The organism is Paenibacillus sp. FSL H3-0457 (assembly GCF_037981725.1).
Lineage (GTDB): Bacteria > Bacillota > Bacilli > Paenibacillales > Paenibacillaceae > Paenibacillus > Paenibacillus amylolyticus.
Window position 1 is genome coordinate 2,249,189 of the sequence record NZ_CP150283.1, and the last position, 115,343, is coordinate 2,364,531.

A 115,343-nucleotide genomic window follows, 5' to 3' on the forward strand; every position below is an offset into this window, starting at 1 on the left:
CTTGTTCAGCGGGTGACAGCTCTCGATCTAACGGAGGAAATGCTACAGGTGGCTGAACAATTTATCCAGGGCAATGGACACTGTAATGTAGATTTTGTTGCCGGGGATGCAGAGAAGCTGCCATTCGATGATGATATCTATGACCTTGTAACCTGCCGAATCGCTGCTCACCATTTTACGGATGTTTCTTCGTTTGTTCATGAGGCATTACGAGTTATGAAGCCCGGTGGAAGGTTGTTATTCATTGACAACGTGGCACCTGAACGTGATGAGAATGACCAGTTTTACAATGAAGTAGAGAAGTGCCGAGATGCAAGCCATGTTCGAGCATGGCGCAAGACGGAGTGGATTCATATGCTGGAGTATGCGAGCTTCCTAATGGAAACGATGGTTTCCTTCCAGAAGCGCTTTAAGTTTGAAGAGTGGTGTAAACGTGCGGCACTGCCGGAACGGGAGAGAAGGGAACTTGAAGCAAGTATGTTGAGTGCACCGTCCATCATCAGAAAATTTTTCAATTTTGAAGTGACAACGAACGGGAAGCTCGACAGCTTCCAAGGAGAAAGTGTGTATATTCAGGCGATTAAACCGACGAATGTCTGATTAGGTAAAGACCATTTAGCTGGCTCAGCAGTTTATGCAACGGTAACAGGATGAATGTCGATAAAATAAAACAAGCAGAGTACCTTGAACAGGTAGTTCTGCTTGTTTTATTTTGCATATTTATAATCATAGCGACGGTTCAGGGTTTTAGTATAACTTTGGTACATTCGTCTTCATGATCGTTGAAAATGCGATATGCATCGCTTGCATTCTCCAGTGAAATTCGATGGGAGATGATCTCCGTTGGATCAAATTCACCAGCAGTGATTTTGCGGAACAATTCAGGCATGTAATGTATAACAGGAGCTTGTCCCATTTTAAGATTGATATTGCGTTCAAACAAATTACCTAACGGAAACATGTTGTAGGAAGAGCCATATACACCCGTAAGTTGGAGTGTACCGAATTTGCGGATTGCTTTCATGCCGATTTCGATCGCACTCAGTGAACCGCCATGAAGTTTCAGCTTCTGTCCGATCTCCTCCAGCGTGGTTTTTTTACCATCCATACCTACACAGTCGATAACAACGTCGGTTCCGCCTTGTGTAATCTCACGAATGTGCTCACCTATATCATCGTAATCTTCGAAATTAAAGATCTCTGCATCGTTCAAACGTTTGGCTTTCTCCAGTCGATAAGGCAGGCGATCCACAGCAATAACGCGTTTGGCACCTTTCATCCAGGCGAACTTCTGCGTCATCAGCCCAATGGGTCCACTACCGAGTACAGTGACCGTATCTCCCGGTTTAACTCCGGCATTCTCCACGCTCCAATATGCGGTTGGAAGAACATCGGACAGGAATAATAAAGCTTCATCTTCCAGTTCACAGGATTCAGGAATCACAAACGGAGTGAAGTTTCCGTAGGGAACACGCAATAATTCTGCCTGACCTCCGGGGTGGTTTCCGTAACGTTCGGTGAATCCAAAATATCCACCTGTATGAATATCCGGATTGCCATTGGAATTATCGCACTGGCTCTCCATGTCATGATTGCAATAGAAGCATTCACCACAAGCGATGTTAAAAGGCAGGACCACACGGTCCCCCTTCTTCACACGTGTCACTTCTGGACCTACTTCTTCTACAATGCCCATCGGTTCATGACCGATAACGTAATCTTTGGCAGCAGGCAAGGCTCCCTGATAAATATGCAGATCCGATCCACATATAGCTGTGGAAGTAATACGAACGATAATGTCATCCTTCTGTTGCAGTTTGGGATCTTCAACCTCTTTGACTTGAATGTCCTTGATTCCCTGAAACGTAACGGCTCTCATCTTTCATATTCCTCCTTATATAGTGGGATTCTCTGACAATTACCCCATTTCAGCTTAAATGATAGATATACATACTAAATTAAACGACAGGCCATTTTACTTTACGCAAGGCATCGAGCAACTCAGGCGGCGCATTCAGATTGTCACGGACCAGATCCCGCGGGGTTAACGCCATCCACTGATTCAGCGATACATCCTCGAATCGATCACTTCGGAATATCTCCAAAAACCATAACGTGTCTGTGCCGGTATTTTGTATATAGTGTCCCATTGCGACAGGAACATATCCGACATCTCCAGCCCGATAGTCAAATGTGCGAGCAATGCCATTGCCTCCAAAGACAGTCATTCTCCCTTGTCCTGTCAGATAGTATTGCCATTCATCTGCATTGGGATGCCAGTGCAGTTCACGCATGGCGCCAGGTCGGATCTCAACGAGTGCGGCAGCAACGGTAGTTGAGATGGGGAAGTTGGTGGAGTCTACGATCCGCACGCTTCCACCGGGTGTAATGAGTGGTTCCTGGGCCAGCAATCGGTGTTTGAATGTGAGAGGAACGGTACCATATGGCGACTGAATTTCTTGGCTCTCGATGGAACCCGGGACGGTATCTTGGAAAATGTAGACCTGTTCCTTCGGCATTGACTGAAAAGCGGATTCGGGCACGCCGAAATTGACAGACAATACCTCTGGTGGGGTGTGGGCAAACCAATCCGATATGGATAACGTATTCAGATCGGAGAAGGACCCGTCATCAAACACAAGCAGAAATTCACAACCATCCTCCAGTCCCTGAATGGAATGGGGGAGACCTTTGGGGAAAAACCAGAGATCGCCAGGTCCGACATCCGCAATAAAATTACGTCCGTTCTGATCTACCGAAGTGATTCTTGCCGTTCCCCAGATCATATAGGCCCACTCGGATTGTTGATGCCAGTGCAATTCCCGTACACCTCCCGGTGTCAGGCTCATGTTCACACCAGCCAGTGTAGTGGCAATAGGGAGATCCCGTACGGTGATTTCACGTGACCAACCGCCATGGTTCAATTGCATATGTGTATCGGAAAAAGACATTCTCAGATTGGGCAATAACCCGTTATCGGTTGCCGGAGGTACCAGCATATCGGGGTTTTGTATATCTCTCATGATGTCTCTGGGTCCCAGATCAGGTCCACCAGCGCCATCACTGCGAATGGGTTGCGGGATGATAAACGGCTTTTCGTTTGGTTGCTGTCCTTTGGTCATGAAGTGATCCCTCCAGATTCAGTAACATGTCACACGCGACATTGTATCGTTATGTTTACACCTATGAATCAGGGCCTGGATAATATGAGGGACAAACGACAAAAAAAGACGTGACCACAATGCGGTCACGTCTTTATACGGATGTGAGAAGGTCGAACAATCCATGAATCTGGTTATCGAATCAGATGAAGGCAGAATTCCAGATCGGATTGAAGATGCTCTTTCATCAGTCGTTCGGCAGTCGTCCCGTCATGTGCCTTGATCGCTTCGCAAATCTGATGATGCTCTTCAATGAGGAAGGGGCGCTGATAATATACAACCGTCTGCCGGAATAGATAAATGACGGATTGCATTTTGTCGAACAGATCAATCATCAATGCATTATTACTCGCACGCATGATGATTTCGTGAAACTCTTTATTGGCTTCCATAATCTCTTCTTTGCTTCCGGTATGTCCCACGTGCACGCAATGCTCAAGAGCCGCCACTTCCTGGGCGGATAAGAAGGCAGCAGCAGATTGAGCCGCATGTCCCTCCAGTAACTTCCGTAATTCAAACGTATTTCTTAGATCGGTCTCGGTTAGCTTGACGACCCGTTTGTTCACGACTAATCCTTCCTGTTCCAAGCGGCGGATGGATTCACGGATCGGGGTCCGGCTGACATTCAGATCAGTCGCCAGCTTCTCTTCCACAAGTTTGGTTCCCGGAGAAAGGGTGCCTTGCAAAATCATGTCCCGCAGAACTTCATAGGCCTGCTGATAAGCTGGACGGGACTTGTCCGTACTTGGTTGCATTGTATTTCACCTCTCCCTTTACTTTAGCGAAAAAGATGGCAATAAACAACAAGATTAAAAACCAAATTTTAATTTTAGGATACATAAACAATAAAATTGTATACAAAAATTAAAATGTTGTGTACAATAACGAATGTGAACAGGAATGATAGCGATTACAAGAGTGAAAAGCGAAGAATTTAGGCTGGAGGGATTGCAAGATGAAGAAACGAATTGGATTTATTGGACTCGGTATTATGGGACGTCCTATGTCATTGAACCTGATCCGGGCGGGATATGATGTAAGCGTATACGATATTAATCAAACGGCTGTGATGTCATTGGCTGATGCGGGAGCGCGAGGCGCAGCATCTCCAAAAGAGGTGGCTGAGCATAGTGATGTCATCTTCACGATGCTGCCCAACTCAGAGCATGTCCGCACCGTTATAACGGGCGAACAAGGTGTGCTGGCAGGAGCCAATACGGGAAGTATCATTATCGACATGAGCTCCATCTCACCGGTCGTTTCCAAAGAGCTGGCTCAGCTTGTATCCCAATCGGGATTATATATGTTGGATGCACCTGTAAGTGGAGGAGAACCCAAAGCAATAGACGGTACACTCGCCATCATGGTGGGTGGCAATGAAATGATTTTTGAATCTGTGAAAGAGGTTCTGCAAGTGGTCGGACAGGATGTAACGCGAGTGGGGGATAATGGTTCCGGTGCTACCGCCAAGCTGGCGAATCAGATTATCGTGAACCTGAATATTGCGGCCATGTCCGAAGCGCTTGTATTTGCAGCCAAAGCTGGCATTGATGTAGAAAAGATGTATCAGGCAATCCGCAGCGGGCTCGCTGGAAGTGCGGTACTGGATGCGAAAGTGCCACTCATTCTGGATCGTAACTTTGTCGCTGGGGGACGGATTGATATTAACCTCAAAGACATGACCAATGTGATGGAAACGGCGCATGATATCGGAGTTCCTTTACCGCTCAGCAGTCAGTTGCTGGAGATTTTCCATGCACTGAAGATTGATGGGAAAGCCGCAGATGACCATGGCGGAATCGTTCAGTATTTTGAGAAACTCGCAGGTGTAGAAGTGAATCGGGTCTAATAAAAAATTAAAAAAAGAAAAAAGAATGTTAATAGATATAGATATGAGGTGGAGAGACATGACCTATCAGACGTTATCGGATATCCCCGCAGCTCTTCGGACGGACAACTCTTCTGAAGGAGTGCGAGGACAGATTAAACAATTGCAGGACGCGAGGGCTCGCAAAATTATCGTGCTGGATGATGACCCAACCGGTGTACAGACGGTTCATGATATTGATGTGTTGACGCAGTGGGACAAGCCACTGTTGCAGGAGGCATTTCGATCCTCTGAATCGATATTCTATATTCTGACCAATACACGAGGGCTGGATGCAGATACAGCGGAACGTATTAATCGGGAGATTGCCCGCAATGTGCAAGAGGTTGCAGCAGAGGAAGGAACGAGTTTCACCTTTGTGAGTCGTAGTGACTCCATGCTACGTGGTTATTATCCGCTGGAGACGGATGTGCTAGCTGAAGAAGTGGCGCGTGTCAGCGGACGTGCATATGACGGACAACTGATCATTCCGGCCTTTTTCGAGGCAGGACGGGTTACGATAGGCAACACGCATTATATGGTTGAGGGCGAACAGTTGATTCCAGTTCATGAGACGGAATTTGCCAAGGATAAAGTATTTGGGTATGAGCATGGAGATCTGCCATCGTGGGTAGAGGAGAAGACTTCAGGCCGTATTAAGGCTAGTCGCTGCCTCACCATTTCACTGGAGGAAATCCGTCAAGGAGTCGATGTAGTCAAAGTGATTTTGCTGAAAGCCGAAGACAATGTACCGATTATCGTGAATGCGCTCTCTTATGCAGACATGGATGTACTTTCTCTGGCTTTGCTTCAAGCAGAGGATGAGGGGAAAGCTTTTATTTTTCGGACGGCGGCCTCCTTTGTCAAATCGTATGCAGGCATCTCGGATCAGGCATTTCTGCCGAAAGAGCAGCTGATCGCAAGCGGACAGGAACAACATGGCGGAATCGTTGTTGTTGGTTCCTATGTGCAGAAGACGACTCGTCAACTGGAACAACTGCTTACGTTTCCGGGCATCATCAGTCTGGAGATCGATGTGGAGCGTGTATTAACGCCGGATGGATATACGGAAGAAATTCGACGTGTGATTGGTGAAGCGAACAGACAGCTTGCGGAGGGCAACAATGTTGTTGTATACAGCAGCCGTAAGCTCATCACCGTAGAAGGACATGAGGGCAATTTCAAGATCAGTCAGACGGTATCATCCGCGTTGGTCGAGATTGTGCAATCTCTTGAAGTCGTACCGAAGTTCATTATTGCCAAAGGTGGCATTACATCCAGTGATGTGGCAACGAAAGGTCTGGCCATACGCAAAGCAAGGGTGCTCGGTCAAGTGGCTGCGGGCATTCCGGTATGGTTGACAGGGGAAGAAGCCAAATTCAGTGGTATCCCATATATCGTGTTTCCAGGGAATGTTGGCGGGGAACGTGCGCTACTGGAGACGGTAGAGAAGATCGAAGCTTAAGCTTAATACGAAGGTGCGCAGTGTTCAGGTCGTTTGGGCCAGTGTAATTCTGCGTGCTGACACAACATAACAACTTGGGGGAGGCTATTCGGATGTATTCCGTATTCGGTCTTAGTCATGATGCAAGTCTGCTGCTCTACGCACTGATATCCATTCTTGGATTGATTCTGTTAATTGCCAAATTTAAAATGAATCCATTTGTTGCCCTAATCGTGGGCGCTGTCTTTATGGGATTGATCTCGGGTATGCCGTTCACGGATATCGTGAAGTCTTATCAAGAAGGTGTTGCAAGCGTTCTCGGATTCATCGCGATTGTTCTGGGACTTGGAACGATGCTCGGGAAACTCATGGCCGAGTCTGGTGGGGCGGAACGAATAGCCCAGACACTCGTTCGTGTCTTCGGTGAGAAGAATGTACACTGGGCGATGATGGTTGTTGCACTGATCTGTGGTATTCCGGTATTTATCCAGGTTGGGATCGTGCTACTCTTCCCGCTGGTATTTGTTATTGCGAAGCATACAGGGACGTCGCTGATCAAAATCGGACTTTCACTTGTCGCGGGTCTTGCCGTGGTACACAGTCTGATTCCGCCTCATCCGGCGGCGATGCTCGCGGTAGGAATCTTCAATGCCGATGTTGGTAAAACAATATTCCTGGCTCTGATTGTATCCATTCCAGCCGCAGCAATTGCAGGTCCGCTCTATGGAACATGGATTTCCAAGCGGATCAAAGTCGAGACTTCAAGTGAGCTAATGGAACAGTTCACTGAGACCAAAGATCGGGAACTGCCTGGTTTCGGCATCACCCTCTTTACGATCTTGCTTCCGGTGATTCTGATGTTGCTCGCTACGATTGTGGATCTGATTTTACCAGAGACAAACGGATTCCGTCAGGTCGTTGATTTCATCGGTAGTCCGATTATTGCACTGCTGCTCGCTTTGCTCTTTTCCTTTTATTCTTTTGGATATGCACGTGGTTTCAGCAAACAGCAGATATTGAAATATACAAATGATTGCTTGGGCCCAGTTGCTTCCATTATCTTGCTGATCGGTGCAGGAGGCGGATTCAACCGTATCCTGACAGACAGCGGTGTAGGTGACGCGATAGCGGGTTTTGCACAAAGTGCGCATCTGTCGCCACTCGTGCTGGCCTTTGTTATTGCCGGATTGATTCGTGCGGCGGTAGGTTCAGCTACGGTTGCTATGACAACAGCGGCGGGCATTGTGGCTCCAATCGCTATGACGATGCCGGGGGTAAGTCCGGAGTTGCTGGTGCTCGCAACGGGAGCAGGTTCAATTATTTTGTCCCATGTGAATGATTCGGGATTCTGGATTGTCAAAGAGTATTTGAATCTGTCTGTGCCGCAGACACTTAAGACATGGACGGTCATGGAGACCATTCTCGGATTTGCCGCCTTTGGCATGGTGTTATTGTTGAGTGTCTTTATCTAACAAGGAAAAAAAACCATAAAGCCTATAAACCTAAAAACACGCCGCTATGGCGTGTTTTTTTGTTATGTTTACTGCTCACCATCCATCATGATTAAGATGGGGTGATTGTGGTCTTTCCAGACTGCGTTGTACGAAAACGCTGCTCGTAGATCTCGTTTACCCGCTTTAAAACAGCAGGGCCTTGCTCTGTGAAACGAAGCGCTACCGCTTTATTTTTAACCAGGAACGCACCGGATTCGTGTCTGGCTGGGGATAAGGCCGCATTGTAGAGCAACGAAGCGCCATGGCTTGGATGAGGAAAGAACCATTTCATGATAGGTTTGATATAGAAGGGCAGGCCGGATGTTTTGTTGCCCCTTAGCGTGTTATTTCCACCGGGATCTACGCTTAGTAATTGTATGCCATCCGCACTGGCAGACTTGGCAACCTCGCGTGTCCATAGGGATAAGCCGAGCTTCGAGGTGGCATAAGGACCAAACAGCTTTTTGAATTCGGCTGGACGTTCCAGGATGTTCATATCAAATTGTCTGACCATATTGAACGAGGTGGTGGAAGTATTAATAACTGTTTTCATCTGTCCTTTGAGTAATAGCTCAACTAATTCCATGTAGATGATGTAAGGGACTATCGTCTGAAGTTCAAAGTGCAGTTCATGCCCCTGATCAGAGAAACGAAGTTCGGCAGCGCTACCCCCGGCATTGTTAAACAAGACATCAATCGAATCGGTATCGGATTTAATCTGATCCAGTGCAGTTCTCAGACTGTCATAGTTGGTCAGGTTAGCCTGAACCCAACGGAGCTGGCCTGAACGTAAGGCGTTCTGAATATCGGTATCCTCGGATGGGAAAGCAGAACGGTTGAGACCGATTACCTGCCATCTCTCAGCGAGTAACCTGCGTGTCAGTTCAAGACCAATTCCTGACGTTGAACCTGTGATGAGAGCGGTGCGAAGCTGATTTTGTATATTCATATATACCTCCAGATAGAATGGGATTACAGAACGAATCTGTATGCTGCGCTCATTCTATAACTTGGAGTCGACTCCAAGTCAAGGGGTGTTGGGATGGAATGGATCATGCTTGACTTGGAGTCAGCTCCAAGTTGTAATATGGAGAGAAATGAATGTGGAGGAGGCCCATATGATGAGTGAGAATGAAGTGTTCTCCATTAAAGAAACGTCAGAACAGGCCGGATTATCAGAAGATACAATTCGTTATTATGAGAAGATTGGGCTGCTTCCCCGAGCGGAACGCAAGGCCAATCGCCATCGGGTATATCGCTCGGAGGATATCCATACGATGAAGTTGATCACTTGCCTGAAAAAAACAGGAATGTCTCTGGAGGAAATGAAGCCTTATTTACAAATGTCCATGGATTCCGATCTCGCCGATTTCCCGGATGAACGGGAGATGCTGGTGAATCACCGGAAGAAAGTTGAAGCACAGATTGCTTCGCTACAGCAGGTGGTTGATTTTATCGACGAGAAGTTGGAGAAACGAAGTATGTATCCTGATGAATGTCCTATTACCGGGGAGAACCAGATGTCTGTTTTTGAAAAACAGAGCCTATTCTCTTGATGGCACTGCTACCTATTTGAATCCGAAAACCCACGTCATGATGACGCGGGTCTTTTTGCTGTTTCTAGTATTTAATATCGAGTGTATGACGAAGTCGTTTGATATCGCTTTTTACGAAGAGGGTTGTCTGAAAAGAAGCATACTGAAGAAGGGATATGATATATTAATGAGCGATGTTACACTTTTTTGATAGCAACTACATCTGTAGGTTGAGAAGAATCCTAGATAAGAGAGGAACGACAGCATGGATTACTGGGGAATACTTGGTATAGAGCCTACTAAAGATTTAAATGCGATTAGACGGGCTTATTCATTACGGTTAAAACATAATCATCCAGAAGAGAATCCCGAAGGGTTCAAGGAGCTTAGAGCAGCTTACGAGCAAGCTGGAAAAATAGCATCAACAGGATCGATCCAACCGATAAATGTTGATTTTGATGATGATCGTACACACCACTTCACGGAAGATACGCAGGTTTTAGCTCAAGGTATACATATCGAAGACTTACATATAGCTCCTCCTAAGCGGGAAGATCCGCTACGTGAAGTTGTAAATCATTTTCTGGAGAGAACGATCAGACTGTATGAAGATTTTGACTCACGCATTCGTTACGATCTATGGGTGAACCTTGTGGAGGATGAGCAATTCTGGAGCATTCAGGTTCGGGAAAGACTACACATCGAATTGTTAGATGTTTTGGCAGAAAGAAGCTGGCTGCCTAGTATGGTATGGAAATTATTAGATGATACGTTTGGCTGGATGGACAATGAACAGGAGTTAAGCGAGCGATTTTCTTACTCGTTTCTAAGTCACATTCGTTACCAAAGTCAAAGTCTATATGATTTGCAGCTTGAATTTTTACACCAAGCGGCAGCAGATGGTTTGGAGATCGACGATTATTTATATTTTCGTGAATTCGCAAGACGTGCACTCATTCATCAAGACTTGGACACAGCGCACGAGATGTTGGGCAAAGCTTACGCAATGTATGAACAAGACCCTGTGTTACTGCGCTTGATTGCGGTATATTCGATGAATGTTGAGGATTGGGAGACTGCACTCCACATGTATTCCAGGCTTGCAACTATACTACAAAATGAGCCTCAAATTTTCCGTCACTTGGCAGACGTGTTACTGAAGTGTGGACATGCTGAAGAAGCGTTATCCATCAACATGCAGTTGTCGGATGCAACTGAAGCAGTGATCTATAGTCCTGCTTTATCATCTGCAGCGCAGTGTCTGATCCAGTTGGGTAGAAAAAATGAGGTCATAGCCTTATATAAGGCGGCGTTAGAACGATTCCCAGCGGACTTGGAACTGCGAACTCGTCTATGGCATGTACGCAATGAATATGAGCAAGAACGCATCACGATTTTGGAAGAGGAGTTTCAAAATAACATCCAACCTGGAACAGAACAGATCGAGGAACTGATCGAGCTTTACCGTATAAGGAAAAGATCAGACAAGGTAATATCCATGATTGAAGGATTTGGATCAGAAGTACTGTTAAGCAGGAAAGCGTGGTTTTCGGCTGGTCAAACCGTATATGATGTAGATCGAAAACTTGCTTTACAGTACCTTAATCAGTCTGTCGCAATGTCCACAGAAGAAGCCTTTGTTCATCAAGAGGCTTTGTACTTACGCATAAAAGTCAATTATGATCTTGATCATGATGAGGCAGTAATATCAGACGGTCTTATTGTGAAAGAATACATGTCAGAAGAGCCGGGAGTCTATTTTTATCTCGGTGAAGCCTATCGAGCGCTGGAACAATATGAACAGGCTACCTTGAATTATTTACAGGCAAAAACATTAAATGGTGGCGCAGGCTATGAATTTGGATTAGCTTTCAGTTACTATCATTTAGAACAGTATGATAAGGCTATAACTTGCTTTGAGACTTATATGAATGAAGGTAATGAAAGTGCTGATCTCTATCACTACCTTGGCATATCGTATATGAATGTAGATCGATTCGAGGATGCTGTTCAGTGTTTCCAAGCTTGTTTACGTATCGAGAGTTATCCGAGCACGCTATATCATCTATTTACAACCTACAGAAGACAAGCCAAGATTGATCTTACGTTGTCTACCATTGAACAATATTTGGAGACTGGGGACACTGCGTATCAAGATGAAGCTCTTGGTGCAGCAGCGGATCTCCATTTTGCTAGAAAGAACTGGAGCACTGCCCATGATTTCTTCTTAGTGCTCCATAAAAAGATACCGGAGGTTTCTTTATTAACAAAAATGATTGCTGTCTGCCTGCTTGCGGATCGTAAGTTTGAGGAGGCAACAAAATGGATTTTGAAGATTCAGGATCACGAACCTAATAATCCGTGGGCGCTTTTACAAATGATTCGCATCTTTGCCGAACTCAAGCAGTGGGATGAGTTGGACAGCGCTATGGTGCATTATTATAAAACAGTAGAACCTGCCAAGATTGATGGTTACAGCTATTATTATGGGGGCTTACATCTATATCAGGCACGTAAATACGATGTCGCTTGCAAAATGTTGACCCGGGCTTACGAGTTTGGTTTGCGGGGGGATACATGCAGTTTACTGAGTTTATCCTATATGCATCTTGGTCAAGGAGAGCCGGCACTTGTGTATGCCAGAGAGGCTGTGGCAGACCGACCTGATCATCCGGATTACCTTGCACGTCTGCAGGATATGGAAGAGCGTCTGAGTCGACGGGGAGCCTGGTTCAATAAGCTGAAGTTCAATATATTCCAGATGGGGTTGAAACAAACCGTACCACTTCAATTCCCTGATCTATTGAATGATGAAGAGCTCAGACCGTATTATAACGTGGAGGTATTCAACGATGCATTCTTTGCTTGATACAAGACAGCAGTGGACACTGGCAGCGGGAGCCATTTTACTTGAGGCAAATGCTTTGGAATTTGCCACAGGGTATGATATTGAACGATTGGATGGGAAAAGGGAAGGCATCATTGAGATGTTTGGTCGGACATGGAGTATTCGGGACGAGCAGTCATTTCATCAGCAAATGGAAAGTTTTCGAGAAGGAAGCGGGCACCATGATAAATTTGATCAACACAGGGCGTTATTGTCCGTAATGACTCATCAGGAGCAGGAAAACTACATCCTTGGTTTGGAGGAAGAGACGCTCAGAACTCAATTGAGGGTCATCCAGCTCTATGACAGTCGCCTGAATGCGGCAAGCATCAGCGCCTGGGACTGGGGAAGAGCCATATCAATTACACGGATGGCGATGCAGGTCGGTTATGTAGATGAGAAGACGGCATGGACGTTTATGTATGAAATGGCGCAGCGAATTCAAAAGGCGTATTCAAGTTGGACGGAATTCGGGCTTGCCTACCTTATAGGACGTCAGTATTGGCATGAAGAATTGGAGACGGAGTCAGCCCTGGAGCACTTTTCGCTTGTAGAGCATTTGTTCGAGCGGGCAGACAGTCCATGGAATGTACTTCCGTGGGAAGAAGCAACCGTTGGTCTGCCTGTTGAACCAGAAAGAGAGGAATAGTGCAGTGACATTACAACAACTAAAATATGTGATCGAAGTTGCCACGCGCGGTTCCATGAATGAAGCAGCCAAAAGGTTGTTTATCTCGCAACCCAGCCTTTCGAATGCCATTCGGGATCTGGAGCAGGAGTTGCGAATTACTATTTTTGAACGTACCAATAAGGGAATATCTCTGTCTAAAGAAGGCGTTGAGTTTCTGAGTTATGCACGTCAGGTGGTAGAACAAGCTGAATTGCTGGAGAATCGTTATTTGAACGCCAAGCCATCCCCGCAGCACTTCTCTGTATCGACGCAGCATTATGCGTTTGCAGTGAATGCCTTTGTTCGTCTGGTACAGCAGTATGGTCAGGATGAATACGAGTTGGCGCTTCGGGAGACAAAGACCTACGAGATTATTCAGGACGTGAAAAGCCTGCGTAGTGAAATTGGCATTTTGTATTTGAATGAGTTCAATGCCAAGGTGATTAACAAATTGTTAAAAGATGCGGGGTTGGTTTTCACGAGTTTGTTCACAGCCAAGCCCCATATCTTTATCAGTGTGAAGAACCCGCTGGCGAAGCAGGAGTCGGTTGCAATCGAGCAACTGCAGGATTATCCGTACTTGTCATTTGATCAGGGAGAGTACAATTCCTTTCACTTTTCCGAAGAGATCCTAAGTACGTTATCTCACCCCAAAAGCATACAGGTCAATGACCGCGCAACATTGTTTAACCTGTTGATTGGTCTGAATGGTTATACGATCTCTACAGGTGTACTTAGCGCTGATCTGAACGGAGACGAGATCATTCCTGTACCGCTGGAATGTGAGGAATCCATTAATGTAGGGTGGATAAGCCACAAGAGCACTTCTCTCTCTAATCTGGGTGTGGCATATGTCCAGGCTCTGCATGAGGCCATAGGGTCTTAGAAGTGTTAAATAGTTCATCAAAAGGCCGTTTCCGAATGAGTCGGAACGGTTTTTTTGTTGTACTATGATCTTTCAAGTATAGGGTGGTATGTTGTCATCCCGTGTAATAGAATGAAGGTATATGTCGAATGTGTGCAAGAGATCGAAGGGAGAACGGTTAGTGAGAGTTCTGTATCGGAATAAAAGTGAACAGCATGAGCTGACGGTATATGATACCAAAAAGCTTTATGGAGAGAAGGGCCAGTTTCGTGTATTAGAATTCTCCAATGCAGCTGTGCAGGGAGCCATGGATCTGGATGAGCCTAACCGGATGGTGTTGGAGTATCCGAGAGCGATGGTGCATCTAATGGAACGGAATGATCCTGAGTTTGATACCGTATTTGTGGTGGGACATGGTATTGGCACATTGTCAACCTACTTGTCTGATCGTCAGGTAAAGGTGGCTGAGCTTGACGCAGAGGTCGTGGAGTTGAGCCAGACCTTTTTTGGATATGAGGGAAGCCCTGTGCTCATTGGGGATGGTCGTGAATTATTAGGTCAGGAACCCGCTGCGACATATGATTATATTATTATTGATGCCTTTACGGCAACGGGTACACCCGAGCAGTTTATATCCAGTGATTTTTTTGCCATGGTCAAGGACAAGCTGGACTCGGACGGAGCTGTGATCCTTAATGTGTTCGGGCGTGCGGGCAACGATCGGCTTGTCAATGCGATCTATACGACACTTCAGGCACAGTTTGCCTATACACGTGCATTCGCATTACCTACAGAAACAGCGGATGAAGTTCAAAATCGCATTTTAATGGGTAGTCATCACCCGATCGAATTTCAGGTTCGTCAGATGGCAGGGTTTGTTGAACAAGAGCCAGAAGAAGGATATATCATTGTCGATTAGGGCGATTCTGAACAGTGATTCTTCCAGGGAAAGTAAAATGTCATTAAATCGTCAATCTTACGATGTAATTGTTAAGATTTCTCAGTCTCTTTATTTGATCTTAACAACTTTCGTATAAGATAGAAGGAATATGCTTTTTCATGAAAATCCGGGGGAAGTAAACGATGATTGCACAGATCAAGAGATCTAGAAGATTACGAAGAAAAATAAAAAACATCAAGAAGATCAGCCTCACGGCTTTACTCGGCGGGTTGGTCACTATTTCAGTTATAATGACATTGACCCTCATGGTCATCTCATCTTATACATCTCAGAAACAGTCACTCATTGATAACACCCTGTCCTTAAACTATGCAAGCGCTGTGCAAATGAGTCAAACGCTGGATTCGCTTTTTTATTCCATGCAAGAGAGCTTGAAATATGCAGCCAATTATTTCCCGGATATGGATCACTCCAATACAAAAGAGTTGAATTCCACATTGGATTTGGTTCGCAATAGCAGTAATTTTTTCAATTCCGTTTCTTTGGTAAATAAAGCTGGGGTAGTCAGGTCAACCTCACCTTACTCAGAGGCTAGTGTAGGTCACCATGTTAGTTCCAATGCAGCAAAAGAAGCGGTTAAATTGAGAACTTCGTATATCTCCGAAGCGTACCAGACACCCAGAACCAAACGCAGAATTGTATTTGTCAGTGAACCGATCTTTGATTCTGCAGGGGATTACCAAGGAACAATCGGTGGAAATATCTTTTTGCAGGAAAATAATATATTGAGTCTGTCTTTTGGCAGTCAGCTCAAGACAAGTAATGGGTCCTACTTTTTTATTGTGGATAAGAAGGGCACTTTGTTATTTCACCCAAACACCAACCGAATTGGTGAAAATGTCAGTAAAAATGAAGTGGTGCAAAAGCTGCTAGTAAACAAGCACGGTAAAGAACAATACAAAAACCTGGCAGGTGTGGATTCGCTTGCAGGTTATTACAAAGTTCCATCAACAGATTGGGGCGTCGTAATCGTGTCTCCAACCCAAACGGTGTACGATCAGTTGAATCATCATATCCGTATGTTGTTACTGTACACCTCAGTGCCTTTCCTGATCCTGACCCTTATTGTGGTTCGGGTTGCACGCAAGCTGGCCAGTCCTTTTGCTATGCTGGCTGATTTGGTGAATCAGGTCGATAAGGGACAAGTAGAACTGCCTGTGATGAAACCTCACTGGAATAGAGAGGCAGACCTTCTAACAAGAGCAGTTGTTGGCGCATTGGCGAACTTTAGGAAACAGACAAACCAGCTTGTCTATGATGCCAGAACAGATGTTTTAACAGGCATGAACAATCGCAGAACCTTCGAAGAAGTCATTCAGGAATGGATTCAGGATGAGGTGCCATTCTCCATTATTGTTCTGGATATCGACCGCTTCAAGTCCATTAATGATACATTCGGGCATCATGCTGGGGATGAAGTATTAAAACACATTGCCAATATCATTCAATTGTCTGTTCGACCAGAAGATGTCTGCGCCAGGTTTGGTGGAGAGGAATTTGTAGTCTTGTTAAGAAATTCCGAGTCTAACGTCGCTTTTGAGATTGCTGAACGTATCCGAATAACGGTCGAAGAAAGCGTATTGCCTATAGATCGTTCCGTGACCATCTCGGCTGGAATTGCTGAATATCCGAAGCACTCCACAACATCCACAGAACTGTTTCACTTGGCGGATAATGCACTGTATCAAGCGAAGGAAGAGGGACGTAACCGTACGGTTACGATCCAATCGGTTATTAAATAAGCGAGCAAAGAACTGTTCCCTAAAAACCAGGGACAGCTTCTTTTGTGTACTATACCTCTTGTGAGGATCTGGCCAGAACCTCATTTGTATACGTTTCTCCCCAATCTCGCATGCTGAAGATAATCGGCCTTAACGTTTCACCGAATGGTGTGAGGGAATACTCCACTTTAGGTGGGATCTGGGGGTATATTTCACGATGAACAATTCCGCTACCTTCCAACTCTCGAAGTTGCAGGGTGAGCATACGCTGGGTGATGTCAGGAAACAATTTTCGGATCTCGTTAAATCTCAAAGGACCGGAGAATAAATGATACAAAATGGCACCTTTCCATTTGCCTCCGATCACACTGAGGGTAACTTCCACGGAACAGCCGTATGGCGCGGGACATAGCTTGGTTGCGTCCTTTTTCATTATAAGTACACCTCCACTTTACGGTGATTTTCTATAGTATCTATTTGGGTGGTTATATTACATAACGTACGTATAGTTCATGAAAGAGCATATCACTTATGATGCGGATTATAAACCCTAATTATAGTCGAAGGCAGATGTGCTGATGTCTATAATATAAAAAAGAGCCCCGGTTTCAGGCTCTTCGCTGGAAGTATAAAATATGATGATGAGCGTATATACGCTACTTCAGTGACGATAGAATGGAGTCACATAGAGCCATTGTTGCAATATTATCCCTGGCGCTGGAATGTGGGACAGTCTGATTCTGGCAACACGCGATGAAGTGCGCCATTTCACCAACAAACCCGCGTAGATAAAGGTCACGATAAGCTCCTGACATGGGAGATCCGGAAGGTGTATACACAGTATCTTGCTCCTCGAGAGATTTCCAGGGAAGGCTGGTCGAGCTTCGGGATTGATGAACAGTAAGTGTGTTGATCTCTTCAGCTGACGCAAATCCGTTGTCAAAGGTGACGAGTACACTTTCACTCTCCCGTGACCAAGCACTCATGCCAGTAAAATAAGCGCTGCCTACTACGTTATTCTCAAATACAAGGGAAATGCTTTGATTAATGTGTTCCCCGTCCTTCACGGTTGTGCCTGTAACTCGTATTGCTTCTCCGAATAAGTAACGCATCAGATCGACCATATGAATGGCAGCGAGCTTCATGAACTGTTCCTCATCCTTGCAAAATGGGGTACTGTCTACAGCGAATTTCATCTGGAATGAACGTACATTACCTAGCGAACCACTATCAATGATCTCCTTCAGCTTCATGTATATGGGGGCATAACGTTTCATAAAACCAACCATGACAACGACGCCAGCCTGCTCGGCAGCTTCTGCTACAGTGGCGGCTTCCGCTGCGTTCCATCCGAGCGGCTTATCCACGTATACATTCTTGCCAGCCCGAATGCATTCGAGAACAAGGGCGGTCTGATCTACAGGCTGGGCGACCACAACGACACCGTCACAAGTTTCCTGCTGTAACATAAGCTGAGCGTTATCATACGCTTGTCCGTTGCTGCCAAATCGCAGCAGAGCTGCTTCAGAGCGTTCCATACTGCGTGTGGCAATGGCCTGGATCTGCGCTCCGGCTTCAACAACAGAAGGGTAAATATTCGTGGATGCATGAAACCCTGCACCGATAAAGCACAGATGGGTTGTTTTCAAGGTGGATCTCTCCTTCATTTTTGCATTCGTATGGATGGTATATTTGTTGTTTAATGCTACGATAGGGTGTTAGAAGTTGAGAAAAAAGGACATATGTCCTATTCTTGAATGAGTAAAAAAAGAAGTTGCATTTTTATTTTGGAGCATGTATACTCTGAATTACGGTAAAACAAGGAATTGTTTCACCGGAACGCTTTTCATCGATGGATGAGGAGATACATATTATGCGGTCGTGGCGGAATTGGCAGACGCGCACGGTTCAGGTCCGTGTGGGCTAACCCCCGTGGAGGTTCGAGTCCTCTCGACCGCATCTAACAAAAAAAGGTTCGTGAGTTGCTCTAGGGCAATTCACGAACCTTTTTTTATTTTGTGGATCATTCGTGTGAAGCCTACATTTTGCTACCAGCATGCTAATGCTAATGTTGCCGCTGGCGCAGAATGACTGCCGTGATGATCCCGGCAATGGCTCCTGCAATACCAAATAGCGTTACACTGGCAACCACTTCAACCGACTGGAGACGAAACAAAAAAGCGATACCGCTGCCAAAAGTGGTTCCAGCGAGAAATCCGAGCGAAATTCCTAATTCTTTCGTTAATTTCATTGCTTCACCTACTTGGAAATGTGAGATATGGATTTGCAAATATTGGGTACAGGCAGTAAAGTGTGATCAGGAAAATCATCACATTTTATTTCCTTTTTTATCTTGTGGTTTTAACCCGTTAATTATGCATGATATCTCATATGGGAGGGTAAGAGCGAATGAATATGAACGAACGAATTGCAGCATGGAATGAGGAAGCACAGCAGTGTGCTTGCGGTCATCAACACCGAGTGGTGGATATGCTGATACATCTGGAAGCTGGGGCCATTCAGAGGTTACCGGGTTATTTGTCTGAGCAAGGATATCGTCAGGTGACGGTTGTTTATGATCGACATACGTTTCGGGCCGCCGGATCTGATGTGCTGAGTAGTATTCGCGAAGCGGGAATGCATGTGGATGAGATCGCTCTTCCGGAGAATCGCACGGGGGATATCATTGCGGATGAAGCAGCTATTGTGCAGGTTATGTTGGGTGTGAGACTCGAAAGTCAGGCTGTAATTGCGGTGGGTTCAGGTACCATTCATGATCTGGTGAGATTTGTTTGTTCCAAAATGAATAAGCCCTTTCTGTCGATACCGACAGCGGCTTCAGTAGATGGCTTTACCTCTGCGGGTGCACCCTTAATTGTAAGCGGAATCAAACAGACATTTCAGGCTGTTCCGCCTGAAGCCATTTTTGCCGATATGAATATCCTGGAGCAAGCTCCCCAAGTGATGACGGCTGCCGGATTCGGAGATATGCTTGGCAAATATACTTCCCTTGCAGATTGGATTGTTTCTCGTGATCTGGGCGGGGAACCGTTCTGTCCGGTTGCTTATCGGATGACAGAAGAAGCGCTGAATACCTGCATAGATCATGTACAAGCGATTGCGGAGGGGCGAGCAGAGGGAGTAGCTGTATTAATGGACGCACTAATTGTTTCCGGTATCTCCATGCTGATCATTGACCATTCCCGTCCGGCATCCGGAGGTGAGCATCATCTGTCCCATATTTTGGAGATGGATCTGATGCAAGCGGGAGAAAGGCCGGTTCTGCATGGTGCCAAAGTTGGCGTAGCTTGTGCATTGCTTACGGTGAAATATAAAGAACTTGCACAGACATCGGGTGAACCGGTGTTTGGGATATATGACCAATTGCCGGAGGCTACTCAGCTCATCGCATGGTTGGAACAAGTAGGTGGACCTGTGACTACTGAGCAACTTGGTGTAACCCCGGAGATGGTGGAACATGCATTCAACACAGCGCATACGCTTCGTCCTCGATATACCGGATTGAGATATATCAATGAAGTGTTAAACACGAGTTTAGGATGACCTTTTAGAGAGAATGATCATGATGAAATGCATAAACTTCACTTGTAGCGGGCTGTGATGGCTCTCCTTGGGAGCAAAAGACGAAAAAGGGTAGGTTATCTGACATTTCTGCTGGAATAGCCAGAACAGTGCTTCAAGTCCGAGAGAGAAGGCATGCATTTATTTTAAAAAAGGCTCTGGCCTCCCTATGGGGAGATCAGAGCCTTTTGGCTGTTCGCTTATTTAGTTGTTGCGACGATCTTTCAAGATGACATCTGCGAACAAAATAGTTTTCGGGATACGGAAAAATTGCTCCGCTTGTTCCTGAAATGCAGCAGAAGGCAGTGTTCCCTGATGCAGCCATTTGCGGAAAGTGCCGGGATGAACCCCGATCCAGTGGCTGACATCTGTCACCGACAGATCATGGACCATACACAAGCCTGTCAAAATACGGTTACTAACCGGAGAACGGGTCACCGTACGCTTCATGAAGCGAGATGACTCGGGTTGACATATGACAGGGCTATTACGCACAACTTCTTCATTGAAGAGAATATGACGCGGGTAGCCGAGTAATTGGCAAGTCTTGTCCAAATTGGTACTGCCGGGTATCCGTCCTTCATATACCCACGCACTGACACTGCGTGAAGAGATGGAGAGGTCTTCAGCAAGCTGGGACAACTTGATATCATTGGCCATCAGCACGGCAAGAAGAACACGATTGCGGATTTGACAGCGTGTCGGTTTTCGGAATCGTTTAACACGGACGCCTTTTCCCAAGTATTTACGGTTGATCAGAGACCACGCCTGGATGGAATGTTGTTCTGGTTGATTAGGCATATTTCCTCCGATTTTTTTTAACCAAATACTACAATAAACAACGGGGTACTTTCAAGTGCCGGGATTACCGGTTACAAATGCGTCAATGCGTCAATTCACGATAAAGAGGGAACTACGAACTAGACCATGCGCAATTCACATCCTAGTATATTCCTAGATTACAATGTTTCACTAAAAATGAGGGGAGAAATTGGACAGGAATAAAAATAATATAGTTCTAATTACTTATTACTAGGTCTAAAGAACTTTTATCTGTTTTTTGTTGATATGATGCGGTTTATTTCCCTGAATTCCCCAAAAGCATGTGATTTTCGTTCCCCTGTTGTGAAGAGGATGTGCACAAATCTGAAATGATAAATCCGCATGTTCAGCATGACATGTGACCTGTCAAATCTCTTACTTTTACATATATTGTATGATACTCAAGTGTAAAGGAGAGGTGAGGAACGTGCATCTATCTGTGAATACCTTTGCTGTCATCTCGGGAGCATTTGTTACGTTTGCTTTTGGCGGATGGGATCAATTGCTGAGCCTGCTCGCGGTCGCGATGGCTGTGGATTATATAACAGGTTTGGCAGCGGCGGTAAGAACAGGTACCGGCTTGAATAGCAACATTGGATTCTGGGGGATTGCCCGCAAAGGGCTCATGCTGACCGTTGTTTTGCTTGCTCATCGAATTGATCTGATCATGGGAACCGATTTTATCAAAGGCGGAGCTATTTATTTCTATCTGGTGAATGAACTCATTTCGATTACCGAGAATTATGCCAAAATCGGTCTTCCATTGCCTGCAAAGCTCAGACAGGCCATTGCAGTGTTGAAGAAACAGGAGGATCAGGAGGATCTGACGAATCGTGAATGGTCCAAACCGCAGCAAACCCCGGACAACATCAAACAGCAGGCTGAAACAGGACAAACTTTGCAGGATGACTCCGAGAAACAGACGGAGGATGGATCGCAAAAGAAATCCGAATCGAAAGGAAACGGTTCGGATTAGTTTTTCTTATCAAGAGAACGTTTCCAAGTATCCTTTCGTAATAGAGAACGTTATGATATATTTTGGATACATGAAAATTCATTCATTTCTACTATTATATTAAACGAGGTGTTTGTCCAGATGATAAAACATATTGTCCTGTTCAAAATGAAAGATCGCTCAGCAGAAAGTATTGAAGCTGCAGCTCAGGTGCTTCGCAATCTGGAAGGTAAAATTGATGTCCTGGTTTCACTTGAAATCGGGATTGATGTGCTTCGCTCGGATAGATCGTTCGACATTTCACTCACAGCTGAGTTTGCGTCACTGGAGGATCTCCAGGCGTATCAGGTACACCCGCTTCATCAGGAAGTTATCAAGTACATGAACGAAGTCAGAGAACAGTCAATTGCAGTGGACTACGAAATCTGATCTATCATTCAAACTACGTTGAGATAAAGGGGACTCTGCATGAGCGATTTAAGAGACGTTATGGAATTTCTATATATTTTTGTTGTGTTTCTAATCGCTTGTCCTGTGATGATATTCTGGCTTAAGCGAAGAGGGAAACGGAACCGATAACTCACTGAACGGGAAGTGAACGAATGTATTATGTGAACAGAGAACAGATTGCCCGCCGGCTTGCTGCTGTACCGGAAGTAGCTGAAGGGCTCCGCGGGGCAGCAGAAGCTTGGGATGGGAGTCTCATGCTGGGTATGGTACAGGAACGTTGTCTTCACCTGGCGATCGAGATTGTTACCGATGTGGGAAGTTATCTGATCGACGGCTTCATCATGAGAGATGCAAGCAGCTATGATGATATTATTCAGATTAATTATGAAGAAAAGGTTTTTGATAATCCGACCTATGAGATCTTGCGTCAGCTTGTCACGTTACGCAAGCCACTGGTGCAGGATTATTACACTTGGGAGCGGTCTGAGCTCCATCCGCTTAGCGTAGAGTTGCCGAGTATACTTGAACATTTTACTACTCAGGTTAGCGCCTACGTGGAAAAAGAACTTGGTCCTTTCAATACGGCACAAGCCGAGGGACAGCGTAAGGAATGAGGGAAATCGCATGACAAATGAATCAAAAGAATTCAATGAAGTAAATACTGAAAGTAACGAAACAAATGAAACACCTTCCGGATTCCATCCGGTGTATATGGTTGAACTTTTGTTCCGGGAACGTCCAGAGGTGGATCGCCTGCGTTTGCAAGAAGCTATGATCCGTCATACAGGACAAGTCCGACTGGATGTGAAACAAGAGAGCGGAGGGCAAAAGCATGAGATGCTTGTCTTCTATCATCTGGACCACAAGGTATCCTTCCAGGAAGGGGATATCCCTGCTCAGACTTGTATGCTTCCTGTGAATGAAATCGCAGATCGTGCTCGCTTTGGCGGTGCTCTGCAACAAGCATGGCATTGGCCGGATGCAGGACAAGCTGTGGAAGCTGCGCGTTACTCCATTCGGATACATGATATGTTCACGGCTGCCATGCCTCGTAAACAGCGCCTGGAGCTGTTTCAGAAGACTGTACTGGCAATCATGGAGAGTGTGACCTGTGACGCGCTGTATTGGTATGGCAGTGATAAGCTGGTTGAACCGGAAGCATACACGCAAGCTCAGGAACGTGAGGAACATCTGTATGCAGCCATGAACGTTCGAATGTATCAAGCCGGAGGTACAGAGGAACAGCGCGGGTTGGTCATGGATACCGTGGGATTATCTGCGCTGGGTGTACCTGATGTCCAGTGTCACTTCGTTGGTCTTGATCCCGATACGGTGGCTCAGACCTTACTGGGTGCAGCATATTACATATTTGATCAGGGGGATGTTCTGCAAGATGGACAGACACTGGGTTCTTCAGGTGGACGTCGCTGGCGTTGTGAACATCAGGCAGCATTGATTGCACCTGGACGATATGTGATTGATTTGGACCCGGGGGATGAGCATGCCGCGGCTGATCTCGAGCCGGCTCGTCAGAACTGAGTTTAAGCCGTCATTTGCATCCATTCAAAAAGGGCGTTCAGATTATTTTTAACATCTGGAGTGTCAAGTCAAGCCTGTGCTGCTTATAATGCATCAACAGAGTAGGCATTCGCCCGGATGGCTGAGCGACAGACCGTTGCTTCTGATCCGGTACTTAAACAATAGTAAAGGGAGAGATGTGACGTGAAGGATTCTAACAAAAGTTTGTTGTGGGGAGCTCTTATTGGCTCCGTGGTTGGTTCAGTAACGGCATTATTGCTGGCACCGAAATCAGGGCGTGAACTTCGTCAGGATATTACAGAAGGTGCTCGTCAGGTATCGGAGAAAGGTCAGGAACTGGCTGGTATCGTGGGAGAACAAAGTTCGCAGATTGTATCCAAAGTTAAAGAGACCGCAGATGTTGTGATTCAGGATATTCAATCCTGGCGTAATTGCGCTGAAGGGAAAGAAATTCGCATCTCGGCAGCCATTGTGGATAACGATATCGATAAAACAGTGGATGAACCCGGAATTGACATCGTAGCGAAGCTTCCTGCGGATGAGTCCAAGGACGACAACTAAGCAAAGCTTAGGATAAGCAGGCTTTCCTCAATTAGAGGAGAGCCTGCTTTGTTGCGTGTCCACACATAGATGACGTAGCACGTGGATTTAATTTGAACCCTGCGATGAAATCGGGTAAGATGTAGGTACCTTTTTGCCGGAATGTTCATACGGTAGGAAGAAAGCTCTGAGAAACAATCGTTTTGAGAACCAATTCAATGAAGAAGGAAGCGGTGTGTTCGTGCAGCAAGCAATCGCTATATTAGACTCCGGTGTGGGGGGATTGACCGTCGCCAAGGAAGTGATGCGTCAGCTCCCGCGGGAAAAGATCATTTATTTTGGGGATACTGCCCGGACACCGTACGGACCCCGTTCGTCCGAACAAGTAAAACAATTTACGGAACAAATCGTTGATTTCTTGATCCAATTCGATCCGAAGGTTATCGTTATCGCCTGTAACACAGCAACAGCAGCCGCGTTGGAGTATATCCGTGCCAAGGTGAATATGCCTGTCATTGGTGTTATACATCCGGGTGCGCGGGCCGCAATCACAGCGACACGTACAGGACGTATTGGTGTGATTGGTACCACGGGTACAATAGGTAGTGGGGCTTATACATCGGCACTCAAGCAGTTGTCCCCCTATATTGATGTGGTCAGTCAGGCTTGTCCGGCGCTGGTGCCGTTGGTGGAACAAGGTGAATTTCGTTCCGAGCACACGACACATACGGTGGAACAATCATTGGGCGAGATCAAACAACAGCCAATCGATTGTCTTATTCTGGGTTGTACGCATTATCCCTTTCTCATGGACACGATTCAGGAAGTTATGGGACAGGAAGTGAAGTTAATCAGTTCAGCAGATGAAACGGCACGTGAAATCAGTACGATTTTATATGATAAACGAAAGCTGGCCAGTGGGGATGAGACTCCGGTGCATCAATTTTTCTGCACGGGTGACCCGAGAATGTTCCAGAATATCACCCGTCGATGGTTGGGGGAGCAGATCTCCAAGACTCCTGTTGTCTGGCAAGTTACGCAATTATCATAGTTATACTCAAATTATGCATGAATAAGACTTTTAATTAATGTAATTTGGTTGTGGACTATCCCGGAACTGTGAAGTTCCGGGATTTTTTGTCGTCATTATGCATTAACCGGAGATAAACATGATTCTTGTCACATGACGGACAACCTGACCTGCATACATATGTTACAGACACGAAATTGGTCAGAACTGGACAGGAGACCTGTCTTTTCCTGTGGAAAGGAGAACAACATGGATCTGCAGTGGATTATCGTTCAGCGGGGAGATACATTGCCGCGAATTGCGTCAGCACACCATATGACCAAAGAGTTACTTGCTGCACTAAACCCGGAAGTGGCTTCCCAGCCATACTTGCTGGCAGGTCAGATGCTGCGAATTGTCCCCGGGACAGGTCGCAGATACGCTGTACCACCTGGAGAAAGTGTAGGGGAAATTGCAGAGAGATTTGGTCTGGACGAAGAGGTGTTGCGCCAGGCCAATCCCGAAATCACCAATATAACCGACTGGGTTGGTCGCTGTATTCATATTCCGGCTTCGAATGGAAAAACTATTGTAAAGATTCAGGGAGAGTATGGTTATCGAGAATTAATCAGGGATATAGACAAGCTGGAGAATCAATACTCGTTTATTGAAACAGGGTCCATTGGAACAAGTGTCATGGGGAAGTCGCTGCCTTATTTGCGTATTGGGCAAGGGGCGAGACATATCCATGTTAATGCTTCCGTTCATGCGAATGAGTGGTTGACAACAGCAGTTCTGATGAAGTTTATCGAAGAGTATGCCGAGGCGTATAGTTCGCATAGGACATGGCATCAATACCAGACAGAACGCTGGATGCAAGAGACGACACTCTTGGCCGTGCCGATGGTTAATCCGGACGGGGTCGAACTGGTTCAGGAAGGTGTGGTCAATCAGCATCCACATGCACAGCAATTGTTGGCCTGGAATGCCGACAGATCACATTTCACCCATTGGAAGGCCAACATCAGAGGGGTGGATCTGAATGATCAATTTCCAGCCCATTGGGATGAAGAGGCAGCGAGAAGAGGTATGACCTCACCTGGCCCCAGGGATTATGCGGGGACAGCGCCATTGACAGAACCGGAGGCACAGGCGCTTGCGCAGTGGACTCGGCAACACACATTTGATGCGGTTGTATCCCTGCATAGTCAGGGACAGGAGATCTATTGGAACTACCGTGATCTGGAACCTAGAGAGAGTGGACCGCTGTCGCGTAGACTCGCCAAAGCTTCCGGCTACAAGGCGGTGAAGCTCGGTGGCAGTGATGCCGGATACAAGGACTGGTTTATTCAAGATTTCGGTAGACCGGGCTTCACGGTAGAAGTTGGATTGGGTGTTAATCCGCTTCCCGTAGAACAGTTTGATGATATTTGTATAGAAGTGGGAATGTTGCTGGCTGAACTGTTATCCAATGGACAATAAGGCAAGACCCCGAATTACGAAGGTGTGAAACTTAACAGTAGATCATTCGTATAACAGGAACGGACGCTATGAGCGACGTTCCGTTTTTATTATTTTTTATAATGGCATGTTACGTCATTCGTTCTGAATGGTTTTCGAACGGGTAATGATGGATGTGCCTTTTCGGCGACATATATAATTATACGGAGGGATTCAAATGAAGTGGAGAAGACTACTGTCGTTCAAACGATGGACACAAGTTTTCAAAAGGCTCCCCCGGCTGCTCCGGGCTCCGCAGATTCCTTTGGGAGAAAAGCTGTTGTTTATTATTCCGGCGCTGTTGTACTGGGTACTTCCTGACGTAATGCCGTTTATGCCCATCGATGATATCGGGGTCACTTTGATTCTGATGAACTGGTTTGTAAGCCGGGCAGAACGTAAATATCCTGTGCTTCAAGAGGGGACACCTTCTTAATTTGTGCCTAAATGGATAGGTTTAACATTGAATTCGCATCAATGTTATTGCGAAGAGCGGTAACTTTCTTTACAATAGATGCTGTAGTTTAAGAATGCTGAAATTGTTGAAACCTGCAATTACAATATAGGAGATGAAGAGAATGAACTGCAAAATTACGCGTAATGCTGCTAAAGTATTGAAGCTTGAATTGGACAAGCCGGAGAACGAAGGGAAAAACCTGCGCGTTGTCATCACACATGCACATGGTGACCATGCTCACTACGGGCTTGATATCGACACACCAAAAGAAAATGATACGGTTGTATCTACCGATAAAGAGATTGATGTCATTCTTGCAAATGACCAGCCTTTGTTGAACGGTGTTAAAATTGACTACCTCTACTTCCCGGAAGAGGGATTTGTTATTACGAATCCATCCCAAGGTAATCACGGCGACCACTAAGGGCGCGAAGAAGGGGAACTCATGGCTAACGATATCCGCGTATGCGAAAAATGTAATCATGTCCGACTGAAATCGATTGTGCCCAAGTTGCAGAAAATGGCTCCAGACACGGAGATCAAGATTGGGTGCAAATCCTATTGTGGTCCTTGCGCGAAACGTGCATTTGTCTTTATTAATGGTCGGTATATCAGTGCGCCGACAGAAGAAGAAGTGCTCGCCAAAGTCGCAAAGTTTGTGAAGTAGTAGGATATAACAAGGTGAGTGAACGAAAAGTTCAAACATCTGCAAGGAGGGGCTATATGCCTCTCCTTTTTTGCATTTAGGTAGAGTGAAGGATGTTTTAAAAAGCAGATTCCTCTATCATTTCAGTAATTTGAAAGGTGTTTTCTTGAATTTCAATGGCAATGACGGTAGTATCCTTTTTCAGAAAATGTACATGTCCCAGCCGTTCTTCCTCCAATTCGACCCAACCTGTATCCGCTAACTTCTGAAAATAATCCATTGGCGGGTAAAGTCCTTGCTCACCCCCAATATGTTTCAGTTCGTAATTAGCGCCTTTTTTAAGGGTGGGATGATCGGAATAAGCTATGTTTTCAATAAGCTTTGCATTGGTTGGAACAGGAATGTCTGGGTTCATGGATGACGCTGTATATCCTTCTATCTCGTATGTTGCAGGAGCGCAGCCTTGTACCCAAATGAGGAAGGGCAACATACAGAGTGTCATTAATATTTTCTTCAAATGAATTCCTCCCGACTCACATGATTATTTAATAAACGTAGCGTGATCAACTAAAGTTACGATAAAAACTCAAAAGAAGAATAAGGAAGGCTTGTGTTATCCATCCTAAAGGGGTAACAGGAACATGATAATCCCAAGGAGGAATACTCATGCCGAAGCGTTATGATTCCAGTTTGCAAGCCGATACCACCGTATCTCAGGCGCAAAATGCGGTGAACAAGCTTCATTATGCTGTATCTCAGGCCATGTCTCATCCGACGGCACAGACCATTGTACAGGCGGAACGACGTCTGGCACACACGGAGCAGGCGATGCGACAAGCAGAGCTTTCACTCGGAGGGCAAGGTGTTGAGTTGGCAGAGGAAATGTTCATCGAGGAGAAGAGAAGATTGAATTCTATCCAGAGTCAGCACGGTCAAGGGAATATATAACGTTCCTGTCACATCAGAACCCGCAGGGCAGTAATGCTTTGCGGGTTTTTCATATCTTTTGCAAAGACTCTCGATCATGGGTTTACTCCCACAATATGTCGAATGACCGCTTAAAATTCTGTGAGAAGGTTAATAGAACAAGAGCAGGCAAAATTCCATACGGGAGGTACAGAATGACAAAACATATTACAGATTGTACGATTCTGAACAACGGAGTAACGATGCCATGGCTAGGATTTGGAACATATAAAGCAAAAGGTAAGGAAGTACAACAGGCGGTTGAGACCGCTTTGGAGGTTGGATATCGCAGTATTGATACCGCGTCCATCTATGGCAATGAGGAAGAAGTGGGACAAGCTATTGCAAGCAGTGGTGTTGCCCGTAACGAACTGTTTGTGACGACCAAGCTCTGGAACGAGGATCAGGGATTTGATTCAACGTTGAGAGCATTTGAAGCCAGTCAGAAGGCACTTGGACTGAATGTGATTGATCTTTACTTAATTCACTGGCCTGGCAGAGACCAGTATAAGGAGACGTGGAGAGCATTCGAACGTCTATATAGCGAAGGAAGCATTCGTGCGATTGGTGTGAGTAATTTTCAAGTACATCATTTGCAAGATATCATAGATGAAGGTGGCACGGTCCCTGCGGTTAATCAGGTAGAGCTGCATCCGGGTCTGATCCAGCAGGAACTTCAGGATTTCTGCGGGGCGCAGGGAATTCAACTGGAGGCTTGGAGCCCAATTATGAAAGGCAAGCTGAACCAAGAGTCCACCCTCAAAGCGCTGGCTCAGAAATATGGGAAAACGCCAGCACAGATCATTCTGCGCTGGGACATTCAGAATCAGATTGTGACGATTCCGAAGTCGGTTACCCCGGAGCGTATTCGTGAGAATGCGGACATCTTTGACTTTGAATTGACACCGGATGAGTTGAGACAGATTGATGCACTTGATTCCGATAAGCGGACGGGTCCACATCCGGATCAACTGTTCTGGGATTAAGTGGGTAGACGCTAATTGAATATAATTGTTTGATGAACTACTGGTGGTTGTTCCGGTTACGTAATCGTTCTTTTGATCGCTGTTGTCTCCAAATTTTTTTGATTCCTCTTTTCAGAGGATAAAATTTGGATACAAAGGCGCACGCTTCGCTTCTTCAGAATCGATTCCGTCCCCTCCACAGTAACTGTCCATCAAACACAAAAATATACAATGAGCTAGAATGGTGTGTAGTATATAAAAAAAAGCAGCCGGATCGGGAAATATCCCTGATCCGGCTGCTTTTTGTGTGTGAATTGGCTTAATTTTTTTTCGGGACTTCGCATCCGTCATCTGTGCAGATGCCACTGCCGTCTGTTTCTGTTGTGTTGGATTCAACCATGGTGAATGGGGAACGCTCGTCCCATGCTTTTTGAATGGCATCCAGGAACACCTCGTCAGGCTGAGCGCCCGATACGGCGAACTTGCGGTCGAATACAAAGAATGGTACACCGCGGATGCCAAGTTGCTCTCCTTCTGCTTGGTCAGCACGGACATTGTCGGTGAATTGATCACTGGACAGCACTGCCGTAGCTGCATCTCGATCCAAGCCGACTTCTTCTGCTAACTGAGCCAACACTTCAGTGTCGCCGGAGTGTTTACCTTCAATAAACACAGCTTGGAAGATTCGTTCACTCAGTTCAAGCGCTTTGCCTTGTGTATCTGCCCAGTGTGTCAAGCGGTGAGCTGAGAAGGAGTTTGTAGGGATCATGGCATCGATATTGTATTCCAGTCCTGCCGTACGAGCATTGGCATTCATCTGGGCATTCATACCTTTGGCTTGTTCCACGCTCATATTATATTTGGCAGCCAAATATTCCGAATTGGTTTTGCCTGGGTTCAATGCAGCGTTTGGATCAAGCTCGAAGCTTTTGAATTGCAGCTTCACTTCATCACGGTGTGGGAACTGTTCCAGTACATTCTCCAGGCGGCGTTTACCGATATAACAGAAAGGGCACAGAAAATCAGACCATATCTCAATATTCATTTTATTAAAACCTCCATCATCCTTTTAGTTGAAACTAATATGGTTACAATTATAAAGCCACTTTCTATAATTCGCAAGGAGATTACTTTTTATCCCGATATGCCTTGGACCAATGGTAAGGTTGAATCTCATCCAGTCTCTTGAAGACCAGTTGGCCAGAAGGATCGTATACGGCAGCTTTGACTTCTTCGCCCCAGTAAAATAATCGTTCCTGGCATACACCGCAAGGTGTAAGAACCTTAAATTCTGAATGCTCGTCATCACGAGCGATACAGAGGGAGTGGGTGACACGTTCGTTCAATTTGTGGGCTTCCAGATAAGCTCCTGTTTCCATACACAGATGCGTGGCATCGTTGATGACCTCTGGAGCTACGCTAATCAGCAGGGAGCCAGCTTCGGTATAGACGGCACCCGCACCGCCCCATCCCTGAGGATAACGTTGCTTCACAAATTTTGCGGCTGCATCGAACAATTGCTGTTCAATATTGAGTGGTTCAGTGTGTGATGTCATGTAATGCAAGTTCTCCTTTTTAAATCCAATTCAATTCATTTCGTGTATTTGTTTAGCTTGTCATTACGATATTGTTCATTGCGATGTTGCTGTTGAACTGTCTTCCTCTCGAAAGCGCTGAATCAAATCATAAGTAATGACCGTGTCCGAGACATGCAATCGTTTGGTTGCTTCATCATGACTGGGGCGGCAAGCATTGATGTCCGTTTTGTCGCGTGTGGACAGGTCATAACAAGCACCGCTCTCATAGATATAATCATCCGATGGAATATAGAATACAGAACCATCCGAGAATGTGCCATTACGCAGCACAACCGTACGCCCAGACCCGTCATATACGTCGTTACCCATGTGATAATAGGACTGGTCGGATAAGCCTAGCAAATGCAGTACGGAAGGCGTGATGTCCAGTTGTCCCGAAGGTTCGTTGATGGTTCCGGCAGCTGCTCCGTCCGGTAAATGCACGAGCAGGGGGACCTCGTTCATGATCTGTGCCATATCCAGTTCGTTCAGTGAACGTCCCAGGAACTGTTCGTATTGTGATTGTTCCTTAATCGAGTTGTCGTGGTCTCCGTAGAACATAAAAATGGTATTTTCCCATAATCCCCGATTTTTCAGATCCTCGACCATCTTGCCGAGCGCCGAATCCACGTAATGAACGGATTGCAGATAGTTACCAAACATGGTCCCCTGGAACTCGCCTACATCCAGTTGCTGTTTCTCTTTAGGCAGGGCGTATGGATGGTGACTGCTGAGTGTAATGAGGAAGGAATAGAACGGTTCGGTAACCTCACTGCTCATTTTCTCAACGGATTGGCGGAAAAAGGATTCGTCAGACAGGGACCAGCCAAGCGGGTCATCCTGTGCAAAATCATTTTTACTATAAAACTTGTCGTACTTCATGTTCTGATACATCGTATACCGATTCCAGAAGCCACTCTCATAAGCGTGAAATACGTTGGTGCTGTACCCGTTATCCTTCAGGATGGAAGGAAGGGAATCATACGTATGGTCTGCATAGCGTACAAACGCTGATCCAACCGGAAGTGGATGTAGGGAAATGTTTGCGCCAAAATCGGCATCAGACGTTCTGCCCTGACCTGTCTGGTGGTAAAAGTGGCTATAATACTGACTTTCTTTCATCAGTTCATTAAAATGCGGTGTGATCTCCTGACCGCCAATGCTCTGGCCAATCATGAAGTTCATAAAAGCCTCACCCTGGACAATGATCACATTGCTGTCTTTATATTTGCCAAACAAGGCATCATTCTGCGGGGCAGTTCCTTGCCTTTCGGCGAAGAATGCCTTTGCTTGTTCAACATCAGCGGGGTCAGCCTGCGGCCCGGAGCCGATGTGGTCTTTGGCATAGTTGTACAGATCATAACCGTGAAAAGCGAGCAGTCCGGTCACATTATACATGGATACATTCCACCAGTTGTTATCAAACAGGCCTTTGGCCCATGTTTTGCTGTAGAAATAAATCGGGCCGACCGCCAGGCCAAGTCCCAGCACAAGGGCGATGCTGCCAGCCGTGAGACGGCGGCGCAACCGTGCCTTGCCATCGTTATACGAATAACTCCCGTAACCAGTAACAGATCTACTGGAGTACTTCGAACGGTAATTTCTGCTGAACAGTACGATAGCTGCGAATGGAATGACAATAAGCCAGTCGGCAAAGAACCATAGATCGCTTGTGTAGATCAATGTAGCGATGCTGTCACCCAATGCGTCAACTTGTCTCGCCTGCAACAATACCGGGATGGTCAAGAAATCTTGGAAATAGCGATAATACACCATATCGGCGTAGATTAGTGTGGTAAGCAGCAGGTTAAGCACCACGAGAGACACGATCATTCCTCTACGTGGTAGCAACCAGGTCCAGAAGGACAAGAGTAGTAAAGATCCAATAGCAATGACTTTATCCAGCAGTCCCATCGTAATGTTATAAGCGTGAAGATTGTGATGGAGCCACATGAGTTTGAGCAACATGAGCACAAGAAAAATAAGATATAACGTTAATGGATGATTTAAAAGCCCGCTTGGCATGGAGCTGCGCGTAGGCCGAGTGACAACCATATGTATGTCCCCCTTGCTTTTGTTGTTTTGTTATCGGAATGTAAAATAGGGCTCCATCCATTATAGCGTGGCCTCATGTGTTTTCAACTATGCCTCAGGGAGAATTGAATCTTGTCCAGCCGAAGACCGAAGTCGGTGAATTCTTATGACCAGAAAAGCGCACAAAAAAAGCGCCCCGGCCATAGATGGCAGGAGCACTTTAGATTCGAAATAATTATGAAGATTGTGGTGTTTTATTTCGTGGGGGCAGTGGGCCCAAATACTGATAGTACTGGGTTTCAATTCGTCCGTTGAACAACTTGCGACGTTTGTCTGCCTTATGACCGAAATACTCCTCAAAAGCTTTGGTTGACGTGATTGCAAAAAAGGACCATGTTGGCATGTCGAGGTAACTGCGCCCTAATGAGCGGAGCAACTTCTGAACTTCTTTTTCTTCACTCAAACGTTCACCATATGGGGGATTGGTAATGATGACACCATATTCACCCTGTGGTCTAGCGCGATGAGCGGGCAGGACGCTGACTTCAATATCTTTGGCGAACCCAGCACTTTTGATCGCTGCCATAGCAACTTCAATCGCTTCAGGATCAATATCGCTACCTGAAATTTGTAACGGGACATCGTCACGTACAGCATCAAATGCTTCTTCGCGCGCCTGTTCCCATAATTCTTCAGGAATGACAGCCCAATCCTCAGAGTTGAAGGTCCGACGAAGACCTGGTGCAATGTTCCAGCCGATCATAGCGGCTTCGATCAGCATTGTGCCTGATCCACAGCACGGGTCATAGAATGGGCGGGATACATTCCAGCGGCTGAGCTGAATAAGAGCCGCAGCAAGTGTTTCTTTGAGTGGCGCTTCGGTAACGAGTTTACGATAACCCCGTTTATGCAGACCTGGTCCCGTCGTATCTAAAGTAAGCAGGGCGCGATCGTTCAGCAGAATGACCTCAATCACATAACGAGACCCATCCTCTGGGAACCACTCTGTGTCATAAGTCAGCTTCAGTTTCTCTACGATTGCTTTTTTCACGATCCCTTGTGATGCAGGCACACTGCTTAACTGGGATTTTTGAGAACGACCCTCTACAGGAAATTCGCCGTCGGCTGGAATCCACTCTTCCCAAGGCAACGCTTTGGTGCCTTCAAACAATTCGTCAAAAGTCGTGGCAGGGAATTCACCCATTTTCACCAATACACGATCCGAACTTCTCAGCCACAGATTACAACGGCAAATATCAATATAATCTCCTGTAAAGAAAACCCGTCCATTGTCGATCGTAACATCTTCATACCCCAGTTGTTTCAGTTCCCGGGCAACAACAGCCTCGAGTCCCATCGCCGAGGTTGCAATCAATTGCAATTGAGCCATGTGATTCATTTCAACTCCATTTCAAGCTGGAGAAGGGAAATCCTTCTCTCTGCTGTATAGTGACGGCGCGGCCTTGCCGCTTTCCGTGAAAAAACTTACAATGAGAAATGCGGTGAACGTATGCACGCCTCTTTCGAAGTGATGCATCAGTCAACCGCCTGTGTTGATAACAAACATTTATTATAGAACATTGGCATCCATATGGAAAGCAGTCCAAGTGTCCAAGGAGGATTTTAGTGGTGAATCTGACCCCTGATGAATATGTAAATCAATTATTTCAAGAGGATGAGCTTTTGCTGAAAGTGAAAGAGGCCATCCGTTCGAACGGTATGCCGGAAGTTTCGGTTGCGGCGGCATATGGACGATTGCTCACGTTTCTAGCGAAGACATCCAAAGCAGAAGCTGCGCTCGAAATCGGCGTGCTGGGCGGTTACAGTGGGATCTGCATTGCACGCGGATTGCGTGAGAGTGGAACCCTGACGTCTCTGGAGCTGAAAGAGGAATATGCGGCAATGGCGCGTGGTCATCTGGAAGAAGGCGGTTTTGGCGAAACGGTAGAGTACCGCATTGGCCCGGCGGCAGACAGCCTGGAGCAATTGGAGCAGGAAGGTCGCACATTTGATTTTTTCTTTATTGATGCAGATAAGGAGAATTATCCGGTATATCTCGATTATGCCATCAAGCTGGCTCGGCCAGGTGCTGTTATTGTTGGTGATAACTGTTTCCTGCGTGGTCGTACGCTGAATCCGGACAAGCAGGGCCCGGCCGTGCTTGCTGTTCGTCGTTTCAATGAACAGATGGCAAGTGACCCGCGCCTGGTGACGACCATGTTGCCGGATTACGATGGGCTGGTACTTGCCTGGGTGAAGTGAAAGGGAAAATTTCCTAAAGATAAAACTCCGATGGAGCACGATCTCACGCTTTTGTGTTTGTGAGGTGGATCGTGATGCTGTACGGAGTTTTCTAAAAACACACAAAGAAGAGACGACACACCTTGAATCACAGGGAGTATCGTCTCTTTCTTTGTGTTTACAGATATCGTTATAGTAGTTCTATTTATACTTCAGGTGTTCCGTACGTTTCAAACCATTTTTTGATGGTGTCAAAATCATCACTGAAGGACAGGCCCAGCATCAATAATACACGAGCTTGTTGTGGACTCAGGTTGTCGCCTGCAATGATACCTTTGCCACCGCCATATACACTTCCTGAACCCGTTCGAGTGGTGGTCACAAAGATGACACCTTCTTCAATGGCTTTGGTACGAGCTTGTCCCATAGCTCTGGAGATACCGCCAGCTCCGGTACCGGAAGTCACAATTCCTTTGGCACCGCTGCTCACGAATCCTTCAATGGCTCCGCCGCCAGCTTCTTGATACGAGATCGCAATTTCTACTTTGGCCAGATCTGCCTTTGTGATTTTACTTAGATCAAATACGGGCTTTGCTGTGCCTTCAGGTTTCAAGGCACGTGCAGGAGCACGGTAGATTCGGATATTTTCTTCATCAATATATCCTACAGCGCCGAGCATCGGCGTTTCAAACGTATCTGTCCGATAATCATTTGTCTTGGTTACACCGCGAGCAAGCTGGATTGTGTCATTCAACATGAGTACTGTGCCAAATGAAGTGGTACGACCACTGCCTGCAAGTTTGATGGCGTTGTACAGATTGGCTTGAGCGTCAGAACCGATGACGGTCCATGGACGCATGGAGCCTGTGATCACGACAGGTTTGTCACTCTGAACAGTCATATCGAGGAAATAAGCGATTTCTTCCATTGTATCTGTACCCGTGGTAACGACAACACTGTCATACGTTGCTAGAGCTTTGTCTACCGTCTGCGACAAGTCATAGAGGTCGGTCATGCTATAGGAACCTGAACCTGAGTTTCCGAATTGGAGTGTGCTAACATCGGCAATCTTCTGTTTATCCGGTAAGGCGTCTACCATCTCTCCAATGGGAAGTGTACCTGCCTTGTAATTCTGGAAGCTGGTGGCATCCTCGGATTGACCGGCAATCGTTCCGCCAGTTCCAATCACCAATACATTAGGAAGTGCAGATTGTTTGGAAGAGTCTGGTATTGCAGGAATGGAAGTATTGCGAGCCGGAGTAGTAGTTGCTGTCTGAACAGCACCTGTTGTGCCTTTCACCTCTACCGTAGCTGCGTGCGCGGCGTAGGTTCCAATGGGGGACAACGAGATGGTCAATGCTGTTAAAGCTGCGGTACTCCATACGGCCCAGGGACGAAGATTGGATGTTTTACTCATGAATAGCACTCTCCTTCAAGTAAGTGTGATGTTAAGTTTGTTAAGAAGAATATGTATACCATTTCAAATTTATTGTATTTCATGTTAATTAATATGACAAACGTAGATAATGGTAGGGTAATCGGTTACATTCGTAGATAATGAGAGTAAAGTGATTATTTATGAGGAATTACGAAAGAATATTCATTTTGCTAGAGATATATAAGAGCTGGTTTTAGTAATTTTGAAGGAAAATAAACCCTTTTAATGTTAGTTAACATTACATAATGAGTCTTTTGTCCTGATAAAATGAAGAATTTCAATAAAAGAATGTCGAATTGGGACTCATATCAGAAGTAGGTAACAGAATGAGAGGATGATAGTAACGCATATTAGGTAATGGGGATCAATTACGGTCTAAAGAGTGGTTTCGTAATAGAGTTATGTTTATAATAGGGGTGATCACCATATGTAAATAAATATATAATATTGATTGGAGGAGAAACGATGAAACAGGCACCGAGAAAGTATGCAAATTACATTCCGATTCGGGAACTGGAGACTTTGGAAGAGAGGTTATCTCCCTTCAAGGTGTATGCAGAACTTCGTGATAACACTCCAGTCCGCTATGATGAGCATCGAGAATGTTGGGATGTTTTTGGTTATGAAGATGTGAAGTATGTTCTGAAAAATCCGAAACTATTCTCTTCTGCACGTGATCGTGCCAATACGAGCATGTTGACGACAGACCCTCCCAAACACAAACAGCTGCGTGATCTGGTGAACCAGGCGTTTACACCCAAGGCAATTGAAGCATTGGCTCCGCGTATTCAGGAAATCACAGATGAGTTAATTGCTCCACACCTGTCAGAAGGACATATGGAACTTATCGATGACCTTGCAACACCATTGCCCGTCATTGTCATTGCGGAATTGATCGGAGTCCCTGCGACGGATCGTCAAAAGTTCAAAGACTGGTCTGATGTATTGGTGAAAGGCGCGCGTGATGATAGTGAGCAGGCCTTCCAGGAGTTATTGGAGGAGAAAAAAAGAAATATGCAGGAGTTGCATATCTATTTCACTGGCATTATGGAAGAACGTCGGTTGCAGCCAAAAGATGATCTGATCTCATTACTGCTTGCTGCGGAGATTGATGGTCAGCAATTGACTTCAGATGAAGTGGTAGGCTTCTGTATTCTCTTACTTGCTGCCGGTAATGAAACAACAACCAACCTGATTACCAATGCGGTTCGTATTCTGTCTGAACAACCCGAGCTACAACAGGAGTTGCGCGAACATCCTGAGCGGATTACTTCTGCGATTGAAGAGACGTTGAGATATTATCCGCCAATTGTGGCGATTGGGCGGGTCGCCAAGGAAACTGTAGAGTTGAATGGTCAGACGATTCAAGCTGGAGAGCAGGTGATTTCCTGGGTTGGAGCAGCCAATCGGGACAGTGCCCAATTTGAAAACCCGGAAGATTTCATCTCTGATCGCAAGCCGAACAGGCATATGGGCTTTGGTTTTGGCATTCATTTTTGTTTGGGTGCACCACTCGCTCGATTGGAGGCAAGGGTAGTTCTTCATACATTGCTTCAGCACATGGGAAACATTCAGCTTGTGCCAGGAACGGCTCTGCAACCGATACAAAGTGCTTTTGTATTTGGTGTGAAACATTATCCGATAGAATTCAATCTAATAAATAAATGATGAATGGCGCATGAATGACAAAAGCCGCTCTCAGGCCAATTAGGCGCTGGAAGCGGCTTTTTCAAATGAAAAATTAAGATGGACTATTTAAGAAATGGATAGGGAATCAGGATTCCCGAATAGAAGCAGGTTTGTTATACAATTTGAATCGGACCCAAACCATATTAAGTAGCAGCAGTCCGCCAGAGACGATAAACAGACCTTCGATCCCGATGAATCCTGCCATAAATCCTCCAATGATCGCTCCAAGCATGTTGCCCAGCGCCAGAGTACTCGTATTAAAACTGAATGCACGGCTGATCATGCTATCGGATGTATAGGAACGGATTAGGGCATTAACGCTCGGAAGCAAGCCACCCATGAACACACCCATCATGAAACGAACAAGAATGAGCTGCCACACGGTCTGAACAAATGCCTGCGGAATAAGCATGAGTCCTGTTCCTATGAGAGAGAACGTCAGCACCTTGTGAGGACCAATCCGGTCACTCAGCTTCCCGAGAATCGGAGACATCGCCATATTGGATAGTCCCGTAACTGCACCGACAAGTCCTGCCCAGAAGGCCACATTTACATCCGAAGCATGCAATTTTTGCACATACAGCGGCAAGAGTGACATGGGGCTAATCATCGCAAACTGCAACAGAAACGTCACAGCAAACAGTGCGGGCAGTTGAGGTGACTTGTTCAATTCCTTCAGACCGGATAATACGGATTGTGCCGGTAGTTTGGCTGCTTCTTGACGGTCAAACTTCTCTCTCACCAGGAACATGGCGAGCATGGAAGCAACAAAGATCAGTCCACCTGTAATGTAGAAAATGGGGCGGAAGCCTACCGCATCCGCTAACAAGCCACCAATGAGTGGACCCAGGATGGTGCCGGCAACCTGCCCGGACTGACTGATTCCCATGGCGAAACCCATGCGGTCTTTCGGTGTGGTACCCGATATCAGCGCAACAGCTGCAGGGTTGAAACCGGAGATGGTACCGTTAAGCAAACGCAATAAGAGAAGCTGCCAAGGATTCTGTGCCAGACCCATAAGGGCAATTACGATGGCCATCCCGAATCCCGAACGCAGCAGCATTACTTTTCGGCCATACTTGTCTGATAACTTGCCCCAGAGCGGTTGGAACAAAAATGAGGTGAGGAAATTGGCTGCAAAAATAAATCCCGCCCATATGCCAATTTCATGTTCGCCAACAACACCCAGATCTCTTGCGAGATAAAGAGACAAAAATGGGGTAATCATGGTCATGCCCGAATTGACCAAAAATTGTCCGAACCAAAGCACAATGAGGTTTACTTTCCACGTTTTCAAAGTGCTTTCACTTCCTTTCAAAGATATTTCTGTAATTCTCAAAAAAACACCATTCTTTCATTATAACATAATTGGCATATGAGGGATGGGTGTAAGGAATGTCATAGTATTGTCACGTAGAACGCATCTGCATGTGGTTGTTACGGCTGTTTAAAAAGGGCATAATGGTAATTATGAGTCCAAAAACTATTGGAGGCTTCTTACATGAGCTATAATGATCGACTGATTCGGGCAAGTTTTAAACAACAGGTAGACCGTGTCCCGGTATGGTACATGCGTCAAGCTGGACGTTACGATCCTGAATATCGCAAAATTAAAGAAAAGTACTCCTTGCTAGAAATCTGCAAACAACCCGAGCTGGCGGCTGAAGTTACACTCATGCCGGTACGCAAACTTGGTGTAGATGCGGCTATTTTGTATTCCGATATTATGAATCCGGTTGCCTCTCTGGGCATTGATTTTGACATTGTAAAAAATATTGGTCCAGTTATCGATAATCCTATTCGGTCCGCTGCAGATGTGGATCGGCTGCGTCCCATCGACGTAGAAGGAGATCTGTCACATATTCTGGAAACCATTCGAATTCTGGATAAGGAGCTTGATGTGCCTCTTATTACGTTTGCGGGCGCACCATTCACGATTGCGAGTTATCTGATTGAAGGACGACCTTCGAAAGGTTATATCCGCACCAAAACGATGATGTACAGCGAGCCTGAGGTGTGGCACAAGCTGATGCAGAAGCTTGGTGATATGGTTATTACATATGTCCGTGCGCATATTGCGAATGGCGGTAAGGCATTCCAGTTGTTTGACAGCTGGGTTGGAGCACTTTCTCCCAAAGACTTCAGAACATATGTGTTGCCTACGATTACCCGTATCTTTACCGAATTATCGGATTTGAATGTACCGAAGATTTATTTCCCTGGTGTTGCATCCGGTGAGTTGTTGCCAGCACTGCATAATTTGCAAGCCGATGTGATTGGACTGGACTGGAGAGTATCCATTTCGGAAGGGCGTCAACGTCTTGGCGGCAAATTTGCAGTACAGGGTAACCTGGACCCATATTTGCTGACTGCCCCGATGGAACTGATTAAAGAGCAAGCCAAAGTGATTATTGACGAAGGAATCAAGGAGCCGGGTTATATATTCAACCTCGGACACGGATTATTTCCTGAAGCATCGCTAGAAAAGCTCAGAGAACTAACGGCGTATATTCATGAATATTCTGCCGAAGCAATGAAGACTGGGGTGACGGTAACCAATGACTAATACTGTAGGTGTACTGGTGATGTCGTATGGCACACCGGAAAATATGGAGAGTGTTGAAGCGTATTACACACATATCCGCAGAGGACGTCCGCCTGAACCAGAGCAATTGAAAGAACTGACGGATCGTTATGAAGCCATTGTTGGCGGTGTTTTCCCACTTCGGGAGAACACAGACAATCAGGTCAAGGCCCTTCAAGAGACATTAAACCGCGATGAGCGTGGCACTGATGTGGAATTCCGTTGTTATCAAGGACTGAAGCATGCCTATCCGTTTATTGAGGATGGCGTGGAGCAGATGGCGAAGGATGGAATTCAGACAGCGATTGGTATTGTACTGGCTCCTCATTTTTCCACGATGAGTGTAGGCAGTTATATCAAACGTGCGCGTGAAAAAGCAGAAGAGCTGGGCGTTCATATGTCCTTTATTGAGAGTTATCATCTGCATCCAAAGTTAATTCAGGCGTTGTCCACACGTGTCAGTGCCAAGTTGGATGCGTTCGAAGAAGCTGGAGCAAAACGCGGAGATGTGAAGGTGTTGTTTAGTGCGCACAGTCTGCCGGCGCGTATTGTGGAGATGGGTGATCCATACCCGCAACAATTGCTGGAGACTTCGGAAGTGATTGCATCACGTGTAGGCATAACCAATTGGCAATTTACGTGGCAAAGTGCCGGACGAACAGCTGAGCCTTGGCTTGGACCGGATATTCTGGATACGTTACAGGAGCTTTCGCGTGAACAGGTAGAGGATGTGCTTGTTGCACCAATCGGGTTTGTCTCGGATCATCTCGAAGTGCTCTATGATCTTGATATTGAGGCCAAATCGATTGCCAAAGAGATCGACATGCGCCTGATGCGTATTGACTCTCTCAATAGCGATCCTCTATACATGGAGACGTTAAGCGACGTTATTATAAGCCAATGGCAGCAAGGGTCGGATGAGTAATGGGTGATAAGAAACGCCGTGTTGTTGTTGTCGGCGGTGGCCTTACCGGCCTCAGCGCGGCATTTTATATCCGCAAGCATTACCGGGAAGCGGGCATTGAACCCGTGATTACTTTGGTCGAGAAAAGCTCGTCCATGGGAGGCATGATTGAGACACTGCACCGGGATGGATTTGTGATTGAAAAAGGGCCCGATTCTTTCCTGGCTCGCAAAACAGCAATGATTGACCTTGCTAAAGAATTGGAGATTGATCATGAATTGGTCAGTCAGAATCCGGAGTCGAAGAAAACGTATATCATGCAGCGTGGCAAGCTTCATCCTATGCCAGCAGGACTTGTGCTCGGTATCCCGACAGAACTAAGACCATTCTTGAGAAGTGGACTGGTCTCTCCGGCAGGCAAACTGCGGGCGTTGATGGATTTTGTCATCCCGCCGCGTCGTACAACAGAGGATGAATCGCTCGGTTATATGATTGAACGCCGTCTTGGAGCAGAAGTGCTGGAGAACTTGACGGAACCACTGCTCGCGGGAATCTATGCAGGTGATATGCGGCGATTGAGCCTCCAGGCTACCTTCCCGCAGTTCGGAGAAGTAGAGCGCGATTACGGCAGCTTGATCCGGGGCATGATGACGGGTCGCAAACCGGCTGAGACGCATACCGGAACAAAACGGAGTGCTTTTTTGAACTTTCGCCAGGGACTTCAGAGCCTTGTTCATGCACTCGTCCATGAGTTGCAGGATGTGGATCAACGTCTGAACACTGCGGTGAAGTCGCTACAACGCCTTGATGGAGCGCAGACCAGATACCGTGTTGAACTTGGTAATGGCGAAATGCTTGAAGCCGATGATGTAGTGGTTACTGTGCCAACATATGTTGCGTCGGAGCTGCTGAAGCCTCACGTCGATACAGCGGCACTGGATGCGATTAACTATGTGTCTGTAGCCAATGTGGTGCTCGCTTTTGAGAAAAAAGAGGTGGAGCATGTATTCGACGGATCGGGTTTCCTCGTTCCGCGGAAAGAGGGCCGTAATATTACTGCTTGCACGTGGACATCGACGAAATGGCTGCATACGAGCCCGGATGATAAGGTGCTGCTTCGCTGTTATGTTGGTCGCTCCGGTGACGAACAGAACGTAGAGCTTCCGGATGAAGCGCTGACGAATCTCGTTCTCAAGGATCTGAGAGAGACCATGGGTATCGAAGCGGTGCCGATCTTCTCCGAGATTACAAGGCTACGTAAATCCATGCCACAGTATCCGGTGGGACACCTCCAACATATTGCCGCCCTCCGTGAGGAGCTTGGCAGCAAATTACCGGGTGTGTACATTGCAGGTGCAGGTTATGAGGGCGTAGGTTTGCCTGATTGCATCAGACAAGCGAAGGAAATGTCTGTTCAGGCTACACAAGAGCTTGCAGCAGATTAAGTACAGCAAGAGAGCTGTCTCAAACGTAGAATTATCTACTGGAGAGATGGCTTTTTTTATGTGAAGATCTGGAAGCTAACTGAGTTCATACCCTTTCAATCGATACAGTTCCAAGGAATGATGGAAATCCAGAATATGCCTGATATAATGGTATGTATGGCTGTGAAGAAGAAGAGGAGTTGCTTATGTATCCCCCAAGATCAGAGCGAAGTGTAAAGAAGAAAAAAGGTAGTAAACGCACCCGCAATACAATCACAATCATCTGGACAGTTAATATTGTATTGATCATTGCAATTGGTCTGGTGGGCATTTTTTATGTCATTAATACACGTCAGCAACAGGCAGACCAGCCGGTTAAACAAGAAATCGTCGATCAGGATCAGCCTTCCATTGGAGACGATGCCAAAGGCGGCGATCAAGTAACTTCTCCAGACTCGGAATCCGATGAGACTTCGGAAGAAGAACCCGAAGCTACGGATGAAGAGACAACAGCGGATGCAGATAAGACATCTGGAGTAGCGACACCTGACACTTCAGGCAATACCAATAGTGAGAGTGCAGAATCCGGAACGAAAAAACCTACAGCAGATTCGACACCGTCCGGCACCAAGGGAAATGCAGGTGTGGATCAGCAATCAGGGACGTCGAAACCTTCCAATTCAGCGAAGGATGTCACGATTAACTTTGTTGGTGATATTCAATTTTCGGGCAAAGTTGCTGAACTGCTGGATAAAAACGGTTATGATTATCCCTTTGCCAAACTCGGCAGAGTATTCAAGGATGATGATCTTACCATCGGTAATCTGGAGACACCAATAACTCATGGTGGTACCAGTGCAGCTGATAAAACCTATGTCTACAAATCATCGCCCAAAGCATTGGCGGCAATGGCTTCAGCCGGTTTTGATGCTGTGAATTTGGCTAACAATCATATTCTGGATCAGGGCGTAGAGGGCTTGGTGGATACGTTAACTTATCTCAAGGAATATGGCATAGCTCACACCGGGGCAGGTATGAACAGGGATGAGGCCTATGCACCAGCATATCTGGAACGCAAAGGCATGAAGATTGCATTGCTTGGGTTCTCCCGAGTTGTACCGGAAACGAGTTGGAAGGCGGAAGGCAATCGGGCTGGCGTGGCTGAAGCCTATGATTCCACAGGAGCAGTCAAAGCGATCCAGGAGGCCCGTAAGAAGGCAGATCTGGTGATCGTGGTTGCACATTGGGGAGAAGAACGTGTAAGTACTCCGAATAGTGACCAGACCCGATTGGCTCATGAGTTTGTAGATGCTGGCGCTGATCTGGTCATAGGTGGTCATCCTCATGTGTTACAAGGGTTGGAGTACTATAAGGGGAAGTGGATTGCATACAGTACGGGAAATTTCATTTTCTCCAGATCAACAACCGAAGAGACTTGGAAAACGGCGGTATTTCAGGCTCGCTGTAGTCAAGATGCAGCTTGCAGCATGAAAGTTATCCCTTATGAGGCCGGGTTAGGTCAGGCCATTCCAATGATTGATGAGGCGAACAAACTGCTGTTGGAACAGATGGCAAAGCTCTCCCCGGGTATTCGATATGATGGGAATGGAGTCGCTTCGCCTAATTAAAAACCTTTTTGAGGAGGGAATCGAATGAACAACCTTTGTGTAGCACACCGTGGATTTTCTTCTATTGCACCAGAGAATACGATGGCTGCATTCCTGATGGCCATGGAGCGGCCTGAAGTTCAGTGGATGGAGCTGGATGTGCAGTTGTCGCGTGATGGTGTACCAGTGGTCATTCATGATTTTACAGTGGATCGCACGACGAATGGCAAGGGTCTGGTTCGGGAAACTGATTGGGCTGATCTGCAACGTCTGGATGCCGGAGCATGGAAAAACAAGTCTTACAAAGGAGAACGGATTCCGGCGCTAAGTGAATTGTTAGATCGCTCGTGCGGCAGAGTGCGTTTGAACATTGAACTGAAAACGCAGGGAGACATGTACCCGGGTCTGCCTGCGGCTGTTATACATGAAGTGAGAAAAAGACATATGCAAAATGATGTTGTGATCACCTCATTTGAACCAGCCGCTCTGATCGAAGTGAAGAAACTTGCACCGGAGATCCAGACAGGGCTGATTATCGATGCACGACCAGGCGATCTGTTAACCGCCCTGCGGCAGATGAATTGTACATTCCTCTCGATTGGATACACCAATGTAGACAAATCCTTAATGAACGAGATGCGGAGTGCAGGCATTCGGGTGATGGCTTGGACAGTGGATGACAAGACCATTATGAAGAAACTGGCGGCGGTTGATCCAGAACTCATGTTATGTACGAACCGTCCTGACGTATGGGAGCTGGCATTTCAGGAGACGAGCAGCCGATTTTTCAGACCTTAACTTTACTATATGCACTAATGAATCCGATAAAGGTGGTAATATACCCATGTTGACTAACATTCGCAATGTATACTGTGTAGGACGCAATTATAAACTTCATGCGGAAGAATTGGGTAACGCGGTTCCGGATGAGCCAATGATCTTTATGAAACCCTCCCATGCAGTCGTGCCCTTGAATGGTGAAACCCTTGGATTGCCTGCTACCAAGGGTGAAGTTCACTATGAAGCTGAATTGGTCGTGCAAATCGGCCGGAGTTATGAGCCAGGTATGGCGGTAGATGAGCTGGTGGAGGCGTATGCATTTGGTATTGATTTTACGTTACGTGACGTACAGACCGTGATTAAGAAAAAAGGCCACCCGTGGACAGCGGCCAAAGGGTTCAGAAATTCCGCTCCGGTTACTGCATTTCAGGCATTCGCGGGTGCGGCAGCATTACTGGAGAAAGACTTTACATTGACCAAAAATGGTGAGGAAGTCCAGCGTGGTAATATTCGTAACATGATCTTTAGTTTACAGGATATTGTGGATTATGTAGGTCATCATTACGGCTTGGGGCCGGGCGATGTCATTTTTACAGGAACACCGGAAGGTGTTGGACCAACACAAGCAGGAGATGTGCTCGAACTGGCATGGGACGGCGAATCCTTGGGTGCCTGCACGATTGGGGCAGTGCAATAAGGATTACACATCATACCTGCTTGAAATGAATAGGTTACAAGAAAGGGGCGTGTATACGCTCCTTTTTGTCGTGCTATCGTGGATATATGTTTATACCTTCATCGTACGGATACGCTACTAATTTACGCCAAGCTGTATGCTGTATTTGCGCTCTGTGTGACCAACTCTTCCAGTTCAGCTTGTTGTGCAGCATGTTGCTCCGAGCTGATACTTCCATTTGCGAGCCGTTCATCCAACTGCTCTCTGAGCTGTCTTACTTGTATAGCAATGACCTCATCCAAATTCCCGTTATTTTCTTCCGTAATTGTCCTCAGTGATTTGCCGCTGTACAGTTCCTGATACAGATCCGCTTCTGAAGCCTGATTCAGAGCGTCGAGCAGCTCATCACTGCTTCCCTCACGAGTGTCCAAGTCAACGATGGACCATTTAGCAGTAGGTATGGGAGAGATGGCGGATTGGCCCCATGCTGTTCCGGCAAAGGACATGGTGACAATCATTGTGCCTATAATAATGACTCTTTTCATATTCATATGGATAATCCTCATTTCTGTAGTTGAGTACGAACTGAATCGTAGCTTGTCGTTGATGTAGTTGTAGATGTTTCGATCTGAGAATAGTGTAAACGGGAAACCTGAAGTGAAACTTAAAACAGGATAAGTAATTTCAACCTAGCGGAGAACGACCGCAACAAGAAAAGATCACTAATACAATTCGCACTTGACAGGTTGGGTTAGTTGGTTATATGATAATCTCAATTATTTTAATACTCATTAAATGAACAGTGAACTAATTTGAACTGAAAACTGCATTGAGCTGATTGGACCACCAAAGGCTCCCGGGACTACTCCTCTAAGGAATGTCCTCGGGGGCCTTTTTTCGTATCTTTATTGAAGCTTCAAAAGATCAAGGAGGTTATGAAATGAGTGATAGAGACTGGGAAGCGTTGGAGCGGACGGATTGGTTATTTCGCAAAATGGTCAGACGATTTGTCAAAGAGCGGGATCGCATCTCTGTAGAAGGTATCAGCCTGCCAGGCATGCTTATCCTGCACAAAATCATTCGTGAGGGAGAACAGCGGCTTGGAGATCTGGCAGAACAGTTGGACTTTACATCCGGTGCCATTACTGCTCTAACCGATAAGTTGGAAAAAAAGGGACTCACCATCCGCAGACGAAAGGAAGACGATCGCCGGACGGTTTTACTGGACATCACATCCAGCGGGCGGGAGATGTATGCGAGAAACAGCAACATCGGTGCCCGATGTATCACGCTTCTGTTTGAGGGTTTTACGAGTGAGGAACTGGAGCAGCAAAGTCAATTCTACGAGCGGGTAGTAGCGAATCTGGAGGGATTCTCGGACACGGTGCTGGAATTGGCGGAGAGCAACGGGATACAAGAACATAATCGGTCCTCCACAAGTGACCTTGAGCAGAAGCAGCGGGACAATACCGGGAAGAGGAACTATCTCAGTTATTGAGGTTGGGTCAATGTAACGACATTTGATATACCACAAACATTCTAGGGAGAGATGATCAATGGGACACTCAACAATATATCCAACTGGAGCGACGTTATACAATCCGGATAAGGCTTGGGGCGGTTATACCGTTTATCAGGCAGGTGAAGAAGGCGTAGTATTGATCGATATGAATGGCAAGGAGGTTCACCTGTGGAAAGGATTGTTAGGTTTTCCGGCCAAAATATTACCTGGCGGCTACGTGCTGGGCAGCACGGGTCGGAGAGATCCGAAGTTCGGTATTCAGGATAATGTCGATCTGGTCCAAGTGGATTGGGACGGCAACATTGTATGGAAATACAATAGCTACGAACACATCGAAGATCCGGGGTATGAGCCATTATGGTATGCCCGCCAGCATCATGATTATCAGCGTGAGGGGAATCCGGTAGGTTATTATGCACCTGGCCTTGCGCCAAAGACGAAGAGTGGTAAAACACTTATTCTGGCTCACAAAAATGTGAGTAACCCGCAAATTTCAGATAAGCCATTGCTTGATGATGCCATTATCGAAGTGGATTGGGAGGGGAAGGTACTCTGGGAGTGGCTGCCTAACGAACACTTTGAAGAATTAGGTTTTGATGAAGCTGCTCGAAATGTCCTGTTCCGTGATCCAAATACACGTTCTTTCGGTCATCTGGGTGGTGGCGTTGGTGACTGGTTACATATTAATTCTGCCTCTTATGTCGGACCCAACCGTTTCTATGAAGAGGGAGACGAACGGTTCCACCCCGACAATATTATCTGGGATGCCAGAGAGGCCAATATTATTGCCATTACAGACAGACAGAGTGGAAAGATCGTGTGGAGATTAGGGCCAGACTATACTTCAACTGAAGCGAAACACATCGGCACAATTATCGGGCAGCATCATGCACATATCATTCCACAAGGTCTACCGGGTGAAGGGAATTTGCTCGTATTCGACAATGGCGGCTGGGCAGGTTACGGCCTTCCAAATCCGGCTTCTCCATTTGGATTGAAACATGCGATTCGGGATCACTCCCGTGTACTGGAGATTAACCCGGTCACGCTGGAGATTGTCTGGCAGTATACCTCGGCAGAAGCAGGTTTCTCGGTTCCGACGGATTCTTATAAATTTTATAGCCCATATATCAGTTCCGCCCAGCGTTTACCTAACGGCAACACCCTAATAACCGAGGGTTCCAATGGCAGATTGTTCGAAGTGACAGCGGAGCATGAGCTGGTATGGGAGTATGTTTCTCCTTACACCGATGGGCGGAATACCAATATGGTCTATCGCTCGTATCGAGTTCCTTATCAGTGGGTTCCACAGTTGGAGAAGCCGCAGGAAGTTGCGATCGAAGCTATTGATGTCTCTACCTACAGGGTCCCGGGAGCAGCACCCAAAGGTTCTGCATCCATCGTGAGCGTAGAGACAACTCTTCCATTTGTGGAGGGTGCAGCCTGTGTGGCAACGTCGGATGAAGGCAAGTCAGGCGGTTAAACGTCAAGAATCATGACTAGATCGAATGGGGTGTATATTGTGAGAAAACCATCCATAGTAACCGGCATATTGATATTATTTCTGGCTACGGCACTCCTATTATCCGGATGCAGTTCAAACGTAGCAGGATCTGGAGCAAAAGACGCTACCGGCAAGAATACCGATAATGTAAAAATTCGAATCGCAGATACAAGTACGAACCCAACATTCAGGGTAGCTATTGCCAAAGGTTTTTTTAAAAGCAGGGGCATTGATGCAGAGAGTATTACGTTTGGCTCACCGGCTGAAGGTGTAAATGCACTATTTATCAAACAGGTAGATATTGCGTACGGGGCGGACTTCCCTGTATTAAATGCTTTGTCTAAAGGGGAATATTCAGTCATCGCTTCTGCAGGCCAGACTACGGATGAAGCGGCAGCCGCTTGGAAGCTGTATGCAAGGGAGGATATTCAGAATGGAGCGGATTTGAAGGGCAAGAAAGTAAGTTTCATTCGAGGTACATTTATTCCATATCTATGGGATGAATATTTGAAAGATCAGGGGGTGGCGCTGAGTGATGTGACGCAAATTGGTCAGGGGGCTTTTGATGAAGCCTACATCGCACTGAAACAGGGAGACCTTGATGCCGCTTGGGTTATAGGTTCCGCGTTAACCGATAAATTCGATGCACTTGAAGGAGTACATCAGCTGACGGATATGTCTCGGACGCCTATACGCCTTGGTATGGGACTGGTATCAAGTAATGAATTCATCCAGGCAAACCCTGAAAAGATAAGTGACTTCCTTGCGGCGCTGGATGAAGCATCCACGTATGCTCAAGCGCATCCTGAAGAGGTTGCAGATCTGATGTATCAAGAGACCAAACAGCCTAAAGATGCCACATTGAAAGACCTTCCGATCAATCCATGGGAAGTTGGATTTACGCAGGCTGCTTATGATAGTTTGGCAGGTCAGAAGCAATATATGGTGGACACCGGAATCATCGAACAGGATTTTGATCTCAACACCAAACTCGATCTGACTTCTCTCCAGCAGGCTCTGCCGGATAAAGTGACATATAGTAAATAATTCTTATTGAAATGGGAGGTGTCCGTTATGTCCTTACCTGCAACTCAGCATACCATTCATATTGAACAGCTACGGAAAACGTATCATGCCCCGACCAATGGGGATGTGCATTATATCATTAAGGATGTCGATCTGGTTATCAAGGGAGGAGAGTTCTTTGTCCTGCTTGGTCCCAGTGGGTGTGGGAAGTCAACGCTGCTGAACATGATCGCGGGTTTTATCTCCAAGTCGGGTGGACAGCTCAAGGTAGACAACAAGGAGATCGACAGACCGGGCAGGGATCGGGCAATGGTATTCCAGCAGGCGGATTCGTCTCTCTTTCCATGGTTAACTGTGAGGGAAAATGTTGAATTCGGACTTCGAATGTCCAAGGTGCCTAAGACAAAACGACGTGAGATCTCTGATCGATACATCCAGCTTGTGGGACTGAGTGCTCATGAGGGGAAATTTCCGAAAGAACTCTCGGGTGGCATGAAGCAGCGGGTTCAATTGGCCCGGGTACTTGCGAATGACTCGGCGATCTTGCTGATGGATGAGCCATTCGGTGCGCTGGACGCAATGACGCGGCGGACCATGCAGAAAGAACTGGTTAATATTTGGAAAGAAACACATAAAACCGTTATCTTTGTCACTCACGATATTCAGGAGGCGTTATTGCTTGGTGAGCGCATAGGCATTATGTCTGTAGGTCCATCTTCGAATATAACGGATATTTACCACAACACGTTACCTTACCCGAGGAACATCGCCTCGTCTGAGTTCAACACTTTGTATGACCGAATTCAAGGCCACTTTGAAGAATAATTGAGGTGATATACAAGATGAAATGGTTGGAGAAAAAATGGGTGTCTATCCCGCTTCTATGGGTAACGGTCATCTTAATCTGGCAGCTTGGTGCCCTTATCTATGGGCCTGACGTAATCCCTGGTCCGTGGCATACGATCCTGGGAGCACGCGAACTTATTGCTGACGGTACGCTGATGGAGTATATCGGAATCAGCTTCACTCGTGTACTGGCGGGGTGGGTACTCGGAAGCATCATTGCTATTCCGGTAGGGCTGATTATTGGCAAAGTTCATCTCATCCGGCTGTTCGCGGAACCGTTCCTTAACTTTATACGTTTTATCCCGCCGATCGCCTTTATTACCTTATTTCTGGTGTGGTTCGGAATTGGTGAGCAATCCAAGATCGCGCTCATTATGTATGCAACCTTCTTCATTGTTGTATTGAATACACTGACAGGTGTACTCTCCGTTGAAGAAGACAAAATCCGGTCGGCCCGCAGTATGGGAGCCAATGAACGGCAGATTCTGCTGCATGTGATTGTTCCGGCGACAACCCCGTATATCTTCACAGGTGTGCGACTGGCGATGGGAACCTCGTATATGGCCATAATCGGTGCTGAGATGATTGCCTCCAATGAGGGAGTGGGTTACTTAATCTGGAACTCCAGACTCTTTTTCCGAACAGATTGGATCTTTGTCGGACTGATTTCCCTGGGTTTTATGGGATTTCTGACGGATCGTTTGTTCAACTGGTTTGGTCGCAAAGTACTCTACCGATATGGGGTCATTGGCGGAGCGAAGCGGGTCTAAATTAGGACATAGGAACATTGAATTCCAGACGTTACTTGAAGAGGGAAGGTGTCTTGTTTTAACGTTTGATCGATAGCCTGTTTTGGCACTTCTACACGAGGCCAAAACAGGTTTTTTGTGTGCTGGCGTAAGGAGTTTCGGCATTGGGATCAAACCGTGGTATAATTGAATTTCAAAAATACAATAAACGTCATGCGGGCTGTACATATGCTGCATGCAGGAGACATTATGGATTGGATTATTGGCGCCGTATGCGCTTCTATGGTGGCAGGTGCTGCCTATGCGAAAAAGTCGCTAACCCTGTCTGGCTGCCTGGCAGCCATCATGATGGGAACGATATATTACGGAGCGGGTAACCTGTTCTGGTTTGGCACGTTATTGTTGTTTTTCATTACTTCAACGTTGCTCTCCAGGTTTCGTAAAGATCGGAAGCAGGAGCTGGAGAAATCCTATGCCAAGTCAGGAAATCGGGATGCTGGGCAAGTGATGGCTAATGGTGGGATGGGCATGTTTTTATGTCTGGGATACTGGATATTTCCACATCCGGCATGGGTGTATGCTTTCATTGGTGTAATGGCTACCGTTACATCGGATACATGGGCAACCGAAATTGGGAGTCTTAGTCGCAAGCCGCCGCGCTCTGTTCTCACGTGGAAGGTACTTACGCCTGGTGCTTCAGGAGGTGTCTCACTTCTCGGAACCGTGGCTGCAGCCGTAGGCGGGGCTCTGATTGGTGCGGGAGCATTTTTGTTTTCCTGGATCGCCGGGATAGAAGGGCTTAGTCTGTTTAGTTGGACTTTTGTCGGTCTTGCAGGCGGGTTGGCAGGGGCTTTTGCCGATTCCTATCTGGGCGCAACGGTGCAGATGATGTATCGTTGTACTGTGTGTGGCCGTGAAGTTGAGGTACATGAACATTGCGGGCATCCAACGGTTCGGGCTCGTGGCTGGGCATGGATGAGTAACGACCTGGTGAACGTGCTTAGCTCGGTGATCGGCGGATGTGTGGCGATTGGTTTAGGTAACATTTTGGCGTTGTAGGGGGGAGTACATTTTGAGCACTGTACAGGGAGACAAATCGGAGGCTATTTTGGATGCGGCCTATGGTATTTTTGGCTCGAAAGGTTTTTATGAGACCAAAATGTCTGATATTGCAGACGAAGCCGGCATCGCAAAAGGCACCATTTATTTATATTTCAAAAGCAAGGAACAATTATTTATCGCAGTATCCATGCGGGATTGTAACAGTTTTATCAGCCGTCTTGAATATGCTTTGAACTCGTATGAGAACACAGGTGATAAACTTGGAGCAATAGCCAAGACCCACCTTACGTATTATTATGAGCGTCGCAATCATACCAAGCTCTTTTTTATGGCACCCAATAATGATCCGGATCTGATGAAATTCATGAAGGCATTCATGAATCAATACATGAGTATGGTGTGTGAGGTACTGGAGAGTGCAAGTGTACCTGAGCCTGTATTGCTCGCTGAAGCATATATCGGAATTCTGGACCGGCTGAAGATGGATATCATGTTAAATCCAGAGTTTAATGAGGAACATCTGAACAAACGAATTGCTTTTGCAGCAGCATTGTTTCTGGACGGATGCCGTTCTTTTTTACAAGTTTAAAGTAAGTGCGCGGATGTACGTAATATTGAATTTTAATTCACAGAGAAGTGGGTACGAGCAATGAACATAATGACGGTAGAGCAAATTGCAAAAAGTTATGGCGAAAAAATATTGTTCAAGGATGCTTCATTTGGTATGGCTGATCAGGACAAGATTGGTGTCGTTGGTGTAAATGGAACCGGTAAATCTACGTTTTTGCGTGTGATATCTGGTATGGAACCTGCAGACGCGGGACAGATCTCGATCGGTAATGACGTACGTATTCAGTTCCTGGCGCAAAATCCGGATTTCAATCCGGATAATACGGTACTGCAACAAGTATTCGAAGGTGACAGCATGGAAATGAAAACCGTGCGTGAATATACGGAAACGATGGAATTAATGGAACTGAATTCGTCCGATCCAGCGTTGCAAGAGAGATTATTACGTTTGAATCAGCAAATGGAGCAGCTTCAGCTCTGGCAGATGGAGAGCGAAGCGAAGAGCATTTTGTCCAAATTGGGTATTCGTCAATTCGATGCACTGATGGGCACATTGTCTGGTGGACAACGCAAAAGGGTAGCACTCGCTGCTGCGCTGATTCACCCTTGTGAACTGCTCATTCTGGATGAGCCGACGAACCATATTGATAATGATTCGGTCGTTTGGTTGGAGCAGTACTTGCAGAAGCGCCGCGGCGCACTGCTTATGATTACGCATGATCGGTATTTCCTGGATCGTGTGGCGAATGTCATGCTGGAATTGGATCATGGACGTTTGTTCCGATACGAAGCGAACTATACACGTTTCCTGGAACTTAAGGCGGAGCGCGAAGAACGGGAAGCTTCTTCGGAACAGAAGCGTAAGAACTTGCTTCGGACGGAGCTTGCATGGATTCGTCGTGGTGCCAAGGCTCGGACGACGAAACAAAAAGCGAGAATTGATCGCTTCGAACAACTTAAAGATCAACAAGGACTCCAGCGCTCGGGTTCATTGGAAGTATCGGTTGGCTCCACTCGTTTGGGTAAAAAGATTCTGGAGATCGAGCATCTTTCCAAATCCGTCGGTGGCCGCACGCTGATCGAAGATCTGAGTTATATTGCCGTACCTGGAGATCGGGTAGGGATTGTCGGACCGAACGGTAGTGGTAAGTCCACGTTGCTTCAGATGATATCTGGCAAGCTGGAACCCGATGCAGGTGTGGTTGACGTTGGTCCTACGGTCAATCTGGGTTACTTCACACAGGAACATCAGGAGATGGATGAATCACTTCGTGTGATTGAGTACATCAAGGAAGTGGCCGAGAATGTGAAAACAGCTGATGGCTCTCTGATTACAGCATCCCAGATGCTGGAACGGTTCCTGTTTACCCCGGCATCCCAGTGGACGCCAATCTCGCGTCTGTCTGGTGGAGAGAAGCGTCGCCTGTATCTGCTGCGTGTGCTGATGGCTGCGCCGAATGTATTGCTGCTGGATGAGCCGACGAATGATCTGGACATCCAGACACTCGCTGTACTGGAAGACTACCTGGATGATTTCCCCGGTGTTGTCTTTGTCGTATCCCATGATCGCTATTTCCTTGATCGTACTGTGGATAAAGTGCTGTCTTTTGAGGGCAACGGTGCTGTACGTGTGCACGTCGGCGACTACAGTGAGTATGCGGAATGGATGCTGAAAAATGCGCCTGGAGCTAATCAAGAGAGTGATACAGGAGCGGCGAAGGTGAAGCAGTCATCGGAGAAAACGACGCCTGCAGTGTCAGCGGCTAAACCGAAGTTGAAATTCAGCTTTAAGGAGCAACGTGAATACGACCAGATTGATGAAAATATTGAGAAGGCTGAAGCCAATCTTGTCCGGATTAACAAAGAGATGGAAGAGTCATTTAGTGATTCTGCCCGTCTGCAGGAGTTGATGGCGGAGCAGGTTGAGGCTGAACGTCATCTGGATGAATTGATGGAACGCTGGACCGTTCTGAATGAACTTGCAGAGCAGATTGAACAGAGCAAGTCTTGATTTATAACTAAACATCGCCCTTTCTTCTACAGTGACTTTATGTCGCATTGGAGAAAAGGGCGATTTTTTTGTCTGCGAATTTGCGATTTTATGTGAAACGTTCTGTATGTTCATTACGTTGTATAAGTAAAGAATTCCATAGAAGGGAGAGAACACCACACTTATGTATAAAGAAATTAATCAACAGTTGGCAGCGCTCAAGGAAAAGGGGAGAATTTACGAGAAATGGACCAAACGTCTGGAGAAGCTTCAAACGGAGGAAAGCGAATGGGAAGCAAAGGTGAAACGTCGTCTGGAGCATCTCCAGAAGGAGCAGAAGGACGTTGATCGACTGAACAGTATGACATTGTCGGCATTTTTCTATCAACTGATAGGCAAGAAAACAGAGTGTCTGGAGAAAGAAGAGCTGGAACTGATGGAGAGCAAGGCTGCATACGACACCGCTTGTCGCATGTTACAAGACGTACAGGAGCAACGAATTCATGTGGAGCAGGAGTTGGAGGGCGGGCGGCAGTATCAGTACTGGCAGAGCGACTACAACGCGCTGTGGGGGAAGAAGGAAGGTCGTCTGCTGGACCAGGATGCGGAATTGCAACACATGGCTGAGAATCGGGAACATCTGGCGAGTGAGCTTCAGGAACTGGATGAAGCTTTCCGGGAGGGAGAATACCTGCTCTATGCTCTTGAACGTGCCGAGAAGGCTTTGTCTTCGGCAGGTAATTGGGGTGTATATGACATGATGGGTGGTGGAGTGATCTCCACACATATCAAGCGAGGACGAATGGATGACGCTCAGGTCGCCATCATGGATGCAGGTAAGCGTCTACGACGTTTCCAGAAGGAGTTGGAGGATGTAGAGATGGCTGTACACGCGGATCTGCATCTGGGAGGTCTGCTTTCATTCGCAGACTATTTCTTCGATAACCTCTTCGTGGACTGGATGGTTCAGGACAAAATTCGCAAAGCCGAACGTCAGGTGAAGGATGGACTGAGTGCGGTTCGGAAAACCATGCATGTGTTAAGAAATGAAATACGTGACCATAAGGCAGAGTTAGAGATATTGGATCGTAAGTATCATGCATATGTCGAACAGGCAGATTAAAAGACATGACAACAAAGGCCCCTTCCAAGCACACCGAATTGTGTGCTTGGAAGGGGCCTTCTGCTTAGACGAACATGTGGATATTATTCATGACAATTTCGTCGATCAATGATTCTGTTTTACTTGGTTGTAATGTAGGCTGCGAGCAATCGTGCCGTATTCAGGACAGCATCCTTATGTGTACGCTCCATGGAATGAGATGCATGAACTCCAGGACCGATCAGTGCTGCACGGATATTGTTTCCTCCGCGTAATGCTGCACTGCCATCTGAGCCATAGTGGGGATAAATGTCCACGACGTAATCCATTCCATCTTGTTTGGCCAGTTCAATGAGACGGCTAGTCATATCATAGTCATACGGGCCAGAAGAATCTTTGGCACATATGGAAACGTCGGTTTCTTTACAGCTTAGGTCATCACCCATAGCTCCCATGTCTACAGCGATCATTTCACTGATTTCCGCAGGGATATATGATGCGCCATGTCCAACTTCTTCATAGTTCGAGATAAGCAGAGAGACGTTATGTAATGGTTTCCAGCCTTCACGATGTGCAGACTCAAGGATGCCAAAGAGGGCAGCCACGCTGGCTTTGTCGTCCAGATGACGTGATTTGATATAACCACTCGGCGTGATGACTGCGCGAGCATCAAAGGAGATAAAGTCGCCGACAGAGATCCCGAGTTTCAACACATCTTCCTTGGAGGAGACGACCTCATCGATTCGAACTTCCATATGGCTCTCGGACCGTTCAAAGGTACGTGCATCCGGATAGACGTGGACAGACGGATGAAGGGAGAGAATGGTGCCTGTGTATGTTTTTCCATCCCGAGTATGGATGCTGCAATATTCGTTTTCGATACTTTGCATCGAAAATCCACCGACAGAGGTAAGCTTCAATGTGCCGTAGGATGTAATTGAGCGTACCATGGCCCCTAGCGTATCCACGTGAGCGCTTAAAGCGATTGTCTTGGAAGAGTCCTGTCCGGGCAATGTAAGCACCGCACCGCCCTTGTTATTCAGCTCACAGGCGATGCCCAGTGCGGCTGCTTCCTTCCGGATCATCTCGATAATATGATGTGTGTAACCACTTGGGCTTGGTGTATCCAACAATTTTTTCAGGAAAGACAGAACGTATGATTCATCAATTGTAAAACTCATTGTGTAATTTCCTCCTCGGATCATGGGTATGGTGTGAAACAAAATACAGCCTGTCTGGGGGAGAGAATGTGATACTACCATTCCTGACTCGCCAGCAGGCTGTCTCTGATTGGTTACAGTGTTCCCGTAGGGTTTCCTTTGCGCTGACTCTGGGTCGAATCATTCTCCAATAGGCTGTCGGATTCATTTGAGTCAAGCGAATCCATCGATTTGAAAGAATCCAACGTAGATTTGCTTGTCGCGGAACTTTCCAATTCAGATACACGCAATTTCAATTGTTTATTCTCACGTTGCAGTCTGTATTGGCGATAGATGCCATATGACCCTACAATAATTCCACCGATCAGGGTACAGCCGAGAATCAGCAAGATCAGCGGGATTTGTACCGTGTTAAATAACAGGTTGACTTGTACGGAATCCACATTAATAACCGCAAAGATTCCCGTGAGCAGTGCAAAAACAAGACCTGCTATGAGTGCCCATTGCATTTTCATGGTGTTGCCTCCTTGTTGAACAATTGAGAACTAGATATGCATTACCCATATTCGGGTATGTTGCATCTTGCAATGATGATAAAATCCCCTGCCCGAAAGGGCAAGGGATGCAGGTCACATGGAAAGACAACCTTATTTGGTTAGTTGCTCCATCTGTTCAATCAGTTCCTTGAAGACACTCATAGCTTCACGAATTGGCTGTGGTGTAGACATATCCACACCTGCTTTTTTCAGAATGTTGATGGAGTAATCACTGCCACCGCTCTTCAGGAAGCCAAGATATCGGTCAACAGCCGGTTGGCCTTCTTCCAGGATTTGCTTGGAAAAGCTTGTTGCTGCGGAGAAGCCTGTAGCATATTTGTAAACGTAGAAGCTGTTATAGAAGTGGGGAATACGAGCCCATTCCATTTCAATTTCTTTGTCGACAGCCATGCCTTCTCCGTGATATTTAACGTTCAGATCATAATAGATCTCGGATAACAATTGTGGTGTTAATGCGTCACCTTGTTCCGCACGTTCATGAATAATTTTCTCGAATTCAGCAAACATGGTCTGACGGAATACCGTTGTACGGAATTGGTCGGCATAATAGGTCAACAGATACAATTTTTCCTTTGGATCTGTTGATTTGTTAAGCAGATAATCCATCAGCAACGCTTCGTTGGTTGTGGATGCAACCTCAGCCAGGAAGATGGTGTACTGTGCATCACGATACGGAAGTGTTGTATCCGAGTAATGTGAATGCAGAGCGTGACCCATTTCATGTGCGAGTGTGAACATACTGTTCAGGTTATCTTTGTGATTCAACAAGACATACGGGTGAGTGCCGTAAGCGCCCCAGGCATATGCGCCTGAACGTTTATTTTCATTCTCATATATATCGATCCAGCGGTTATCATATCCAGTCTGCAATGCGTCAGCATAGTCCTTGCCGAGTGGTTTCAGACCGTCTTTAACCGTTTGTTTCGCTTCCTCATAGGTAATATCCATTTTGTATTCGTCTACGAGTGGAGCGAACAGATCGTACATGTGCAATTGATCCACACCCAGCAACTTTTTGCGCAGGTCCATATAACGATGCAATAACGGAAGGCTCTCGTGAATGGTGTCTACCAGATTGGTATACACATCCGTTGGGATGTTATCTCCATATAGGGACATTTCCATCACGGAAGGGTACTTCCGAACATTAGCATAGAACATATTTTTGGTTACATTTGCATTCAAGGCAGCCGCAATTGTGTTCTTCTGTTTGGCATAGGTTTCGTATACCGCTTTGAAGGCACGTTCGCGAACTTCACGGTTAGGGTTCTCCAGGAACTGAATGTAGCTGCCGTGTGTCAGCTCAACGTCGTTACCATGTTCATCCTTGATTCTTGGGAACTTGAGATCGGCGTTATTCAGCATGCTGAAGATTGTCTGTGGTGCTTGTGAAAGGTTGCCTACCTGTGCAAGCAAAGCCTCTTCTGCTTGGCTAAGAACGTGGGCTTTTTCGCGTTTCATCTCTTCCAGCGTAAATGTATAAGCAGAAAGTTTTTCGTTCGCAATAAATGCGTCCAACTGATCATCCGGCAGGGAAAGAATCTCCGGTGTGACAAAAGAAAGTGCTTCACCAACCCGTACGCCTAATTTCTGGGCTTTTTGGGACAGGTTTTGATATGTAGGATTCGCTGTGTCTTCATCTTGATGCATACGTGCGTACACAAAGAGGCGTTCTATTTTGAGGCTGATCTCATCTTCGAATTCGAAGCAAGATTTGAGTACATCGGGTTGATTCAGTTTGCCTTGGAATTCGGAGGCCTTCTTGGTCAAAGACGATACTTCTTCATATTCTTGATCCCAGGCTTTCTGATCGGCAAATAAATCTTCCAGTTTCCAGCTATGTTCAGCCGGCACCTCGGAACGTTTCAATAATTGACTCATGGAAATCCCCCTTTGATGATCTGATGAATGTATGGACGAAGCTGCCTTCGTCTCGCTTGCCTGTGCGGAGAGAGACGAAGGAATCAGACTAAGTACCAGGATAACAGATAGCGATTTCTGGTATTTCAACGGCCTTCCTCCTTACGATACGAATAATCTCGTATAGTATGACCTTAGGCACGTTGAAATATTTGAGCATCTGGGTCCCCGTGATTAGGCTCCCATGTTATACAGAAAATAAACGATCAGGAAAAAGGCGAAACAAATGAGCAGGGTAGCAATAAGCGCCATTCCCCGTCTTAATCGATCCGGGATGGAATTGCGTCCCAGAATAAGCACAATACCAAGGGAGAAGGCAAGGATAATGAAGATGACGACATTGCTTGAGTCAAGCTGCATGGGTTAGACCCCTTTGAAGGCAGCCATCAATTGACGCCATTCATCCTCACGGTTCTCAAAATCTGCTTTTGGAAAACGGCGTTCAGCCCAGTGCATTAATGCAGGACGGCTAAGGAATGTATGGCATTCTTCGCCCCACTCTTCCGAAATTTCTCGCAGTACGAGATATTTGCCTTGAACTTCTACGGTCATCATATTCCACTTGTCTGTTTTGTATATTTCATGTTTTTTTATCATAGGTAGTCTCCAAACTAACGGTTTTGGTAAAATGATACCGTACCCTACGATTCAAAGCAAATTTTTTCGACATTTATGGAAAGATAAATTGCAAAATGGAAGCCCATACAGTATAATAAGGGTATTCGCCATAGATGGCGATATTTTTAGGAGGTTTTTCATTTGAAAGGTACAGTTAAATGGTTTAACGCAGAAAAAGGCTATGGCTTTATTTCAGTTGAAGGCGGCGAGGACGTATTCGTACATTTCTCCGCAATCCAAGGAGATGGCTTCAAAACATTGGAAGAAGGTCAAGCGGTAGAATTCGAAATTACTGATGGAAACCGTGGTCCTCAAGCAGCTAACGTAAACAAACTGTAAGAATTTATCCGGCTAACGGACTTCTTATATATTATAAATTTATAGCTGAATATTAAGAACCTAAGCACAGTCCCCCCATGGGAGGCTGTGCTTTTTTTGATTCTAAAATTTTCAGTTTAAATAACGGTTGAATACGATGGAAGTTTCCCTGTGTGTTCAGGAGACACGATTGGTCATGCTGGACCATAACTTCAATCCGAAACCGATCAGTGCAGCCAGGGAGAAAGCCATAGCGGTGAGATAGAAGGTTTGTCTGCCTGCATGTTCCAGCAGCAGTCCGCCCAACGTTCCGCTAAGAAGTCCCGAAGCACTGGACCAGACAATGGTGAACAAAGCCATACCTGTAGCTCTGTAGCCGTCCGGAACTAGGCGAATGATGTAGCGGACCGCCGTAACGTAGAAAATACCAAAGGTTACACTGTGCATCGTCTGAATCGCAACAACAGCTGCAGGTGTATCGGAGACGGACATGAGAAGCAAACGAACCGTATACATCAGTGCAGCAAAAGCAATTAGCGGCAGTTCTTTATAACGGTTTCCATACTTGCTGAGCAGTAGAAATATGGGGATTTCACTTACGGAAGAGATCAGCAAAGACCAGCCGATCAGCCCCTCACTGGCACCCAGATCTTTTAGCGTGATGGTAAGGAATGCTTCGTTCATGCGATGTCCCATGGCAAGCAAAAATACACAGCCAAAAAAAGTGAGCACATCTCTGCGTTTCAAAATAGCCCATAACCCCGATAGGTCCATTTTGCTACTGCTCCCCGAAGGTTGATCCTTCAGTTGAAAACTGATCAATAGTGTAGTTGCAGCAAGACCAACGCAGACCCAAATCGTCCATGCTGGACCAAAAGATCCAAGGAAATACCCGATACTTAATGCAAAGAAGGCATAACCGATCGATCCGAAGACTCGAATGGAAGTGAAATTTCGGCCGTACTTGCTGGCCGTTGTAATAGCCATCGTATCGGAGAGTGGATAGACCGGATAATAGAAAAAGTAAAACAGGGTCACGAGTACAAATACCTGACCAAAAGTTGTCGCATTGGCGAGCATGATTCCTGTGATCAATTGACCACCAAGCAGAATGATCATCACTTTGCGTACCGTTTGGTAGCGGTCGCTGGCCATGCTCCAGAACATATTGGAGAACACAGAGATGAGGGGGCCAATTCCGTAGAGATATCCAATCTCAGCCCGACTGAAGCCCAGATGACTGAAGTAAAGCTGGAAGTAGGATACCACCAGGACGGTGGAACCAAAGATGGTGAACATGAGAGCCCGCAGCCAGTTCTGGTCCGGGCGGGCGTTGTGACTTAATTTCATGATGAGAGACTCCAATCCTGATAACAATTCAATGATTTTATTACCCTTTCAGGGATGTTGATTTACGGGCTCTAGGCACGGACATCGTAGGTTCTTGCTTCGTGCGCCGGATGACAAGCCAGACAATGATAAGTTCGGCGAGCAGGCCAAGGGATTGGGCTACAGCGCCAATCATGCCGTTCCACGCAGGAAAAATACTAACCAGTATAAGCAGCACAATCACCGTGCAGATTGCATTCGCCGTTTGCGAACGAAACATCGTTTTTGTCTGACCGCGAAGCAGAATGAGGCCATTGCTGAAATCCAGAAAAGGGAAGATCAGTGGAAATAAGACGAACGCACGCAGTGTCCACAGACTTTGTTGCAAAAGTTCGCCCTGAACGCTCATGACATTTTCGAGTACCCATGGTCCCAAGGGGGTATAGGCAATCGACACCATCATCGCAAACGGAATAAATCCGGTGACAAGTGCAAATTTTCGTACCAATTTGGCGTCCACAAGGTAGAAATTCAGCACGATCTGATGGATGTATGTAAAGAAGCTTAGCATCAACTGCATCAGACTGCTTGCTATGGCAAAGGATGAAATGGCTAGTGCGATCCCGGTCGTTTTGCCAAGTACGATGTTAATAACCGGTCCTATGAACAGCGCTACAAAGCTGGATAAAAGCAGTGGCTTATAAAAGCGAAATACGTCTCCCTTGCTCTCGACGGGATGATCCTCAAGCTTGGCTGGCATCTTGCGCTTGATGCTGTTACCCTCCAGAAAGCTGACAAGCGCTTCAATCATCATGCCAGTAGCAAAAATGATAGCGCCTACACGTCCACTGTCAATGCTGTCTGTGTATATGAAATAGAGGGATAGGCCGTACATTCCGGCTAAACGGAATACCATCCCGATGGTTAACCACTTGGTGCGGTTATTCGTAATGATGATCCCCTGATAGATGTTGCGGATCACTGAAAAGATACTTACATACATGAGAATTTCATATACGTCGATGACTTTGTTCAGCAGATCCGGACTTACACCAAACAAGTATTTGAACACCCCGGTACCAACGGGAGAGTATACGATAAGAAACCCAATGAGAAGCACACAGGCAAGAAATATTTTGGTCACAAACGTGAGGGCCTGAAAGGAAAGGCGATCGCGGACCAGTGCGGAACAGGTTTGCCGCAGCAGGGTGGAGGGGCGTTCCGTGAGGGTTAACAAGCTACCGGCGATGGCATAGCTGGCAATAACCGTCTCGGGATGAGCGGAACGTGCTAATGTGCTGTTTATGATGACGTGAGAAATGGTGACGAGAGAGGCGGAAATGCCAAGTGGCACAAAAAAAGAAAATAACCGTCTCCACGAAAGTGATTCACTTGACGACATGTCAACGACTCCTTTGATGGATGAAATATGCCTAGTATATCACAAAGCTTTGGGCGCGGATGCGATTTTTTATGCGGAATATACGGCAGATCATTTGTACAATTAAGGGGATCATATTATAATAGGAATGGTTAAAAATCGCTCTAATACGTATTCAACCAAGTGGAGGCACATTTATTTTGAGCCAATCAAATCGAAAACGTCATCAATATCCGCGTGGACCGCTGGCATTGATGAGAGGGGTGTACAAATACACCATTCCGGAAACACGGAAGGCACTGAATGGATGGCGTGCTCAAGCTGAGGCGATTCCGAATGAGGAGTTGCGTACACAGGCACTTGCCAGTCTGAAGGATAAACAGTTTCACTGTGAAGGCGGAACCGTCTACGCATTGGCTGATTTGCCCAACAGGCACATTCTGATTCCGCTGATCGTTTCATATCAAACTATTAGTGATTATTTGGACAATCTGTGCGACCGCAGCACGTCGATGGACCCGGATGACTTTCGTCTTCTCCATCAATCCATGCTTGATGCGGTAGATCCCGAAGCAATTCCCGTCAATTATTATGCCCTCCGTGAGGAGCAGGATGACGGTGGATATCTGCGGAATCTGGTGACAACATGTCAGGAACTGACCCGTCAGTTACCAGGCTATACGTCCGCCAAGCCCCAAATTCAGGATCTGGCAGGCCTATACACGGACCTGCAGGTATATAAGCATATCAAGCCGGAACTGAGAGAAACGGCACTGCTCGAATGGTGGTCGGAGCATCGTCATCGCACACCTCAGTTTCGTTGGAACGAATTTGCTGCTGCAACTGGCTCTACACTGGGCGTTTTCATGCTGTTTCTGGCTGCGAGTGACGATCAGTTGACTGAAGAGCAAGCGGCCTCGATCCACACGGCCTATTTCCCACATGTATGCGCATTGCACATTATGCTCGATTATTTAATTGATCAGGATGAGGACCGCATCGGGGGAGATCTCAACTTCTGCAACTATTATGAGAATGTGGAGACAATGCTGGACCGAATTGCTTTTATTGTGGAGATGGCACGCAGCGATGTGCAGAAGATTCCGGGAAGCTCCTTTCACCGGATGATCATCGAAGGACTGATTGCCATTTACCTGTCTGATCCCAAAGTTAGCGAACAACAGGAAGTTCGCGTTGTATCCAAACGTCTGCTGAAAAATAGTCCGATCACAAGAATATTTTTCTTCATTTTCAGTCGCTGGATACGGAAAAATATGTAAGTCAGGTGTGATATTGCGGAGCCTGAAGTGAAACTAGAGGAGGAAGAAACATCATGACAGCAGTAAAGAAAATCGCAGTATTAACGAGCGGTGGTGATTCACAGGGGATGAACGCGGCTGTTCGTGCGGTTGTTCGCAGCGGACTGTTTCACGGTCTCGAAGTATTTGGAGTTCAACGTGGATACCAGGGTCTTTTGAATAATGACATTTTCCCAATGGATTTGCGGAGTGTAGGGGATATCATCCAACGTGGGGGAACGGTTCTTCAATCGGCACGTTGCAAGGAGTTCTATACCGCTGAAGGTCAGCAAAAAGGTGCGGACATTCTGCGTGCGCGTGGCATTGACGGTCTGGTTGTTATCGGTGGGGATGGTTCCTACAACGGAGCAAACAAACTCAGCAAGCTGGGCATTAACACCATGGGTCTGCCAGGAACGATTGATAACGATGTTTCATTCACCGACTATACCATCGGATTTGATACAGCTGTAAGCATAGTAGTTGATGCAGTAAACAAATTGCGTGATACGATGTCTTCACACGAACGTTCTTCCATCGTTGAAGTTATGGGTCGTCACTGTGGAGATATCGCTCTGCATGCCGGACTTGCTTCGGGTGCTGAAACGATTCTTGTCCCAGAAGTTCCGTTTGACATGGACGAAGTAGCAGATCGGATGAAAGCTAACTTTGCACACGGCAAACGTCACAGTATTATTATCGTTGCTGAGGGCGTGGGCAAGGGTGAAGATGTAGCAAAAGAACTGATGGAACGTTGCCCAACGTATGAGCCGCGTGTAACCGTTCTGGGTCACATTCAGCGTGGGGGTACGCCAACACCTTTCGACCGTAACTTGGCAAGCCGTCTTGGCGACTTCGCTGTTCGCAGTCTGATTGCAGGCGAGACAGACAAAGGTTGTGGCATTATCAAGGGTGAACTTACCCTGACGGATATTGATAAAGTGGTTAACACAAAAAAAGATTTCGATATGGTGACTTACGAGCTTGCACAACGTTTGTCCCAATAATTCGATTCATAAGCAAAGAGCACAATCCCGCATTGACGAGGATTGTGCTCTTTTTGTTGTTTTCCAAAGTAAGTAAGTGTTCCGATGTTACGCCTTGCGGAGTGCGGCTTGTTTTTGTACCAGGAAGAGTCTCCAGAGAAGCGCTGTTGCTCCTACAGCAAGGCCGGCAATGAGGCCGATCCAGTATCCGAAGGCACCGAGTGAAGTATACGTAGCAGTTAGATAACCTACAGGCAACCCAATAATCCAATACGCTATGAACGTAATGATCAGTGCCGGATTAACATCTTTGTAGCCACGCAATGCTCCTTGGGTCGGTGTAGCAATCGCATCCGAGATCTGAAAGAAAATGGCGTAGATGAGGAAATGCTGCGTAAGTGCAATGACCTCTCGATCGTTTGAATACACGCCTGCAATCTGTTCGCCGAACACAATCAACACGATCGCTGTCAGCAGTGAGAGCCCGATGGCTCCACCAATTCCAAGCAGACTGTATTGTCTGGCATCTCTCAGACGCCCCGCACCTGCTTCATAGCCCACAAGGATCGTAAGAGCCATACATATGCTCACAGGCAACATGTAGAGCGTAGAAGCGAAATTCAGCGCCGCCTGGTGGGCAGCAATGGTTGTGGTATCGAAACGGCTCATCATTAAAGTCACAGCAGCGAAGATGGACGTTTCGAAAAAAGTCGCAAATCCGATGGGCACTCCAATCTGGAGTAACTCTTTCCATTTGGAGAATGAGACACGGGTCCATTGACGGAAAATGCCATACTGGGCGAAAGGTTCGACCCGATGGACAAAAAAGAGACTAATAAGAAAGATCAGCCAGTATGTACATGCTGTAGCAACACCAGCACCAACACCGCCTAATTGTGGAAAACCCCAGCGGCCGAATATTAGCAGATAATTTAGAAAGATGTTAACGGGCAGGGAAACCAACGTAATGAACATCGTAGTCCGTGTCTGGCCAAGTGCATCCATGAAGCTGCGCAGCACTGTATATCCGAAGAGCGGAATAATGCCAAAAGCGAGTGCGCACAAAAAATAGAAGGCGACTTGGGCAACCCTGGGCTCCAGAGGCATTCCGTTCAGTATAGGGCCAAGTAACAACGCCCCGGCTCCGATAACGACGAGACTGACTGCAATCCCGAGATACAGCGCCTGGATGACGTTATACCCAATCTGATCATTACGTTTGGAACCTAACAGATGGGAAACGACAGGTGTAATAACGATCAGAATCCCGCTTAGTCCAGTTTGAACTGGCATCCACAGACTTGTGCCAATCGCGACGCCTGCAAGGTCGGCCGGAGAAAACTTGCCTGACATATTCGTGTCGAAGAACGACATGGCAGAGAGGGCGATTTGAGTGGTGAAGATGGGCAAAAATATAATCAGGAATTGCTTCACTTTTTGGGAAAAACTTGTTGTGTTCATGTTCACTGGCAGTGCCTCGCTATTCTGAAGAGATGTCATCCAAGTGTCATATCTGGACAGCTATTTATTGTAGTGGATTTTGATCAATTTGAATAGGGACAGAAAGCAGAGTAGGGGTGTACAGAGAAAAATGAACACCAAAAAACCTCGCTCCGCTTCAAGCAGAACGAGGTTGGATGAAATGAGAAGTATGAAAGAGTGCGGATTACTTATATTGTACACCTGATGTATAACGGTTGGACGCATTCCAGAGCAGATATTCATGCACATCCATGTCTTTCATCGCTCGAATCTGGTCTTCCACTTGTTTCTTGCCATACTTGACATAATGCCCACTGCCCAGCCAGCTTGCTGTGAAGTCCTGGATCCACGGACGAATGACAGGTTTGAGTTCTTTGGTAGGGTCCAGTTTCTTGTGTGTATCTTCCATTGAACCCTTGATGGTTGTGTAAGGATCTTTGTCAGGGTCCTTGACCCCATACCAGCCAGTAGAATAGTGACTAGGGTATACCATCGGTGAGATGACATCCACATTTTCGGATATTTTAACAAAATCCTGTCCAATGCCTTCAGCCGCAGGTACAGAAGCGGCATAACCGAAAATATCAACCGAGACACGAACACCTAGCGGGGCCAACTCCTTGCGTGCATATTGCACGAATTCAGCCACAACATCGACGCGTGACTTGTCAGATTTGGTATATTTCAGTACATCGGCTCGAGTTTCGAAACCTTCCGGGAAACGAACGTAGTCAAATTGAATCTCTTTAAATCCAAGCTTGGCAGCTTCCTTTGCAATCTCAATGTTATAGTCCCATACTTCCTTGCTGTACGGATTCACAAAGCTGTCGCCTTTGCCATTTGCCCATACAGATCCATCCTTGTTGCGGAAGGAGAGCTCCGGATTTTTCTTGGCAAGAATCGTATCTTTGAATACAACGACACGTGCAATCGGGTAGACCTCATGTTTTTGCAATCGTTTCATCAAGGCATCGATATCCCGGATAAAAGGTTGCGATTTACCCATTTTCTGAAGCGCTTTGTTTTCTGTGGGATAAGTTATGTATCCGAGATCGTCTTTGATATCAATGACCATGGCATTCAGTTCTGTACTGTCGGTCAGTTCCAGCAATTCTTTCATACGTGCACCGCCGGCACTGTAGGCCGTTACATAGATACCTTTGACCACGGGTGCATCAGGTTGAGGATCAATTTTGGCAGGTGGGTTATCGGCATCAATAACAACCTGATCTTTTTGAGATTGGATAATTGCGGTGTTAAAACTGTTGGTTAACGATTGGAATTGAGGATTTCCCTGGTCCGCCACTGCGGGGACACCACCAAAGCTTCCAAAGGCCATAGCCATTAAAGCCCAAAACATGTTCATTCATTTCCACTCCCTTATGTGTGCATTCCATGTATGAATTATACATTAAAGCCTCTGGGCTTTTAACCATATTAATCAAGTAATGAAACACATGGAAAAAATGAAAACCGCTTCCTGCTGAGGAAATCCCCTGCAAGAAGCGGCGTGATCAATCTGAAAAAAATTATTGAATGTAAATCTCATTTTGATGCTCACAAATACTGTACTGAATGATTTCCATTGCGTCTCCCTGTTCCAGGATGCCCAGCCCATCCCGGAGGACAATCAGTGAGTCGAGTTCATTCGGTTTCAAGAAAGGGAGCATTTCCGGGCACCATCTGTTGACAATCTCAAACAGTTTTACCGTTTCCATATCCACAATAATCACCCTTTCCTACTCGAATTCCAAAATGGTAAGTCATTCGGCGCGATTCGGGAAAGCATATGGCCTGTGAAATTGAAGGGTTGAACCTGCTATACAACATATTTAGGAGCCGTACACCGTTATTATACCACAATGTTGTGAATTGTTAACCGTACAGGTGTCTCAACTTCTGCGAAATGAACCCATAACACCAACCGTTTCCACAATGTTAACAAAAGCGTTTGGATCTGTATCCTTGATAATACGTTTAATTTCAACCAACTCGTAGCGGGTGGTGACGGTCATGAGCATGTCCTTCTCAATATCCGTGTAGGCTCCCTGAGTCTTAATTTTGGTAACTCCACGAGGCCGAACAAGTAATTTTTTTAACATGGCTTCGGTTTCGTTTGTAATAATGTACAGTGTTACTTTGACGTGACTGATATGGATCAGATCAAGCACTTTGCCTGTAATGTAGATGGATACCATCGAGGCCAAGGCTGTATTCCAATTGTCACTCAGGTATCCTGCAAGCATAATGATCGTACCGTTCATACCGGCCATTACTGTACCAATCGGAAAGTCTCGTTTACGCGTGAAAATGGACCCAACAATGTCGAGTCCTCCTGTGGAGCCGCCCACTCGGAAGGAAACGCCAGTGCCCATTCCAATAAGCACACCGCCAAATACAGAACTAAGTAAAGGGTCTGTAGCCACAGCAAAAACAGGCAGAAGCGCAATGAACCAGGAAGTGGCTGCTACCGAAAGAATACTTAATGTAATGAAGCGTCGTCCAAGAATAAACCAACCTGCAATGAGCAGGGGAATGTTAAGAACAAAATACATTATACTAAGATTCAACGTTGTAAAATAACCCAGAAGCATTGAAATACCGGACACCCCGCCGCTTAAAAGCTGATGGGGGACCAAAAACCAGTTGAAGCCGCAGGCAATAGCTGCAGCACCCAAAATGATCACTAAAGAGTGCCAAATTATTTTGGGCAATTTAATCACCTCATTTATATTTAAAACCAGATTGCTGGTAATCTTGAATTGTTTTGTGATATAATAATTTGTGGATATTCTTGAGTAGGAAACTTTTCCTAAATGGAGCAATAAAATTTTGAAATGTTTCAAACACATGTATGTAGTTTTAGTCTTATGTTGGGGACCCATTCATGGAATTATATTCGTTAGTGAAAATAATTCGTCCCGTTGGGATACCCTATAAATATTAACGCTACTTAAGAATACAGACAACAAAGTGGATTGTCCACCATGTCCACCATATAAAAGGAGCATGAATAATTTTGACAAATTTAAACTTTACAGATTTCAATCTTGAACCACTGGTGCTGCAAGCCATCACTGAGCTCGGGTTTGAAGAAGCAACACCGATCCAATCCAAAGCGATTCCTTTGGCACTCGAAGGCAGAGATTTGATTGGTCAAGCTCAAACAGGTACGGGTAAAACAGCTGCATTCGGTATTCCGTTGATCAGCAAAATCTCAAAAAGTGACGAGAAAATCCGCGCCCTTATTATGGCACCTACACGTGAACTTGCAATTCAAGTTGCTGAAGAGATCGAAAAACTCACTCGCTTCAAAGGTCTTCGCTCCCTGCCAATCTACGGCGGACAAGATATCGTGCGTCAAATCCGTGCACTGAAAAGAAAACCACAGATCATCATTGGTACACCTGGACGTCTCCTTGACCACATCAACCGCAAAACAATCAAACTAGATGATGTACAAACTGTTGTACTGGATGAAGCAGATGAAATGCTCGACATGGGTTTCATGGAGGATATCCAATCCATCCTGAAACAAGTTCCAGACGAGCGCCAAACTATGCTGTTCTCAGCAACAATGCCTCCTAACATTCAAAAATTGGCACAACAATTCTTGAACAATCCTGAACACATTTCTGTGATTCCGAAACATGTTAGTGCACCATTGATTGACCAATCCTATATCGAAGTACCTGAGCGTCAAAAATTCGAAGCATTGAGCCGTTTGTTGGATATGGAATCTCCTGAACTGGCGATCGTATTCGGACGTACAAAACGTCGTGTTGACGAATTGGCTGAAGCTTTGCAAAAACGTGGATATTCTGCAGACGGTCTTCATGGTGACTTGTCCCAGAATCAACGTGATGCGGTAATGCGTAAGTTCCGTGACGGCAGCATTGACGTACTCGTTGCAACAGACGTGGCTGCACGTGGTCTCGACGTATCTGGCGTAACTCACGTTGTTAACTTTGACCTTCCGCAAGATCCGGAGAGCTATGTTCACCGTATCGGTCGTACAGGTCGTGCGGGTAAAGAGGGTGCTGCTTGGTCCTTCGTTACACCGCGTGAGATTGATCACTTGCACTTCATCGAGCGTGTAACACGTCACCGTATTCCACGCAAACCACTGCCAACAATGGCAGAAGCGGTTGAAGGTAAACAACGTTTGACAGCAGAGCGCTTGCTGGAAATCGTACAATCAGGCGAACTGAACGAATACAAAGGTATTGCGATTCAAATGCTTGAGCAATATGATTCTGTTCAACTGTTGTCGGCTGCACTGAAGCTCCTGACAGGTGACAAGAAAGATGCTCAAGTTGATCTGACTCCTGAAGATCCAATCCGTGCAAAACGTCGTAAACCGGATGTTCGCTCTGGCGGACGTAAACCATCCGGTTACAGCGGTAACCGCACAAGTGGTAGCGGCGGCAGTGGTGGTGGTTACAACCGCGATCGCAACAGCAGTGGCAGCGGACGTGGCGGTTACAACCGTGATCGTAACAGCGGCAGCAGCACTGGCGGTGGAAGCAGAGAAGGTGGTTACAATCGTGACCGCAAACCGCGTCCAAGCAGTAACGAAGGACGTCGTCCAGCGAAAGATTCTTCTTTCGAGTAATATAAACGTATGATCTGAAAAATGGAGCGGGCAACTGCTCCATTTTTTTATTTTCAAAGTGACTGCATCATTTTATTTCACTGCCAGAAGCGGCCAGAAGCGCTTGCTAAGGACAATGACGATCTCTTTTCGGGAAGTACTGGCTTTTCCTATCTATAATAAGGTATATTAATATTAGACTTCAGGTAATTCGCAAGGCTGCAGAGGAGGAGAAATGTTTGGAATTTAAAGGAGCTATGGGTGGGATCTACCGGCTTACAGAGTGGATTACGAGACTGGCCGCAACCAATCTGTTGTGGGCTATTTGTTCGTCTCCGTTCTTGTTTTTCTTGATTATGAAACTGCTCGTGATGCAGCAGAACCTCGCAAACGAATCATTGCAAATGAACTGGGCTATAGCTATTGTGGCACCGCTTACACTGTTCCCGGCGACTTCGGCGCTGTTTACGGTTGTTCGTAAATGGAATATGGGCGATACGGATGTACCGATCTTCCGTACTTTCTTTGTAGGTTACAAGGAAAACTACAAGCAAAGTTTAATTGGGGGTATTTTTTACACACTGCTATTCGCGATTATGTATCTGGATTATACAGTGTACATGACGCAGTTCCGCAATATGCAGCTCGTGGGAATCATTATGTTAGTACTGCTGCTCTTGTTATTTGTATCACTCTTTAACTTTTTCTCGATGGTTGTACATTATCATATGTCCATCGGACTCATTATCAAAAACGCGGTATTGCTTACGCTGATCAGACCATTCCGTGTATTTTCCACATTGCTGGGAAGTGGATTGCTGTTCTACATCGGTTTCCGTTATCCGGTCTTGTTTGTTTTCTTCATTATCAGCATCATTGCCTGGTTTGCTTTCTTTAACTTCTACGCAACCTTTAACAAGATGCAGGAGCAGATGGAGAAGATGCAACTCAAGAAGGAAGAAGAGGAAGCTGCTGCGCTGGCTGAACAATCAGCAGAGAATGGTGAAACACCTGAGCCATCAGACGACAAAAACATTACATTGCAAAAATAAAACATGATGAATCGCCATTTACTTTTTACACAGTTAGGGATATAATAATTGTACATCCTGCGATGTACGTTTCGGTTATTCGTTGTTTTGAACCAATGATGATGTCTTCGGGAGATCAACACAGAATGTTGCTGAAAAGCCCTGTCTATACGACATGGGGACTTCAAAAAGCATTTTTGCGGTCACCCACCTGCCAAGCAGGTTCATAAGACAATGTAGCCGGACGGCATAGGCGGGTTCCTAAATCTTCATGTACAGCACCCTGACTTTTCCTCTACAAAAGGAATTTCAGGGTGTTTTTAAGTTGTGATGAATGTTTTTGATTGGTTTTATGATAAATATGATGCTTGCCCTTTTGTTACTACTTGAACAATGTTACACTAAGATACATAAATGGAACGGTTACAATCAAAGGAGGAAGGGTCTTGACCTTAAAGAGAACGCTCGTCGGTATCATCCGCAGCATGGAGGGGACCAGCGATCGAGCCAAGGATCCCAAATTAAAAACACGGTATTATAACTTATCCAAAGACAGAGCCTGGGAAGAGGTCTCTTCGACACTCAAAAAGATTCCGGGTTATAAAGTGCTGCATGAAGTGCCTTCTGTTGGAGAAGTTATTCTGGAGAAGCGGACTACCTTTGGACGGACGATGGATATTACAGTTTCCATTATCTCAGTAAGTCCTGTTCGCAGTGCGGTGGATATGTATTCAGCTTCACGTGGTTCACTTGGAGACTTGGGTTCCAATTATCGCACGATTATGAACTTATTCTCTGTACTGGATAAAAAGCTAAGCAAGTATAAAGCAAATGATTGAAATAGATGATAAATAACAAAAAGCGAGTGAAGGTTAACCTTCCTCGCTTTTGTTCTGAACGTATGATAACTTCTACAGCAAAGCTTTTACAGCAGCAATCGCTTGTTCGAAGTTAGGGGAGTCTGTCATTTCAGGCAAATACTCCACATATGTAATCCGGTCTTCGGCATCCAAAACAAAAATGGAGCGCATGTCGAGTTGGAATTCTTTGATCAGAACGCCGTAGTCTTCACCGAAAGAACGTGTTTTGTAGTCTGACAATGTAACTACGCGGTCAACACCAGCTGCTCCACACCAACGAGCCTGAGCAAACGGAAGGTCAACACTGACTGTCAAGACAACAACATTGTCTCCGAGTTCTCCAGCTTCCACGTTGAAACGACGAGTTTGCGCATCGCATACGCCAGTATCCAGGGAAGGAACAACGCTGATTAATTTGATTTTGCCTGCGAAGTCTTTCAGGGAAGCATCCTCAACCAGGTTCTTGCTCAGTGTAAAATCAGGTGCTTGATCGCCCACTTTCAGTTCGGGTCCGATCAATGTAATAGGGTTGCCTTTAAATGTGGCTGCGCCTGTACGTTCTTGTGTCATAATAATGTTCCTCCTTATAAATTGGTGATCCGTGCCAAAATCCATTATAATCTTTTATGAAAGGCATTGTCCAATTCGGACATGTACCATTACGATGGATCAGAGATGTAAGTCCGATCTGAACAGGGTGGAGTGAAAGAAGAAATTTATGATATTTATTCGCTATGAGAACTGGAAAGGTTATTTGAAGTATTTCCCTTTGACGTCGCTTTTTTTAATTGCCAATGTAGTCATGTTTATTGTGTTAACGGTGAACGGTGGATCAACGAACAATATGGTGCTGCTGAAATTTGGGGCACTTACGAATCATGAACTGTTCGCGCATGAATGGTGGCGTTACATTACATCCATGTTCCTGCATGCGGGCTTCGGTCATTTATTGTTTAACAGCTTTGCGTTAATTGTATTTGCTCCACCGATGGAGCGGTTGCTCGGGTCGGTAAGGTATGGTGTATTGTACCTGGGTGGCGGTGTATTGGGTAATATTCTTGCTGTTGCGTGGTACAACTCGGTTGGGAGTATTACCATCTCGGTAGGTGCTTCAGGAGCGATCTATGCCGTCTATGGTGCATTCCTGTATGTAGCGCTGTTCCAGCGAACGATGATGGACGAGGCTTCGCGCAAAACGATGTACACATTGCTTTTGTTCGGAATCATATTCTCCTTTGCCATGTCAGGCATCAATTGGATGGCTCACCTTGGCGGATTGTTGGGTGGATTCTTTATTTACGGACTGTTGATCAGATTGTGGAAACCCCGCAGCTTAAAGCGGTAGTCAGAACGTTCTCAAGATGGAATACAGTCAAGGATAAGTAGGGTATAACAGATTGGAGCGATCAGGCGAGTGGAATTAAGACAGTTGCATTACTTTTTGAAAGTGGCACAGAAGGAACATGTAACACAGGCTGCTGAAGAGTTGCATGTGGCACAGTCGGCGGTGAGTCGTCAGATTCATCAGCTGGAAGAAGAACTGGGCGTGGACCTTTTTATGCAAAAGGGACGAAACCTGCAGTTGACTGCAGTGGGGCAGCTTTTTTGCAAACGAATTGAAGGTATATTAAAAGATTTGGACAAGGCAGTTGGGGAAGTTCATGAGTTTCTGGACCCGGAGCATGGAGAGATTCGAATTGGGTTTCCGCATAGCCTGGGGATTCATCTCATTCCTTCCGTGGTGGCTGCTTTCCGTCAGCGCTACCCCAACGTGAAATTCAGATTCAAGCAGGGGATGTTCCCTACGCTGATTCGTGATGTGTTATCCGGAGAGGTAGACTTGGCATTCATTTCTCCTTTTCCAGAAAAGCATGATCAAGTAGATGGCGATATTGTACTCACGGAAGAATTACATGCGATCCTTCCTCCTAATCACCCGTTAGCTGGTGAAGAGACAATTGCGCTTGAACAGCTCAAGGATGATAAATTTGTATTGTTTAGCAAAGGTTATTCTCTTCGACCTATTGTATGGCATGCCTGTCTGGAAGCTGGTTTTACACCCAAGATCGCTTTTGAAGGGGAAGAGACCGACACCATCCGCGGATTGGTCGCTGCGGGCATGGGGGTCAGTCTGTTGCCTGAGATGGCGTTATTCCAGACGAATCCGTTGCAACCGGCACATGTGGCTATCTCCCATCCAAAAGTAACGCGAACTATCGGGTTAATTCATCGTGCGCATGATAAACTGCCGCTGGTTGCTCAGTCCTTTCGTTCATTCTTGCTTGATTATTTCGGTTTACAACAAAACAATACCCCATCCGATTAACGGTGGGGTATTGTTTTTTTGTTTTTGTTGTATTAAGTATCCAATTAATCGCGGCTGTTGAAGATTCCGATGTAACGAATCAACTCAAGCAGTGAAATCAACGCTGCAGCAACGTAAGTCAAGGCTGCGGCATTCAGAACTTTTGCAACACCTTTTTCTTCTTCATTACGGATGTACCCTTCGGATACCATAATCTCTCTAGCGCGATTACTTGCATTGAACTCAACCGGTAAAGTGATGAGTTGGAATGCTACAGTTACGGAGAAGAAGATGATACCGATACCTACAAGGTTCATGGCATTGAAGATGAATCCTGCAATTAACAGGAATGGAGCTAATCCGGATGCAAAGTTCACAATTGGGAAGATCCGGTGACGCAGTGCCAGCATCGGATAACTTTCTTTATGCTGAATGGCGTGGCCAACTTCGTGACACGCTACCGAAACAGCTGAGATTGAGTTTTCGTAATATACTGGTTCTGATAAACGTACAACCCGATTGATCGGATCATAGTGATCAGAGAGTGTACCACGTACAGGTTCAATTGGAACATCATGCAGGCCGTTAGCATCAAGCATCTGGCGAGCGGCATCGTAACCAGTCATTCCGTTCTGGTTCGGTACCTCCGACCAACGTCTAAACGTACCTTTAACGCGAAATTGCGCCCATAAAGAGAGCAAAAAGGCGATAATGATCAATACGAACATACCGTTATTAAAACTCATATTCATTCCTCCGCTTTCTAAGAATAAGCTACATCATGGTGTTCTCAAGCAAGATTTTTAGTGCCTCCATTGTACCGGCACTTTTGGTGAGGAGTCCTGCCATCATTTTACGTGCTTGTACAGGTTTCATCTCTCCAAGTAGCGGTTTGAGTTCGTTAACCTCTCGCTCAAGTTGTTGTACGTGAAGTTCCAATGTTGTCAATTTGCTGGCAACTTGTTCTTCTGTACTAACCAGACGCCACTTCTCAAGAGATTGTTTAATCTCGTCGAGACTATACTTCTCTTGTTTCATCTGTACAATACGTTCAAGCCTCGTTAAAGTTTCATTACTATAGAGACGATAATTTTTTTGTGTACGTTCTTCGGGAGCGATTAGTCCAAGCTTTGTGTAATAATCAATCGTCCGTTCACTAACACCAGCGGTCTTGGCGAGTTCGCCAATCCGAAAAAGTTTCATATCCCCAATGATATTCACCTCGCTTGCAAGTTCAAATGTAGGGAATTGTAGTTTCCACTTGTGAATTTCTAGACTACGCCCAATTTTTCTTACTAATAAGTATGATACATGATCTTTAACCGTACAGTCAAACGTTATGCTTTGGCAATCAGCATACTGCATTTCTATATCTATGTACTCATAGAATGTGATTATGTACTTAAGTGCAAGAAAAAGACGTAAGACTTTATTCCCAGAAATAATTTTCAATTTTGATGAAAATACTCTTGTCAACTTTCCTCTCTTCTGCTTATAATGACATTAAGAGTTTCACGTTATGTGAAGAAACTTAACATAAGAGGGAGTGGGGTATATGAGAAAGAAATGGTTGGTGTCCATGTTAGTAATGCTTACTTTGTTCGCTTTTCCGGTTAGCGCATTTGCGGCTGCGGAGGGTCCGACTAACATTGAACTTCAAAGTGGTTTGAACTCAGCCTTTACGTTTCTGGCTGTTGTACTCGTGTTCTTGATGCAAGGGGGATTTGCTTTACTTGAAGCGGGTTCAACACGAATGAAGAATGCAGGACACATTGCGGGTAAGACCATCCTGACATTGGGAATTTCAGTTATTGCCTTCTGGGCTTTGGGTTTCGGTCTTGGTTTCGGTAATGGTAACAGCTTCTTTGGAACAACAGGATTCTTCCTGAGCGGTGACAAGATGGCTGCTTCCTTCGAATCACTGGCTTTCTCCGATGTTCCACTGACTGTTAAATTCGTTTTCCACCTCGCTTTTGCGGCGGTATCTCTGGCCATTGCCTGCGGTGGTATGGCTGAACGTGCAAAAATGAGCGTATATATTGTATTCGGTACACTTTATACCATTATCATGTATCCGGTTGTTGCTCACTGGGTATGGGGCGGCGGCTGGTTGGCTGAGCTGGGTATGCAAGACTTTGCAGGATCGACGGTTGTTCACTTGACTGGTGCGACTGCAGCATTGGTAGCGACGATCTTGTTGAAACCACGTATTGGTAAATACAACAAAGACGGCAAACCTAACATCATTCCAGGTCACAACCAAGTGTATTCCGTACTCGGGGTTATTATCCTCTGGATCGGTTGGTTCGGTTTCAACCCAGGTAGTACTTTAACGGCCTTGGACGATGGATTCTTTGGTTATGTTGCATTGACTACTAACGTAGCTGCTGCAGCTGGTGGTGTTGCTGCACTGTTGATTTCTTGGGCAGTTCTTGGCAAGTCCGATATTCCTAGCATGTTGAACGGTGTGCTTGCGGCACTCGTTGCAATTACAGGTGCTTGTGCCTTCGTTGAACCTTGGGCAGCTCTGGTTATCGGTGCTTTGGCTGGTGTTATCACATTCTTCACGGCACAGTACTTCGATCGTAAAGGAATTGACGATCCAATCTACGCTTTCTCCGTACACGGTGTTGCTGGTATGTGGGGAGCAATCTCCACAGGTTTGTTCGCTACACCAGAACTTGCTGAGCATGCGGGTGTAGGTCAAGCGGGTCTGTTCTATGGCGGTGGATTCCACCAATTGGGCGTACAGCTTCTCGGTCTGGTAGGTGCTTTTGCCTTCGTACTGGTAATGTCCTTCATTATTCTGGGCGGTATGAAAGCGATCATGGGCATCCGTGTTACTGAAGAAGAAGAAACAATGGGTCTGGATATCAGTGAGCACGGTACTTACGGATACCCTGAACAAATGAAAAATGTAGATTCTAAATCCAATGGTGGTACGTTCAGCTCCTGAGGTGAATGATGCTGAATCATGCTTCAAGGAGGCTGGACATGATGGAACCCATCTCGTATACAAACTATTCCTGGTCTTACCAGGGAATCGATGGTGCGGTGTCTTCTCAAGAACTGCGCCAGGCACGTGTGATATTACAGAACGAGCTCCAGGAATTGTTGTCCGCTTCCTTGTCGCCGATCGAGTGGTACCAAACGGTAAATGAACTGCATGACCGGATTGCACGGAAAGCAGTAGAGTTATGCATTCAGGGGATGGTTGAGGAAGGCTTCGGCCAACCTCCCGTCCCCTATGCCTTTATCGTATTTGGCAGTTCCGGCAGGGAAGAAGCAACGTTATGGAGTGATCAGGATAATGGCATGATCATTAGCGATACTCCGCATGAAGGTAAAGAGGAATATTTTGCTCAGCTCGGACAGCGAATGACGGATATGTTGGAAGAGCTTGGTTACGCCAAGTGCGAAGGTAAAGTCATGTGCTCTGAGCCACTCTGGAGAAAAACGCTGGCGTCATGGAAACAACAATTAGCAGATTGGAGCTCGGATCTGAATTGGGAGCCTGTTCGTAATCTGATTATTGCTTCAGACATGCGTTTTGTTGCAGGTGAGCAAAGTCTGGCGGAGGAATGGATCACGAGTTTTTATGAACAGTTCAGACTGGTTCCTGAACTTTCGGATGCAGTTCTTCGTAATACGGTTAAACATAAAGCTACATTAAATGTACTTGGACGTGTGGTCACAGAACGATTTGGTGAACATGCAGGCGGATTTGATATCAAGTATGGCTTGTACATTCCGCTGGTGAACAGTGCCCGTTATTTGGCATTGCAACATGGGATCAAGGAGTCATCTACGTTAAAAAGAATGGAGAGACTGACTTCACTTGAAGCTGTTCCATTTACATTACTGGATGCATGCCAGCGGGCCTTCTTTGCCGCTTTGAAATTTCGCCGAAGTACACCGGTTGTTATCCAAGGGGATTTGCAACATAGCAGTGGGTTCCTGGATGAGAAACAGATGAAACAAAAGCAAATTCATTATGAGCTCAGGGATACGCTCGGGTTGGTACGACGAGTGCATCGTGCTTTGCAAAGACAGTTGCGTTTTGCAGAAAGGAGACGTCCATGAGAGAGCCGGCAAGGGGCAATACAGGATTCTGGAATTCGCTGCGTCAGGGAGGGGTTCCTTCCGCCATCGCTTCCATTATGGGAGCCCCTACGGCGCAACACATGGCGTTTATCCGCTCTATGATGAGAGAACAACGCAGACCTGAGGTTCTGCATACACCTCTAAATGAGCTGGACGCAGTTGTATTTGATCTGGAAACGACGGGATTTTCGCCCCAGCACGGGGATGAGATTATCTCATTTGGTGCGGTCCGTATACATGGAGGTGTGGTACTGGAAGGAGAACAGTTTTATACGGTGGTGCAGTCCAAGACTGCGGTTCCGGAACATATTACTGAACTTACAGGTATTACACAGGAGATGACGTTGGACGCACCAACTTTGCTGGAAGGGCTGCATGATTTCATGTCTTTTGTAGGTGGAAATGTTCTGATTGCACACGCAAGTGCGCATGACCGAGCTTTTCTGAATGCAGCTCTGTGGCGGACTTCAAAGGTAAGGCTGACACATCGTTTGATCGATACGATGATGTTGGCCCGCTGGCTTGAACCGAGCAGGCCGGGGTATGGTCTGGATGAATTGCTGGAATCCAGAGGGATTCCGATCTATGGACGTCACCATGCACTGGAAGATTCAAAAATGACTGCACAGTTATGGTCCTGCTACTTGGAGGACATGACTCGTAAAAATGTAGAGACCTTGGGTGATCTGTATACCCAGCTAAGTCACGCATAACGGAACGGGAAGCAGATTGTATGAAGGCACAACGTGTTGTGCCGGATCCTGCGATTCCTTCGAAGATTCAATCCGATAACCGTTCAGATGCATATGAGATCGCGACCCGCTTGTAAGGTCGGGTGAGCCGATGAGGTACATCTGAAGCAAACCGGCGAAGGCTGGAAGCGCTTGGATGTCCTCTAAGGAAGGAACAGGCCTGGTCTGGGGATGAGAATGGAAGATACCAATGAGCTTGGGCTCGGAGAATACGCACCGAATCCATTCGGCATCGTCCAGAGTAAAATGGTGCAGCGGGTCAGGTGCTACGTTACGAATGGGCTGAAACCGACTGATTCGTATACCGCCCGCTGCGGTTTCACCCAGCATAACCCCGCAGGCTTCTTGCGGCAGCGAAAGGAACATGTGCTTTGACATCTCTTGTTCTACGGAAGAAGGGATGTAGAAGGCGTTTTGCTGCCCGTGAAGTGCTGCCATTTGTATTCACCCCTCTCTCTTTGGCTCCTGCTATGGCAGGAGTCCTTTTTCATTTTATTTTCTGTGATGCGGATTGTAAAATTTTAAAGGAAAAGGGTACAATAATAAAGAGAACATTTGGGAATCATGTTCTGGTGAACTGTCATAGAGCGTGATAAACACTTAGCATGTGCAGAAATTACGGTTTCAGTTTCAATATGCTAATTATATAAAAGGGTGGCGGGTTATGAAACGAAACATATACATACTCCTTGGTGTTGTCTTGCTGGTTGGAATTGCACTGGCCCAGAATGCGGGTGACGGCATTGCAGCGGTCTTTAAGCAGGAAGAACCCATGCCTACAGAGACGGGACCTCGTGCGGGTCTCCTGGCGCCTGCTTTTTCTCTGACAGCAATGGATGGGAAGACGTACAGTGTGGGCGGTGCCAAAGATAAGGCCACGTTTGTCAGTTTCTGGGCATCCTGGTGTGAGCCGTGTAAGCAGGAAGCTCCAGAGCTGAACAGAATGGCTGCGAAATACAAGGATAAGCTTGACATGTATGGGGTTAATGTAACGTCATATGATAAACTCAAAGATGCCAAAGCTTTTGTGGATGAGTACCAACTGACGTTCCCTATTCCCTTGGATGAGAAGGGGACTGTGTATGCTCAATACAATGGGGTGGCTTTTCCAACGAATGTTCTGATTGACTCCAGAGGAGTTATACAGGAGATTGTTCTGGGCATATTGCCCGAGAAAGAGTTGGAACGTAAGATTAAAAAGTTAATTGCGAATTAATTTTCATGTAAACAAAGAAGCCTTTGCATCCATGAATCATGGGTACAGAGGCTTCTTTATATTTTCCGGGAAATAAGCGTTATTAGTGGTTACTTATCCCATGAGCAGGAATAGGGAGTGTACCCGGCTCATCCTGTAATTTTTCTTGAAGCAAAGCATAGCGGAAACTGTGAACGAGTGCTTCCCAACTTGCTTCAATTACGTTCTCGGATACACCGACAGTGTTCCATGTGTTCTCCGTATTTTTGGATTCGATTAATACACGAACTTTGGCAGCTGTAGCATCCTTCTCATCCAGAACACGCACTTTGTAGTCCGACAGATGCATGTTGGCAAGGGAAGGGAAATATTGCACCAGTGCTTTCCGAAGGGCGTTATCGAGTGCGTTAACCGGACCATTGCCCTCAGCAGCGGTATAAGCGCTTGTTCCAGCGATATTCACTTTGACAAAAGCTTCAGAAACAACGGATTTGCCCGCCGTTTTCTCTACAAGCATTTTGAATGATTCAAACGTGAACAATTCTTTCATATCACCGTTCGCTTCACGAATTAACAATTCAAGCGAAGCATCTGCACCTTCGAACTGGTAACCCTGATGCTCCAAGTCTTTGATCTTCTCGATAATCTGACGTGAATTGGCACTGCTTGGATCGAACTCAAGCCCCAGTTCCTGTGCTTTGGATACAATGTTACTTTGTCCGGCAAGTTCAGAGACCAGCACACGTTGTTTGTTACCAACCAGTTCAGGCACGATGTGTTCATAGGTACGTGAATCCCGCAGGATGGCAGAGACGTGAATTCCACCTTTATGAGCAAAAGCAGCATTGCCGACATAAGGCTGATTAATCGGCATATTCACATTGGCAATCTCGCTAACATAACGAGCCACGTTTGTAAGTTGTCTCATGGAATCATCAGTAACACATTCATAGCCAAGTTTCAGTTGCAGGTTCGGGATAATGGATGCGAGATTGGCGTTACCGCAACGCTCTCCATAACCGTTCATCGTTCCTTGCACCTGACGGGCTCCGGCTTGTACAGCGCTGAGTGTGTTGGCCACAGCCAATTCACAATCATTATGTGTATGGATCCCGAGATGTGCATGAGGCAGGCTTCTATGCAATGTGGATACGATCTCGTGCACCTCGTTTGGCATCGTCCCGCCGTTGGTATCACACATAACGAGCCAGTCCGCTCCAGCTTCGTGGGCCTTGGTCAAGACCGCTTGAGCATACTCCGGGTTATGTTTGAATCCGTCAAAGAAGTGTTCTGCATCAAAGATCACTTCCATACCATTCTGTTTCAGATAGGCGATGGAATCATAGATCATGGACAAATTTTCTTCCAAAGTAGTCTGCAAAGCGGTATGCACATGGAAGTCCCATGATTTACCGACCAAGGTTGCAGCCTGAGCACCAGATTCGATCATGCGCTTCAGGTTGGCATCTTCACTAGCAACGCTGCCTTTTCGGCGGGTACTGCCAAAAGCAACGACCTTTGCGTTCAGGTTTAATTCCTTGACTCTTTTGAAAAACTCAATGTCCTTGGTATTGCTGCCGGGAATTCCGCCTTCAATATAATGGACACCCAGGTCATCAAGCTTCTTGGCAATTTTGAGTTTGTCGTCTGCCGATAAGCTGACACCCTCCCCTTGTGTGCCGTCACGTAAAGTCGTATCGAAGATGGAAATGGCCTTTGACATGAAGATCCTCCTTTGAGATAAAGCGCTCTTTTAAAAGTTTGGATTGTAAGTTAGGAAAAGCTGTTAAGTACGTTAGTGGACGAATCCTTCGATTCGGCAACGCTACACTGTGTTAAACTCAATGCGCTGATTTGTCCTAAAGTCGTCAATTTGTATAATTAATTATTATAGCACCATTATAGCCAAATGCTACATAGAAATCGCAGTTTCAAGTAACAATTAACGGATTTTAGAGAAAAAAGAAGGATGTTAATCATAATCCGGATGTATGTTATAATCTATTATTGAGTTTTAATTGTAATATATGGAAGAAAAGGAGGGGTGATTTTGACTTTTTTATGGGAAAATACGATTATTGCTCTGATCACTTTGATATTTTTTGTGAGTGTAGGATGGTTAATTATTCGGTCTCTGATCAGATCTCGCAGAAAATAAATGCTCGTGACTGAATTAACATAACGGGTTTGATATACTATAGAAGAAAGAAATTCGTTTCATTAATTAGTGTGCAAGAAAGGGCGGGGGTTCATGATGTCTTCAGACGGCAATCCTCCAGCAAATGTGGATCAATATTACCCTGCAGCCGGACGGGTGATTCTGCATGTCGATATGAATGCTTTCTACTGCTCTGTACATGAAGCCGAGGAACCAGATTTATATAGAGGAAAAGCAACGGCCGTTGCGGGCAGCAGTGAACTGCGAAAGGGTGTAATTGTAACCTGCTCGTATGCCGCTCGTAATCGAGGCATCTCAACAGGTATGGTTGTGCACCAAGCCATGAAAAAGTGCCCTGATCTCATTGTGATACGTCCTGATTTTCATTTATATCGTCAATATTCAAGAGCCTTCATGCAGATTGCGTATAGTTATACGCCTCAACTTGAGGCGACATCCATTGATGAATGTTATCTTGATATTACCGGTTCAAGGCAATTCGGGAATCCAATGGAGATTGCGGAGAGCATTCAGCGGAGAATCAAGGATGAATTGGGGCTGCCATGTTCCATTGGCATTGCACCCAACAAATTATTGGCGAAGATGGCTTCGGATCTGAAAAAACCGAACGGTATCTCCATTTTACGCATGAGGGATGTACCCCGGATTCTTTGGCACAGACCATGCAACGAGATGTTTGGCATTGGCAAAAAAACGGCTGAAAAGCTGAAAAAATTGGGCATTGAAACGATTGGTCAATTGGCCAAGTCGGATGAGAACATGTTGACCGAACTATTTGGAGTTAATGGAGCATGGCTCAAAAATTCCGCGAATGGCATTAACCATTCCGCAGTTCACGCGGAACGTGAGGCCAATAAATCCATTGGGCATACAACCACTTTACCGGCAGATGTATCGGATATGAATGAGATTCATCGGGTATTCCTCAATATAAGTGACCAGATAGCCAGAAGATTGCGCAAGCACGAAATGTTCAGCCAGGGGATTCAGATTACGATCCGCACACCGGATATGAAGACAATCACCCGATCACGTCTAATGGAAGTTCCTACGGAGGATGCAACGGTCATATACCGTGAGGCCTGTAAACTATTTGAGAAGCATTGGGGTAGTGGCAAGCCTGTACGCATGCTGGGTGTGACACTTCAGAACCTGATTCCAAGAGAAGAATCCGCTGTGCAGATGGACTTGTTCGAATATGAGCAGAAGCCCAAGAAGGACAATCTGATTCGGATTATGGATCAGTTACGTGATAAATTTGGTGAGAATGCTGTTGTGACCGCGGGCATGCTTGGAGACGATCCTTCCGTGCTGCTTCGTAATCATAAAGTGCGCGGTACTTCCCTGCAAAAAGATAACTTGCAAAGTCTTGATTAAATAAGGGATAATAGAGACTTGTGGTTGCAAAATGTTTGTAATTATCCTTACTTTGTATTAATATGTTTCTAGATAAAAACACTGTACGTTTTGAATTTTAGGAGGAGAGAATGTAATGAGTAAATATACTTGGGTTGAAAAAGACACATGCATCGCATGTGGCGCTTGTGGAGCAACAGCTCCAGACATCTACGATTATGATGATGAAGGTTTGGCTGAAGTTATCTTTGACGGCGATGCTAACCATGGTGTCAAAGCTATTCCAGACGACTTGTTTGACGATATGCAGGATGCATGCGATGGCTGCCCTACAGATTCAATCAAAGTAGCGGACGAGCCTTTCAATAAAGAAGGCTAATTATTTCTCACATGAACATAGAGCACTTTCTTTTGTCTTAACGACAAGGGAAGGTGCTTTTTTTGCATTCATTTAACTGTGATTATCTGACTATGGATCAAGGACGAACATTGTCGAACCCCCTTTTTTCCACCGGGTACTCAAGTCCTATGGATTCAACGCTTGGTTATGCCGATATATAATGATATACGGAAAAAGGCGAAATAGTGGAGGAACGGATGCAAAATACTCATCTAAGAACATATGTCAAGAAACATCCCGACAATAAAATGGCTTGGTACTTGCTCGGAAAGGAGTATTTGGGCGAAGGACAGGAGGCCAAAGCCAACTATTGCTTTCAGCAAGCGGGCGAGGTTTATGAGGCATTTGAACGCAGTAAAGCTCCTGCGGACATCTGGGTAGACTATCAGGATAAACTGGTGGAAATGTCTGAGCAAAAAGAGAAAAAACAACGTAGACGCAAAATGTGGCTTACATTGTTAATGCTGCTTGTGCTGGCAGGTCTGCCACCTGCGGACGCTCCGGGTTTCAGTCGGGAAGCGGCCGACGCACTGTCAGCAGCATTGGAATCCACAGATGACATCGAAGCGCCTGTAGAAGCGGATAAACAGGTTGGAACTGCATCCATTGCGCCAAGCAATGTGTTCACTGCTGCGGCATTTGGTGGAGGTAATCATGGCGAGGCTGCGCTCGCAGCTGCCTGGTCCGGGTCTGGTCCAAAAGTAGAGACCTCTGCTGTACTGGGTATGCAAACCTCGGATGACTGGTCTTTATGGAAGCGAAATATGCCTGTGAAATACATAGTACAAACCAATACAAGCGGGAAATTAACTGCACAGAGTTATGATGCCAAGCAATGTAACTGTGAACCTCCTGAAATTACACCGAAAATCAAAAAGATGGCCTTGGCGTGGACTGCCAAACAGGAAGCTGCTGCATCATTATCAAGTGCAATCGTTGCCTATCGCAAAAAAAATGACGCTTGGCCCAAGAGTGTAACGCAAATGGCCCAGCCATTTCCGAACAATATCCTGGGAGAGACTGCGCCAGGGATGACCGAGATGTTTCCGAAGCTGTTAGCTCTGCATCAAGGTAAGGTACAGGAAGGAAAGAACGATTCGAGTGGTAAAGAGAATGGTTCAACGACTTCGAATTCGTCTCAAAGCAAAAATGCCGCTTTTGCAGATACGCTGGGAGGTCGGCCTTTTTTGCAGGAACCGCTGGAGATTGTCATTGATAAGGATAGACATAAACTTGCATTAATCAGTGGGGATACCATTATTCGTATGTATGATGTGGGACTTGGCGGTGATCGCACACCGGAGGGATCATTTGTCATTACAGATAAAGTGGTCAATCCGAATGGACGCTCGAACGGTGAGTTTGGAAGCAGAGGTATGCAGCTCTCGAATACGAATTATGCCATCCATGGGACCAACGAGCCAGACAGTATCGGACTGGATGAGTCCCTTGGATGTGTGAGAATGCGTACAGGAGATGTAGAAGAGTTATTCGCTCTTGCTCCGCAAGGCACTCCGGTACGCATTGGAGAAGATGTACTGCCAGATCTGACGCTTGTTCCAGAAGCAAAGCAGCGTTATCAGCATACGCTTGTTCCAAAGCAGAATAATCCGAACAAAACGTATCACTGGCTGAATTGATCTGTTTGATATGTAGAATCAGATGGATTCAGCCTGAATCATCTACATGTTGGCAATAATGATAAGAGCACCAATGATGATGATCAAGCCGCCTACACTGGCTGCTGTCCATGCAATGGCTTTGCGATTCACTTCTTCTTTCTTTTGCTGTAATGCAGGTGGTTTACGTTTGGGAGCCATGAGTTATTCCTCCTTATTTGGAATAGAACTGGTGTAGAGTAACCATGCTCTCATTGTAAAGAATTCAACTCGTCATTTCCAGTGGGCGGGTGGATTTCTTGTGAGCATTTTGTATTATTCGATTTGTGCTGTCTATGCGCAAACTACTTTCCTTTTTAATAAGAAACAGATAAACTTGTGAGTAGAGTGTTTTTTTACATATGAAAAGACGGACAACGGCTTTTTGGCGTACCGACCAGAACGGAGTGAGTGATTTGTTATACAGAAGTCTTGCTAAACCTTTGTTGTTCAAAATGGACCCTGAACAGGCCCATCATCTGATTATTGGCGGCCTTAGTGGCGTGGGTAGCATCCGTCCGGTTCCTTCCGGACTGCGTGTGATGTACGGCGTTCGTGAAACGTCTGATCTGGCTGTTGACATGTTTGGGTGTCATTTCCCTACACCTGTTGGTCTGGCTGCGGGTCTGGACAAAAACGGGCAGGCCGTAACGGGCTTTTCTTCCATCGGATTTGGATTCATGGAAGTGGGAACCGTGACACCACTTGCACAACCTGGTAACGATCAACCACGGCTGTTCCGTTTGCCTCCAGATGAGGCGTTGGTGAACCGAATGGGCTTCAACAATCTTGGTGCGGAAGCCATGGCAGGTGAATTGGCACGTCTACAGGATCGGCGTATTCCAGTGGCTGTTAACATCGGCAAGAATAAGGCAACGTCTAATGAGGAAGCTCACCTGGACTATTCGAAGTGCATTCAGGCACTATACGATTATGCTGATCTATTCGTGGTTAATATCAGTTCACCAAATACACCGGATTTGCGTAATCTGCAACATGGGAATGAATTGAAGGAACTGCTCGCTGCGGTTATGAACGAGATGAACGTGCAGCATGCACGAGCGGGCGGAGCGACCAAATCCGTTCTGGTGAAAATTGCACCGGATGTGAATGATCAGGAACTTGAATATATGGTTCGCACAATTGCAGACAGCGGTGTTGCTGGCATTATTGCTACGAACACAACCATCAGTCGTACAGGACTTTCCCACCAACATGCGAAGGAAACAGGCGGTCTGAGCGGTAAACCTCTACGTGACCGTTCAACGGAGATTATTCGCCAGATCTATCGCCAGACCGAAGGCAAACTTCCGATTATCGGTTCAGGTGGCATTTTCACAAGTGAGGATGCATACGAGAAAATTAAAGCCGGAGCAAGCTTGGTCGAAATATATACAGCATTGATCTATGAAGGACCTGAGGTGAATCGGCGCATTCATGCTGGACTGCGTGAGTTGCTGCGCAAGGACGGTTATCGTCATATCTCTGAAGCGGTTGGTGCGGAGCATCGTTAAGAAGGAATGTGAATCCCCGGAATGAAAATATAGAAGCATGGGAAGAGCGTAAAATGGTTCGGGACTCTTCCCCCCACCAAACATCATGTATAATGGAATAGAACAGGGGACGCTATAGAGACAGGAGGCATAAGCATGGACGGTAGAGACTGGGGTACATTTTTACTTCCTTATGAACAAGCGGTAGAGGAATTGAAAGTCAAGTTTAAGACAATGCGAGCGGAACTGAAGAAACGGGAAGAGTATGCCCCGATTGAATTCGTTACCGGTCGTGTCAAAAAAATATCCAGTATTCTGGAGAAATCCAGACGACTGAATGTGTCGCTTGATGACGTGGAAACAGGCATTGAGGATATTGCAGGTATCCGCATTATGTGCCAGTTCGTGGATGATATCCGTCGGGTTGCCGAGTATATTCGAGGTCGTAAGGATCTCACGGTACTCATTGAGAAAGATTACATTACGAATTTCAAAGAGAGCGGCTATCGTAGCTTCCATATGATTATTGAGTATCCCGTTCAGACGGCTCTGGGACAAAAGAAAGTTTTGGCCGAGATACAGATCCGGACACTTGCCATGAACTTCTGGGCTACCATTGAACATTCGCTGAGTTACAAGTTTCGCGAAGGGTTACCTGATGAGATGAGAACTAGGCTGAAAAAAACGGCTGAGGCCGCGTTTATACTGGACAACGAGATGTCTGCTATTCGTCTACAGATTTTGGAGGCGCAGAAGGCATTTGAGGATGATTCCAATATCGTGTCAAGAACATTGAATATCATTCATCAATTATACTTCTACCACCTTGTCAGTGAAGCAATTGAAGCACAGAAGCGATTTAACGATTACTGGGAACGGCATGATATGGAAGGGCTCAAAGACTTGCTGGATGACGTGAAGAAACTTCTGAACAACGCCAGAAAGGGCGAAAACCCGGATGAGCATCTATGAGCCACTGTACGTTGACTACTTAATCTACTTCAATCGGGATCAGGATTATTTCGAGTGTCATGAGGTGTTGGAAGAATTGTGGCTGGAACGTAACCGGGATTCTCTCTATAAAGGGTTGTTGCAAATTGCAGTTGGTTTATACCACTTCAGGAATGGCAATCTCCGCGGAGGAACGATGATGTTACAGAGCTCACTTGATCTTCTGGAACCTTATCCTGCTACGACTCTGGGCATTGAGCTTGGGATTTTGGTACAGGAAGTAAAGGCAATCGTGAAGCAACTGTCTGAGCCTGACGCTCAGTCTGTGACTTATAGGGATTTGTCCATACGAATTGTTGATGAGGTCTTAGAACAAGAGATATCTAGAAGATCGCTTGAGCTAAAACCAAATATTCCGCAACGCCGGAGTCCTACCAGAGGGCGAATATACGAAGAGAAGATGAAGGCGATGGATCAGAGTAAAAGTTGAACCGTAATCACGCTAACATTCAAATGAGCATCCCATGGATATGAAGTTCCATGGTTATGAAACACCCCGACGATTCCTGTAAAGGGAACGATCGGGGTGTTTTTGAATGTTGCGTCATATTCAGATGATTGCAGTTGGCACAGCCTGTCCTTCAACAGAACAGTTTCTGGTGATACAAGTACCTGATTGTAGATACTGTGGTAACAGATCCTATCATTTAGCTTGCCGAAGGAGTAGCACTGCTTTTATATTTTTGAAAAAACTGTTTGTAATCATCCAGTGTGTAGCCTTGGTCACTGCCATTCTCTTTCAGTCCGCCAACCATACGGTCTTTCTCGACACCAGCCTCATAATAGACGAGTGTAGGCGTGAACTCGATATTGTAATCGGTCCATCCTGCTTCGAATTCACGCAGATTGAACTGCGGAAGCTCAATACCTTCACTGTCAACCAGTGGCATCAACTGAGGTGTTGTGGCACGGCAGTGCGAGCAGTCGGAAGCAAAGAAATAAACAAAAAAGCTGTCTTTGTTATCGATTTTGGCTTTGAGATCAGTGGGTACAATAATTTGTTGATAGTTGGGATCACTAAGTAGCTCCCGTGTAGCTGGATTAAGCTTGGAAGCAGCGATGCCATAAGCATTTTCCACTGAATCCATCTGTTTCTTGGATTGCTGGTCTACGACAACCAGTGCTGCAATCATAATGATTAAAATACCCAGGAAAATAAGGATCGCAGCACTTTTCTTTTTCTTCTTGGATTTCATTGGACATCCCCCACCGATCATATCGAAATATAGTTTGGGCAAAAATAAAGGTTGGGATAATATGCATAAACACCCGAATTTTTGCTCAGGAATCAATCTACTTGCCATTATACTACATTACACGCTGTAGTGGAATAGATACGATATGATAGGAAAGCAAAGCTTGGATATGATAAAATAAAACGATATTGCAATCTTACCAAGACAGGATGAGTGGGAATATGGGTGTAAAGTTACCTTTGATATTTGCTGAGCGAATGAAAAGTTTGCTGGGTGATGAGTTTGAACAGTTTATGAAATCTTATGAACAGTCTCCTCATGCGGGACTGAGAGTGAATACGCTAAAAATATCGATGGAACAATTCGATGAGATTGCTCCGTTTGATCTAAAACCTATTCCGTGGTGTGAGACAGGATTCTATGTACCTCATGGTGTTAAACCGGGGCTGCACCCTTATTATCATGCAGGCTTGTATTATATACAGGAACCAAGTGCAATGGCTCCCGTTGAATTATTGCAGGTGGAACCTGGAGATCGCGTGCTTGATCTGTGTGCTGCTCCGGGAGGGAAAACAACACAGATTGCTGCAAAGCTGCAAGGCAAGGGTGTACTTGTCACGAACGATATCCATGCTGAACGCACCAAAGCGCTGGCCAAGAACGTGGAATTGTACGGGGTGCGTAACGCGGTTGTTTTGAATGAGTCGCCAGAGCGGATCGCAAATGCATTTCCTCATTATTTTGACAAAGTATTAATTGATGCGCCTTGCTCAGGTGAAGGCATGTTCCGCAAAGATGAAGACATGGTGAAATCGTGGGAACATCATTCGGTGGAAAAATGTGTGCTCATGCAGCGGGATATCTTGGAGACTGCGGCACGGTTGCTGGCACCGGGAGGAACCATCGTGTACTCGACATGTACCTTTGCGCCGGAGGAAAACGAAGCAATGATTGCGGAGTTTCTGAATGTAAACCATGATTTCGTTGTCAGGGACATTCCTGAAGAAAAAGGATTCGCTCCAGGACGTCCGGAATGGGTACGTCAGATGATGCCAGAGAAGGCAGAGGAGACGGAAGCTGTACTGGATCAAACGCGTGGCACCGCAAGATTGTGGCCTCACCTTTTGGAAGGAGAGGGGCATTATGTCGCTGTGTTGCAGCATCGTGCAGGGCAAGAAATAGAAACAGATCAACCTGGAGTAGTTAAAGAAGGAGCAATGGAGTATGGACAGGTCGTGGATGTGTCCAGGATTGAAGCAGAGGGGAACAAGGATCACTCTATTGCTGCTTCTTCAATTGCTATGACCAAGGCTGATCGTAAAAAGGAACGTTTGTTGCGAATCGAATCCCGAGAGTCCCATGACAGACAGGCTGGTGGCAGCAAGAATTCGGGTAGACAGAGCAAAAAAGGTAAAGATCACGGTGGACGTAAATCGGAAAGGGGTCAGGGACGCGGAGCTGATTCGGCAAGTATGGATCCGGTTGCGATCTACAGTCAGTTTATGAAAGAACAATTGGAGATTGAGTTAACTGGAGAGACGGTATGTTATGGAGATCGGGTGTATCAATCATCGGTTGGTGCAGCTCGGTTGGAGGGACTGAAAGTCATTCGTCCAGGCTGGTTTATGGGCACGATCAAGAATGGGCGATTTGTTCCGTCCCACCCGCTTGCATGTGCTCTGAATGCATCTGAAGCACGGCGAAGCGTAAATCTGTCATCCGCTGATGGCGAAGCCGTGAGATACCTCAAGGGTGAAACGTTAAATTTTGAAGAAGAACGAGTGGTGCTCAAGGCGGATACGTTTGCCAAAGGGTACGTTCTTGTATGTGTAGATGGTTATGCCGCTGGCTGGGGAAAATGGCTGGATGGTGTACTGAAGAATGAATATCCGGCAGGGTGGAGGTGGACATCGGTATGAGTGGAAAAGGCAAACAAACGTTGCGTCTGGACAAAATATTAAGCCATATGGGTGTGGGAACACGAAGTGAACTCAAAACGATGGTGAAACAAGGCAGAATCCATGTGGACGGCAAAGCGGTGAAAGACAGTGGTATACAGGTGAATCCCGAGGTCAACGTCATTGAAGCTGATGGGGAGCGGATTGTGTATCGGGAGATGATCTATCTGATGTTGCATAAACCTCCGGGTGTCGTGTCTGCTACCGAGGACAACAGAGATAAGACGGTACTGGATCTGCTGCGCAAAGAGGATCGGGTGTTCAATCCTTTTCCTGTGGGACGACTGGATAAGGATACGGAGGGACTGCTCATTCTTACGAATGACGGTCCACTTGCCCATGATCTGTTATCTCCACGCAAGCATGTGCCCAAAACCTATGAAGCCCGTGTGCTGGGAAACGTGGATGAAGCGGATGTGCAACGTTTCAAGGCGGGCATTCAATTGGATGACGGATACGAGACGTTGCCGGCCGAACTGACTATACTTGGTCAGGAAGAGACGGAAGAAGGTACGATCTCGTCGATCTCGCTTATTATTCACGAAGGGAAGTTTCACCAAGTGAAACGTATGTTTCAGGCGGTAGGCAAGCGTGTGGTCTATCTGAAACGCGTAGCCATGGGTGAGCTGGAACTAGCTTCCGATCTTACTATTGGAAGCTATCGTGAACTAACCGCAGATGAGTTGAGTCTTCTGCGGAAGTAAAAGCTCCCGTCCTTTGCGAAGCGGAGCAGGGAGTCGTGGAGGGAAGCGGAGCCCCGATACTAACGCCGCAGGCGAGAAAGCTCCCGTCCTTCGCGAAGCGGAGCAGGGAGTCGTGGAGGGAAGCGGAGCCCCGATACTAACCGCCGAAGGCGAGAAGCTCCCGACCTTCACGAAGTGAAGCAGGGAGTCGGGCAGAGAGCGTAGCCCTGCCAGTAATGGTCCCGGTTAAGCTTGAGCGGGACCGCCGCTGACCAGCGGTGTGCCCGGCAACAAGCGTTCCGACGACAACCGTGACATAGCAAGACCCGACCTAACAACTGTGAGCAAGAAGGGAGGGTTTGAGTGGTGCGACTACTAACAGATGAGGATGAAGCCAGATGACTTATAAATTAATTGCACTTGATGTAGATGGAACATTGCTGAATGATCATCATGAACTTACCGAATGGACTCAGGAGACCTTGATCCAAGCTTCCCGTCAGGGAGCAGAGATTGTGCTGTGTTCAGGTAGAGGTCCTGCCAACACGATTCCTTTTATGGAGCAGATGGGACTGGATGGATATGTGATTACGCATAACGGCGCCGTTACCGCGCAAGTCGATACCCGTGAGGTAGTTCATCATTTTGCATTAGATGGACAAGGACTGGAGCCGATCATATCCTACTGTCGAACCAATGGAGTACATTTTGACATCAATACGGCATTTGGTCTGTATGTGGATCAACCGGAAGGTTTGGGGTTGCAGGTGCGTGAGATGTATTACAACTTTATGGCCGAGCCACTGAAGTTACCCAAGTGGGTTGACATGACAGAACCGCTGGCGAAGTTCACTGCATTTGGTCCGATTGAACAGATGGATGCAGTACTTCAGGAATGGTCTACTTGGAATCTGCCTTATTATATGACACGGAGTGGTGACTTTTTTATTGATCTGATGCATCCCGAAGCGTCCAAAGGCGCTGCGCTTAAAAGGCTAGCCGAATCGAAAGGAATCATGCCTTCGGAGATTATGTCGATTGGTAACTACTTCAATGATATTACGATGCTGACTTTTGCGGGAAAAGGCATTGCCATGGATAATTCACCGGACGAGGTGAAAGCTGCTGCGGACGAGGTTACACTCTCCAATAACGAGCAGGGTGTGGCACACGCAATCCAAAAATATGTGTTATCCGTCTAACCCTACATCTTATACTTAAAATGCACGCTTTCCTCATAATCTACCGTCCTCAGGGGCATCCTAAGAGAATAATGTTAGGAATGGAGGAGGACACGTGATGAATTATGATGTGGAATTGGTTGCAGACCTGCGGACATCAGGTGGAGAAGTACAGGACGTGATGGTCAATGGTCAATATGCAGGCTCACTGTTCCTTGTGTATAGAGAAGGAGATCGTTTATCAGGTAGTCTTCAGATCGAGCAGGAGTCTCTGCCAGATGATACAGAGCAACGTATCGTGGAAAAAGTGCATGCCTATGTCCGATCTCTTGCAGATGCGTTGGAAGCTGCGTATTATGAAGTGCTGGTTAGTTGTGGCTCATTACATACGGTTCTGCATATGCCTGAGTCAGAGACAGTGTGGCCGTCTGAAGAGATGAATCATGACGAAGGCAGCTATGACGATATAGGTAGCAGTGGAAGTAAGGTAATCCCTGTTTCACAAGCCGAATCGTTTACATATGAAGATCGGGATCAGGTTCTGGAGATGGAAATGGTAAGCGCAGGACGCAGCATATCGACGTATATTTTCAATGATGTCGAAGGGCAGGAACTAGCAGAAGCTTCCTTAAAACAATATGGCGCTGATGTACAAGGTGAAATACACTGGTATGACGAGCCGGAAGAGAATCAATTGGAAGCTGCGGCAGAGTTACTGGTCAGAGAGCTGGATGAAGATATCATCGATACGATTACAATCCGCATGTGGCATCAGGGCAACGAACTCGAAACGTTAGAGTGGGTACATCGCGATTTCTCCGAGGAATTTGAGGATACCGATGAATCGGATTTGGATGAGTTGGAAGCTGCTGAAGAAACATGTTATGTCATGCTGAAGCGTAAGGATCGGGAGTTCCGGGTATATGAGCTGTTTCTTCAGGAGCGAGGTGGATTGCCTGTGGGAACAGCAACAATAGACACTTCTCATTCCGATCTGACGGGATACATTGAATACGAGGTTCCTGGTACCAGCATTCAGCGAAAGACCCTGGTCGAAGTGTTGATGCAGGAGTTGGACAAGGAAATGGAGTTTGACACCTTGCACCTGACGATGTTGTATCGAAATCAGATTATTGATGAAGCCAGAATAGATGGGTAAAGGGCAACCGCCTTTTACCTTTTTTTGTTCTCATTTTGACGAAAAATCCATTTCCCGGTATAGTACCATTAGTTTAAAAGAGATCAGGAAGCGGAGGAGAACAATGATGTACTCATTCAGGATCAGTAGCGAATATATTAACGATGGTTTTCAAGCGGTTCAGGCGAAGCCGGAAGATATGGAGGATGTGATGTCGCTGCTGGTGGAGACAGCCGAATGGTTACAGAGCCAAGGTTCTTCCCAATGGAACGCTTTGCTTAAAGGTGAAGATTCACATGATACGGCAGGGGCGATTCGGCGTGGGGATGTGTATGTATTTAAAAAAGGGGCGGACGTAGCGGGGATGGTCATCCTTTTGGTTCAGCCAAGTCCTTGGGATATTCATCTTTGGGGTTCAAAAGCTCATGCCCAGGATGGCGCAATTTATCTGCATCGGCTAGCGATTCGAAGAAAATATGCTCAGAGCGGTTTAGGACGGTCCATTTTGCAATGGTCCAGCAGCGGCATACATTTTGAAGGCAAACATACTGTTCGGTTAGATTGCGGAGCGAGCAATGCTACGTTGAACGCCTTTTACGCGCGGAACGGGTATACTTTTTTGGGAGAGACCGATGGTTACAGTACATATGAGAAGCCCGTGGAGCCACTGAGCTGAGAATTCTGACTATCCTATGAATATGTTGACGACAACCGCAAGCGATGGGCTGCTGAATTAGAGCTTTTGCTTCTGAGGGGAACGTTTCATGAATATGTTGTATATACGAGTTATCGTAATATAGATGTTCCGGCTTCCCTATGTCATAATGGATAGTAGAGTAGTACGTAAGTTAGAAAGGGGGAAACTAACGGTGAAATTGCTGCAGGCGCTTTTCTTTCCTCCGGAGCAGCCCGGAGGTGTATCCTCTATGATTCCGTATATGCAAGAGAGATTTACAACCCCGAGGTGGGAAATGGATCTGTTCTCGTTGCCAAAGCGAATTCGCAACAAGGGCAGAGAGGAAGTTCAGTTCGAAACGTTTGACTGGACGGAATATCAGGATAGTCCTGTTGTCCAAAAATATATTCAAACTTATCGTGATTATCTTTGGTGGACCAAACTGCGTATTCAGAAGCCCTATGATCTGATCCATGCCCACCACCCAATTGCAGGACTTGCGATGAGAACGGTTTTCCCGGATACACCCCTCATTCAGACGATACACTCCAGTTATGAACGAGAATTAATCCTTAATGGACGCATTGAAACGGATGGACCGGAGCATCGATTCCTGCTTGCGATATATGGTGAGCTGGAACACCAGGCAGAGCGTCTCTTGACGGTGTCGGATTCGTTCCGCCGTTATCTCGCTCCCTATGTGAAGGAACCTGATGTCATCGGTGTGATTCCCAATGGATTTGACGAGAAGCGCTTTAAGCCGATCCCTCATGATAATGCGATACCACAGCTGGTCACGGTATGTCGGCTTGTTCCGGCAAAAGGGTTGGATATTCTTTTCAAAGCTTGTGCGGAACTGAAGGGTCGAGGTCATGATTATGTGTTACATATTATTGGAGATGGACCGATTCGTCCTGATCTGGAAGAATTGGCGCAACGATTGGGGATCTATAATGAGACCATTTTCTATGGTTACACACTGCACCCTGAGGAATTCATGCCATTCTTTGATATTTTTGTACTTCCTTCACGGGCAGAAGCATTTGGTTCCGTCTTCGCTGAAGCGGCGCTGAGTTGTCTTGCCCTTGTGGGTACGGATGTAGGTGGTATACCGGAACAGATCGAGAACGGTAGCAATGGGTTGCTTGTACCGGCAGAAGATCCTTCTGCATTGGCAGAAGCGCTTGAAAAGGTGATGTTGGACCCGGCTTATCGTTATGAACTTGCTCGTTCAGCGTGTGAAAAAGCCAAGACACATTACTCGCTCGGCAGATCGGTCAATGAGTTGAAAAAGATGTATCTACAGTTTCCTAGCCAAGCCTAAAACGTAGAGCAAAAAGTGCGAGCCGCTGTGCCAAACAGCGGCTTTTTTTTTCATGTTTAAGGAAAGAGTACCTGCGGTGACTTGTGGTTATGAAGTAAAAGGATGCTCGTATTCATGAAGTACATAACCGTGAGGTTTATATATTGTTGCGTTTACGAAAGGTGCCCCAGCGGTTCAGTACCAATTTGGCAGCCCAGATTAATGCCATACTTCCAAAGATGGGGTAAAGGATGGACAGCAGGGAACTGAATCCAAACTGGCTGAGTGAGTAACACAACAGCATAATGGTTAATGTAATGAAACGGGGATGGACACGTATATGTTGTCTCAGTTGCAAGGTCATTCCATAGATATCGGCTACAAAGGTAGTGAATATTTCCATGAAAATAAGGGATACATATACAGATTGCACTGCCCATCCAAGTTGAAAGGCAATGCTGCCCATCGGGATTTCGAATTGGATGATGCCGGGCATCTGAGCTGACATGGCAAAATGAGCTGCCATCAGCATGAAACCAACGCCAATTCCACCCAATACTCCACCCCACTTCAGCACATTCCGGCTACGAATCTGGTTACCTACAGGCACAAGAACAGCTTGAGCCAACACCAGATTGAATGAAGTATACAATAGTGGAGACAGCCACACTTGAATAGGGTTTGAGTCTGTCGTCAGTGTGATGAATCGGGAAGCACCTGGATGATGGATCGTACTGGTGATCATGAGCAGAGATAACAGGAGCATCATGGGCACGACGATGCTATTCATTTGTAGGATGGCTTGAATGCCCCGACCGAGAAGCAGATATGTCCCTACAAGTGTGACGATCAGACCTGTCTGATAATGCAAACCCAGATGTTCGACAAAAACGGAGCCTGCTCCGGCAAGCATGACACTGTTCACGCCAATGAGAATGAGAAGGGTCACCCAGGTGATCCATTTGCCCGCCTTATGGCCGAATAAATGTTTGTTCAGATCCTCATAAGAGCGGGACCCGGTATCGTGAGCGATCAGCATCATTTTGGTACCTAACCAGACAAAGAGCATGGTGGATAAGCCTATGGTGATGGTGGCCCATTTGCCATACTGGGTAAAAAACTGCAAAATTTCCTGCCCTGTAGCGAAGCCGGCTCCGACAACCGTTCCAATGTATGTAAATGCGATCTGCAGCACCCGAAATGCCTGTTTCATGTGTTTCCCCTCTCAGGCCCCTGTATAGTTTGGACATGCGGGTACCATGGTACAAGGTATGCTTGACCCACGAAAGTCATGACAATCGATAATGAGCTTTGGCTTGAAATGCGTCTCAAGGACAGCGTCAAGGCAATTTCGCTTGAACTTATAGATAGATATATGATACTTTTACCTCATAGGATAGGCTTGGGAGGTCAAATCATGGAATTATTGAAACAACGAATTTTACAAGAAGGTGTGGTTATCTCGGATCAAGTATTAAAGCTGGATGGTCTGCTGAACCACCAGATTGATCCTGCATTAACGATGGAGATGGGACGTGAGTTCGCTGCCCGTTTTCGTGAAAGTGGAGTAACTCGGGTAATCACGGTAGAATCCTCAGGGATTCCGGTTGCGTTTGCCGCAGCCTATGAACTGGGGGTGCCACTTGTATTCGCCCGTCGCAAAAAAACACTTCTGGCTGATCCTGATGCTTACTGTGAACGTGTACCGTCCTTTACCAAAGGAATTGTAACTGATATTATGGTATCCCGCGAGTTCATTCATGAGAATGACCGCATTTTGTTCATTGATGATATTATTGCCAATGGAGATGCCGCTCGTGGCGTCATCAAAATTATCGAGCGTTCCGGTGCGGAACTTGTCGGATTCGGCGTTGTGGTCGAGAAAAGTTTCCAGGCAGGGGCACGCACGATTCGTGAACAGGGTATTCCGGTGGAAGCCTTGGTACGCATTCGTTCCCTGAACGATGGTACGGTACAATTTGACGATAACGAAATGTGACATTTTAAAGGAATAGGGCCTATTTTTTGAACTATGCCTTTGCATGACCGCCGATTTCATTTATAATGGGGTTATGTTAGGGAGAGGAGGCAACACCATGGGGAACCAACCGGCAACAGAACAATTTTTTAATGATAAGCTGGCGGAATCGAAAGTTCATTTTGAACGTGCCCTGGATTGTAAACATACGGAATTCGATGACCTTTATCCCTATATGATTGAACATCCTCAATTTTTCTGGTACAAACGCTATGTTGCCTGGTCAGAATTACTGACGATTGTAGGCTTGTGCGAAGAGTTGTCCTTCTCTTGGAAAGAACAATTTACACCGCATCAAGTGGAGTACCTTGAAGAACGTGTGATGTCCGCCAAAGTGCTTGATTTTTGGTTCGAGAAGAACGACAGCAAAGAGCACGCGCAGCGGTAACTTTCAGTCGGGACATAATTTCGAATGACATGACAGTCCAATACAGTCACGTGAGACCTAAATGACTTTTCATTTAGGTCTCTTTTTGTAAATAAATTTGAAATATAGGAGCCATGAAGATGATTAGTGATACAGAATTGGACGCCCTGCGTCTGTCAGGTGAGAAAGTTAGAGTCGTACGGGACGAGCTGGAATCGAACGACGTGAAAGGGATTGTGGTTGCCTGGGATGGCGAGCAGGTACTTATCCGTCGTCAGAATCGACGTGTCGTTAAGCTGGACCGAGGTTACAGCTATCAGCTGTTCAGCGAGCCGCGCCAGAGTCCACTTAGTGAGTAACAGCTGATAATTATGGCAGGGCCATGAGCTTTAAATGTTTGGAATTACCATGATTTCTTGGCATAATTGGCTCACTCGGGAGAGAAGATAGGTACAGTGAGGAAGATCTGTAACTATAGCCGAGAGGGTGTGCTACAAGCCATGACATTGATGAATGATAAAGTTCATGCCTACAAGGATCAGATTGGAGCATTAAGCGATGTGCTGCCAGGTGTGGTGAAGTCGTATCATGAGTTTACCGGAGAATGTTTCCAACCTGGTGTGATTGATGCGAAGACAAAACAGCTAATTGCGCTTGGCATTGGATTATTCGCCAACAATGAGGTATGTACCTTCTACCATGTAGAAGAAGCCCGTGCTAAGGGCGCAACAGATCAGGAGATTATGGAGACCGTAGCCGTGGCTGGAGCTGTTGGTGGAGGACATGCCCTGTCTCAGGGTGCGATGCGAGTGCAGAAGGCGCTACATTAGTAAGCAATGCAACATACATTTTTAAGTGCAAAAAAGGCATCCGGTTAATAACCGATGCCTTTTTGTATGTGAATCACATTTTACCTAACATTTTATCATACATAAACTGTCCAGTTACCCGACGTGCTGTTACATAACGATCATTGAAGTATGGATTCGATAACTTCGTGATGCTTACACCTTTACTGCTGGAGGCATGAGCGAATTGTCCGCCGCCGATATATACACCTGTATGTGAAATGCCTTTGCCTGTTGTATTAAAGAACACCAGATCACCTGTCCGAACATTGCTCTTGGATACGGGAGTACCTGCTTTGGCTTGCTGCTGCGAAGTACGTGGTAATTCAATGCTGTATTTGTTGAAAAGATATCTCATAAAACCAGAACAGTCGAAGCCGGCTACAGTTGTGCCACCCCATTTGTAAGGAATACCTGTCATGTTGTTCACTACGGAGTTGATACTGCTTGCCTCTGTGCTTGTTGCCCCGGATGTAAATAATACAGCTGCTCCAAAAATGGAGATAATCAGTTTTTTCAAAATCAATGTTCTCCCTTCGATGCCTACGGAGTTAGCTAAGGGTTCGGTAGAAGGTTCCCTATATTTCCTATGTATAAGAATAATTCACCCAAATTGGTTCCCCCGTTTTCAAACATGAAACTCGGCAATGAATAATTAAGTTTTTGTAACTATTTGAAACTATATTGCATAAATGCGTAATTGTCAAACCCATTTAAAACCCTTCGTAATACCTCAATGTTAGCGGAATTAAGGTTTTTATATGAAAGAAGGGATCAAGTTTGGGTATCATTCATGACAAAAACGTCATTATTGGTTCGTTTAAGACGAATTTGGATAAATAAATAGGTTTGTCATGAGTTAAAAGAACTATCCCGTTATGTAGAATTAGAGAGATTATATTCATTAAGTTGCATATATTGACAAAAATCGATTTTTTGCATATTATCTGATTATCCAATCCACATATTGGATGAAAATTGATTTTATTATGCGATAAATACAAATAAAGGAGGTTTGGGGCGTATATCATACGTAAAGTAGAAGTGGAAGATTTATAAAAACGAACATAGGAGAGTGTTACATTTGAAAGCGAAGAAAATAATTACTTTTGTCCTGGCATGTACGATGGTGTTCTCAGTAGTTGGAATGGCAGTTCTCCCTGTAGGGACGGTATCTGCTGCAGATGCGTCGGGTACTACAGCGAGTATTTCTGATATTTTGAAGAACCAGCTGCCGGATGGAGGTTGGAGAAAAGATTATAAACAGACAAGTGGAGAGTGGGCAAAGTCCACGATAGACAACAAGGCTACATACTCAGAAATTAGAAGATTGGCGAAGGAATTTAAAAAGACGAATGATCCGCGTTACTCCACAGCTGCAATCAAAGGAATTAACTTTTTGATCAACATGCAGTATTCAAACGGCGGGTGGCCACAAGTTTACCAAAGCTCCGGATACCACAAGCACATCACTTACAATGATGATGCCATGATTAATGTAATGATCATGCTGGATGAAGTAGCAGCACGCAAAGGTGATTTCTCATTTATCGACAGCACACTTGCTAACCGCAGTAAAAATTCAGTTGCCAAAGGTGTGGAGGCGATTCTGAATACACAGGTCGTTTCAGGTGGTAAGCTGACAGCATGGGGACAACAACATGATTCCAGCTCTCTTAAACCAGCGAGTGCAAGAATCTACGAAGTGCCATCGCTGACAGCTGGAGAGAGTGTAACGATTGTTAAATTTCTGAAAACCAGACCTGCTAACGCTAAAATTACCGCATCCATTAAAGGAGCGGAGGTTTGGTTTAACAAAGTGAAAATTACGGGTTACAAGTATGAAAGAGCTAATGGAGATAGTAAAATTATCGCTGATTCCAAAGCTGCACCAATTTGGGCACGCTTCTATGAGATCGGAACGGATAAACCAATCTTTATTGGTCGTGACGGGGTAGTTAAATACAAATTAAGTGATATTGATAAAGAAAGAAGAGGCGGTTATGCATGGTATGGCAACTGGCCTTCCAAGCTGTAATTTGTAGTATGCTTCCGTATTAATGAACCAAACTATTAGCAGCAGTTAAAGGTAAAGCCCGAATCGACATGGACGTCTGATTCGGGCTTTATTGTTATTATTTTCAGTGTTGACATGATAGATTACGCATGATATATTATTTCTTGTCGCCGATATTGATGACGGAGATATAATATGCGGTCGTGGCGGAATTGGCAGACGCGCACGGTTCAGGTCCGTGTGGGCTAACCCCCGTGGAGGTTCGAGTCCTCTCGACCGCATCTAAAAAAAGACTCCTTAAGCTAACGCTTAAGGAGTCTTTTTTTGCATTTTTTGATATAACACTAACTTTAGTGATGAGTATTCAACAGGTTAGTGCTTAGCTGCACGTACAGCAAATGTCTTCCATCAGCCATACGGAACGTTTATTGTGCTGCGGTAACATTAACGCTGTCAATATTCGGTCCTTCCGATCCGGTGGTAACCACTTTCAATGTATTGGTCCCCGTGTTCATGGGGACCTGTATTGTTTTTTCAACCCAAGTGGACCAGCTTCCCGTAGCCGGAAAGGGCTCGTTGCTAATGACTTTGGTTCCGTTCACAAAAATGTCGAGGTTCCGTGTGCCGCTTTCCAGCGCATAACGAAACTTTACGTTTTTGGTACCTGTTGTCGTGTTATTAATGCCGTTCCATTGAATGGCCGAACCAGACATCGCATTGAAGTTAACATACCCGGACCCAGTGTAACCGGTGTAGATTGTTTCAATGGCAGCTTCCGTAAGTGACGTTCCGGTCTCGGCTTCATACGTCGTGCCACTGCCTGTATTCCCGCCGCTATTTCCGCCAGTAACGTTGGCAACAAACGTTGTTACGCTCTGAGGCGGGAGCTGTGCCGTGAAGGCTCCATTGGATACGTTAAGCGAGGTTCCGCTTGCCAGATTTCGACTGCTGTCCGTGATCCATGAGGATACTGTGGAGGCATTACCATTCTGCAGAACGAATTTTTGGCTTGTGGCTGAAGTTCCACGGTTAATTGCCACGACGACGACTTTGTTATCACCTTTATAGGCTGAGACAAATGTGTTTGTATCCGGATTTTTCGTTGCATCGACCCGCAGGTAGCCTGGACGCACGAATTTAGAGAAATGAGCCATATTATACCCGCGTTTGCTTATGGTACCGTCCTCTTTCATCGGACCATACTGTCTGCGGATGTACCACCACACATAGGCCTGGAAATCACCTTCTACCATGGCATTGTGCATGTGATAGGAAACGTCTAATGCTTCAGGCCAGCGGTCTGCTGAGTTGTTGTCACTGTTTGGAACATACACTTCAGTCATCCACAGTTCTTTACCGGCTCCTTTTTGCTTAAAGAGAGGGTAGGCAAAATTCGAAATCTGGGTTCCATACGTATGTGCTCCCAGAATGTCCATGTTGGCAAGTGCCTGCGGATCATTCAGGATTGGGTCGGATATGTTCTTTAAGTATTGGAAGGATTCAGGCGCCATGACTTTGGTACCTTGAATGGACCCGGCATTTTCTTTCATGAATCGAAGGATCTCTTGTGGAGTCCACCAAGTCCAGTCATGAGCATAATCCGGTTCGTTTTGTACAGAAATGGCATACAGATCTACGCCGTTATTTTTCATGTAGGTTACAAAGTCGTTCAGATGTTGCGCATATGCGGCATATTTGTCGTATTTCAGACGTTTGGCATTTGTGTCACCATTGTGGTTGAACGTTTCAACCATACTGCTTGGAGGATTCCATGGGGATGCAAATACAATAGCCCCTTTTTCAATAGCCCGTTTGGCTGTAGCAACTTCACGATACCAGTTATTGGAATCTGGATCAACGTAGATCCTGAGAATGGAGAAGCCTAACTGATTCTGATCATTACCAAAAGCAGTTTCACGTTGAGCGGGAGTCAGATCACCAATCCAGGCAGGAAGGTTAATGCCCCCAAAGCCCTTGATCAGCTGTTTTTCCGAGGACAAATTAATGTTGGCATCACTGGCTGCTGACACATTTGTCGGGGTTAACATCAAAGGCAGGGCTGTTAAACAGGCCAAAAGAACATTGATCGTCTTTTTTAGTTTGAATTTCACTACTTTCATCCTCCTCGATAATAGTAAGTTACATAGAGAAACCGCAACCAGGAATAACAAACAAGAATAGCGGATTGTCTGGCATTTATTTTATGTAAACCCTTTCAAAACCTCCTTCCATAAATCATAGGATAGAAATGAAGCATAGAACCTCTTTCATTTGTTGATTCTACTAAATAATTCCTAAACTGAAAACCTGACAAATTACAGTATTTTTTCTAATTAATCTCTATTTTCTAACTATCCAATGACAGTTCTTGTCTGAATGCAAAAGGGAAAACTGGAATGATGGGGGATTCGCTTGAGATAGAGGTCTTCAATGGCGGGGATATGATCATTAAGGAAGGCTTTGGCTTACATATTCCTCCCTTCATTATCAAACAATGAGATCACAGAAGTTACGGGGAGGGAATCATGATGAAGGTACAGAGAAAGAATTATCGATTCATTGCAGGTATCATGGCATTATTGATTGTGTTTTACGCAGGCATATCGGCAGGAGGGCCTACAGCGGCAGCTTCAGAGTCCACATCGAATCACAAACGGTTAGCGATTATCATCGATGATGTTGGTAATGACATGAAGGGTACGGCAGAGATCCTGGCGATGCCAGTTAAACTAACGGTAGCGGTCATGCCTTTTTTGCCAACAACGAAGAAAGATGCGATAGCTGCACATGAAAAGGGGATGGATGTGATTGTGCATATGCCCATGGAACCCAAGAAAGGACGACCTGAATGGCTGGGCCCGGGTGCAATCACATCCAATCTAACAGATGAAGAAGTCCGCTCACGCGTGGAGAAAGCGATTGATGATGTGCCACACGCAATTGGCATGAACAATCATATGGGTTCCAAAATTACTTCAGACAAACGCATCATGTCCATTGTGCTCGATGTATGCAAGGAGCGGGGCCTCTTCTTTGTAGACAGCCGTACGAACTTTCGCTCTGTGGTGGGGGAACTGGCCATATCCAAAAACATGCCACCTGTAGGTAATGACATTTTCCTGGATGATCAAAACTCCAAGCAACACATTCGCAAGCAACTGGATCTGGCTGCTCAGCGTGCGATCGACAAGGATATCTGTGTTGTCATTGGTCATGTCGGTCATTCGGGGATGAACACATCCGCAGTAATTCGTGAATCCGTCTCCCGTCTGCAAAATCAGGTCCAATTTGTAGGGATTGGTGATCTGGTTCGAGATGTGTGGCAATGGCAGTCTGCTCCTACACTACCGACAGATAATAAATAATGCCATTGGCAATGGACTGGGCGATTCGTTTTTGCTCAGCGGGGTCATTCATTCTAGCCCGATCTGCCGCATTGCTCAAAAATCCGGTTTCGACGATGACGGCAGGTTGCTTCACGTAATTCAATATATAAAAGGGCTTGCCCCATACAACCCCGTGCTCCGTTCCGTACAACTTGTTCATGGCATCCTGAATGGATTGGGCCAGCAAATAACTCCTGCCTTCTTTTTGGTGCAGTACCACCGGGCCGTGTGCTGTCGATCGGGGACTCCAGTTTGCATGAATGCTGACCACGATATCTGTACTTACTTCTTCGCTAAGGCTTTTACGTTGGGCAAGATCTCTGGTATGACGGGAGCGGCTGTTCAGCCAGCGGTTCTCATCACTAAGTGCATAATCACCCAGTCGATTGATGATAACGGCATAACCTTTGCTGCGAAGCAGGAGATAGACCTTTTCGCTAATCGCCAGGTTGATATCTTTTTCCAGCACACCCTGAGCTGACGTACCGCCGTCAATACCGCCGTGACCTACGTCGAGCAGGATAACGGGTGCTGCAAAGGCATGATGACTTGAGCGATAAGCATCTCCATCGGTCACTGGCAACATGGATGGACTGTTCTGGGACGGGGCTGCTTTTCCATAAGCGACATGGGGCAGCATGGGAAGACAATGGAAGCTAATGAGCAATGCCACCGAAGCGGTCAGCAGCTTATACATGGGAATACACACTCCTTCATGAAATAGGTACCGGATGCAGATTAAAGACTGTATGGATACCTTTGGCATTAGACTGTGCATTTTGAGGGTTTTCATACTCCTTTCAATAAAAAAATGTTTAACCATTGCACATCCTGCACACAATAGAACTATCGTAAGCTCCGTGAAAGTGCAGGAGCGAAGGAGGCAGAGGTTATGGCCAAAAGTGATGAGTTGGTAAAATACATTACGCAACGTGTAGTACATTATATCGATACGCCGAAGGATGAGCGGAAAGGTCGCACCAAAAGGAAAGAGCCGTGGGCGATGAAGTGGTTTGGTATGATCCCTTTCGCTGTATCCCTGTGGGTGGGGAAAAAGGAAAAAGAATTCGATACACAGTCTCATAAACGAAGTTCTTCGGGTAAAGGGTGACAATCGCTTACCTATTTCACTAATGTAAAACCAAAAGACGCAATCCCTTAAAATGGGAAAGCGTCTTATTTGTTGTTTAACAGTTTATCTGACTGTATCTTAAGAATTTGCTGATGATCAAGGATTTACGATGTAAAAATGGCCATCTTGCTGCAATGTGCTCAAAGGGACAAAGCGTTGAATGGATGATTTTCCACCTAGCGCTACATATAGAATAGACTCTGCAACCTGATCAGTATGCCACAGCTGATACCCGCTAACAGGTAGAGGACCGCCATATACAACGTTACGATCACCCGCTGAGAAAACAATCTCTTGATTCTCCCCGTGTTGTATCACATCTTTTGCCCGGTCGGCATCAACAGGCTTGGAGGTAATCCACAACAGATTGTCAGTCGGATTGAAGACGGGTCGCAGATGAAGTGGGTCGACTGATAAAGATGGCGTTGTGGATAAATCAGTTATGCTGACAGAGTTCTGTTTGGAATCAGCCTCCAGCAGGTTAAGGAACTCTGACGGCAGTACATCTCCGTTCGTAGCATCAATATAAAGTGCAGGATGATTAGGTTGCTCCACTTTCCAATAAGCCAGCAGGGGAAGAGCGTAACCAAGATGAAGCTCTCCTCCGCCAGCAAGTAATGCCTCAAGGTTCACATGTTGTCGATCCAAGGCTTGTCCAAGAAGTTCATTGTTGTATGGTGACTGTTCTCCATGACCATATTCACTAAGCATCAACTGACCCTGCTCTGTGGCCGTAATAATCATATATCCGATAGGTTTGCCTTCAAACTCAGCTTGTACGAGCCAGCTATGTAAACCCGGCCCCAGAGGGTAGAAGTCCAGGTCGGCGTTCTTCCAATGCACTTCGCCGTTAGCTGTACCAAGTGTAACAGCTTGTTTCTCTGCAAACCGTTGCACAGCAGCGGGAGCTAGCTTTTCATTCTGAATGGCATGATGTTTGGGACTATACTCAATTGATGATGCGGGGGATAGCGAAGACGTTTTTTGTTCCTCTGCATTGGCTATCGACCAAAAAGAGAATAGGGCAAGACAACTGAGCAAGCCCAAGGTTATACAGGTTGTTTTCCGAGCGTTGTTCCAACACGTATGAAAGAATCGTTTCAAATTTACACCTACTTTTTCATTTATCCGTTACCTGAGCGGGTCCTAGTTTCATTCTAGGGGACAGGCTATGCAAAGGTTGCTGCAACCTGTCGGGCGGCTGATCATGAATAAACACTACTTTTGCCAGCATTTGCAGGAAAAGTAGTGTCTTCGTCTATCTTAAGTGAAACATGCCGCTGCTAATGGCAGTCACTTTCACTTTGGGTTCATATTGCCAGATCATCTCGGTCCGGCGTGTCTCATACTGCAGTTTCATAGCTTCGCGATCGATTACCGCCTGTTTTGCTTTCTCTTCTTCGGCATCTGTCTCGGAGTCGATCGGTACTGCGGCCTCTGCCGCCAGTTCTACATCTGCTCCAATGGGTTTAGCGTTAGTTATATCCACAACTTTTATCAGTGGTGCAGGTGGCGTGCGGTCAGAATGGACATTCTCATTCTCCGTGTCTGAGGTTATGTTACCTGGTGATTCTACCTCAGGCGTATCTTCCCGGAGTACCGCCTCATAGTAGGTGTCCAACACGTCCAGCTCCAGATCAAGCCGCTCTCGGGCTTTCTCTGCCCAGCTATAATCGAGTTCCAGCAAGCGGTTCGTCAAATGAGATTCCAAAGCAGCTCCGGCATCAAATAACGAAACTTTAGCTGTCTGTACATGCATGTTCTCCGCAAGCCTCGGACTGAGATCACGTCGGTTCAGCTTAGTGCCGAATTTTTCTATAATTTCACCCGAGCGAAGGGAGATGCCGAGAAAATGCAATTCCTCCCGTTTCAAATCACAGGCGAATTCCACCTTGAAACACACACCAAGCCAAGGCTCATATACGGCTGGCGCTGTAGCCCGCAATTGCCGTTTGGCAGCCTGTTCGAACAGGTTCACGAAGGCACCGCCTTCACGGGCAGCGCCGAAAATCTGCTGCAGTCTGCGACTGCCATACACCACTTCTTCACGCAATATTCGTCCTGGTCCCAGCTGTGGCAGTGATGGCGTAATACCGAAGTAACGGCCTAAAATAGTTTCTTTTGGTGGCTCGCCTTGAGGACTACCGTTGGTTACGCCATTCGTTCCATCAGGGTTAGGAACAGCAGGAGGTGATGCTTGCGCAGCTTTGGCTTCTGCTGCTTCAATGGCCTGCTGATAACTGTCAGGATCAAATATAAATGTAAAGGACATCGTCTCAGCGGGTGCTCCGGTTCGTTCCACGAACCCCCAATAATAGGGGCGATTGGTCAACGCTTTGTCCGCCTCAGGCGAGAGTTTGACTGTAACATGGGCAGGAGAACGCTCCATAATCTGACAATCCAGTGCTTCCAGATAGGTGAGAACATAAGCCTGCACTTCATGGGGAGACATGGTCATGAGTTAGCTACCTCCTTTACGAAGATCTAACAACCCGGATACGGCAGGCCCTTCATCTGAAACCTCACGTTGAATAGAGTTCAGCGATTGTCCAAGTGAATCCATTTTGCGGCGAATATCTTCATCAGTTTGTGATTCCAGCATGATTTTGTACAAACTTTTCTCAATAGACTCCTTCTTCTCTAACCGTTCCAGAATGACATCCAGCCCGCCGATCACCATCTCAAACATATTGATCTTCTCATGTAGCAGATTCAGAATATGTTCCTCTATGGTTCCCGTCGTAGATAAATTGAAAATGTTCACGTCATTCTGCTGTCCCAGCCGGTGTACCCGACCGATCCGCTGCTCAACCCGCATAGGGTTCCAAGGCAGATCAAAGTTGATCATATGATGGCAAAATTGCAGATTGATGCCCTCACCACCTGCTTCGGTTGCAATCATGGCCTGCACACGCCCGCGGAAGAGATCCATCATCCAGTCTTTTTTGCCTCGATTCATGCCACCCCTATAGGGTACAGCCGTAAGCCCATTGTTGCGGAAATAGTTTAGCAGATACTCCTGCGTGGCCCGGTATTCGGTGAAGATAATTACTTTTTCATTCATGTTCCGAACCAGTTCCATCGTTTTCTCCGCTTTGGTATTCTCCTTGATCGCTTTAATATGGGCAACGAGTTCCCAAATCTTGTCCCGAAGGGGAGAGTCCAGCGGAAGTTTCTTCGACAGATTAACAAGCGTCACGAATACAGCATCTCGACTGCTGCACACTTCACGCTGCAATGTAACAAGGGAGAGCATGCTACTTAGGTTGCCGCCAGCTTCCTGGTACTGGTCTTTAACAAAGGAAGTCACGCCATCATAAAGCGCTTGTTCTTCAGGCGATAGTTGCAGATTCACGTTGGAGACATTCCGTTTGGTAAATTGAACGGGGCCTTCGCCGCGGCGGTTACGAATCATGACTTTGGATAACTCGTTCTTAAGCTGTTCCTGATTTTTCGGAACCCGTTTGTCTACAACAAAGTTGGCCGCAAAGTCACCCTGACGACCCAGTTGACCGGGCTTCAGCAGGTTGATCAGATTGAACAACTCGCTCATATCGTTCTGCACAGGTGTAGCTGTGAGCAGCAGACAATACTTTTTGCGCAATTTCAGCATGAATTGATAGTTGGTTGTTTTCTTGTTTTTGAGTTTATGAGCCTCGTCAATAATAATCATGTCGTAATCAGTATTCAGCAGCATATCTTTATGCGGGTCACGTTTGGCTGTATCCATGGAAGCAACAACCACTTCATTCTGCCAGGAATAGGCCTTTTTCTGGGCAATAGCAGGGATGCCAAATTTTGAATTCAACTCCCGTACCCATTGCAGTACAAGAGAGGCTGGCACGAGAATGAGTACCTTGGATACGAGACCTCGAACCATATATTCTTTCAGAATGAGACCGGCTTCAATGGTTTTGCCAAGACCCACCTCATCGGCGAGAATGGCCCGGCCTGACATTTCAAATAATACTCTGCGTGCAGTGTCCATCTGGTGAGGGAGTGGAGTGAGACCTTGTAGATGCTTGAGACATTGGATCTCGTCAAAATTGGGAATCAGGTTGGTCTCTTCGGCTTGAATGCCGAGTTGGAAGAGTCGATAATCCCCCCAAGGACCTCCTTTATCCAGTCGTGATTCCAATTGATTAATCCAGGTCCGATCAAATTCCAACGGAACGGGTAGCTCGGCTACGGGTTGATTCATGTGGTGCGGGTTTTTCCGGTTCATGGTGTTTCCTCCCCTGCCATACGTGATGACGTTTTATTCGTAGGTAATAGTATGGACGAATGAGAGTCAGTTCATAACTATATAAGTTGAACTACATTTTATTTGCACGAACACTACGATGACAGAACAACCTTCCAATCGCTGTTATCCCCAGATTTCTTTGATTCCCTTTTCTGGAGGGGGAAAACCCGGGGATAGCGTATGCTTTCGATGCAGCTTTCTTTCAGAAAGCTTTTAGGCCAACGCTTCGCTTCTTCAGGTTATTTCTGTCCTCTCCGTTCTTGTGTAAAAAGTTTAGTTGAACCAATGTGAACTACAGTTTATTTACAAGAAGCTTGTCCGAGTATAGGGAGTCTATGAAGATGGACTGTGATAAAAGTCGCATGGAAAATCAATATATGGTGTAATATACTGTTTTTATATCACTATATGTGGTGTTTCATCATAATTTACTCTTATAGTGAAAATGGAGCTTTATATCGGGGAGGTTGAATGTAGCGATGAAATCGAACCAACGATCGTACCAATTAGAAGGACTCAGCGAAAAAATATTTCTGGACCGATACGCCTGGAAGGACGCTGATTCGAATCATGCCAAGGTCGGAGATGTGGTATTGGTATTAACGAAGGATGATCCGAAGTTCCCAACCAAGGAAGTGGGCGAAATCATAGAACGTCAGGGTCAGCTTGTACAGGTAAGGACTCGAAGCGGAGAGATGATTGAGACAAGTGTGGAGAAATTGACACTCAACATAGAAAAAACACCGGAAGAGATGTGGGACCGTCTTGCCAAAGCGATGGCTTCTGTCGAATCCACAGCCGATCAGCGGGCAACGTGGGAGTCCAAGTTCCGCTCTGTGTTGGAAGATTGGAAGTTAGTACCCGGAGGCCGCATTGCTGCGGGTGCGGGGGCAAGCGACGAGTTGACACTCTTCAATTGTTATGTCATTCCGTCTCCGCAAGACAGTCGGGGTGGAATCATGAAGACTTTGACCGAGATGACGGAGATTATGGCACGTGGGGGAGGTGTTGGCATTAATTTGTCCTCTTTGCGTCCTCGCCGAGCGGTGGTGAAAGGTGTCAACGGATCATCCAGCGGTTCCGTATCGTGGGGCGGATTGTTCAGTTATACGACTGGACTGATTGAACAGGGCGGAAGCCGCCGGGGTGCGCTCATGCTGATGATGAATGACTGGCATCCGGATGTGCTTGATTTTATTACTGTGAAACAAACGATGGGGCAGGTGACCAATGCCAATCTGTCTGTATGTGTGAGCAACGCATTTATGGAGGCTGTCAAGCAGGACGGAGATTGGGATTTGGTTTTCCCCGATACGAACGATCCGGACTACGACACCGAGTGGAACGGAGATATGCAGCAATGGAAAGCCGCGGGTCATTCGGTGGTGCACTATCGTACACTGAAGGCTCGCGAAATCTGGCATACCATTATTGAATCAGCCTGGAAATCGGCAGAGCCTGGTGTGGTATTCATGGAGTACTATAACCAGATGTCCAACAGCTGGTACTTCAATCCGATTATCTGTACTAATCCGTGCGGGGAACAAGGCCTGCCTGGCTGGGGTGTATGTAATCTGTCTGCCATTAATCTGTCCAAATTCTACGATGAAACAAATCATGATGTGGCATGGGATGAACTGGCGGAAACCACTCGTATCTCGGCTAGATTTTTGGACAATGTCATCGACGCAACACCATATCATTTTGAGGAAAATAGACTGAATCAGCAGCGTGAACGCCGGGTTGGGCTTGGCACGATGGGACTGGCAGAGCTGATGATTAAGCTGCGTATTCGATACGGCAGTCCTGAATCTCTTGCATTTCTGG

Annotated in this window: 112 protein-coding genes, 2 tRNA genes, 1 other RNA gene, 1 pseudogene and 1 riboswitch (2 of these 117 running past the window's edge); of the genes and pseudogenes, 75 read left to right on the forward strand and 41 right to left on the reverse strand. The window is 46.1% G+C overall.

The features are described 5' to 3' along the window. Window positions 1-600, forward strand: the 3' portion of a protein-coding gene (locus MHH25_RS10120) for a methyltransferase domain-containing protein (RefSeq protein WP_340019920.1). 189 nt of this gene lie to the left of the window's left edge; 600 of the gene's 789 nt are visible here — the last part of the coding sequence; the start codon falls outside the window, past its left edge; its stop codon occupies window positions 598-600. A gap of 139 nt (window positions 601-739) precedes the next feature. Here MHH25_RS10120 and MHH25_RS10125 read toward each other — a convergent pair whose 3' ends face one another. The 3 genes from MHH25_RS10125 to MHH25_RS10135 all read right to left on the reverse strand — a co-directional run bounded on the left by MHH25_RS10125 (window position 740) and on the right by MHH25_RS10135 (window position 3,916). After that, window positions 740-1,879, reverse strand: a complete 1,140-nt coding sequence (locus MHH25_RS10125; protein WP_340019921.1) for a zinc-dependent alcohol dehydrogenase — start codon at window positions 1,877-1,879, stop codon at window positions 740-742. Window positions 1,880-1,958: 79 nt separating this feature from the next. Beyond that, a complete protein-coding gene (locus MHH25_RS10130; protein WP_340019922.1) occupies window positions 1,959-3,122 on the reverse strand; it encodes an oxalate decarboxylase family bicupin in 1,164 nt (387 codons plus the stop codon). Window positions 3,123-3,295: 173 nt separating this feature from the next. After that, window positions 3,296-3,916, reverse strand: coding sequence for a GntR family transcriptional regulator (locus MHH25_RS10135; RefSeq protein WP_340019923.1), 621 nt, complete (start codon window positions 3,914-3,916; stop codon window positions 3,296-3,298). 200 nt (window positions 3,917-4,116) lie between these two features. On the opposite strand from MHH25_RS10135, the gene garR reads away from it, so the two are divergent. The 3 genes from garR (at window position 4,117) to MHH25_RS10150 (ending at window position 7,944) form a co-directional block, all read left to right on the forward strand. Continuing rightward, window positions 4,117-5,010: a 2-hydroxy-3-oxopropionate reductase gene (garR, locus tag MHH25_RS10140; protein WP_340019924.1), complete on the forward strand. Its 894-nt coding sequence runs from the start codon at window positions 4,117-4,119 to the stop codon at window positions 5,008-5,010. 58 nt (window positions 5,011-5,068) lie between these two features. Then, on the forward strand, window positions 5,069-6,493 hold the full coding sequence (locus tag MHH25_RS10145) for a four-carbon acid sugar kinase family protein (protein ID WP_340019925.1): 1,425 nt from the start codon (window positions 5,069-5,071) through the stop codon (window positions 6,491-6,493). 92 nt (window positions 6,494-6,585) lie between these two features. Beyond that, on the forward strand, window positions 6,586-7,944 hold the full coding sequence (locus tag MHH25_RS10150) for a GntP family permease (RefSeq protein ID WP_282322027.1): 1,359 nt from the start codon (window positions 6,586-6,588) through the stop codon (window positions 7,942-7,944). Window positions 7,945-8,035: 91 nt separating this feature from the next. On the opposite strand, the gene MHH25_RS10155 is transcribed toward MHH25_RS10150, so the two are convergent. Then, window positions 8,036-8,914, reverse strand: coding sequence for an SDR family NAD(P)-dependent oxidoreductase (locus MHH25_RS10155; protein ID WP_340019926.1), 879 nt, complete (start codon window positions 8,912-8,914; stop codon window positions 8,036-8,038). A 172-nt stretch (window positions 8,915-9,086) separates the two neighbouring features. On the opposite strand from MHH25_RS10155, the gene MHH25_RS10160 reads away from it, so the two are divergent. From MHH25_RS10160 to MHH25_RS10185, 6 genes are all read left to right on the forward strand, one after another. Continuing rightward, window positions 9,087-9,521, forward strand: a complete 435-nt coding sequence (locus MHH25_RS10160) for a MerR family transcriptional regulator (protein ID WP_338708922.1) — start codon at window positions 9,087-9,089, stop codon at window positions 9,519-9,521. 244 nt (window positions 9,522-9,765) lie between these two features. Continuing rightward, window positions 9,766-12,369, forward strand: coding sequence for a hypothetical protein (locus tag MHH25_RS10165; protein ID WP_340019927.1), 2,604 nt, complete (start codon window positions 9,766-9,768; stop codon window positions 12,367-12,369). Continuing rightward, on the forward strand, window positions 12,353-13,036 hold the full coding sequence (locus MHH25_RS10170) for a DUF1266 domain-containing protein (protein WP_340019928.1): 684 nt from the start codon (window positions 12,353-12,355) through the stop codon (window positions 13,034-13,036). The genes MHH25_RS10165 and MHH25_RS10170 overlap by 17 nt, the downstream gene beginning before the upstream one ends. Before the next feature lie 4 nt (window positions 13,037-13,040). Then, window positions 13,041-13,943: a LysR family transcriptional regulator gene (locus MHH25_RS10175; RefSeq protein ID WP_017689438.1), complete on the forward strand. Its 903-nt coding sequence runs from the start codon at window positions 13,041-13,043 to the stop codon at window positions 13,941-13,943. 160 nt (window positions 13,944-14,103) lie between these two features. After that, window positions 14,104-14,841 carry a fused MFS/spermidine synthase gene (locus MHH25_RS10180; protein WP_340019929.1) on the forward strand — a complete coding sequence of 246 codons (738 nt, stop codon included), beginning with the start codon at window positions 14,104-14,106 and terminating at the stop codon, window positions 14,839-14,841. Between the two features lie 164 nt (window positions 14,842-15,005). Continuing rightward, window positions 15,006-16,625 (forward strand): sensor domain-containing diguanylate cyclase, encoded by a 1,620-nt coding sequence (locus tag MHH25_RS10185; RefSeq protein WP_340019930.1) that lies wholly within the window; start codon window positions 15,006-15,008, stop codon window positions 16,623-16,625. Window positions 16,626-16,674: 49 nt separating this feature from the next. Here MHH25_RS10185 and MHH25_RS10190 read toward each other — a convergent pair whose 3' ends face one another. Next, entirely contained in the window at window positions 16,675-17,037 is a 363-nt protein-coding gene (locus MHH25_RS10190) for a helix-turn-helix domain-containing protein (protein ID WP_017689435.1), read from the reverse strand. 223 nt (window positions 17,038-17,260) lie between these two features. After that, the gene (locus MHH25_RS10195) at window positions 17,261-18,253 is read right to left on the reverse strand and encodes a Gfo/Idh/MocA family oxidoreductase (RefSeq protein WP_340019931.1); all 993 of its coding nucleotides are present in this window, start codon (window positions 18,251-18,253) and stop codon (window positions 17,261-17,263) included. A gap of 226 nt (window positions 18,254-18,479) precedes the next feature. Here MHH25_RS10195 and MHH25_RS10200 point away from each other — a divergent pair. Continuing rightward, window positions 18,480-18,563 (forward strand) — tRNA-Leu (locus MHH25_RS10200). Window positions 18,564-18,669: 106 nt separating this feature from the next. On the opposite strand, the gene MHH25_RS10205 is transcribed toward MHH25_RS10200, so the two are convergent. Further along, window positions 18,670-18,855: a hypothetical protein gene (locus tag MHH25_RS10205; protein ID WP_036609735.1), complete on the reverse strand. Its 186-nt coding sequence runs from the start codon at window positions 18,853-18,855 to the stop codon at window positions 18,670-18,672. Between the two features lie 158 nt (window positions 18,856-19,013). On the opposite strand from MHH25_RS10205, the gene MHH25_RS10210 reads away from it, so the two are divergent. Continuing rightward, the gene (locus MHH25_RS10210) at window positions 19,014-20,168 is read left to right on the forward strand and encodes a sn-glycerol-1-phosphate dehydrogenase (protein ID WP_340019932.1); all 1,155 of its coding nucleotides are present in this window, start codon (window positions 19,014-19,016) and stop codon (window positions 20,166-20,168) included. Between the two features lie 222 nt (window positions 20,169-20,390). On the opposite strand, the gene MHH25_RS10215 is transcribed toward MHH25_RS10210, so the two are convergent. Next, window positions 20,391-20,987 carry a helix-turn-helix transcriptional regulator gene (locus tag MHH25_RS10215; RefSeq protein ID WP_017689431.1) on the reverse strand — a complete coding sequence of 199 codons (597 nt, stop codon included), beginning with the start codon at window positions 20,985-20,987 and terminating at the stop codon, window positions 20,391-20,393. A gap of 448 nt (window positions 20,988-21,435) precedes the next feature. On the opposite strand from MHH25_RS10215, the pseudogene MHH25_RS10220 reads away from it, so the two are divergent. From MHH25_RS10220 to MHH25_RS10265, 10 genes and pseudogenes are all read left to right on the forward strand, one after another. Next, window positions 21,436-21,819: pseudogene (locus MHH25_RS10220) on the forward strand (phage holin family protein); the annotation flags it as partial. A 285-nt stretch (window positions 21,820-22,104) separates the two neighbouring features. After that, window positions 22,105-22,392, forward strand: coding sequence for a Dabb family protein (locus MHH25_RS10225; protein WP_282322020.1), 288 nt, complete (start codon window positions 22,105-22,107; stop codon window positions 22,390-22,392). 173 nt (window positions 22,393-22,565) lie between these two features. Further along, window positions 22,566-23,027, forward strand: coding sequence for a HepT-like ribonuclease domain-containing protein (locus tag MHH25_RS10230; RefSeq protein ID WP_076318399.1), 462 nt, complete (start codon window positions 22,566-22,568; stop codon window positions 23,025-23,027). A 10-nt stretch (window positions 23,028-23,037) separates the two neighbouring features. Continuing rightward, complete coding sequence (locus MHH25_RS10235; RefSeq protein WP_076249925.1) at window positions 23,038-23,952, forward strand: DUF4261 domain-containing protein; 915 nt, start codon at window positions 23,038-23,040, stop codon at window positions 23,950-23,952. A 183-nt stretch (window positions 23,953-24,135) separates the two neighbouring features. Further along, complete coding sequence (locus MHH25_RS10240) at window positions 24,136-24,513, forward strand: YtxH domain-containing protein (RefSeq protein ID WP_017689426.1); 378 nt, start codon at window positions 24,136-24,138, stop codon at window positions 24,511-24,513. Window positions 24,514-24,733: 220 nt separating this feature from the next. After that, window positions 24,734-25,543, forward strand: a complete 810-nt coding sequence (gene racE, locus MHH25_RS10245; protein WP_036610949.1) for a glutamate racemase — start codon at window positions 24,734-24,736, stop codon at window positions 25,541-25,543. Window positions 25,544-25,777: 234 nt separating this feature from the next. Beyond that, window positions 25,778-26,983 (forward strand): M14 family metallopeptidase, encoded by a 1,206-nt coding sequence (locus tag MHH25_RS10250; RefSeq protein ID WP_340020483.1) that lies wholly within the window; start codon window positions 25,778-25,780, stop codon window positions 26,981-26,983. 196 nt (window positions 26,984-27,179) lie between these two features. After that, window positions 27,180-27,437, forward strand: a complete 258-nt coding sequence (locus MHH25_RS10255; RefSeq protein ID WP_036670081.1) for a hypothetical protein — start codon at window positions 27,180-27,182, stop codon at window positions 27,435-27,437. Between the two features lie 142 nt (window positions 27,438-27,579). Next, complete coding sequence (locus MHH25_RS10260; protein ID WP_017689422.1) at window positions 27,580-27,882, forward strand: heme biosynthesis protein HemY; 303 nt, start codon at window positions 27,580-27,582, stop codon at window positions 27,880-27,882. A gap of 21 nt (window positions 27,883-27,903) precedes the next feature. Beyond that, window positions 27,904-28,125: a DUF1450 domain-containing protein gene (locus MHH25_RS10265; protein ID WP_017689421.1), complete on the forward strand. Its 222-nt coding sequence runs from the start codon at window positions 27,904-27,906 to the stop codon at window positions 28,123-28,125. Between the two features lie 97 nt (window positions 28,126-28,222). Here the strand turns inward: MHH25_RS10265 and MHH25_RS10270 are convergent, their stop codons facing one another. Beyond that, window positions 28,223-28,621, reverse strand: coding sequence for a hypothetical protein (locus MHH25_RS10270; protein ID WP_340019933.1), 399 nt, complete (start codon window positions 28,619-28,621; stop codon window positions 28,223-28,225). A gap of 149 nt (window positions 28,622-28,770) precedes the next feature. On the opposite strand from MHH25_RS10270, the gene MHH25_RS10275 reads away from it, so the two are divergent. Together MHH25_RS10275 and MHH25_RS10280 are read left to right on the forward strand one after the other, a co-directional pair. Continuing rightward, window positions 28,771-29,052, forward strand: a complete 282-nt coding sequence (locus tag MHH25_RS10275; protein ID WP_076326962.1) for a hypothetical protein — start codon at window positions 28,771-28,773, stop codon at window positions 29,050-29,052. A gap of 173 nt (window positions 29,053-29,225) precedes the next feature. After that, window positions 29,226-30,056, forward strand: coding sequence for an aldo/keto reductase (locus tag MHH25_RS10280; RefSeq protein WP_036670089.1), 831 nt, complete (start codon window positions 29,226-29,228; stop codon window positions 30,054-30,056). A 298-nt stretch (window positions 30,057-30,354) separates the two neighbouring features. Here the strand turns inward: MHH25_RS10280 and MHH25_RS10285 are convergent, their stop codons facing one another. From MHH25_RS10285 to MHH25_RS10300, 4 genes are all read right to left on the reverse strand, one after another. Then, complete coding sequence (locus MHH25_RS10285; RefSeq protein ID WP_340019935.1) at window positions 30,355-31,080, reverse strand: DsbA family oxidoreductase; 726 nt, start codon at window positions 31,078-31,080, stop codon at window positions 30,355-30,357. Between the two features lie 82 nt (window positions 31,081-31,162). Next, a complete protein-coding gene (locus tag MHH25_RS10290; protein ID WP_127543979.1) occupies window positions 31,163-31,591 on the reverse strand; it encodes a cytidine deaminase in 429 nt (142 codons plus the stop codon). Between the two features lie 75 nt (window positions 31,592-31,666). Continuing rightward, window positions 31,667-33,667: an LTA synthase family protein gene (locus tag MHH25_RS10295; protein ID WP_340019936.1), complete on the reverse strand. Its 2,001-nt coding sequence runs from the start codon at window positions 33,665-33,667 to the stop codon at window positions 31,667-31,669. Window positions 33,668-33,881: 214 nt separating this feature from the next. Continuing rightward, window positions 33,882-35,036, reverse strand: coding sequence for a class I SAM-dependent RNA methyltransferase (locus MHH25_RS10300; RefSeq protein WP_036609715.1), 1,155 nt, complete (start codon window positions 35,034-35,036; stop codon window positions 33,882-33,884). A gap of 239 nt (window positions 35,037-35,275) precedes the next feature. On the opposite strand from MHH25_RS10300, the gene MHH25_RS10305 reads away from it, so the two are divergent. Further along, the gene (locus tag MHH25_RS10305; protein WP_340019937.1) at window positions 35,276-35,908 is read left to right on the forward strand and encodes an O-methyltransferase; all 633 of its coding nucleotides are present in this window, start codon (window positions 35,276-35,278) and stop codon (window positions 35,906-35,908) included. A gap of 184 nt (window positions 35,909-36,092) precedes the next feature. Here the strand turns inward: MHH25_RS10305 and MHH25_RS10310 are convergent, their stop codons facing one another. Beyond that, window positions 36,093-37,304 carry an asparaginase gene (locus MHH25_RS10310; RefSeq protein ID WP_047842361.1) on the reverse strand — a complete coding sequence of 404 codons (1,212 nt, stop codon included), beginning with the start codon at window positions 37,302-37,304 and terminating at the stop codon, window positions 36,093-36,095. Between the two features lie 486 nt (window positions 37,305-37,790). On the opposite strand from MHH25_RS10310, the gene MHH25_RS10315 reads away from it, so the two are divergent. Continuing rightward, window positions 37,791-38,993 carry a cytochrome P450 gene (locus MHH25_RS10315; RefSeq protein WP_340019938.1) on the forward strand — a complete coding sequence of 401 codons (1,203 nt, stop codon included), beginning with the start codon at window positions 37,791-37,793 and terminating at the stop codon, window positions 38,991-38,993. A gap of 106 nt (window positions 38,994-39,099) precedes the next feature. Here MHH25_RS10315 and MHH25_RS10320 read toward each other — a convergent pair whose 3' ends face one another. Next, window positions 39,100-40,311: an MFS transporter gene (locus tag MHH25_RS10320; protein WP_036670103.1), complete on the reverse strand. Its 1,212-nt coding sequence runs from the start codon at window positions 40,309-40,311 to the stop codon at window positions 39,100-39,102. A 204-nt stretch (window positions 40,312-40,515) separates the two neighbouring features. Between MHH25_RS10320 and hemE the strand changes: the two genes are divergently transcribed. The 6 genes from hemE (at window position 40,516) to MHH25_RS10350 (ending at window position 47,010) form a co-directional block, all read left to right on the forward strand. Beyond that, window positions 40,516-41,580, forward strand: a complete 1,065-nt coding sequence (hemE, locus tag MHH25_RS10325) for a uroporphyrinogen decarboxylase (protein WP_074094433.1) — start codon at window positions 40,516-40,518, stop codon at window positions 41,578-41,580. Then, window positions 41,573-42,523 (forward strand): ferrochelatase, encoded by a 951-nt coding sequence (gene hemH, locus MHH25_RS10330; protein ID WP_036609705.1) that lies wholly within the window; start codon window positions 41,573-41,575, stop codon window positions 42,521-42,523. Before hemE ends, hemH begins: the two co-directional genes overlap by 8 nt. Next, window positions 42,523-43,947: a protoporphyrinogen oxidase gene (hemY, locus tag MHH25_RS10335; protein WP_253507252.1), complete on the forward strand. Its 1,425-nt coding sequence runs from the start codon at window positions 42,523-42,525 to the stop codon at window positions 43,945-43,947. The genes hemH and hemY overlap by 1 nt, the downstream gene beginning before the upstream one ends. A 185-nt stretch (window positions 43,948-44,132) precedes the next feature. Next, on the forward strand, window positions 44,133-45,554 hold the full coding sequence (locus tag MHH25_RS10340; RefSeq protein WP_340019939.1) for a CapA family protein: 1,422 nt from the start codon (window positions 44,133-44,135) through the stop codon (window positions 45,552-45,554). A gap of 24 nt (window positions 45,555-45,578) precedes the next feature. Beyond that, window positions 45,579-46,331: a glycerophosphodiester phosphodiesterase family protein gene (locus MHH25_RS10345; protein ID WP_047842367.1), complete on the forward strand. Its 753-nt coding sequence runs from the start codon at window positions 45,579-45,581 to the stop codon at window positions 46,329-46,331. Between the two features lie 46 nt (window positions 46,332-46,377). After that, window positions 46,378-47,010 (forward strand): fumarylacetoacetate hydrolase family protein, encoded by a 633-nt coding sequence (locus MHH25_RS10350; RefSeq protein ID WP_340019940.1) that lies wholly within the window; start codon window positions 46,378-46,380, stop codon window positions 47,008-47,010. Window positions 47,011-47,132: 122 nt separating this feature from the next. Here MHH25_RS10350 and MHH25_RS10355 read toward each other — a convergent pair whose 3' ends face one another. Continuing rightward, window positions 47,133-47,540, reverse strand: a complete 408-nt coding sequence (locus MHH25_RS10355; RefSeq protein ID WP_074094439.1) for a hypothetical protein — start codon at window positions 47,538-47,540, stop codon at window positions 47,133-47,135. A 389-nt stretch (window positions 47,541-47,929) separates the two neighbouring features. Here MHH25_RS10355 and MHH25_RS10360 point away from each other — a divergent pair, with 389 nt between their 5' ends. From MHH25_RS10360 to MHH25_RS10400, 9 genes are all read left to right on the forward strand, one after another. Next, on the forward strand, window positions 47,930-48,487 hold the full coding sequence (locus MHH25_RS10360; RefSeq protein WP_076249912.1) for a MarR family transcriptional regulator: 558 nt from the start codon (window positions 47,930-47,932) through the stop codon (window positions 48,485-48,487). 58 nt (window positions 48,488-48,545) lie between these two features. Further along, window positions 48,546-49,994, forward strand: coding sequence for an aryl-sulfate sulfotransferase (locus MHH25_RS10365; protein ID WP_047842371.1), 1,449 nt, complete (start codon window positions 48,546-48,548; stop codon window positions 49,992-49,994). A 39-nt stretch (window positions 49,995-50,033) separates the two neighbouring features. Continuing rightward, entirely contained in the window at window positions 50,034-51,062 is a 1,029-nt protein-coding gene (locus MHH25_RS10370; protein ID WP_340019941.1) for an ABC transporter substrate-binding protein, read from the forward strand. A gap of 27 nt (window positions 51,063-51,089) precedes the next feature. After that, a complete protein-coding gene (locus MHH25_RS10375; RefSeq protein WP_076318414.1) occupies window positions 51,090-51,866 on the forward strand; it encodes an ABC transporter ATP-binding protein in 777 nt (258 codons plus the stop codon). 17 nt (window positions 51,867-51,883) lie between these two features. Then, complete coding sequence (locus MHH25_RS10380; RefSeq protein ID WP_127543957.1) at window positions 51,884-52,657, forward strand: ABC transporter permease; 774 nt, start codon at window positions 51,884-51,886, stop codon at window positions 52,655-52,657. A 228-nt stretch (window positions 52,658-52,885) separates the two neighbouring features. Continuing rightward, complete coding sequence (locus tag MHH25_RS10385) at window positions 52,886-53,695, forward strand: DUF92 domain-containing protein (protein ID WP_036609682.1); 810 nt, start codon at window positions 52,886-52,888, stop codon at window positions 53,693-53,695. A gap of 13 nt (window positions 53,696-53,708) precedes the next feature. Next, window positions 53,709-54,287, forward strand: a complete 579-nt coding sequence (locus MHH25_RS10390) for a TetR/AcrR family transcriptional regulator (RefSeq protein WP_340019942.1) — start codon at window positions 53,709-53,711, stop codon at window positions 54,285-54,287. Between the two features lie 60 nt (window positions 54,288-54,347). Continuing rightward, a complete protein-coding gene (locus MHH25_RS10395; RefSeq protein ID WP_076318416.1) occupies window positions 54,348-56,279 on the forward strand; it encodes an ABC-F family ATP-binding cassette domain-containing protein in 1,932 nt (643 codons plus the stop codon). Between the two features lie 163 nt (window positions 56,280-56,442). Beyond that, window positions 56,443-57,381, forward strand: coding sequence for a hypothetical protein (locus tag MHH25_RS10400; protein ID WP_340019943.1), 939 nt, complete (start codon window positions 56,443-56,445; stop codon window positions 57,379-57,381). A 119-nt stretch (window positions 57,382-57,500) separates the two neighbouring features. On the opposite strand, the gene MHH25_RS10405 is transcribed toward MHH25_RS10400, so the two are convergent. The 5 genes from MHH25_RS10405 to MHH25_RS10425 all read right to left on the reverse strand — a co-directional run bounded on the left by MHH25_RS10405 (window position 57,501) and on the right by MHH25_RS10425 (window position 61,594). Next, window positions 57,501-58,541 (reverse strand): M42 family metallopeptidase, encoded by a 1,041-nt coding sequence (locus MHH25_RS10405; RefSeq protein ID WP_076318418.1) that lies wholly within the window; start codon window positions 58,539-58,541, stop codon window positions 57,501-57,503. 113 nt (window positions 58,542-58,654) lie between these two features. Then, a complete protein-coding gene (locus MHH25_RS10410) occupies window positions 58,655-59,035 on the reverse strand; it encodes a lipopolysaccharide assembly protein LapA domain-containing protein (RefSeq protein WP_036670132.1) in 381 nt (126 codons plus the stop codon). Window positions 59,036-59,167: 132 nt separating this feature from the next. Continuing rightward, window positions 59,168-60,958, reverse strand: coding sequence for an oligoendopeptidase F (gene pepF / locus MHH25_RS10415; RefSeq protein WP_076318715.1), 1,791 nt, complete (start codon window positions 60,956-60,958; stop codon window positions 59,168-59,170). 213 nt (window positions 60,959-61,171) lie between these two features. Further along, a complete protein-coding gene (locus tag MHH25_RS10420; protein WP_036609669.1) occupies window positions 61,172-61,357 on the reverse strand; it encodes a hypothetical protein in 186 nt (61 codons plus the stop codon). 3 nt (window positions 61,358-61,360) lie between these two features. Next, entirely contained in the window at window positions 61,361-61,594 is a 234-nt protein-coding gene (locus MHH25_RS10425; protein WP_017689395.1) for a hypothetical protein, read from the reverse strand. A gap of 162 nt (window positions 61,595-61,756) precedes the next feature. Between MHH25_RS10425 and MHH25_RS10430 the strand changes: the two genes are divergently transcribed. Then, window positions 61,757-61,954: a cold shock domain-containing protein gene (locus MHH25_RS10430; RefSeq protein ID WP_017689394.1), complete on the forward strand. Its 198-nt coding sequence runs from the start codon at window positions 61,757-61,759 to the stop codon at window positions 61,952-61,954. 156 nt (window positions 61,955-62,110) lie between these two features. Here MHH25_RS10430 and MHH25_RS10435 read toward each other — a convergent pair whose 3' ends face one another. Next, window positions 62,111-63,283 carry an MFS transporter gene (locus MHH25_RS10435; RefSeq protein WP_036670134.1) on the reverse strand — a complete coding sequence of 391 codons (1,173 nt, stop codon included), beginning with the start codon at window positions 63,281-63,283 and terminating at the stop codon, window positions 62,111-62,113. A 40-nt stretch (window positions 63,284-63,323) separates the two neighbouring features. Next, window positions 63,324-64,664 carry a multi antimicrobial extrusion protein MatE gene (locus MHH25_RS10440; RefSeq protein WP_047842380.1) on the reverse strand — a complete coding sequence of 447 codons (1,341 nt, stop codon included), beginning with the start codon at window positions 64,662-64,664 and terminating at the stop codon, window positions 63,324-63,326. Between the two features lie 179 nt (window positions 64,665-64,843). Here MHH25_RS10440 and MHH25_RS10445 point away from each other — a divergent pair, with 179 nt between their 5' ends. Further along, window positions 64,844-65,923 (forward strand): tetraprenyl-beta-curcumene synthase family protein, encoded by a 1,080-nt coding sequence (locus tag MHH25_RS10445; protein WP_017689390.1) that lies wholly within the window; start codon window positions 64,844-64,846, stop codon window positions 65,921-65,923. A gap of 53 nt (window positions 65,924-65,976) precedes the next feature. Next, window positions 65,977-66,948: a 6-phosphofructokinase gene (gene pfkA / locus MHH25_RS10450; RefSeq protein WP_036609663.1), complete on the forward strand. Its 972-nt coding sequence runs from the start codon at window positions 65,977-65,979 to the stop codon at window positions 66,946-66,948. A gap of 87 nt (window positions 66,949-67,035) precedes the next feature. Here pfkA and MHH25_RS10455 read toward each other — a convergent pair whose 3' ends face one another. From MHH25_RS10455 to MHH25_RS10470, 4 genes are all read right to left on the reverse strand, one after another. After that, entirely contained in the window at window positions 67,036-68,388 is a 1,353-nt protein-coding gene (locus MHH25_RS10455; RefSeq protein ID WP_340020484.1) for an MATE family efflux transporter, read from the reverse strand. Window positions 68,389-68,593: 205 nt separating this feature from the next. Next, entirely contained in the window at window positions 68,594-69,775 is a 1,182-nt protein-coding gene (locus tag MHH25_RS10460; protein ID WP_340019945.1) for a putative glycoside hydrolase, read from the reverse strand. A 163-nt stretch (window positions 69,776-69,938) separates the two neighbouring features. After that, window positions 69,939-70,127: a hypothetical protein gene (locus MHH25_RS10465; RefSeq protein WP_029880762.1), complete on the reverse strand. Its 189-nt coding sequence runs from the start codon at window positions 70,125-70,127 to the stop codon at window positions 69,939-69,941. Between the two features lie 174 nt (window positions 70,128-70,301). After that, complete coding sequence (locus MHH25_RS10470) at window positions 70,302-71,123, reverse strand: YitT family protein (protein WP_036609659.1); 822 nt, start codon at window positions 71,121-71,123, stop codon at window positions 70,302-70,304. A 305-nt stretch (window positions 71,124-71,428) separates the two neighbouring features. Here MHH25_RS10470 and MHH25_RS10475 point away from each other — a divergent pair, with 305 nt between their 5' ends. The 4 genes from MHH25_RS10475 to MHH25_RS10490 all read left to right on the forward strand — a co-directional run bounded on the left by MHH25_RS10475 (window position 71,429) and on the right by MHH25_RS10490 (window position 74,873). Next, window positions 71,429-73,024: a DEAD/DEAH box helicase gene (locus MHH25_RS10475; protein WP_047842381.1), complete on the forward strand. Its 1,596-nt coding sequence runs from the start codon at window positions 71,429-71,431 to the stop codon at window positions 73,022-73,024. A 218-nt stretch (window positions 73,025-73,242) separates the two neighbouring features. After that, window positions 73,243-74,055: a DUF624 domain-containing protein gene (locus MHH25_RS10480; RefSeq protein ID WP_036609655.1), complete on the forward strand. Its 813-nt coding sequence runs from the start codon at window positions 73,243-73,245 to the stop codon at window positions 74,053-74,055. 51 nt (window positions 74,056-74,106) lie between these two features. Then, window positions 74,107-74,298, forward strand: a non-coding RNA gene (gene ssrS / locus MHH25_RS10485) — 6S RNA. A gap of 182 nt (window positions 74,299-74,480) precedes the next feature. Beyond that, window positions 74,481-74,873 (forward strand): DUF1499 domain-containing protein, encoded by a 393-nt coding sequence (locus tag MHH25_RS10490; RefSeq protein WP_017689382.1) that lies wholly within the window; start codon window positions 74,481-74,483, stop codon window positions 74,871-74,873. A gap of 72 nt (window positions 74,874-74,945) precedes the next feature. Here MHH25_RS10490 and tpx read toward each other — a convergent pair whose 3' ends face one another. Continuing rightward, window positions 74,946-75,464: a thiol peroxidase gene (gene tpx, locus MHH25_RS10495; protein ID WP_036609653.1), complete on the reverse strand. Its 519-nt coding sequence runs from the start codon at window positions 75,462-75,464 to the stop codon at window positions 74,946-74,948. A 148-nt stretch (window positions 75,465-75,612) separates the two neighbouring features. Between tpx and MHH25_RS10500 the strand changes: the two genes are divergently transcribed. Both MHH25_RS10500 and MHH25_RS10505 read left to right on the forward strand, forming a co-directional pair. After that, entirely contained in the window at window positions 75,613-76,239 is a 627-nt protein-coding gene (locus tag MHH25_RS10500; protein ID WP_036670140.1) for a rhomboid family intramembrane serine protease, read from the forward strand. Between the two features lie 69 nt (window positions 76,240-76,308). Continuing rightward, window positions 76,309-77,220 (forward strand): LysR family transcriptional regulator, encoded by a 912-nt coding sequence (locus MHH25_RS10505; protein WP_036609648.1) that lies wholly within the window; start codon window positions 76,309-76,311, stop codon window positions 77,218-77,220. A 44-nt stretch (window positions 77,221-77,264) separates the two neighbouring features. On the opposite strand, the gene MHH25_RS10510 is transcribed toward MHH25_RS10505, so the two are convergent. Both MHH25_RS10510 and MHH25_RS10515 read right to left on the reverse strand, forming a co-directional pair. After that, window positions 77,265-77,945, reverse strand: coding sequence for a zinc metallopeptidase (locus tag MHH25_RS10510; protein ID WP_036609646.1), 681 nt, complete (start codon window positions 77,943-77,945; stop codon window positions 77,265-77,267). Between the two features lie 28 nt (window positions 77,946-77,973). After that, window positions 77,974-78,402 carry a MerR family transcriptional regulator gene (locus MHH25_RS10515; RefSeq protein ID WP_017689377.1) on the reverse strand — a complete coding sequence of 143 codons (429 nt, stop codon included), beginning with the start codon at window positions 78,400-78,402 and terminating at the stop codon, window positions 77,974-77,976. Between the two features lie 352 nt (window positions 78,403-78,754). Here MHH25_RS10515 and MHH25_RS10520 point away from each other — a divergent pair, with 352 nt between their 5' ends. Genes MHH25_RS10520 through MHH25_RS10530 form a run of 3 tightly spaced genes read left to right on the forward strand, consistent with a single transcriptional unit; the run spans window position 78,755 to window position 82,016 of the window. Beyond that, on the forward strand, window positions 78,755-80,155 hold the full coding sequence (locus tag MHH25_RS10520; RefSeq protein WP_076326943.1) for an ammonium transporter: 1,401 nt from the start codon (window positions 78,755-78,757) through the stop codon (window positions 80,153-80,155). 38 nt (window positions 80,156-80,193) lie between these two features. After that, window positions 80,194-81,282: a DUF294 nucleotidyltransferase-like domain-containing protein gene (locus tag MHH25_RS10525; RefSeq protein WP_340019946.1), complete on the forward strand. Its 1,089-nt coding sequence runs from the start codon at window positions 80,194-80,196 to the stop codon at window positions 81,280-81,282. Next, window positions 81,279-82,016, forward strand: a complete 738-nt coding sequence (locus tag MHH25_RS10530; protein WP_017689374.1) for an exonuclease domain-containing protein — start codon at window positions 81,279-81,281, stop codon at window positions 82,014-82,016. Before MHH25_RS10525 ends, MHH25_RS10530 begins: the two co-directional genes overlap by 4 nt. Here the strand turns inward: MHH25_RS10530 and MHH25_RS10535 are convergent. After that, window positions 82,002-82,493: a M67 family metallopeptidase gene (locus tag MHH25_RS10535; RefSeq protein WP_340019947.1), complete on the reverse strand. Its 492-nt coding sequence runs from the start codon at window positions 82,491-82,493 to the stop codon at window positions 82,002-82,004. The genes MHH25_RS10530 and MHH25_RS10535 overlap by 15 nt on opposite strands. A gap of 226 nt (window positions 82,494-82,719) precedes the next feature. Between MHH25_RS10535 and MHH25_RS10540 the strand changes: the two genes are divergently transcribed. Next, window positions 82,720-83,271 (forward strand): TlpA disulfide reductase family protein, encoded by a 552-nt coding sequence (locus MHH25_RS10540; RefSeq protein ID WP_100529308.1) that lies wholly within the window; start codon window positions 82,720-82,722, stop codon window positions 83,269-83,271. Window positions 83,272-83,353: 82 nt separating this feature from the next. On the opposite strand, the gene cimA is transcribed toward MHH25_RS10540, so the two are convergent. Then, window positions 83,354-84,973: a citramalate synthase gene (gene cimA / locus MHH25_RS10545; protein WP_047842385.1), complete on the reverse strand. Its 1,620-nt coding sequence runs from the start codon at window positions 84,971-84,973 to the stop codon at window positions 83,354-83,356. Window positions 84,974-85,504: 531 nt separating this feature from the next. Between cimA and MHH25_RS10550 the strand changes: the two genes are divergently transcribed. From MHH25_RS10550 to MHH25_RS10560, 3 genes are all read left to right on the forward strand, one after another. Then, complete coding sequence (locus tag MHH25_RS10550) at window positions 85,505-86,806, forward strand: DNA polymerase IV (protein ID WP_340020485.1); 1,302 nt, start codon at window positions 85,505-85,507, stop codon at window positions 86,804-86,806. A gap of 115 nt (window positions 86,807-86,921) precedes the next feature. Then, entirely contained in the window at window positions 86,922-87,164 is a 243-nt protein-coding gene (locus tag MHH25_RS10555) for a ferredoxin (RefSeq protein ID WP_017689369.1), read from the forward strand. Window positions 87,165-87,382: 218 nt separating this feature from the next. Beyond that, window positions 87,383-88,825: a L,D-transpeptidase family protein gene (locus MHH25_RS10560; protein ID WP_076249897.1), complete on the forward strand. Its 1,443-nt coding sequence runs from the start codon at window positions 87,383-87,385 to the stop codon at window positions 88,823-88,825. A gap of 42 nt (window positions 88,826-88,867) precedes the next feature. Here MHH25_RS10560 and MHH25_RS10565 read toward each other — a convergent pair whose 3' ends face one another. After that, a complete protein-coding gene (locus MHH25_RS10565; protein WP_017689367.1) occupies window positions 88,868-89,005 on the reverse strand; it encodes a hypothetical protein in 138 nt (45 codons plus the stop codon). A 254-nt stretch (window positions 89,006-89,259) separates the two neighbouring features. On the opposite strand from MHH25_RS10565, the gene MHH25_RS10570 reads away from it, so the two are divergent. From MHH25_RS10570 to MHH25_RS10580, 3 genes are all read left to right on the forward strand, one after another. Further along, window positions 89,260-90,357, forward strand: coding sequence for a quinone-dependent dihydroorotate dehydrogenase (locus tag MHH25_RS10570; RefSeq protein ID WP_017689366.1), 1,098 nt, complete (start codon window positions 89,260-89,262; stop codon window positions 90,355-90,357). 135 nt (window positions 90,358-90,492) lie between these two features. After that, window positions 90,493-91,308 carry a GTP pyrophosphokinase family protein gene (locus MHH25_RS10575; RefSeq protein ID WP_036609636.1) on the forward strand — a complete coding sequence of 272 codons (816 nt, stop codon included), beginning with the start codon at window positions 90,493-90,495 and terminating at the stop codon, window positions 91,306-91,308. Then, window positions 91,295-91,777 carry a DUF309 domain-containing protein gene (locus MHH25_RS10580; RefSeq protein WP_036609634.1) on the forward strand — a complete coding sequence of 161 codons (483 nt, stop codon included), beginning with the start codon at window positions 91,295-91,297 and terminating at the stop codon, window positions 91,775-91,777. The genes MHH25_RS10575 and MHH25_RS10580 overlap by 14 nt, the downstream gene beginning before the upstream one ends. A gap of 217 nt (window positions 91,778-91,994) precedes the next feature. Here MHH25_RS10580 and MHH25_RS10585 read toward each other — a convergent pair whose 3' ends face one another. Next, on the reverse strand, window positions 91,995-92,543 hold the full coding sequence (locus tag MHH25_RS10585; protein WP_340019948.1) for a thioredoxin family protein: 549 nt from the start codon (window positions 92,541-92,543) through the stop codon (window positions 91,995-91,997). 221 nt (window positions 92,544-92,764) lie between these two features. Between MHH25_RS10585 and MHH25_RS10590 the strand changes: the two genes are divergently transcribed. The 6 genes from MHH25_RS10590 (at window position 92,765) to MHH25_RS10615 (ending at window position 99,503) form a co-directional block, all read left to right on the forward strand. Continuing rightward, window positions 92,765-94,462 (forward strand): RsmB/NOP family class I SAM-dependent RNA methyltransferase, encoded by a 1,698-nt coding sequence (locus MHH25_RS10590; RefSeq protein ID WP_340019949.1) that lies wholly within the window; start codon window positions 92,765-92,767, stop codon window positions 94,460-94,462. Continuing rightward, window positions 94,459-95,205, forward strand: a complete 747-nt coding sequence (locus tag MHH25_RS10595; protein WP_340019950.1) for a pseudouridine synthase — start codon at window positions 94,459-94,461, stop codon at window positions 95,203-95,205. The genes MHH25_RS10590 and MHH25_RS10595 overlap by 4 nt, the downstream gene beginning before the upstream one ends. A 377-nt stretch (window positions 95,206-95,582) precedes the next feature. Continuing rightward, window positions 95,583-96,386 (forward strand): Cof-type HAD-IIB family hydrolase, encoded by an 804-nt coding sequence (locus tag MHH25_RS10600; protein WP_127543931.1) that lies wholly within the window; start codon window positions 95,583-95,585, stop codon window positions 96,384-96,386. Between the two features lie 97 nt (window positions 96,387-96,483). Beyond that, complete coding sequence (locus MHH25_RS10605; RefSeq protein WP_340019951.1) at window positions 96,484-97,524, forward strand: hypothetical protein; 1,041 nt, start codon at window positions 96,484-96,486, stop codon at window positions 97,522-97,524. A gap of 106 nt (window positions 97,525-97,630) precedes the next feature. Next, a complete protein-coding gene (locus MHH25_RS10610) occupies window positions 97,631-98,179 on the forward strand; it encodes a GNAT family N-acetyltransferase (RefSeq protein WP_340020486.1) in 549 nt (182 codons plus the stop codon). A 193-nt stretch (window positions 98,180-98,372) separates the two neighbouring features. After that, complete coding sequence (locus MHH25_RS10615) at window positions 98,373-99,503, forward strand: glycosyltransferase family 4 protein (protein WP_100529318.1); 1,131 nt, start codon at window positions 98,373-98,375, stop codon at window positions 99,501-99,503. A gap of 136 nt (window positions 99,504-99,639) precedes the next feature. Here the strand turns inward: MHH25_RS10615 and MHH25_RS10620 are convergent, their stop codons facing one another. Then, window positions 99,640-100,695 (reverse strand): hypothetical protein, encoded by a 1,056-nt coding sequence (locus tag MHH25_RS10620; RefSeq protein WP_076326933.1) that lies wholly within the window; start codon window positions 100,693-100,695, stop codon window positions 99,640-99,642. Between the two features lie 204 nt (window positions 100,696-100,899). Between MHH25_RS10620 and MHH25_RS10625 the strand changes: the two genes are divergently transcribed. The 4 genes from MHH25_RS10625 (at window position 100,900) to MHH25_RS10640 (ending at window position 102,717) form a co-directional block, all read left to right on the forward strand. Further along, on the forward strand, window positions 100,900-101,481 hold the full coding sequence (locus MHH25_RS10625) for a xanthine phosphoribosyltransferase (protein WP_036609617.1): 582 nt from the start codon (window positions 100,900-100,902) through the stop codon (window positions 101,479-101,481). A gap of 97 nt (window positions 101,482-101,578) precedes the next feature. Further along, window positions 101,579-101,908 (forward strand): hypothetical protein, encoded by a 330-nt coding sequence (locus tag MHH25_RS10630; RefSeq protein ID WP_036609615.1) that lies wholly within the window; start codon window positions 101,579-101,581, stop codon window positions 101,906-101,908. A 119-nt stretch (window positions 101,909-102,027) separates the two neighbouring features. Further along, window positions 102,028-102,246, forward strand: a complete 219-nt coding sequence (locus MHH25_RS10635) for a hypothetical protein (protein WP_036609613.1) — start codon at window positions 102,028-102,030, stop codon at window positions 102,244-102,246. A 141-nt stretch (window positions 102,247-102,387) separates the two neighbouring features. Continuing rightward, window positions 102,388-102,717 (forward strand): carboxymuconolactone decarboxylase family protein, encoded by a 330-nt coding sequence (locus MHH25_RS10640; RefSeq protein WP_017689352.1) that lies wholly within the window; start codon window positions 102,388-102,390, stop codon window positions 102,715-102,717. Between the two features lie 73 nt (window positions 102,718-102,790). Here MHH25_RS10640 and MHH25_RS10645 read toward each other — a convergent pair whose 3' ends face one another. Continuing rightward, window positions 102,791-103,255: a C40 family peptidase gene (locus MHH25_RS10645; RefSeq protein ID WP_036609611.1), complete on the reverse strand. Its 465-nt coding sequence runs from the start codon at window positions 103,253-103,255 to the stop codon at window positions 102,791-102,793. Between the two features lie 5 nt (window positions 103,256-103,260). Continuing rightward, a riboswitch (cyclic di-AMP (ydaO/yuaA leader) is annotated at window positions 103,261-103,392 on the reverse strand. Between the two features lie 418 nt (window positions 103,393-103,810). On the opposite strand from MHH25_RS10645, the gene pelA reads away from it, so the two are divergent. Both pelA and MHH25_RS10655 read left to right on the forward strand, forming a co-directional pair. Continuing rightward, complete coding sequence (gene pelA / locus MHH25_RS10650; RefSeq protein ID WP_340019953.1) at window positions 103,811-104,773, forward strand: pectate lyase; 963 nt, start codon at window positions 103,811-103,813, stop codon at window positions 104,771-104,773. A 176-nt stretch (window positions 104,774-104,949) separates the two neighbouring features. Further along, window positions 104,950-105,033: transfer RNA gene (locus MHH25_RS10655), tRNA-Leu, on the forward strand. 144 nt (window positions 105,034-105,177) lie between these two features. Here MHH25_RS10655 and MHH25_RS10660 read toward each other — a convergent pair. Then, window positions 105,178-106,863 carry a carbohydrate-binding protein gene (locus MHH25_RS10660; protein ID WP_340019954.1) on the reverse strand — a complete coding sequence of 562 codons (1,686 nt, stop codon included), beginning with the start codon at window positions 106,861-106,863 and terminating at the stop codon, window positions 105,178-105,180. A gap of 414 nt (window positions 106,864-107,277) precedes the next feature. Between MHH25_RS10660 and MHH25_RS10665 the strand changes: the two genes are divergently transcribed. After that, entirely contained in the window at window positions 107,278-108,117 is an 840-nt protein-coding gene (locus MHH25_RS10665; protein WP_340019955.1) for a divergent polysaccharide deacetylase family protein, read from the forward strand. Here MHH25_RS10665 and MHH25_RS10670 read toward each other — a convergent pair. Then, the gene (locus tag MHH25_RS10670; RefSeq protein WP_340019956.1) at window positions 108,092-108,835 is read right to left on the reverse strand and encodes an N-acetylmuramoyl-L-alanine amidase; all 744 of its coding nucleotides are present in this window, start codon (window positions 108,833-108,835) and stop codon (window positions 108,092-108,094) included. The genes MHH25_RS10665 and MHH25_RS10670 overlap by 26 nt on opposite strands. Window positions 108,836-109,030: 195 nt before the next feature. Here MHH25_RS10670 and MHH25_RS10675 point away from each other — a divergent pair, with 195 nt between their 5' ends. Further along, window positions 109,031-109,249, forward strand: a complete 219-nt coding sequence (locus MHH25_RS10675) for a YqzE family protein (RefSeq protein WP_036609606.1) — start codon at window positions 109,031-109,033, stop codon at window positions 109,247-109,249. A gap of 117 nt (window positions 109,250-109,366) precedes the next feature. Here MHH25_RS10675 and MHH25_RS10680 read toward each other — a convergent pair whose 3' ends face one another. The 3 genes from MHH25_RS10680 to MHH25_RS10690 all read right to left on the reverse strand — a co-directional run bounded on the left by MHH25_RS10680 (window position 109,367) and on the right by MHH25_RS10690 (window position 113,495). Next, window positions 109,367-110,374: a hypothetical protein gene (locus MHH25_RS10680; RefSeq protein WP_340019957.1), complete on the reverse strand. Its 1,008-nt coding sequence runs from the start codon at window positions 110,372-110,374 to the stop codon at window positions 109,367-109,369. A gap of 154 nt (window positions 110,375-110,528) precedes the next feature. Next, window positions 110,529-111,728 carry a YqhG family protein gene (locus MHH25_RS10685; RefSeq protein WP_340019958.1) on the reverse strand — a complete coding sequence of 400 codons (1,200 nt, stop codon included), beginning with the start codon at window positions 111,726-111,728 and terminating at the stop codon, window positions 110,529-110,531. 3 nt (window positions 111,729-111,731) lie between these two features. Beyond that, window positions 111,732-113,495 carry an SNF2-related protein gene (locus tag MHH25_RS10690; RefSeq protein WP_051447131.1) on the reverse strand — a complete coding sequence of 588 codons (1,764 nt, stop codon included), beginning with the start codon at window positions 113,493-113,495 and terminating at the stop codon, window positions 111,732-111,734. 500 nt (window positions 113,496-113,995) lie between these two features. On the opposite strand from MHH25_RS10690, the gene MHH25_RS10695 reads away from it, so the two are divergent. Further along, window positions 113,996-115,343, forward strand: the 5' portion of a protein-coding gene (locus MHH25_RS10695) for an adenosylcobalamin-dependent ribonucleoside-diphosphate reductase (protein ID WP_340019959.1). It continues 1,292 nt past the right edge of the window; only the first 1,348 of its 2,640 coding nucleotides appear in the window; it begins with the start codon at window positions 113,996-113,998; its stop codon lies beyond the right edge, outside the window.

Coding starts and splice junctions, on each gene's coding strand:
- MHH25_RS10620 (WP_076326933.1), bottom strand. CDS start 100,695: ATGAAACAGGCATTTCGGGTGCTGCAGATCGCATTTACATACATTGGA.
- MHH25_RS10525 (WP_340019946.1), top strand. CDS start 80,194: ATGATGGAACCCATCTCGTATACAAACTATTCCTGGTCTTACCAGGGA.
- MHH25_RS10355 (WP_074094439.1), bottom strand. CDS start 47,540: ATGAATATGAAAAGAGTCATTATTATAGGCACAATGATTGTCACCATG.
- MHH25_RS10235 (WP_076249925.1), top strand. CDS start 23,038: ATGACAAATGAATCAAAAGAATTCAATGAAGTAAATACTGAAAGTAAC.
- MHH25_RS10435 (WP_036670134.1), bottom strand. CDS start 63,283: ATGAAATTAAGTCACAACGCCCGCCCGGACCAGAACTGGCTGCGGGCT.
- MHH25_RS10310 (WP_047842361.1), bottom strand. CDS start 37,304: ATGAGTAAAACATCCAATCTTCGTCCCTGGGCCGTATGGAGTACCGCA.
- MHH25_RS10190 (WP_017689435.1), bottom strand. CDS start 17,037: ATGAAAAAGGACGCAACCAAGCTATGTCCCGCGCCATACGGCTGTTCC.
- MHH25_RS10455 (WP_340020484.1), bottom strand. CDS start 68,388: ATGAACACAACAAGTTTTTCCCAAAAAGTGAAGCAATTCCTGATTATA.
- MHH25_RS10165 (WP_340019927.1), top strand. CDS start 9,766: ATGGATTACTGGGGAATACTTGGTATAGAGCCTACTAAAGATTTAAAT.
- hemE (WP_074094433.1), top strand. CDS start 40,516: ATGAGCTATAATGATCGACTGATTCGGGCAAGTTTTAAACAACAGGTA.
- MHH25_RS10410 (WP_036670132.1), bottom strand. CDS start 59,035: ATGAAAATGCAATGGGCACTCATAGCAGGTCTTGTTTTTGCACTGCTC.
- MHH25_RS10145 (WP_340019925.1), top strand. CDS start 5,069: ATGACCTATCAGACGTTATCGGATATCCCCGCAGCTCTTCGGACGGAC.
- MHH25_RS10125 (WP_340019921.1), bottom strand. CDS start 1,879: ATGAGAGCCGTTACGTTTCAGGGAATCAAGGACATTCAAGTCAAAGAG.
- MHH25_RS10395 (WP_076318416.1), top strand. CDS start 54,348: ATGAACATAATGACGGTAGAGCAAATTGCAAAAAGTTATGGCGAAAAA.
- MHH25_RS10425 (WP_017689395.1), bottom strand. CDS start 61,594: ATGATAAAAAAACATGAAATATACAAAACAGACAAGTGGAATATGATG.
- MHH25_RS10295 (WP_340019936.1), bottom strand. CDS start 33,667: ATGGTTGTCACTCGGCCTACGCGCAGCTCCATGCCAAGCGGGCTTTTA.
- MHH25_RS10565 (WP_017689367.1), bottom strand. CDS start 89,005: ATGGCTCCCAAACGTAAACCACCTGCATTACAGCAAAAGAAAGAAGAA.
- MHH25_RS10665 (WP_340019955.1), top strand. CDS start 107,278: ATGATGAAGGTACAGAGAAAGAATTATCGATTCATTGCAGGTATCATG.
- MHH25_RS10420 (WP_036609669.1), bottom strand. CDS start 61,357: ATGCAGCTTGACTCAAGCAATGTCGTCATCTTCATTATCCTTGCCTTC.
- MHH25_RS10230 (WP_076318399.1), top strand. CDS start 22,566: ATGTATTATGTGAACAGAGAACAGATTGCCCGCCGGCTTGCTGCTGTA.
- hemH (WP_036609705.1), top strand. CDS start 41,573: ATGACTAATACTGTAGGTGTACTGGTGATGTCGTATGGCACACCGGAA.
- MHH25_RS10520 (WP_076326943.1), top strand. CDS start 78,755: ATGAGAAAGAAATGGTTGGTGTCCATGTTAGTAATGCTTACTTTGTTC.
- MHH25_RS10380 (WP_127543957.1), top strand. CDS start 51,884: ATGAAATGGTTGGAGAAAAAATGGGTGTCTATCCCGCTTCTATGGGTA.
- MHH25_RS10580 (WP_036609634.1), top strand. CDS start 91,295: ATGAGCATCTATGAGCCACTGTACGTTGACTACTTAATCTACTTCAAT.
- MHH25_RS10590 (WP_340019949.1), top strand. CDS start 92,765: ATGGGTGTAAAGTTACCTTTGATATTTGCTGAGCGAATGAAAAGTTTG.
- MHH25_RS10365 (WP_047842371.1), top strand. CDS start 48,546: ATGGGACACTCAACAATATATCCAACTGGAGCGACGTTATACAATCCG.
- MHH25_RS10205 (WP_036609735.1), bottom strand. CDS start 18,855: ATGAAATTAACGAAAGAATTAGGAATTTCGCTCGGATTTCTCGCTGGA.
- MHH25_RS10360 (WP_076249912.1), top strand. CDS start 47,930: ATGAGTGATAGAGACTGGGAAGCGTTGGAGCGGACGGATTGGTTATTT.
- MHH25_RS10440 (WP_047842380.1), bottom strand. CDS start 64,664: ATGTCGTCAAGTGAATCACTTTCGTGGAGACGGTTATTTTCTTTTTTT.
- cimA (WP_047842385.1), bottom strand. CDS start 84,973: ATGTCAAAGGCCATTTCCATCTTCGATACGACTTTACGTGACGGCACA.
- MHH25_RS10405 (WP_076318418.1), bottom strand. CDS start 58,541: ATGAGTTTTACAATTGATGAATCATACGTTCTGTCTTTCCTGAAAAAA.
- MHH25_RS10630 (WP_036609615.1), top strand. CDS start 101,579: ATGGGGAACCAACCGGCAACAGAACAATTTTTTAATGATAAGCTGGCG.
- MHH25_RS10300 (WP_036609715.1), bottom strand. CDS start 35,036: ATGGCTCAATTGCAATTGATTGCAACCTCGGCGATGGGACTCGAGGCT.
- MHH25_RS10500 (WP_036670140.1), top strand. CDS start 75,613: ATGATATTTATTCGCTATGAGAACTGGAAAGGTTATTTGAAGTATTTC.
- hemY (WP_253507252.1), top strand. CDS start 42,523: ATGGGTGATAAGAAACGCCGTGTTGTTGTTGTCGGCGGTGGCCTTACC.
- pepF (WP_076318715.1), bottom strand. CDS start 60,958: ATGAGTCAATTATTGAAACGTTCCGAGGTGCCGGCTGAACATAGCTGG.
- MHH25_RS10530 (WP_017689374.1), top strand. CDS start 81,279: ATGAGAGAGCCGGCAAGGGGCAATACAGGATTCTGGAATTCGCTGCGT.
- MHH25_RS10460 (WP_340019945.1), bottom strand. CDS start 69,775: ATGAACATGTTTTGGGCTTTAATGGCTATGGCCTTTGGAAGCTTTGGT.
- MHH25_RS10465 (WP_029880762.1), bottom strand. CDS start 70,127: ATGGAAACGGTAAAACTGTTTGAGATTGTCAACAGATGGTGCCCGGAA.
- MHH25_RS10640 (WP_017689352.1), top strand. CDS start 102,388: ATGACATTGATGAATGATAAAGTTCATGCCTACAAGGATCAGATTGGA.
- MHH25_RS10560 (WP_076249897.1), top strand. CDS start 87,383: ATGCAAAATACTCATCTAAGAACATATGTCAAGAAACATCCCGACAAT.
- MHH25_RS10215 (WP_017689431.1), bottom strand. CDS start 20,987: ATGCCTAATCAACCAGAACAACATTCCATCCAGGCGTGGTCTCTGATC.
- MHH25_RS10555 (WP_017689369.1), top strand. CDS start 86,922: ATGAGTAAATATACTTGGGTTGAAAAAGACACATGCATCGCATGTGGC.
- MHH25_RS10595 (WP_340019950.1), top strand. CDS start 94,459: ATGAGTGGAAAAGGCAAACAAACGTTGCGTCTGGACAAAATATTAAGC.
- MHH25_RS10160 (WP_338708922.1), top strand. CDS start 9,087: ATGAGTGAGAATGAAGTGTTCTCCATTAAAGAAACGTCAGAACAGGCC.
- MHH25_RS10285 (WP_340019935.1), bottom strand. CDS start 31,080: ATGAATATTGAGATATGGTCTGATTTTCTGTGCCCTTTCTGTTATATC.
- MHH25_RS10550 (WP_340020485.1), top strand. CDS start 85,505: ATGTCTTCAGACGGCAATCCTCCAGCAAATGTGGATCAATATTACCCT.
- MHH25_RS10150 (WP_282322027.1), top strand. CDS start 6,586: ATGTATTCCGTATTCGGTCTTAGTCATGATGCAAGTCTGCTGCTCTAC.
- MHH25_RS10690 (WP_051447131.1), bottom strand. CDS start 113,495: ATGAACCGGAAAAACCCGCACCACATGAATCAACCCGTAGCCGAGCTA.
- MHH25_RS10130 (WP_340019922.1), bottom strand. CDS start 3,122: ATGACCAAAGGACAGCAACCAAACGAAAAGCCGTTTATCATCCCGCAA.
- MHH25_RS10275 (WP_076326962.1), top strand. CDS start 28,771: ATGCCGAAGCGTTATGATTCCAGTTTGCAAGCCGATACCACCGTATCT.
- MHH25_RS10345 (WP_047842367.1), top strand. CDS start 45,579: ATGAACAACCTTTGTGTAGCACACCGTGGATTTTCTTCTATTGCACCA.
- MHH25_RS10225 (WP_282322020.1), top strand. CDS start 22,105: ATGATAAAACATATTGTCCTGTTCAAAATGAAAGATCGCTCAGCAGAA.
- MHH25_RS10510 (WP_036609646.1), bottom strand. CDS start 77,945: ATGAGTTTTAATAACGGTATGTTCGTATTGATCATTATCGCCTTTTTG.
- garR (WP_340019924.1), top strand. CDS start 4,117: ATGAAGAAACGAATTGGATTTATTGGACTCGGTATTATGGGACGTCCT.
- MHH25_RS10135 (WP_340019923.1), bottom strand. CDS start 3,916: ATGCAACCAAGTACGGACAAGTCCCGTCCAGCTTATCAGCAGGCCTAT.
- MHH25_RS10290 (WP_127543979.1), bottom strand. CDS start 31,591: ATGACATCACACACTGAACCACTCAATATTGAACAGCAATTGTTCGAT.
- MHH25_RS10375 (WP_076318414.1), top strand. CDS start 51,090: ATGTCCTTACCTGCAACTCAGCATACCATTCATATTGAACAGCTACGG.
- MHH25_RS10610 (WP_340020486.1), top strand. CDS start 97,631: ATGTACTCATTCAGGATCAGTAGCGAATATATTAACGATGGTTTTCAA.
- MHH25_RS10400 (WP_340019943.1), top strand. CDS start 56,443: ATGTATAAAGAAATTAATCAACAGTTGGCAGCGCTCAAGGAAAAGGGG.
- MHH25_RS10255 (WP_036670081.1), top strand. CDS start 27,180: ATGAAGTGGAGAAGACTACTGTCGTTCAAACGATGGACACAAGTTTTC.
- MHH25_RS10265 (WP_017689421.1), top strand. CDS start 27,904: ATGGCTAACGATATCCGCGTATGCGAAAAATGTAATCATGTCCGACTG.
- pfkA (WP_036609663.1), top strand. CDS start 65,977: ATGACAGCAGTAAAGAAAATCGCAGTATTAACGAGCGGTGGTGATTCA.
- MHH25_RS10685 (WP_340019958.1), bottom strand. CDS start 111,728: ATGACCATGTCTCCCCATGAAGTGCAGGCTTATGTTCTCACCTATCTG.
- MHH25_RS10625 (WP_036609617.1), top strand. CDS start 100,900: ATGGAATTATTGAAACAACGAATTTTACAAGAAGGTGTGGTTATCTCG.
- MHH25_RS10585 (WP_340019948.1), bottom strand. CDS start 92,543: ATGAAATCCAAGAAGAAAAAGAAAAGTGCTGCGATCCTTATTTTCCTG.
- MHH25_RS10540 (WP_100529308.1), top strand. CDS start 82,720: ATGAAACGAAACATATACATACTCCTTGGTGTTGTCTTGCTGGTTGGA.
- MHH25_RS10185 (WP_340019930.1), top strand. CDS start 15,006: ATGATTGCACAGATCAAGAGATCTAGAAGATTACGAAGAAAAATAAAA.
- MHH25_RS10170 (WP_340019928.1), top strand. CDS start 12,353: ATGCATTCTTTGCTTGATACAAGACAGCAGTGGACACTGGCAGCGGGA.
- MHH25_RS10515 (WP_017689377.1), bottom strand. CDS start 78,402: ATGAAACTTTTTCGGATTGGCGAACTCGCCAAGACCGCTGGTGTTAGT.
- MHH25_RS10155 (WP_340019926.1), bottom strand. CDS start 8,914: ATGAATATACAAAATCAGCTTCGCACCGCTCTCATCACAGGTTCAACG.
- MHH25_RS10675 (WP_036609606.1), top strand. CDS start 109,031: ATGGCCAAAAGTGATGAGTTGGTAAAATACATTACGCAACGTGTAGTA.
- tpx (WP_036609653.1), bottom strand. CDS start 75,464: ATGACACAAGAACGTACAGGCGCAGCCACATTTAAAGGCAACCCTATT.
- MHH25_RS10315 (WP_340019938.1), top strand. CDS start 37,791: ATGAAACAGGCACCGAGAAAGTATGCAAATTACATTCCGATTCGGGAA.
- MHH25_RS10260 (WP_017689422.1), top strand. CDS start 27,580: ATGAACTGCAAAATTACGCGTAATGCTGCTAAAGTATTGAAGCTTGAA.
- MHH25_RS10535 (WP_340019947.1), bottom strand. CDS start 82,493: ATGGCAGCACTTCACGGGCAGCAAAACGCCTTCTACATCCCTTCTTCC.
- MHH25_RS10635 (WP_036609613.1), top strand. CDS start 102,028: ATGATTAGTGATACAGAATTGGACGCCCTGCGTCTGTCAGGTGAGAAA.
- MHH25_RS10385 (WP_036609682.1), top strand. CDS start 52,886: ATGGATTGGATTATTGGCGCCGTATGCGCTTCTATGGTGGCAGGTGCT.
- MHH25_RS10210 (WP_340019932.1), top strand. CDS start 19,014: ATGAATATGAACGAACGAATTGCAGCATGGAATGAGGAAGCACAGCAG.
- MHH25_RS10605 (WP_340019951.1), top strand. CDS start 96,484: ATGAATTATGATGTGGAATTGGTTGCAGACCTGCGGACATCAGGTGGA.
- MHH25_RS10600 (WP_127543931.1), top strand. CDS start 95,583: ATGACTTATAAATTAATTGCACTTGATGTAGATGGAACATTGCTGAAT.
- MHH25_RS10340 (WP_340019939.1), top strand. CDS start 44,133: ATGTATCCCCCAAGATCAGAGCGAAGTGTAAAGAAGAAAAAAGGTAGT.
- MHH25_RS10575 (WP_036609636.1), top strand. CDS start 90,493: ATGGACGGTAGAGACTGGGGTACATTTTTACTTCCTTATGAACAAGCG.
- MHH25_RS10280 (WP_036670089.1), top strand. CDS start 29,226: ATGACAAAACATATTACAGATTGTACGATTCTGAACAACGGAGTAACG.
- MHH25_RS10350 (WP_340019940.1), top strand. CDS start 46,378: ATGTTGACTAACATTCGCAATGTATACTGTGTAGGACGCAATTATAAA.
- MHH25_RS10670 (WP_340019956.1), bottom strand. CDS start 108,835: ATGTATAAGCTGCTGACCGCTTCGGTGGCATTGCTCATTAGCTTCCAT.